Annotated in this window: 112 protein-coding genes (1 of these 112 running past the window's edge); 57 read left to right on the plus strand and 55 right to left on the minus strand. The window is 62.0% G+C overall.

The window, feature by feature from the left end:
• The 3 genes from AC3WLP_RS07690 to AC3WLP_RS07700 all read left to right on the plus strand — a co-directional run.
• The coding region (locus tag AC3WLP_RS07690; protein WP_305887923.1) for a glycine cleavage T C-terminal barrel domain-containing protein at nt 1-527 on the plus strand (527 nt) is incomplete at its 5' end.
• Between the two features lie 357 nt (nt 528-884).
• Nucleotides 885-1,094 (plus strand): cold-shock protein, encoded by a 210-nt coding sequence (locus AC3WLP_RS07695; RefSeq protein ID WP_003255093.1) that lies wholly within the window; start codon nt 885-887, stop codon nt 1,092-1,094.
• A 90-nt stretch (nt 1,095-1,184) separates the two neighbouring features.
• Complete coding sequence (locus AC3WLP_RS07700) at nt 1,185-1,673, plus strand: RDD family protein (protein ID WP_003255094.1); 489 nt, start codon at nt 1,185-1,187, stop codon at nt 1,671-1,673.
• A 148-nt stretch (nt 1,674-1,821) separates the two neighbouring features.
• On the opposite strand, the gene lptG is transcribed toward AC3WLP_RS07700, so the two are convergent.
• Together lptG and lptF are read right to left on the minus strand one after the other, a co-directional pair.
• Complete coding sequence (gene lptG, locus AC3WLP_RS07705) at nt 1,822-2,883, minus strand: LPS export ABC transporter permease LptG (protein WP_014755453.1); 1,062 nt, start codon at nt 2,881-2,883, stop codon at nt 1,822-1,824.
• Nucleotides 2,876-3,991, minus strand: a complete 1,116-nt coding sequence (gene lptF, locus AC3WLP_RS07710) for an LPS export ABC transporter permease LptF (protein ID WP_004575655.1) — start codon at nt 3,989-3,991, stop codon at nt 2,876-2,878. Before lptF ends, lptG begins: the two co-directional genes overlap by 8 nt.
• 301 nt (nt 3,992-4,292) lie before the next feature.
• Here lptF and AC3WLP_RS07715 point away from each other — a divergent pair, with 301 nt between their 5' ends.
• The 5 genes from AC3WLP_RS07715 (at nt 4,293) to rlmF (ending at nt 10,794) form a co-directional block, all read left to right on the plus strand.
• Nucleotides 4,293-5,786 (plus strand): leucyl aminopeptidase, encoded by a 1,494-nt coding sequence (locus AC3WLP_RS07715; protein ID WP_004575656.1) that lies wholly within the window; start codon nt 4,293-4,295, stop codon nt 5,784-5,786.
• 50 nt (nt 5,787-5,836) lie between these two features.
• The gene (locus AC3WLP_RS07720) at nt 5,837-6,265 is read left to right on the plus strand and encodes a DNA polymerase III subunit chi (RefSeq protein WP_014755450.1); all 429 of its coding nucleotides are present in this window, start codon (nt 5,837-5,839) and stop codon (nt 6,263-6,265) included.
• Between the two features lie 5 nt (nt 6,266-6,270).
• Complete coding sequence (locus AC3WLP_RS07725; protein WP_003255102.1) at nt 6,271-6,636, plus strand: hypothetical protein; 366 nt, start codon at nt 6,271-6,273, stop codon at nt 6,634-6,636.
• 179 nt (nt 6,637-6,815) lie between these two features.
• On the plus strand, nt 6,816-9,662 hold the full coding sequence (locus tag AC3WLP_RS07730) for a valine--tRNA ligase (RefSeq protein ID WP_003255103.1): 2,847 nt from the start codon (nt 6,816-6,818) through the stop codon (nt 9,660-9,662).
• A gap of 178 nt (nt 9,663-9,840) precedes the next feature.
• On the plus strand, nt 9,841-10,794 hold the full coding sequence (gene rlmF, locus AC3WLP_RS07735; protein WP_012051325.1) for a 23S rRNA (adenine(1618)-N(6))-methyltransferase RlmF: 954 nt from the start codon (nt 9,841-9,843) through the stop codon (nt 10,792-10,794).
• Nucleotides 10,795-10,841: 47 nt separating this feature from the next.
• Here the strand turns inward: rlmF and AC3WLP_RS07740 are convergent, their stop codons facing one another.
• Nucleotides 10,842-11,123, minus strand: coding sequence for an HU family DNA-binding protein (locus AC3WLP_RS07740; protein WP_003255106.1), 282 nt, complete (start codon nt 11,121-11,123; stop codon nt 10,842-10,844).
• Between the two features lie 369 nt (nt 11,124-11,492).
• Here AC3WLP_RS07740 and yejK point away from each other — a divergent pair, with 369 nt between their 5' ends.
• The gene (gene yejK, locus AC3WLP_RS07745) at nt 11,493-12,500 is read left to right on the plus strand and encodes a nucleoid-associated protein YejK (RefSeq protein ID WP_012270676.1); all 1,008 of its coding nucleotides are present in this window, start codon (nt 11,493-11,495) and stop codon (nt 12,498-12,500) included.
• Here yejK and AC3WLP_RS07750 read toward each other — a convergent pair.
• The 4 genes from AC3WLP_RS07750 to AC3WLP_RS07765 all read right to left on the minus strand — a co-directional run bounded on the left by AC3WLP_RS07750 (nt 12,448) and on the right by AC3WLP_RS07765 (nt 15,312).
• Nucleotides 12,448-12,789, minus strand: coding sequence for a GIY-YIG nuclease family protein (locus AC3WLP_RS07750; RefSeq protein ID WP_012051323.1), 342 nt, complete (start codon nt 12,787-12,789; stop codon nt 12,448-12,450). The two genes, yejK and AC3WLP_RS07750, sit on opposite strands and share 53 nt — an antisense overlap.
• A complete protein-coding gene (locus AC3WLP_RS07755) occupies nt 12,782-13,258 on the minus strand; it encodes a nuclear transport factor 2 family protein (RefSeq protein WP_012051322.1) in 477 nt (158 codons plus the stop codon). Before AC3WLP_RS07755 ends, AC3WLP_RS07750 begins: the two co-directional genes overlap by 8 nt.
• 109 nt (nt 13,259-13,367) lie before the next feature.
• The gene (locus AC3WLP_RS07760; RefSeq protein WP_088512970.1) at nt 13,368-14,648 is read right to left on the minus strand and encodes a CynX/NimT family MFS transporter; all 1,281 of its coding nucleotides are present in this window, start codon (nt 14,646-14,648) and stop codon (nt 13,368-13,370) included.
• Between the two features lie 13 nt (nt 14,649-14,661).
• Nucleotides 14,662-15,312 carry a FadR/GntR family transcriptional regulator gene (locus AC3WLP_RS07765; protein ID WP_004575660.1) on the minus strand — a complete coding sequence of 217 codons (651 nt, stop codon included), beginning with the start codon at nt 15,310-15,312 and terminating at the stop codon, nt 14,662-14,664.
• A gap of 139 nt (nt 15,313-15,451) precedes the next feature.
• Here AC3WLP_RS07765 and AC3WLP_RS07770 point away from each other — a divergent pair, with 139 nt between their 5' ends.
• Nucleotides 15,452-16,636, plus strand: coding sequence for an alkaline phosphatase family protein (locus AC3WLP_RS07770; protein ID WP_014755444.1), 1,185 nt, complete (start codon nt 15,452-15,454; stop codon nt 16,634-16,636).
• 283 nt (nt 16,637-16,919) lie between these two features.
• Here AC3WLP_RS07770 and hisC read toward each other — a convergent pair whose 3' ends face one another.
• From hisC to AC3WLP_RS07820, 10 genes are all read right to left on the minus strand, one after another.
• Nucleotides 16,920-17,966, minus strand: a complete 1,047-nt coding sequence (hisC, locus tag AC3WLP_RS07775; protein WP_004574500.1) for a histidinol-phosphate transaminase — start codon at nt 17,964-17,966, stop codon at nt 16,920-16,922.
• 2 nt (nt 17,967-17,968) lie between these two features.
• The gene (gene hisD, locus AC3WLP_RS07780; protein WP_003255117.1) at nt 17,969-19,294 is read right to left on the minus strand and encodes a histidinol dehydrogenase; all 1,326 of its coding nucleotides are present in this window, start codon (nt 19,292-19,294) and stop codon (nt 17,969-17,971) included.
• Nucleotides 19,295-19,580: 286 nt separating this feature from the next.
• Entirely contained in the window at nt 19,581-20,216 is a 636-nt protein-coding gene (gene hisG, locus AC3WLP_RS07785; protein ID WP_003255118.1) for an ATP phosphoribosyltransferase, read from the minus strand.
• A gap of 91 nt (nt 20,217-20,307) precedes the next feature.
• Complete coding sequence (gene murA / locus AC3WLP_RS07790; protein ID WP_003255119.1) at nt 20,308-21,573, minus strand: UDP-N-acetylglucosamine 1-carboxyvinyltransferase; 1,266 nt, start codon at nt 21,571-21,573, stop codon at nt 20,308-20,310.
• A 23-nt stretch (nt 21,574-21,596) separates the two neighbouring features.
• The gene (locus tag AC3WLP_RS07795) at nt 21,597-21,836 is read right to left on the minus strand and encodes a BolA family protein (RefSeq protein WP_003255121.1); all 240 of its coding nucleotides are present in this window, start codon (nt 21,834-21,836) and stop codon (nt 21,597-21,599) included.
• Between the two features lie 117 nt (nt 21,837-21,953).
• On the minus strand, nt 21,954-22,256 hold the full coding sequence (locus AC3WLP_RS07800) for an STAS domain-containing protein (protein WP_003255122.1): 303 nt from the start codon (nt 22,254-22,256) through the stop codon (nt 21,954-21,956).
• On the minus strand, nt 22,253-22,900 hold the full coding sequence (locus AC3WLP_RS07805; protein ID WP_003255123.1) for an MlaC/ttg2D family ABC transporter substrate-binding protein: 648 nt from the start codon (nt 22,898-22,900) through the stop codon (nt 22,253-22,255). Before AC3WLP_RS07805 ends, AC3WLP_RS07800 begins: the two co-directional genes overlap by 4 nt.
• Nucleotides 22,901-22,909: 9 nt before the next feature.
• Nucleotides 22,910-23,395 carry an outer membrane lipid asymmetry maintenance protein MlaD gene (gene mlaD / locus AC3WLP_RS07810; RefSeq protein WP_014755441.1) on the minus strand — a complete coding sequence of 162 codons (486 nt, stop codon included), beginning with the start codon at nt 23,393-23,395 and terminating at the stop codon, nt 22,910-22,912.
• Entirely contained in the window at nt 23,395-24,192 is a 798-nt protein-coding gene (mlaE, locus tag AC3WLP_RS07815) for a lipid asymmetry maintenance ABC transporter permease subunit MlaE (RefSeq protein WP_003255125.1), read from the minus strand. Before mlaE ends, mlaD begins: the two co-directional genes overlap by 1 nt.
• On the minus strand, nt 24,192-25,001 hold the full coding sequence (locus AC3WLP_RS07820) for an ATP-binding cassette domain-containing protein (protein ID WP_003255127.1): 810 nt from the start codon (nt 24,999-25,001) through the stop codon (nt 24,192-24,194). The genes mlaE and AC3WLP_RS07820 overlap by 1 nt, the downstream gene beginning before the upstream one ends.
• Nucleotides 25,002-25,249: 248 nt before the next feature.
• Here AC3WLP_RS07820 and AC3WLP_RS07825 point away from each other — a divergent pair, with 248 nt between their 5' ends.
• From AC3WLP_RS07825 to AC3WLP_RS07870, 10 genes are all read left to right on the plus strand, one after another.
• Nucleotides 25,250-26,224, plus strand: coding sequence for a KpsF/GutQ family sugar-phosphate isomerase (locus tag AC3WLP_RS07825; RefSeq protein ID WP_088512971.1), 975 nt, complete (start codon nt 25,250-25,252; stop codon nt 26,222-26,224).
• A gap of 12 nt (nt 26,225-26,236) precedes the next feature.
• Entirely contained in the window at nt 26,237-26,761 is a 525-nt protein-coding gene (locus AC3WLP_RS07830; RefSeq protein WP_003255129.1) for a KdsC family phosphatase, read from the plus strand.
• An 8-nt stretch (nt 26,762-26,769) separates the two neighbouring features.
• Nucleotides 26,770-27,342: an LPS export ABC transporter periplasmic protein LptC gene (gene lptC / locus AC3WLP_RS07835; protein WP_012051313.1), complete on the plus strand. Its 573-nt coding sequence runs from the start codon at nt 26,770-26,772 to the stop codon at nt 27,340-27,342.
• Nucleotides 27,329-27,853, plus strand: coding sequence for a lipopolysaccharide transport periplasmic protein LptA (gene lptA, locus AC3WLP_RS07840; protein ID WP_003255131.1), 525 nt, complete (start codon nt 27,329-27,331; stop codon nt 27,851-27,853). Before lptC ends, lptA begins: the two co-directional genes overlap by 14 nt.
• Nucleotides 27,854-28,579 carry an LPS export ABC transporter ATP-binding protein gene (lptB, locus tag AC3WLP_RS07845; protein ID WP_003255132.1) on the plus strand — a complete coding sequence of 242 codons (726 nt, stop codon included), beginning with the start codon at nt 27,854-27,856 and terminating at the stop codon, nt 28,577-28,579.
• A 175-nt stretch (nt 28,580-28,754) separates the two neighbouring features.
• Entirely contained in the window at nt 28,755-30,248 is a 1,494-nt protein-coding gene (locus tag AC3WLP_RS07850) for an RNA polymerase factor sigma-54 (protein WP_003255133.1), read from the plus strand.
• Nucleotides 30,249-30,327: 79 nt separating this feature from the next.
• The gene (gene hpf / locus AC3WLP_RS07855; protein WP_003255135.1) at nt 30,328-30,636 is read left to right on the plus strand and encodes a ribosome hibernation-promoting factor, HPF/YfiA family; all 309 of its coding nucleotides are present in this window, start codon (nt 30,328-30,330) and stop codon (nt 30,634-30,636) included.
• Between the two features lie 12 nt (nt 30,637-30,648).
• Nucleotides 30,649-31,113: a PTS IIA-like nitrogen regulatory protein PtsN gene (gene ptsN / locus AC3WLP_RS07860; protein WP_003255137.1), complete on the plus strand. Its 465-nt coding sequence runs from the start codon at nt 30,649-30,651 to the stop codon at nt 31,111-31,113.
• Between the two features lie 2 nt (nt 31,114-31,115).
• Nucleotides 31,116-31,970, plus strand: coding sequence for an RNase adapter RapZ (gene rapZ, locus AC3WLP_RS07865; RefSeq protein ID WP_003255139.1), 855 nt, complete (start codon nt 31,116-31,118; stop codon nt 31,968-31,970).
• Nucleotides 31,971-31,988: 18 nt separating this feature from the next.
• Nucleotides 31,989-32,261 (plus strand): HPr family phosphocarrier protein, encoded by a 273-nt coding sequence (locus AC3WLP_RS07870; protein ID WP_003255140.1) that lies wholly within the window; start codon nt 31,989-31,991, stop codon nt 32,259-32,261.
• Nucleotides 32,262-32,288: 27 nt separating this feature from the next.
• On the opposite strand, the gene AC3WLP_RS07875 is transcribed toward AC3WLP_RS07870, so the two are convergent.
• The 6 genes from AC3WLP_RS07875 to pmbA form a co-directional block, all read right to left on the minus strand.
• Nucleotides 32,289-33,182, minus strand: a complete 894-nt coding sequence (locus AC3WLP_RS07875; protein WP_003255142.1) for a ZIP family metal transporter — start codon at nt 33,180-33,182, stop codon at nt 32,289-32,291.
• A gap of 11 nt (nt 33,183-33,193) precedes the next feature.
• On the minus strand, nt 33,194-33,805 hold the full coding sequence (locus tag AC3WLP_RS07880) for a superoxide dismutase (RefSeq protein ID WP_003255144.1): 612 nt from the start codon (nt 33,803-33,805) through the stop codon (nt 33,194-33,196).
• A gap of 1 nt (nt 33,806) precedes the next feature.
• A complete protein-coding gene (locus tag AC3WLP_RS07885) occupies nt 33,807-34,268 on the minus strand; it encodes a DUF2753 family protein (protein ID WP_019750558.1) in 462 nt (153 codons plus the stop codon).
• A gap of 27 nt (nt 34,269-34,295) precedes the next feature.
• Nucleotides 34,296-35,672, minus strand: coding sequence for a class II fumarate hydratase (locus tag AC3WLP_RS07890; protein WP_088512972.1), 1,377 nt, complete (start codon nt 35,670-35,672; stop codon nt 34,296-34,298).
• Entirely contained in the window at nt 35,665-36,066 is a 402-nt protein-coding gene (locus AC3WLP_RS07895; RefSeq protein WP_012051310.1) for a hypothetical protein, read from the minus strand. Before AC3WLP_RS07895 ends, AC3WLP_RS07890 begins: the two co-directional genes overlap by 8 nt.
• A gap of 245 nt (nt 36,067-36,311) precedes the next feature.
• Nucleotides 36,312-37,658 carry a metalloprotease PmbA gene (gene pmbA / locus AC3WLP_RS07900; protein WP_088512973.1) on the minus strand — a complete coding sequence of 449 codons (1,347 nt, stop codon included), beginning with the start codon at nt 37,656-37,658 and terminating at the stop codon, nt 36,312-36,314.
• A 109-nt stretch (nt 37,659-37,767) separates the two neighbouring features.
• Between pmbA and yjgA the strand changes: the two genes are divergently transcribed.
• On the plus strand, nt 37,768-38,289 hold the full coding sequence (gene yjgA, locus AC3WLP_RS07905) for a ribosome biogenesis factor YjgA (RefSeq protein ID WP_003255152.1): 522 nt from the start codon (nt 37,768-37,770) through the stop codon (nt 38,287-38,289).
• 57 nt (nt 38,290-38,346) lie between these two features.
• On the opposite strand, the gene tldD is transcribed toward yjgA, so the two are convergent.
• The 8 genes from tldD to mreB all read right to left on the minus strand — a co-directional run bounded on the left by tldD (nt 38,347) and on the right by mreB (nt 49,452).
• Nucleotides 38,347-39,786, minus strand: coding sequence for a metalloprotease TldD (gene tldD / locus AC3WLP_RS07910; protein ID WP_088512974.1), 1,440 nt, complete (start codon nt 39,784-39,786; stop codon nt 38,347-38,349).
• Between the two features lie 2 nt (nt 39,787-39,788).
• Entirely contained in the window at nt 39,789-40,640 is an 852-nt protein-coding gene (locus AC3WLP_RS07915) for a carbon-nitrogen hydrolase family protein (protein WP_012051308.1), read from the minus strand.
• Nucleotides 40,641-40,648: 8 nt separating this feature from the next.
• Complete coding sequence (locus AC3WLP_RS07920) at nt 40,649-44,470, minus strand: YhdP family protein (RefSeq protein ID WP_088512975.1); 3,822 nt, start codon at nt 44,468-44,470, stop codon at nt 40,649-40,651.
• Between the two features lie 82 nt (nt 44,471-44,552).
• Nucleotides 44,553-46,010: a ribonuclease G gene (rng, locus tag AC3WLP_RS07925; RefSeq protein WP_003255158.1), complete on the minus strand. Its 1,458-nt coding sequence runs from the start codon at nt 46,008-46,010 to the stop codon at nt 44,553-44,555.
• 54 nt (nt 46,011-46,064) lie between these two features.
• Complete coding sequence (locus AC3WLP_RS07930; protein ID WP_003255159.1) at nt 46,065-46,676, minus strand: Maf family protein; 612 nt, start codon at nt 46,674-46,676, stop codon at nt 46,065-46,067.
• Nucleotides 46,677-46,708: 32 nt separating this feature from the next.
• The gene (mreD, locus tag AC3WLP_RS07935; RefSeq protein ID WP_003255161.1) at nt 46,709-47,197 is read right to left on the minus strand and encodes a rod shape-determining protein MreD; all 489 of its coding nucleotides are present in this window, start codon (nt 47,195-47,197) and stop codon (nt 46,709-46,711) included.
• On the minus strand, nt 47,197-48,249 hold the full coding sequence (gene mreC / locus AC3WLP_RS07940) for a rod shape-determining protein MreC (RefSeq protein ID WP_079732573.1): 1,053 nt from the start codon (nt 48,247-48,249) through the stop codon (nt 47,197-47,199). Before mreC ends, mreD begins: the two co-directional genes overlap by 1 nt.
• A gap of 165 nt (nt 48,250-48,414) precedes the next feature.
• Nucleotides 48,415-49,452, minus strand: coding sequence for a rod shape-determining protein MreB (mreB, locus tag AC3WLP_RS07945; protein ID WP_003255163.1), 1,038 nt, complete (start codon nt 49,450-49,452; stop codon nt 48,415-48,417).
• 205 nt (nt 49,453-49,657) lie between these two features.
• Here mreB and gatC point away from each other — a divergent pair, with 205 nt between their 5' ends.
• The 5 genes from gatC (at nt 49,658) to AC3WLP_RS07970 (ending at nt 54,476) form a co-directional block, all read left to right on the plus strand.
• Nucleotides 49,658-49,945: an Asp-tRNA(Asn)/Glu-tRNA(Gln) amidotransferase subunit GatC gene (gene gatC / locus AC3WLP_RS07950; RefSeq protein WP_003255165.1), complete on the plus strand. Its 288-nt coding sequence runs from the start codon at nt 49,658-49,660 to the stop codon at nt 49,943-49,945.
• A 15-nt stretch (nt 49,946-49,960) separates the two neighbouring features.
• On the plus strand, nt 49,961-51,412 hold the full coding sequence (gene gatA / locus AC3WLP_RS07955) for an Asp-tRNA(Asn)/Glu-tRNA(Gln) amidotransferase subunit GatA (RefSeq protein ID WP_004574465.1): 1,452 nt from the start codon (nt 49,961-49,963) through the stop codon (nt 51,410-51,412).
• Nucleotides 51,413-51,423: 11 nt separating this feature from the next.
• Nucleotides 51,424-52,869, plus strand: a complete 1,446-nt coding sequence (gatB, locus tag AC3WLP_RS07960) for an Asp-tRNA(Asn)/Glu-tRNA(Gln) amidotransferase subunit GatB (protein WP_003255169.1) — start codon at nt 51,424-51,426, stop codon at nt 52,867-52,869.
• A 128-nt stretch (nt 52,870-52,997) separates the two neighbouring features.
• Complete coding sequence (locus AC3WLP_RS07965) at nt 52,998-53,372, plus strand: septal ring lytic transglycosylase RlpA family protein (protein ID WP_003255170.1); 375 nt, start codon at nt 52,998-53,000, stop codon at nt 53,370-53,372.
• Nucleotides 53,373-53,432: 60 nt separating this feature from the next.
• A complete protein-coding gene (locus AC3WLP_RS07970) occupies nt 53,433-54,476 on the plus strand; it encodes a calcium/sodium antiporter (RefSeq protein WP_012051306.1) in 1,044 nt (347 codons plus the stop codon).
• Nucleotides 54,477-54,619: 143 nt separating this feature from the next.
• On the opposite strand, the gene AC3WLP_RS07975 is transcribed toward AC3WLP_RS07970, so the two are convergent.
• From AC3WLP_RS07975 to AC3WLP_RS07985, 3 genes are all read right to left on the minus strand, one after another.
• On the minus strand, nt 54,620-55,981 hold the full coding sequence (locus AC3WLP_RS07975; protein WP_003255172.1) for an amino acid permease: 1,362 nt from the start codon (nt 55,979-55,981) through the stop codon (nt 54,620-54,622).
• A gap of 56 nt (nt 55,982-56,037) precedes the next feature.
• A complete protein-coding gene (locus tag AC3WLP_RS07980) occupies nt 56,038-56,979 on the minus strand; it encodes an AEC family transporter (RefSeq protein ID WP_012051304.1) in 942 nt (313 codons plus the stop codon).
• Between the two features lie 193 nt (nt 56,980-57,172).
• Entirely contained in the window at nt 57,173-58,060 is an 888-nt protein-coding gene (locus tag AC3WLP_RS07985; protein ID WP_012051302.1) for an acyl-CoA dehydrogenase middle domain-containing protein, read from the minus strand.
• Between the two features lie 160 nt (nt 58,061-58,220).
• On the opposite strand from AC3WLP_RS07985, the gene olsB reads away from it, so the two are divergent.
• Entirely contained in the window at nt 58,221-58,976 is a 756-nt protein-coding gene (olsB, locus tag AC3WLP_RS07990) for an L-ornithine N(alpha)-acyltransferase (RefSeq protein ID WP_012051301.1), read from the plus strand.
• Nucleotides 58,976-59,764 (plus strand): lysophospholipid acyltransferase family protein, encoded by a 789-nt coding sequence (locus AC3WLP_RS07995; RefSeq protein WP_012051300.1) that lies wholly within the window; start codon nt 58,976-58,978, stop codon nt 59,762-59,764. Before olsB ends, AC3WLP_RS07995 begins: the two co-directional genes overlap by 1 nt.
• A 112-nt stretch (nt 59,765-59,876) precedes the next feature.
• Here AC3WLP_RS07995 and AC3WLP_RS08000 read toward each other — a convergent pair whose 3' ends face one another.
• Nucleotides 59,877-60,461, minus strand: coding sequence for an acyl carrier protein phosphodiesterase (locus tag AC3WLP_RS08000; protein ID WP_012051299.1), 585 nt, complete (start codon nt 60,459-60,461; stop codon nt 59,877-59,879).
• Between the two features lie 150 nt (nt 60,462-60,611).
• Between AC3WLP_RS08000 and AC3WLP_RS08005 the strand changes: the two genes are divergently transcribed.
• Complete coding sequence (locus tag AC3WLP_RS08005; RefSeq protein ID WP_012051298.1) at nt 60,612-60,914, plus strand: ArsR/SmtB family transcription factor; 303 nt, start codon at nt 60,612-60,614, stop codon at nt 60,912-60,914.
• Nucleotides 60,915-60,931: 17 nt separating this feature from the next.
• Nucleotides 60,932-61,981: an alkene reductase gene (locus tag AC3WLP_RS08010; protein ID WP_003255179.1), complete on the plus strand. Its 1,050-nt coding sequence runs from the start codon at nt 60,932-60,934 to the stop codon at nt 61,979-61,981.
• A 95-nt stretch (nt 61,982-62,076) separates the two neighbouring features.
• Here the strand turns inward: AC3WLP_RS08010 and AC3WLP_RS08015 are convergent, their stop codons facing one another.
• The 3 genes from AC3WLP_RS08015 to AC3WLP_RS08025 all read right to left on the minus strand — a co-directional run bounded on the left by AC3WLP_RS08015 (nt 62,077) and on the right by AC3WLP_RS08025 (nt 64,952).
• Nucleotides 62,077-62,946 carry a hypothetical protein gene (locus AC3WLP_RS08015; protein WP_012051297.1) on the minus strand — a complete coding sequence of 290 codons (870 nt, stop codon included), beginning with the start codon at nt 62,944-62,946 and terminating at the stop codon, nt 62,077-62,079.
• A 73-nt stretch (nt 62,947-63,019) separates the two neighbouring features.
• Nucleotides 63,020-64,012 (minus strand): NAD-dependent epimerase/dehydratase family protein, encoded by a 993-nt coding sequence (locus AC3WLP_RS08020; protein WP_003255182.1) that lies wholly within the window; start codon nt 64,010-64,012, stop codon nt 63,020-63,022.
• 49 nt (nt 64,013-64,061) lie between these two features.
• On the minus strand, nt 64,062-64,952 hold the full coding sequence (locus tag AC3WLP_RS08025; protein WP_003255184.1) for a LysR family transcriptional regulator ArgP: 891 nt from the start codon (nt 64,950-64,952) through the stop codon (nt 64,062-64,064).
• 101 nt (nt 64,953-65,053) lie between these two features.
• On the opposite strand from AC3WLP_RS08025, the gene AC3WLP_RS08030 reads away from it, so the two are divergent.
• The 11 genes from AC3WLP_RS08030 to AC3WLP_RS08080 all read left to right on the plus strand — a co-directional run bounded on the left by AC3WLP_RS08030 (nt 65,054) and on the right by AC3WLP_RS08080 (nt 79,486).
• Complete coding sequence (locus tag AC3WLP_RS08030) at nt 65,054-65,653, plus strand: LysE/ArgO family amino acid transporter (RefSeq protein WP_003255185.1); 600 nt, start codon at nt 65,054-65,056, stop codon at nt 65,651-65,653.
• A gap of 271 nt (nt 65,654-65,924) precedes the next feature.
• Nucleotides 65,925-66,521 carry a superoxide dismutase gene (locus AC3WLP_RS08035; protein ID WP_003255187.1) on the plus strand — a complete coding sequence of 199 codons (597 nt, stop codon included), beginning with the start codon at nt 65,925-65,927 and terminating at the stop codon, nt 66,519-66,521.
• Between the two features lie 249 nt (nt 66,522-66,770).
• Entirely contained in the window at nt 66,771-68,822 is a 2,052-nt protein-coding gene (locus AC3WLP_RS08040; protein ID WP_003255193.1) for a putative bifunctional diguanylate cyclase/phosphodiesterase, read from the plus strand.
• 159 nt (nt 68,823-68,981) lie between these two features.
• Nucleotides 68,982-70,316 carry an imelysin family protein gene (locus AC3WLP_RS08045; RefSeq protein WP_012051295.1) on the plus strand — a complete coding sequence of 445 codons (1,335 nt, stop codon included), beginning with the start codon at nt 68,982-68,984 and terminating at the stop codon, nt 70,314-70,316.
• Nucleotides 70,317-70,457: 141 nt separating this feature from the next.
• Complete coding sequence (locus AC3WLP_RS08050) at nt 70,458-70,940, plus strand: hypothetical protein (protein ID WP_012051294.1); 483 nt, start codon at nt 70,458-70,460, stop codon at nt 70,938-70,940.
• A 14-nt stretch (nt 70,941-70,954) separates the two neighbouring features.
• Nucleotides 70,955-71,341, plus strand: a complete 387-nt coding sequence (locus AC3WLP_RS08055; protein WP_003255197.1) for a hypothetical protein — start codon at nt 70,955-70,957, stop codon at nt 71,339-71,341.
• 109 nt (nt 71,342-71,450) lie between these two features.
• Nucleotides 71,451-72,878, plus strand: a complete 1,428-nt coding sequence (locus AC3WLP_RS08060; protein ID WP_088512976.1) for a di-heme oxidoreductase family protein — start codon at nt 71,451-71,453, stop codon at nt 72,876-72,878.
• A gap of 19 nt (nt 72,879-72,897) precedes the next feature.
• On the plus strand, nt 72,898-73,962 hold the full coding sequence (locus AC3WLP_RS08065; protein WP_010952113.1) for an imelysin family protein: 1,065 nt from the start codon (nt 72,898-72,900) through the stop codon (nt 73,960-73,962).
• A 2-nt stretch (nt 73,963-73,964) separates the two neighbouring features.
• A complete protein-coding gene (locus AC3WLP_RS08070; RefSeq protein ID WP_012051291.1) occupies nt 73,965-75,062 on the plus strand; it encodes a DUF1513 domain-containing protein in 1,098 nt (365 codons plus the stop codon).
• Between the two features lie 218 nt (nt 75,063-75,280).
• Entirely contained in the window at nt 75,281-76,429 is a 1,149-nt protein-coding gene (locus AC3WLP_RS08075; protein WP_014755415.1) for an efflux RND transporter periplasmic adaptor subunit, read from the plus strand.
• Between the two features lie 12 nt (nt 76,430-76,441).
• Nucleotides 76,442-79,486 (plus strand): multidrug efflux RND transporter permease subunit, encoded by a 3,045-nt coding sequence (locus AC3WLP_RS08080; protein WP_012051289.1) that lies wholly within the window; start codon nt 76,442-76,444, stop codon nt 79,484-79,486.
• A 108-nt stretch (nt 79,487-79,594) separates the two neighbouring features.
• Here the strand turns inward: AC3WLP_RS08080 and AC3WLP_RS08085 are convergent, their stop codons facing one another.
• The 5 genes from AC3WLP_RS08085 to colR form a co-directional block, all read right to left on the minus strand.
• Complete coding sequence (locus tag AC3WLP_RS08085; protein WP_003255207.1) at nt 79,595-79,828, minus strand: hypothetical protein; 234 nt, start codon at nt 79,826-79,828, stop codon at nt 79,595-79,597.
• On the minus strand, nt 79,828-80,526 hold the full coding sequence (locus AC3WLP_RS08090) for a lipopolysaccharide kinase InaA family protein (protein WP_004574440.1): 699 nt from the start codon (nt 80,524-80,526) through the stop codon (nt 79,828-79,830). The genes AC3WLP_RS08085 and AC3WLP_RS08090 overlap by 1 nt, the downstream gene beginning before the upstream one ends.
• A gap of 6 nt (nt 80,527-80,532) precedes the next feature.
• On the minus strand, nt 80,533-81,213 hold the full coding sequence (locus tag AC3WLP_RS08095) for a class I SAM-dependent methyltransferase (protein WP_010952107.1): 681 nt from the start codon (nt 81,211-81,213) through the stop codon (nt 80,533-80,535).
• A gap of 107 nt (nt 81,214-81,320) precedes the next feature.
• Entirely contained in the window at nt 81,321-82,631 is a 1,311-nt protein-coding gene (locus AC3WLP_RS08100) for a sensor histidine kinase (protein WP_014589790.1), read from the minus strand.
• The gene (gene colR / locus AC3WLP_RS08105) at nt 82,621-83,304 is read right to left on the minus strand and encodes a two-component system response regulator ColR (RefSeq protein WP_003255215.1); all 684 of its coding nucleotides are present in this window, start codon (nt 83,302-83,304) and stop codon (nt 82,621-82,623) included. Before colR ends, AC3WLP_RS08100 begins: the two co-directional genes overlap by 11 nt.
• A 183-nt stretch (nt 83,305-83,487) precedes the next feature.
• On the opposite strand from colR, the gene AC3WLP_RS08110 reads away from it, so the two are divergent.
• Complete coding sequence (locus AC3WLP_RS08110) at nt 83,488-84,216, plus strand: phosphatase PAP2 family protein (RefSeq protein ID WP_012051287.1); 729 nt, start codon at nt 83,488-83,490, stop codon at nt 84,214-84,216.
• A 42-nt stretch (nt 84,217-84,258) separates the two neighbouring features.
• On the opposite strand, the gene AC3WLP_RS08115 is transcribed toward AC3WLP_RS08110, so the two are convergent.
• A complete protein-coding gene (locus AC3WLP_RS08115; RefSeq protein WP_012051286.1) occupies nt 84,259-85,179 on the minus strand; it encodes an iron-sulfur-binding ferredoxin reductase in 921 nt (306 codons plus the stop codon).
• 178 nt (nt 85,180-85,357) lie between these two features.
• Between AC3WLP_RS08115 and AC3WLP_RS08120 the strand changes: the two genes are divergently transcribed.
• Together AC3WLP_RS08120 and AC3WLP_RS08125 are read left to right on the plus strand one after the other, a co-directional pair.
• Nucleotides 85,358-86,605 (plus strand): NHL repeat-containing protein, encoded by a 1,248-nt coding sequence (locus tag AC3WLP_RS08120; protein ID WP_088512977.1) that lies wholly within the window; start codon nt 85,358-85,360, stop codon nt 86,603-86,605.
• Nucleotides 86,606-86,953: 348 nt separating this feature from the next.
• Nucleotides 86,954-88,477 (plus strand): fumarate hydratase, encoded by a 1,524-nt coding sequence (locus tag AC3WLP_RS08125; protein ID WP_012051284.1) that lies wholly within the window; start codon nt 86,954-86,956, stop codon nt 88,475-88,477.
• A gap of 119 nt (nt 88,478-88,596) precedes the next feature.
• On the opposite strand, the gene AC3WLP_RS08130 is transcribed toward AC3WLP_RS08125, so the two are convergent.
• Complete coding sequence (locus AC3WLP_RS08130) at nt 88,597-89,469, minus strand: carbon-nitrogen hydrolase family protein (RefSeq protein ID WP_014755411.1); 873 nt, start codon at nt 89,467-89,469, stop codon at nt 88,597-88,599.
• A complete protein-coding gene (locus AC3WLP_RS08135) occupies nt 89,466-90,056 on the minus strand; it encodes a GNAT family N-acetyltransferase (protein ID WP_003255235.1) in 591 nt (196 codons plus the stop codon). The genes AC3WLP_RS08130 and AC3WLP_RS08135 overlap by 4 nt, the downstream gene beginning before the upstream one ends.
• Before the next feature lie 115 nt (nt 90,057-90,171).
• Between AC3WLP_RS08135 and AC3WLP_RS08140 the strand changes: the two genes are divergently transcribed.
• Nucleotides 90,172-90,570 carry a nuclear transport factor 2 family protein gene (locus AC3WLP_RS08140; RefSeq protein ID WP_003255237.1) on the plus strand — a complete coding sequence of 133 codons (399 nt, stop codon included), beginning with the start codon at nt 90,172-90,174 and terminating at the stop codon, nt 90,568-90,570.
• A gap of 30 nt (nt 90,571-90,600) precedes the next feature.
• Here AC3WLP_RS08140 and AC3WLP_RS08145 read toward each other — a convergent pair whose 3' ends face one another.
• From AC3WLP_RS08145 to AC3WLP_RS08175, 7 genes are all read right to left on the minus strand, one after another.
• On the minus strand, nt 90,601-91,179 hold the full coding sequence (locus AC3WLP_RS08145; protein WP_003255238.1) for a DJ-1/PfpI family protein: 579 nt from the start codon (nt 91,177-91,179) through the stop codon (nt 90,601-90,603).
• Nucleotides 91,180-91,230: 51 nt separating this feature from the next.
• Entirely contained in the window at nt 91,231-92,388 is a 1,158-nt protein-coding gene (locus AC3WLP_RS08150; protein WP_003255240.1) for a phospholipase D-like domain-containing protein, read from the minus strand.
• Between the two features lies 1 nt (nt 92,389).
• A complete protein-coding gene (locus AC3WLP_RS08155; RefSeq protein WP_012051282.1) occupies nt 92,390-92,971 on the minus strand; it encodes a YceI family protein in 582 nt (193 codons plus the stop codon).
• A gap of 44 nt (nt 92,972-93,015) precedes the next feature.
• Complete coding sequence (locus AC3WLP_RS08160) at nt 93,016-93,312, minus strand: hypothetical protein (RefSeq protein WP_012051281.1); 297 nt, start codon at nt 93,310-93,312, stop codon at nt 93,016-93,018.
• The gene (locus AC3WLP_RS08165) at nt 93,309-94,388 is read right to left on the minus strand and encodes a serine hydrolase domain-containing protein (protein WP_088512978.1); all 1,080 of its coding nucleotides are present in this window, start codon (nt 94,386-94,388) and stop codon (nt 93,309-93,311) included. The genes AC3WLP_RS08160 and AC3WLP_RS08165 overlap by 4 nt, the downstream gene beginning before the upstream one ends.
• 108 nt (nt 94,389-94,496) lie before the next feature.
• On the minus strand, nt 94,497-95,057 hold the full coding sequence (locus AC3WLP_RS08170) for a response regulator transcription factor (protein ID WP_003255244.1): 561 nt from the start codon (nt 95,055-95,057) through the stop codon (nt 94,497-94,499).
• Nucleotides 95,057-96,313 (minus strand): ATP-binding protein, encoded by a 1,257-nt coding sequence (locus tag AC3WLP_RS08175; protein ID WP_012051278.1) that lies wholly within the window; start codon nt 96,311-96,313, stop codon nt 95,057-95,059. Before AC3WLP_RS08175 ends, AC3WLP_RS08170 begins: the two co-directional genes overlap by 1 nt.
• 202 nt (nt 96,314-96,515) lie before the next feature.
• Between AC3WLP_RS08175 and AC3WLP_RS08180 the strand changes: the two genes are divergently transcribed.
• The 9 genes from AC3WLP_RS08180 to AC3WLP_RS08220 all read left to right on the plus strand — a co-directional run bounded on the left by AC3WLP_RS08180 (nt 96,516) and on the right by AC3WLP_RS08220 (nt 108,260).
• A complete protein-coding gene (locus AC3WLP_RS08180) occupies nt 96,516-97,232 on the plus strand; it encodes an SIMPL domain-containing protein (RefSeq protein WP_003255248.1) in 717 nt (238 codons plus the stop codon).
• A gap of 380 nt (nt 97,233-97,612) precedes the next feature.
• Complete coding sequence (locus tag AC3WLP_RS08185) at nt 97,613-99,238, plus strand: ABC transporter substrate-binding protein (protein WP_088512979.1); 1,626 nt, start codon at nt 97,613-97,615, stop codon at nt 99,236-99,238.
• Nucleotides 99,239-99,384: 146 nt separating this feature from the next.
• Nucleotides 99,385-100,977, plus strand: a complete 1,593-nt coding sequence (locus AC3WLP_RS08190) for an ABC transporter substrate-binding protein (protein ID WP_088512980.1) — start codon at nt 99,385-99,387, stop codon at nt 100,975-100,977.
• 228 nt (nt 100,978-101,205) lie between these two features.
• The gene (locus tag AC3WLP_RS08195; RefSeq protein WP_088512981.1) at nt 101,206-102,585 is read left to right on the plus strand and encodes an OprD family porin; all 1,380 of its coding nucleotides are present in this window, start codon (nt 101,206-101,208) and stop codon (nt 102,583-102,585) included.
• 78 nt (nt 102,586-102,663) lie between these two features.
• Complete coding sequence (locus AC3WLP_RS08200; protein WP_178085894.1) at nt 102,664-104,274, plus strand: ABC transporter substrate-binding protein; 1,611 nt, start codon at nt 102,664-102,666, stop codon at nt 104,272-104,274.
• Between the two features lie 91 nt (nt 104,275-104,365).
• A complete protein-coding gene (locus AC3WLP_RS08205; RefSeq protein WP_003255257.1) occupies nt 104,366-105,376 on the plus strand; it encodes an ABC transporter permease subunit in 1,011 nt (336 codons plus the stop codon).
• Between the two features lie 10 nt (nt 105,377-105,386).
• A complete protein-coding gene (locus tag AC3WLP_RS08210) occupies nt 105,387-106,313 on the plus strand; it encodes an ABC transporter permease subunit (protein ID WP_003255259.1) in 927 nt (308 codons plus the stop codon).
• A gap of 10 nt (nt 106,314-106,323) precedes the next feature.
• Entirely contained in the window at nt 106,324-107,292 is a 969-nt protein-coding gene (locus AC3WLP_RS08215; protein WP_003255260.1) for an ABC transporter ATP-binding protein, read from the plus strand.
• Nucleotides 107,292-108,260: a peptide ABC transporter ATP-binding protein gene (locus AC3WLP_RS08220; protein ID WP_003255261.1), complete on the plus strand. Its 969-nt coding sequence runs from the start codon at nt 107,292-107,294 to the stop codon at nt 108,258-108,260. Before AC3WLP_RS08215 ends, AC3WLP_RS08220 begins: the two co-directional genes overlap by 1 nt.
• A 366-nt stretch (nt 108,261-108,626) precedes the next feature.
• Here AC3WLP_RS08220 and AC3WLP_RS08225 read toward each other — a convergent pair whose 3' ends face one another.
• Nucleotides 108,627-108,797 carry a helix-turn-helix domain-containing protein gene (locus AC3WLP_RS08225; protein ID WP_207238215.1) on the minus strand — a complete coding sequence of 57 codons (171 nt, stop codon included), beginning with the start codon at nt 108,795-108,797 and terminating at the stop codon, nt 108,627-108,629.
• 75 nt (nt 108,798-108,872) lie between these two features.
• On the minus strand, nt 108,873-109,739 hold the full coding sequence (locus AC3WLP_RS08230) for a DMT family transporter (protein WP_014860058.1): 867 nt from the start codon (nt 109,737-109,739) through the stop codon (nt 108,873-108,875).
• A 613-nt stretch (nt 109,740-110,352) separates the two neighbouring features.
• Here AC3WLP_RS08230 and AC3WLP_RS08235 point away from each other — a divergent pair.
• From AC3WLP_RS08235 to AC3WLP_RS08245, 3 genes are all read left to right on the plus strand, one after another.
• On the plus strand, nt 110,353-111,177 hold the full coding sequence (locus tag AC3WLP_RS08235; RefSeq protein ID WP_012051264.1) for an AraC family transcriptional regulator: 825 nt from the start codon (nt 110,353-110,355) through the stop codon (nt 111,175-111,177).
• Nucleotides 111,178-111,241: 64 nt separating this feature from the next.
• On the plus strand, nt 111,242-112,648 hold the full coding sequence (locus AC3WLP_RS08240; RefSeq protein ID WP_088512983.1) for an NAD(P)/FAD-dependent oxidoreductase: 1,407 nt from the start codon (nt 111,242-111,244) through the stop codon (nt 112,646-112,648).
• Nucleotides 112,649-112,681: 33 nt separating this feature from the next.
• On the plus strand, nt 112,682-112,802 hold the beginning of the coding sequence (locus tag AC3WLP_RS08245; RefSeq protein ID WP_012051262.1) for a cupin domain-containing protein. 221 nt of this gene lie beyond the right edge of the window; the window shows 121 of its 342 coding nt (coding positions 1-121); it begins with the start codon at nt 112,682-112,684; the stop codon falls past the right edge of the window.

Below are 112,802 nucleotides of genomic sequence, written 5' to 3' on the forward strand. Positions count from 1 at the left end.
TCTCGGTACCGGTCAACGCTGCCGACGCCCTGGCCCGCCGCCTGCTGGCCGAGCCGGAAGTACAGCCGATCGGCTTGGGCGCACGCGACTCGCTGCGCCTGGAAGCTGGCCTGTGCCTGTATGGCCACGACATGAACAGCGAGACTACGCCGATCGAAGCCAGCCTGCTGTGGGCAATTTCCAAGGTGCGCCGTGCCGAGGGTGCACGCGCTGCCGGCTTCCCCGGTGCCGAGGCGATCTTCGCCCACGTGCGCGATGGTGTTGCGCGCAAACGTGTCGGCCTGTTGCCGCAGGAGCGTACGCCTGTTCGTGAAGGTGCGGACATTGTCGACGCAAACGATAAACCCGTAGGTAAAGTGTGCAGCGGGGGCTTTGGCCCGACACTCGCCGCACCTGTCGCAATGGGTTATATCGATAGTGAACATGCTGCACTCGACACCGCACTGTTTGCCGTGGTGCGTGGAAAGAAGGTGGCCTTGAAAGTCAGCAAAATGCCTTTCGTGACACCACGTTACTACCGTGGCTGAAACAGCTTTGTGAAGGTTTTGGGCAGCGTCGACATATTCGTTTTCGAACCTGCCCAATAACTTTTGAACATGGCGCCAGGCCAGGCGCCATGCCGTTTCCGACAAATCGGTCGGTTATCGGCAAGCGGCCAGTTTTCCATACGACCAAGGGCTTGTTTTTCGCTCGGGAGTTGGCGTAGAGTCACTGCACTGTGTTTGCATGGGTCGCAACAGTTCGTGACCTGGGCCAGTAGCCGAGATTTGCTACAACCCGTTCGACGTCTCTTACTTCCTGCAACCCAGCCCAGTAATCTTTCGCTTACAAAAAAGTGCGAAAGAAACTGTCATCAAAATTTAAGCTTCATAGGAAATAAGACAATGGCTGAGCGTCAGAACGGTACCGTCAAGTGGTTCAATGACGAAAAAGGTTACGGCTTCATCACCCCAGAAAGCGGTCCGGATCTGTTCGTGCACTTCCGCGCTATCGAAGGTAGCGGCTTCAAAAGCCTGAAAGAAGGCCAGAAGGTTACCTTTGAAGCAGTTCAGGGCCAGAAAGGCATGCAGGCTGACAAGGTTCAACCTGTCTGATCCAGCGCCAGACTTTGAAAAGCCCCTGCCAAGTGCAGGGGTTTTTTTTTGCCCGTAGAATAGCAGGCTCGTCTTCTGGAGCTGTCCTGCATGTCCAAGCCTCTGCTCACACCCCAGGGTGATTTTCCGCCGGTCGGCCTGGGCCGGCGCCTGGCAGCGATGTTCTATGACTTTCTACTGTGCACCGCGCTGCTGATCGTGACCGCCGGCGCCTACAAGATGATTCAGATGTCGATCATCGGCGAAGCACGTATGCGCGAGCTGACCGAGGCCGGTGCGCTGGATGGCGACCCATTGCTGTCTACGGTACTGCTGTTTGCCCTGTTCGGCTTTTTTGCCAAGTTCTGGACCCACGGTGGGCAGACGCTGGGTATGCAGGTATGGGGCGTTCGGGTGCAGAATGCCGATGGCTCGGCCATCAGCCTGTGGCAGGCGCTCTTGCGGTTCGTCGTGTCGATTGCCTCGTGGCTGTGCCTGGGGCTGGGTTTTTTCTGGGTGCTGATCGACAAGCGCAAGCGTGGTTGGCATGACATCTATTCGGAAAGCCAGCTGGTGCGGGTGCCTAAACAGAAGAAATGAGCCAGAGGATTGGCGTTGCCGGTTCGGGCCCTTTCCTGAAGCCTGCGCGATACCTCTAGGTGCGGGTTTGCCCGCGAACGGGCCGGGCCAGATAAACAGCCATGAAAAAGCCGACCCTGAGGTCGGCTTTCTTGTGCAGCTCTGGCTATTACCCTGCCCGGCGCAACAACCACACACCGGCCAAGGCACAGATGCCCGCCGGTATCACCACCGCCAGCAGCGGTGGGAAGCCGAATACCTGGCTCGAGGGCCCAAGCAGGTCCTGACCAATGCGAAACACGAAGCCCACCAGCACACCCGTGAACACGCGCTGACCAAGGGTAACCGAACGCAGCGGGCCAAAGATGAACGAGATCGCCATCAGCACCAGGGCCGCCGTTACCATCGGCTGCAGCACCTTGGTCCAGAACGCCAGCCAGTAGCGGGAGTTGTTCAGGCCCTGATCAGACAAGTAGTGGATGTAATCCCACAACCCGGTAATCGAAAGCGACTCCGGCGCGAGGATCACGGTATTGAGCAGTTCTGGCGTGAGCGAAACATCCCAGCGCTCCTCCGGCGCGTTGACCACCTCGGTGTGGTCGCCACGGAAGTAGGTGGTACGCACATCGGCGAGCAGCCAGTGGTCGTTCTGGTACTGCGCACGGCGGGCAAAGCTCGAGGTGACAATCTTGCGCTCGCTGTCGAAGCGGTAGCGGGTCACGCCCAGCAGCAGGCCATCGGGCTGTACGGCGTTGATGTGCACATACTCCTCGCCCTGGCGGTGCCACATGCCACGTTTTGAGCTTTGTGCTTCACCACCACCCTGGGCCAGGGAACGGTCGGCCTGGGCCTTGTTCTCGGTCACCGGTGCCACATATTCGCCAATCAGCAGCCCCACCAGCATCAGCACCAGCATGGGTTTCATCACCGCCCAGACGATACGGCCGATGGACACGCCAGCCGCACGCATGATGGTCAGCTCGCTGCTGCTGGCCAGACTGCCCAGGCCGATCAGGCAACCGATCAGGGCGGCCATTGGCAGCATTTCATACAGCCGCCGAGGTGCGGTAAGCAGGACAAAGTTGCCCGCGTCCATCACCGTGTAGGTGTCACTCAGGTCGCCCATCTCATCGATGAAGGCGAAAAGCGAAGCCAGGCCGAGGATGATCCCCAGCACGGCCAGGATGGCCAGCAGCACGCTCTGGCCGATGTAGCGATCGAGCTTAGCCATGGGCCACCTCCGCACGGCGGGCGGCGCGTTTGAGGCGCAGCGGCTCCCAGTACATCAGGCCAAGGCCGATCAGCAGGAACAGGCCGTGGACCCACCACATGCCCAAGGCGATCGGCAGTTTGCCCTTCTCGAGGGCGCCGCGTACGGAAATCAGCATTGTCAGGTAGGCCATGTACAGAAGAATTGCCGGCAGCAGCTTGAGGAAGCGGCCCTGGCGCGGGTTGACCCGCGACAGTGGCACCGCCAGCAGGGTGACGACGAACACCAGGATCGGCAGCGACAGCCGCCATTGCAGCTCGGCGCGCTCACGCAGGCCCTCCTTGCCGATCAGTTCGGAGGTGGGAAGCGCTTCGCGCTCGGTCACTTCCTCGGCGACTTCCGGCTTGGGCAGCAACACGCCGTAGGTGTCATATTTGATGGCGCGGTAGTCGGCCTGGCCCGGGTTGCCGTCGTAGCGGTAACCGTTTTCCAGCACCAGGTAGCGGTTGCCGTCGGCCTGGATTTCCTGGTGGCCTTTCTCGGCGACCAGCACCGACGGGGCGCGATCCTTGGTCTTGTCTTGGTTGAAGCGCTTCTCGGAGATGAACACCCCGCCCAGGTTGATGCGGTCATCCGACAGTTGCTCGGTATAGGTTACCCGCGAGCCATCACGCAAGGTCTGGAAGCGGCCCGGCACCAAGGTGTCGAACTCGGTCAGGGCATCCTGCTGGCTGATGATCTGCTGCACCTGGGCCACGCCCAGCGGGGCCAGGCTCAGGCTCAGCCAGGCCACCAGCAGGGCAACCAGGGCAGCCGGCGCCATGGTCATGCCCAGCAGGCGCTGCTGGCTCATGCCAGTGGCCGACAGCACGGTCATCTCACTTTCCAGGTACAGGCGCCCGTAAGCCAGGAGGATGCCGAGGAACAGCCCCAGAGGCAGGATCAGTTGCAGGAAGCCTGGCAAGCGGAAGCCCATGATCAGGAACAACACGCCAGGGTCGAGCACGCCCTGGGCAGCCTGGGCCAGGTACTTGATGAAGCGCCCGCTCATGATGATCACCAACAGCACAGCGCTGACGGCGCTCAAGGTGACCAGGACCTCGCGGGACAGATAACGAAAGACGATCAAACCAGACACTCCTGGGTTGTCAGGGCGGACTGCCATGCAATGGCGCCAAACAATGACTTAGTACATCCAAGACCAATGCCGGTTCGCCAAAGGCGAACCTCCATGTAAAGTGCGCGCATTATCCTGTGATTGACCGCCCCTGTCACTTGGCCGCGTACGAAGGTGCACAACGGGGTTGTCAGCACGCTTGCCACAGGCTCAAACTGGCAGCTTTTCCGCTGGTGCGCGACGACGCGGCCAGGCCCGTCCAGAGCGCTGGAACACACAGCGCCATTCGTATCGATCATTCGGGGATCCTGACATGGAACTGGTTGTAAAAAGCGTAGCTGCTGCATCCGTAAAAACCGCCACACTGGTCCTTCCGGTAGGTGAAAACCGCAAGCTCGGCGCTGTTGCCAAGGCTGTCGACCAGGCCAGCGAAGGCGCCATCAGCGCCGTGCTCAAGCGCGGCGACCTGGCCGGCAAGCCGGGCCAGACCCTGCTGCTACAGAACCTCCCGGGCCTGAAGGCCGAGCGCGTGCTGCTGGTGGGCAGCGGCAAGGAAGAAGCCCTGGGCGACCGCGCCTGGCGCAAACTGGTGGCCAGTGTCGCTGGCGTGCTCAAGGGCCTGAACGGCGCTGACGCAGTACTGGCCCTGGACGATATCGCAGTCAGCAACCGCGACGCCCATTACGGCAAATACCGCCTGCTGGCCGAAACCCTGCTGGACGGCGAATATGTGTTCGACCGTTTCAAAAGCCAGAAAGCCGAGCCGCGCGCGCTGAAAAAGGTCACCCTGCTGGCCGACAAAGCCGGCCAGGCCGAAGTCGAGCGTGCGGTCAAGCATGCCAGCGCCATCGCCAGCGGCATGGCCTTCACCCGTGACCTCGGCAACCTGCCACCCAACCTTTGCCACCCAAGCTTCCTGGCCGAACAGGCCAAGGAACTGGGCAAGGCGCACAAGGCCCTCAAGGTTGAAGTGCTGGACGAGAAAAAGATCAAGGACCTGGGCATGGGCGCGTTCTACGCCGTGGGCCAGGGCAGCGACCAGCCGCCACGCCTGATCGTGCTCAATTACCAGGGCGGCAAAAAGGCCGACAAGCCATTCGTGCTGGTGGGTAAAGGCATTACCTTCGACACCGGTGGCATCAGCCTCAAGCCAGGCGCCGGCATGGATGAAATGAAGTACGACATGTGCGGCGCCGCCAGCGTGTTCGGCACCCTGCGTGCAGTGCTCGAGCTGCAACTGCCGATCAACCTGGTGTGCCTGCTGGCCTGCGCCGAGAACATGCCAAGCGGCGGCGCCACCCGCCCAGGTGACATCGTCACCACCATGAGCGGTCAGACCGTGGAAATCCTCAACACCGACGCTGAAGGCCGCCTGGTGCTGTGCGACACCCTGACCTACGCCGAGCGCTTCAAGCCGCAGGCGGTGATCGACATCGCCACCCTGACCGGCGCCTGCATCGTCGCCCTGGGCAGCCACACCTCCGGCCTGATGGGCAATAACGACGACCTGGTCGGGCAGTTGCTCGACGCCGGCAAGCGCGCCGACGACCGTGCCTGGCAGCTGCCGCTGTTCGATGAATACCAGGAGCAGCTGGACAGCCCGTTCGCCGACATGGGCAACATCGGTGGGCCGAAGGCCGGTACGATCACCGCGGGTTGCTTCCTGTCGCGCTTCGCCAAAGCCTACAACTGGGCGCACATGGACATTGCCGGTACCGCCTGGGTCAGTGGCGGCAAGGACAAAGGCGCCACTGGCCGCCCGGTACCTCTGCTGACCCAGTACCTGCTGGACCGCGCTGGCGCCTGAAGCCGTGAAGCCGGTGGTGCCTTGCGCGCCACCGGCCGGCGATTCCCACAATGAGCAAAGTCGACTTCTACATTCTGCCCACCGACTCGCTGTCGGCGCGGCTCGATTTCGCCTGCAAGCTGTGCGAGAAGGCCTGGCGCCTTGGCCACCGGGTCTATCTGCACTGCCAGGATGCAGAACAGCGCAGTGAACTGGACCAACGCTTGTGGCGCTTCAAGGGCGAGGCCTTCGTGCCCCACGACCTCGCCGAGGTGCATGCCGATGCTGGCGTGGTTCTGGGCCTGGCTGACAACGCCGGCGAGCACCACGGCCTGCTGATCAACCTCGGCGCCAGCGTGCCGGGCTTTGTCGGGCAGTTCGAGCGGGTCGCCGAAATCGTTGTTGAAGAGCCGGCTATCCGCCAATCAGCCCGTGAGCGATTCCGTTTCTACCGTGAACAGGGCTATGCTCTGCAAGACCACCGCTTACAGCGACTTTGACGACGATGGACAAGCCCTCCCCTTTGCCCGATTCCGCCCATCTGCTCGATGACCTCGAGTCGATCCGTCAGCTGCTTGGCGACGCCGACCTGCAACCGCCGCTGCTCACCGAGACGGTAGAGCAGATTCCGTTGCTGCTGGACGAAGCCGCCAGCGACCCCGCGGCGCCCGCCGAACCTGTAGCTGCCGAACCCGAGGACGACCCGCAGACCCGCCGCCAGGACACCCTGCTGCACCTGGAAAGCGAACTGCGCGCCGCAGCGCAGATGATCATGCAGGACGTGATCAACGACTTTACCCCGCATATCGAGAACGAAATCAAGCGCCGGCTGGATGCGCGGATCGAGCGGCTGATCAAGCGTTCCGAGTAGAACCGGGCAGCGGTGTCGACTGCTTCGCGGGCAAGCCCGCCCCACAGGTTCGAAGCCTGCGCTTTGCCCGCGAAGCAGGCGACTCTGTTCCGACAGTTGTCAGCAGCTTGTCGCCTGCGGCCCCCAGCTTGGTTATACTTCCCGGCTTTCCCGAATAAATGCACAGGGTCCCGCCGCGCATGGATAAGACCTACCAGCCGCACGCAATCGAAACTTCCTGGTACAACACCTGGGAGTCCGAGAACTATTTCGCTCCACAAGGTGCAGGCGAGTCCTACACCATCATGATCCCGCCGCCGAACGTAACCGGCAGCCTGCACATGGGCCACGGGTTCAACAACGCGATCATGGACGCCCTGATCCGTTTCCGCCGCATGCAAGGCCGCGACACCCTGTGGCAGCCGGGTACCGATCACGCGGGTATCGCCACGCAGATGCTGGTCGAGCGCCAACTTGAAGCCAAAGGCCAGAACCGTCATGACCTGGGCCGCGAAAAGTTCCTGGAAAAAGTCTGGGAATGGAAGGATCAGTCCGGCGGCAACATCAGCCGCCAGATTCGCCGCCTGGGCTCATCGGTAGACTGGAGCCGCGAGCGCTTCACCATGGACGACGGCCTCTCCGAAGCGGTTAAAGAAGCGTTCGTGCGCCTGCATGAAGACGGCCTTATCTACCGCGGCAAGCGCCTGGTCAACTGGGACACCAAGCTGCACACGGCCATCTCCGACCTCGAAGTGGAAAACCACGACGAGAAAGGCCACCTGTGGAACCTGCGCTACCCACTGGCCGACGGCGCCAAGACTGCCGAAGGCCAGGACTACCTGGTAGTTGCCACCACGCGTCCGGAAACCCTGCTGGGTGACGCTGCCGTAGCAGTCAACCCGAACGACGAACGCTACCAGGCATTGATCGGCAAATTCGTCGAACTGCCATTGGTCGGCCGCCGCATCCCGATCATCGCCGATGACTACTGCGACCCCGAGTTCGGTACCGGTTGCGTGAAGATCACCCCGGCCCACGACTTCAACGACTACGAAGTCGGCAAGCGCCACAACCTGCCACTGCTGAACATCTTCGACAAGAACGCCTTCGTGCTGGCCAGCGCCCAGGCCTTCAACCTCGACGGCAGCGTTAACGAGCAGGTCGACACCCAATTGCCGGCCCAGTACGCCAACCTTGACCGCTTTGTCGCGCGCAAGCAGATCGTCGCCGACCTGGACGCCCAGGGCCTGCTGGTCAGCATCGACGACCACGCCCTGAAAGTGCCGAAAGGCGACCGTTCCGGCACGGTCATCGAGCCGTGGCTGACCGACCAGTGGTACGTTTCCACCAAGCCGCTGGCAGAGCCTGCCATCGCCGCCGTGGAAGATGGCCGCATCCAGTTCGTGCCCAAGCAATACGAGAACATGTACTTCTCCTGGATGCGCGATATCCAGGACTGGTGCATCAGCCGCCAACTGTGGTGGGGCCACCGCATTCCTGCGTGGTACGACGAGGCCGGCCAGGTCTACGTTGGCCGCAACGAGGAAGAAGTGCGCGCCAAGCACAAGCTGGGCGCCGACGTGGTCCTGCGTCAGGATGACGACGTACTCGACACCTGGTTCAGCTCGGGCCTGTGGACATTCTCCACCCTGGGCTGGCCGGAACAGACCGAATTCCTCAAGAAGTTCCACTCCACCGACGTGCTGGTGACTGGCTTCGACATCATCTTCTTCTGGGTTGCGCGCATGATCATGCTGACCATGCACCTGATCAAGAACGAAGACGGCACCCCGCAGGTACCGTTCAAGACCGTGTACGTGCACGGCCTGGTACGTGACGGCCAGGGCCAGAAGATGTCCAAGTCCAAGGGCAACGTGCTGGACCCGCTGGACATCGTCGACGGCATCACCCTCGACGCCCTGCTGGAAAAACGCACCAGCGGCATGATGCAGCCCAAGCTTGCCGAGAAGATCGCCAAGCAGACCAAGGCCGAGTTCCCCGAAGGTATTGCCAGCTACGGCACCGACGCCCTGCGCTTCACCTTCTGCTCGCTGGCCTCGACAGGCCGCGACATCAAGTTCGACATGGGCCGCGTCGAAGGCTACCGCAACTTCTGCAACAAGATCTGGAACGCTGCCCGCTACGTGCTGGACAAGGGTGAAGACTGCGGCCAGAACGGCGAAGCCTACGAGCTGTCGCTGGCAGACCGCTGGATCATCTCGCAACTTCAGCGTACCGAAGCCGAAGTAACCCGCCAGCTGGAGCAGTTCCGCTTCGACCTGGCCAGCCAGGCGCTGTACGAGTTCATCTGGAACCAGTACTGCGACTGGTACCTGGAGCTGTCCAAACCGGTACTGTGGGACGAAAACGCCCCGGTAGAGCGCGCCCGTGGCACCCGCCGCACCTTGGTGCGCGTGCTGGAAGTGGCACTGCGTCTTGCGCATCCGTTCATGCCGTTCATCACCGAAGAAATCTGGCAGCGCATTGCGCCGCTGGCCGGCATCGACGGCAAGACCATCATGCTGCAGCCATGGCCAGTGGCCAACGAAGCACGCATTGACGCCGCCGCCGAAGGCGACATCGAGTGGCTGAAAGAGTTGATGGTCGGCCTGCGTAATATTCGCGCCGAAATGAACATCGGCCCCGGCAAGCCGCTGCCGCTGTTCCTGAAGAACGCCAACGCCGACGACCAGCGCCGCCTGCAGGAAAACGAAGCGCTGCTGAAGAAGCTGGCCAAGGTCGAGTCGTTCACCGTACTGGGTGATGCCGACGAAGCGCCGCTGTCCGCTACCGCCCTGGTCGGTGACCTGCAAGTGCTGGTGCCAATGGCCGGGCTGATCGACAAGGATGCCGAGCTGGCGCGCCTGAACAAGGAAATCCAGCGTCTGCAAGGTGAAGTGCAACGTGTTGGCGGCAAGCTGTCCAACGCAGCCTTCGTCGACAAGGCCCCGCCTGCGGTGATCGAGAAGGAACGCGCCAAGCTGGCCGAGTCCGAACAGGCCCTGGCCAACTTCACCGAGCAGCATGCGCGGATTGCAGCGCTGTAATCACTAGAGAGACCGTTGGGGCCGCTGCACGGCCCTTTCGCGACACAAGGCCGCTCCCACAGGACGGCGCCAACCTTCAAGGCGCCACCACCCTGTGGGAGCGGCCTTGTGTCGCGAAAGGGCTGCGTAGCAGCCCCAGGTTCTTCAAGCCACCGCTCGTATAGGGCTGGACACTGCCATGACCCCGAACAAACCCACCCTGCACCCGCGCAACCGCCACCAGGGTCGCTACGACTTCCCCAGCCTGATCAAGGCCCACCCTGACCTGGCCCGTTTCACCATCACCAACCCCCACGGCAAGCCCAGCATCGATTTTGCCAACCCCGAAGCCGTCCGCGTGTTCAACCGTGCACTGCTCAAGGCCCAGTACGGCATCCAGCACTGGGACATCCCAGCCGATTACCTGTGCCCGCCCATTCCTGGCCGTGCCGACTACATCCACGTAGCCGCCGATCTGCTGGCCGATGACAATGCTGGCGACGTCCCAAGGGGCACCCAAGTGCGCGCGCTGGACGTCGGCGTGGGGGCCAACTGCATCTATCCACTGCTGGGCCACAGCGACTACCGCTGGCGCTTCCTCGGTTCAGACATCGACCCCGTGGCTCTGGCCTCGGCCAAGGCTATCGTCCAGGCCAATGGCCTGGGCAAAGCCATTACCCTGCGCCAGCAGGCCAACCGAGCGCACATCCTCAGCGGCCTGCTGCAGGAGGGCGAACGCTTTGACCTGACCCTGTGCAACCCGCCCTTCCATGCCTCACGCGACGAAGCCACCCGCGGCAGCCAGCGCAAATGGAAGAACCTCGGCAAGCAGGACCCCAAGCGCAAGCTGCCGGTGCTGAACTTCGGTGGCCAGAACAATGAACTGTGGTGCGAGGGTGGCGAAATCCGCTTTGTCACCCAGTTGATTGGCGAAAGCGTGCAGTACGCCGAACGGGTGCTGTGGTTCACCAGCCTGGTGTCCAAGGCCAGCAACCTGCCTGGCATCGAGGCCGCGTTGAAGAAGTCCGGCGCCAAGGCCGTGCGCATCATCGAGATGGGCCAGGGTCAGAAACAGAGCCGCATGGTCGCCTGGAGCTTCCATGACGACGCCGCACGCCAGGCCTGGCACGCCCAGCGTAAATCACAGGCATGAAAAAACCGCGCCCGGGCAAGCCGGGCGCGGTTTCGTCAAAACAACAATTACTTGTTGATAGCGTCGGTCAGCACTTTGGCTGGAACGAACTTGACGACTTTCTTGGCAGCGATTTCGATGGCAGCGCCAGTCGAAGGGTTGCGGCCGGTACGGGCAGGACGCTCGGAGACTTTCAGCTTGCCGATGCCTGGCAGAGTGATTTCAGCGCCGTTTTCCAGTTGGTCGGCAACGATCTGGCCCAGTTGCTCCAGAGCGTTCTTGGCGGTGGCTTTTGGCGCGGCGATCGATTCGGCGATGTCGGCAATCAGTTGGTCTTTGGTCAATGCCATGGTGGTGTTCCTTCCCTATCAAATTCGATGGTTATGCAGCGGACTACGACGTTATCGGGCCAGCCCCTTGAAATGGAGGGCCGCGCCAATTGCGTATGTAGATACGAAAATCGGCGTTTGGTTCGACACGACGACAGCATGCTGCCAGCAATGCGCACACGAGGGGCGCAAGACCGCGCAAAACTACCACAGGAATGGATAAATATCCGCTTCGCACTTTGATTAAATGCAGGTTTTTCGGGGGTTTCAGCTGAAAACACACAAAATTGAACAAAAAACGAACAACCGACATATCTGCCAACATACGGCCACTGCATCACCTCAGGTCTAGGTTAAACTTGGCAACTTTTGCAGCTCGCCGAGAATTCCATGCCAATCCGTCATTGCATCGTTCACCTGATCGACAAAAAGCCCGATGGCAGCCCCGCCGTGCTGCATGCTCGCGACTCCGAACTGGCTGCCTCCGATGCCATCGAAAACCTCCTGGCCGACCTCAATGACAGCTACAACGCCAAGCAAGGCAAGGCCTGGGGTTTTTTCCACGGCGAATCGGGCGCCTACCCGCTGAGCGGCTGGCTGAAGCAGTACCTGGATGAAGAAAAAGATTTCACCGCCTTCAGCCGCGTGGCTGTCGAGCATCTGCAGAAGCTGATGGAAGAGTCCAACCTGTCCACCGGCGGCCACATCCTGTTTGCCCACTATCAGCAAGGCATGACCGAGTACCTGGCGATCGCCCTGCTGCACCATAGCGAAGGCGTGGCGGTGAATGCCGAGCTCGACGTGACCCCTTCCCGTCACCTCGACCTTGGCCAGCTGCACCTGGCAGCACGCATCAACCTGTCGGAGTGGAAGAACAACCAGAACTCCAAGCAGTATATTTCGTTCATCAAGGGCAAGAACGGCAAGAAGGTGTCGGATTACTTCCGCGACTTCATCGGCTGCCAGGAAGGCGTCGACGGCCCGGGCGAAACCCGTACCCTGCTCAAGGCCTTCAGCGATTTCGTCGAAAGCGAAGACCTGCCGGAAGAATCCGCCCGCGAAAAGACCCAGACCCTGGTCGAGTACGCCACCACCCAGACCAAGCTGGGCGAGCCAGTGACGCTCGAAGAGCTGTCCAGCCTGATCGACGAGGACCGCCCCAAAGCGTTCTACGACCACATCCGCAACAAGGACTACGGTCTGTCGCCGGAAATCCCGGCGGACAAACGCACCCTCAACCAGTTCCGCCGTTTCACCGGGCGTGCCGAGGGGCTGTCGATCAGCTTCGAGGCGCATCTGCTGGGGGACAAGGTGGAGTATGACGAAGCGGCGGGGACCTTGATCATCAAGGGGCTGCCGACAACCTTGGTGGATCAGCTGAAGCGTCGCAAGGACTGATTTCCCCCAAGCCGTCAAAGGAGGCCACCAGTGCCTCCTTCGCCGACTTGCGCAGCCGCTTCACCAACCGCTCCTGGCGCAGCGCCGCGCCCTTGTCCGGCCACTGCTCCACGTACACCAGCGCCTGGGCCGGGCTGGTCTTGAAATAGCGGGCGCCCTGCCCTTTCTGATGCGCGGCGAACCGACGCTGCGGGTCATCGCTGATGCCGCAATACAACGAGCCATTGGCTGCCCTTACCAGATAGACAAACCAGGGCTTACCAACAGCAGGTTCAACGACGTCACTCACCCTGGGCCTGCTGGAATGCGCGCAACCCCTTGAATGCCTGCAGGCGGACCTTGTTCTGCATCAGCGGCGACCATCCCAGCAGCATTCCAGGAACACCCAACGCTTGCCGCGACCAGCGCCACAGGTCAAAGGTGTCGTCATGCTGGCAAATCAGCCCATCACGCATGACAAAGCGTGCCCGGATATCGTTGACCACAACACGGCCGGTCTGGCTGAACAGGTAGGTAGCCACCCAGTGCGCGCTGCCACTGTGCTCATCTGCACGTATGCTGTCGAATGTCAGGGTGAAGTTCTTGGCGCGGGTGGTGAGCATCCGCCACATATCGCCTGCGTCCTTGCCGCGCAGGGTGCCGAACACCGGGTCGCTGAAAACGATATCGCTGCTGTAGCAGGCCAGCATGGCGTCGGCATCCAGGCGCTGGAAAGCCTGGTAGAAACGGGTAATCAGGGCGCGGTTGGCATCGCTCATTGTGGGCTTGTCCGTCCTAGGTTCGAAAACTGCACGATAATCTGCCCCGATGGCTTATGCCAGTACCGTCCTCTTGGCAGGCAAGAGGACGGTACTGCAAAAACATGCTTCAGACTTTTTCGCAGGTCACCTGCACCTGCAGTGCCCGCCCGGCACCCAGCCCGAACACGACGGCGCCAAGGCCCAGTACCGCAAAAATCCAACCCAATGCCGCCCAGCCGCCGGTCAGGTCATGCACCAGGCCCACCGCGAAAGGCCCCATCGAGGCCAGGGTATAACCCACCCCTTGGGCCATGCTCGACAAGTTCGCCGCCACATGGGCATCTTTCGAGCGCAGCACGATCAAGGTCAGCGCCAGGGCAAAGGTACCGCCCTGCCCCAGGCCCAGCACAATGGCCCACCCCCACAACCCGGAAAGTGGCGCATACAGGCAACCGAACAGCCCCGCCAGCGTACCTGACATGACCAGCACGATTGCCAGCCGCTGGTCCTTGCCGCGGGTGGCCAGCCAGGGGGCACTGAGCGAGCTGATCAACTGCACGATTACCGACCCCGACAGCACCAGCCCTGCCTCGGTAGGGCTGAGGCCGCGACCGATCAGGATCGATGGCAACCAACCGAACACGATGTAAGCCAGTGATGACTGCAGGCCCATATACAGGGTCACCTGCCAGGCCAGTGGGTCACGCCACAAGCCTCGCACGCGATAGGCCACCTTGTGCAGCCCATGCCCCTGACGGGCCTGTGGCAGCCAAACCAGCATGGCCAGCAAAGCCGGCAGCACCCAGAAGCCCAACCCCAGTGCCCAGCTGCCGTCGAAATGCTGGGCCAAAGGCACGGTGGCACCGGCGGCCATGGCCGCGCCCAGGCATAATGCCATGGTGTATACACCGGTCAGCGTGCCAGCGTGCTGCGGAAAGTCGCGCTTGACGATACCTGGCAACAATACGCCGATAATGCCGATGCTGGCCCCTGCCATCAGGCTGCCGAGGAACACCCCGACAGCCCCAACGGTACTTCGTACCACGAGGCCAAGCGCCAGGGTGACGAGGATGCCAAGAATCACCCGCTCGCTGCCAAAGCGCCGCGCCAGCACTGGCGCCAAGGGAGCAAACAGGCCCAGGCAGAGCACCGGCAAGGTGGTCAGCAAGCCCGCCTGCGAAGCATTCAGCCCCAAGCCTTCAGATACTTGGCCGAGCACCGGCGCCATGCTCGACAATGCCGGGCGCAGGTTCAGGGCCACCAGAACCAGGCCCAGCAGCAACAGCCATGGCCGCCGCAACACCACAGCCTGCTGCTGGACCTGTTCGTCGTCAGCTTCAGCGTCGATCAGCAGCTCATCGAGATCCCGCTCGTTCGATGGGGTATTACGGGTGATGGATTCAGCCATGGCCTTCTCGGTATCAGGATTCAATTAGGGTACGGCTCAGGCGCTTGGCCCGTTCAGCGTCACGTTGCTCGATGGCGTCGAGGATCTGCCCATGCAAGTCGAACGTGGCCTGGCAGCGCGGAACGGTGGCCATATTGTGTTGCAGAGCGGCAGCCACAACCCCGGAGAAGTAACGGTACAGCTCGCTCAATGCCGGGTTGTGGGCGGCATCGACCAGCCGCTGGTGGAAGACCAGATCGCAGGCGACATAGGCATCAACATCGCCATGAAAGTGCCCGGCACTGCCTTCCAGGGCATCCTTCAGCGCTTGCAGGTCGGCATCGTTACGACGCAAAGCCGCCAGGCCGATGGCTTCCGCCTCGAGGATATGGCGGGTCTCGCGAGCCTGCTCGAGCGTACATCGGGACATCGCGTGCACCGCCTGCAGCGGGTCCTGGGCAGTGCGCAGGTAGCTGCCGTCTCCCTGGCGAATTTCCACCAGGCCACTGAACGCCAGCACGCGCATGGCCTCACGCACCGTGTTACGGCTAATGCCCAGTTGCAAGGCAAGCTCGGGCTCGGTAGGCAGGCGCTGACCGACCTGCCAATCGCCCAGCACGATGCATTCGCGCATGCGCTCTACCGCCAATTCCACCAGGGAACGCTTGGTCAGCTCTGTATTCATGCCACTCAACCAATCATCCGATGAATTGCTGCAGCTTACTGGATTGCAGGCAAAGACGTAAACCACCTGGTATTTCTGCCAGTTGTGGGCATGCCACTTTGCTGCAACGCTCGTTGCGTGCTTTCAAGGATGCGCCCACATGCGAATGGCGAGTTTGCTGTTACTGCTGTTCCTGGCCCTGCAGCCAGGCTGTGACCCGGCCCGGCACCCGAGCCGCCCCAAGACCTTGCTCATCGGCCTTGATGGCGTGCAACTGCAGCAGTATTTGCAACTGGGCGATGCAACCAACCTGAAGCAGCGGCTTTACTACGGCAAGGCTTACGCCGGGGGTATCAATGGTAAAGCCAGCGAGCAGCTCACGTTGAGCGGCCCTGGCTGGATCACTTTGCTGACCGGCGTGTGGAGCAACAAGCATGGCGTTGAATCGGACGACGACTCGCAACGGGTAAACCCGGCGTTTCCCAGCCTGTTCAAGCGGCTACGCCTGGCCTACCCCAATGCCTACCTCTCCAGCATCGTTAACTGGTCACCCATCAACACGGCATTTCTGCTGGAGGACGCCCATGACGCCGATGTACGCGAAAGTGGTTTGCCAGATGAACAGGTGATTGAGCGTACGTTGCAGATCCTGGGTGACACACCCGCCGACTTCACGTTCATTCAACTGGACGAACCTGACCAGATCGGCCATCAAAGGGGTTATGGTGAGCACTATGCGCAGGCGTTGCGCAAGGCCGACAGCGAGATCGGGCGGCTATTGGACAAGGTAGACCAGCGGCATCGCATGTTCCCACAGGAAGACTGGCTGGTACTCGTCAGTACCAACCATGGCCGGGACTATTGGGGGAAAGGCCATGGCGGCGCTTCGGAGCAGGAAAAGAGTATCTTCATCGCCAGCAACAAGCCGTTGAATCAGGAACTGACCGAGCTGAGCATTCCTGTGGAGATGCCTGGGCCCGGCGGCCTGTACGGGCTTCCTGCGCAGACCTCGGTAGCGCCCACGGTGCTGCGCCACATGGGCCTCAAGCTGCAGCCGCAATGGCTATTGGACGGCACGCCTTTACTGGGTGATACCGGCGTGCGCAAGGCGCGGGCCGATGAAAACAAAGGACGACTACGCTGGAACAGTAACGCCAAGGGTTATCTGACCATTATCAAGAACGGCCATGTGGTTGCCCAGGTTGCGGCCAGAGACGACCAATGGATCGATCCGGAGGGGATGGAAAAGCAGAACGATTATGTACTGGTGCTGGATGGTACACCGGCGGCGGTGCGCAACAGGCCGGCAGCCAAGCCATTTGTGATCGAAGACCGCCGCTATTAAGCCCTTGAGAAGCAACAGTTCTGTCGTTCCTCAAGGGCTGGCGCGATCCCCGCAGGAGCGGGTTCACCCGCGAAAGGGCCGGCCCTGCTGGCCAGTTTCCACCCGCCGTTCGCCGCTGCCGCCGCTCCCGTATTCGCGGGTAAACCCGCTCCTACATTGGACGCGCACAGGCTGTTGTAGGAGCGGGTTCACCCGCGAATGGGCCGGGCCTGCTGGCCAATTTCCTCCGGCCGTTCGCCGCTGCCGCCGCTACCGTATTCGCGGGTAAACCCGCTCCTACACGTCAACTCAACGCATCCAGCAGTGCCTGGTTCATTTCCGGCGTACCGATGGTAATCCGCAGGAACTGGGCAATACGCGGCTGCTTGAAGTGACGCACGATCACGCCCTGCTCGCGCAAGCGTGCCGCCAGCTCGCCGGCATCCTGCTGCGGGTGGCGGGCGAAGATGAAGTTGGCAGCCGACGGCAGCACCTCAAAGCCCTTGGCCTGCAGCTGACCAACCAACACCTCCCGGCTGTCTATCACCTTGCGGCAGGTGTCCTCGAAGTACTCACGGTCTTCGAACGCCACCGCCGCACCGACGATAGCTGCACGGTCAAGCGGATAGGAGTTGAAGCTGTTCTTGATCCGCTCCAAGGCCTCGATCAGGTCCGGGTGCCCCACCGCCAGGCCCACTCGCAGCCCCGCCAGCGAGCGCGACTTCGACAGCGTCTGGGTAACCAGCAGGTTATCGTAGCGGTCCACCAGGCTGATCGCCGTTTCACCACCGAAATCGATGTAGGCCTCATCCACCACCACCACCGAATCACGGTTGGCCTGCAGCAGCTGCTCCACCACCTGCAACGGCATCAGGCAACCGGTCGGCGCGTTGGGGTTGGGGAAGATGATGCCAGCGTTGGGCTTTTTGTAGTCCTCAATGCGGATCTGGAACTGCTCATCCAGCGCCACCTGTTCGAAGGCAATGCCGTACAGGCCGCAGTACACCGGGTAGAAGCTGTAGCTGATGTCCGGGAACAGCAGGGGCGCATCGTGCTGGAACAGGCCGTGGAAGATGTGCGCCAGCACCTCGTCCGAGCCGTTGCCGACAAACACTTGCGCCGGGGTCACGCCGTAGTACTCGGCCACCGCTTGCTTGAGACGGTCACCGTTCGGGTCCGGGTACAGGCGCAGGTTATCGTTCAGCTCGCCGCGCATGGCCTCCAGGGCCTTGGGCGACGGGCCATAGGGGTTTTCGTTGGTGTTCAGTTTGACCAGGCGGGCCAGCTTGGGTTGCTCGCCCGGCACGTAAGGCACCAGGTCCTTGACGAAGGGGCTCCAGAATCGACTCATGCTCAGTTCCCCTTCTCTTGGGTCAGGATACGGTATTCAGCGCTGCGGGCGTGGGCGGTCAGCGACTCGCCACGAGCCAGGACCGAGGCAGTGTGGCCCAGTTCGGACGCGCCCTGTTCGGAGCAGAAGATGATCGACGAACGCTTCTGGAAGTCATACACCCCCAGCGGCGACGAAAAACGCGCGGTACCTGAAGTGGGCAGCACGTGGTTAGGGCCAGCGCAGTAATCGCCCAGCGCTTCGCTGGTGTGGCGGCCCATGAAGATCGCGCCAGCGTGGCGAATGTGTGGCAGCCAGGCTTGCGGGTCGGCCACCGACAGCTCCAGGTGCTCCGGTGCAATGCGGTTGGCCACGTCCATGGCCTGCTGCATGTCACGCACCTGGATCAGCGCACCACGGCCATTGATCGACTTCTCGATGATATCGGCACGTTCCATGGTCGGCATCAGCTTGTCGATGCTGGCAGCCACACGATCGAGGAAGGCGGCATCCGGGCTGACCAGGATGGCCTGGGCGTCTTCGTCGTGCTCGGCCTGGGAGAACAGGTCCATGGCAATCCAGTCCGGGTCGGTCTGACCGTCGCACACCACGAGAATTTCCGAGGGGCCGGCGATCATGTCAATGCCGACCTGGCCGAACACGTGGCGTTTGGCGGTGGCAACGTAGATGTTGCCCGGGCCGACGATCTTGTCCACCTGCGGCACGCTTTCAGTACCGTAGGCCAGCGCAGCCACGGCCTGGGCACCACCGACGGTGAACACCCGGTCGACACCGGCGATGCAGGCAGCCGCCAGCACCAGCTCGTTGACCTCACCACGCGGGGTCGGTACCACCATCACCACTTCAGCCACGCCGGCAACCTTGGCCGGGATGGCGTTCATCAGCACCGACGACGGGTACGACGCCTTGCCGCCCGGCACATACAGGCCAGCACGGTCCAGCGGGGTGACCTTCTGGCCGAGCACGGTGCCGTCGGCCTCGGTGTACTGCCAGGAATCCTGCTTCTGCCGCTCGTGATAAATGCGCACACGGTTGGCGGCCTTTTCCAGGGCCTCGCGCTGGACCGGGGTAATACGGGTCAGCGCCAGTTCCAGGCGCGCGCGATTGAGGATCAGGTCGTCAATCGACTTGGCGTCAACACCATCGAAGCGCTGGGTGAATTCCACCAGCGCCGCATCACCGCGTTCACGCACGGCCTTGATGATGTCGAGCACGCGCTGATTGACCGCGTCATCGGACACACTTTCCCAGCTCAGCAGATGATCCAGATGTCGGGCGAAATCCGGATCAGCGGCGTTGAGACGGGCAATTGCAGTGGACACGGTCATGGCGAGGGCCTCGTAATATTAGCGAATGCTCAGGCGCCCTAGGGGATTGTGCGAAAAGTGCCTGCGCGACGATCATGCTACGTTAAAAACAGGCTCGGAATGCTCATTTGCAACCAGCAAAGTGGGGCGCGACCCCGGCCGTTCCTCGCCTGTTTTCGTTCTTGCATGATCGCCGCTCGGCGACTTTTCGCACAATCCCAAGCTACCAGTCCATCCGCGCGGGCACCCGAGAAAAATGGCTATGACGCGGATAGACGGGCGCGACAGCGAAGGTCGCGCGCAGGAGTCAACCGCGGTGTCGCGATTCGACCGCTTGACGCAGCGTGTCGATCAGGCTCTGGATACGGGCGTGCTGCATTTTCATGGAGGCTTTGTTGACCACCAGGCGCGAGCTGATCGTGGCGATCAGTTCCTGAGGTTCCAGGCCGTTGGCACGCAGGGTATTGCCGGTGTCGACCACGTCGATGATCTTGTCGGCAAGGTTGATCAGCGGCGCCAGCTCCATCGAGCCATACAGCTTGATGATGTCGACCTGGCGACCTTGTTCGGCATAGTAACGCTTGGCTACGTTGACGAACTTGGTGGCCACACGCAGGCGGCCCTTGGGCTCGGCTGCGCCGACTACGCCCGCAGTCATCAGCTTGCATTGAGCAATCTGCAGGTCCAGGGGCTCATACAGGCCCTGGCCGCCGTACTCCATCAGCACGTCCTTGCCGGCCACACCCAGGTCGGCAGCACCATGCTCGACATAGGTCGGCACGTCGGTGGCACGCACGATCAGCAGGCGCACATCGTCCTGCGTGGTGGGGATGATCAGTTTGCGGCTCTTGTCCGGGTTTTCGGTCGGCACGATGCCGGCCTCGGCGAGCAACGGCAAGGTATCGTCGAGAATACGGCCTTTGGAAAGCGCGATGGTCAACATTGGAACGTCGGTCCTTAAGCGGCTGCTGCCGGCCAGGTCATCGACCTGGCCGCATTCAATTCAAAAGGTGCGTCCTTGCACCCGCGGGGTACTAGCCCGGTACGCGGCGGATTTTCGCGCCGAGCATCTGCAGTTTTTCCTCGATGCACTCGTAACCACGGTCGATGTGGTAGATGCGATCGATCAGGGTATCGCCTTCGGCAACCAGCGCCGACAGCACCAGGCTGGCGGAAGCACGCAGGTCGGTGGCCATGACCGGGGCACCCTTCAGCGCCTTGACGCCAGTGACGATGGCGGTGTTGCCTTCGACCTGGATCTGCGCGCCCATGCGGTGCATTTCGTAAACATGCATGAAGCGGTTTTCGAAGATGGTCTCGATTACCGCGCCAGTGCCTTCGGCAATGGCGTTCAGCGAGATGAACTGCGCCTGCATGTCGGTCGGGAACGCCGGATACGGGGCAGTACGCAGGTTCACGGCTTTCGGCCGCTTGCCATGCATGTCCAGTTCGATCCAGTCCTCGCCGGTGTTGATGTCGGCACCCGCTTCCTTGAGTTTTTCAAGCACGGCTTCAAGGATGGTAGGGTCGGTGTCCTTGACCTTGACGCGGCCACCGGTCACGGCAGCGGCAACCAGGTAGGTACCGGTCTCGATGCGGTCCGGCATGACGCGGTAGTTGGCCGAATCCAGTCGTTCGACACCGTCGATGGTGATGGTGTCGGTACCTGCGCCCTGAATGTTCCCGCCCATGGCGTTGATGAAGTTGGCCAGATCGACCACTTCAGGCTCACGCGCGGCGTTCTGCAACACGCTGCGGCCCTTGGCCAAGGCAGCGGCCATCATGATGTTCTCGGTACCGGTCACGCTGACGGTGTCGAAGAAGAAGTGCGCGCCACGCAGGCCACCTTCAGGCGCCTTGGCCTTGATGTAGCCGCCTTCCACTTCGATCTTCGCCCCCATGGCCTCAAGGCCACGGATGTGCAGATCGACCGGGCGCGAGCCAATGGCGCAACCGCCAGGCAGGGCCACTTCGGCTTCGCCGAAACGGGCAACCATCGGGCCCAGCACCAGGATCGAGGCGCGCATGGTCTTGACCAGCTCGTACGGCGCGACCAGGGTCTTGATGGTGCGTGGATCGATCTCCACCGACAGCTTTTCGTCGATCACAGGCTCGATGCCCATGCGCCCGAACAGCTCGATCATGGTGGTGATGTCGTGCAGGTGCGGCAGGTTGCCCACGGTGACCGGGCCATCGGCCAGCAGGGTCGCTGCCAGAATCGGCAGGGCTGCGTTTTTCGCGCCCGAAATGCGGATCTCGCCGTCAAGGCGAGCGCCGCCAGTAATAATCAGTTTGTCCATTGGAGTCTCGCCGCCAAGTTGGCTCAGGTGCGCTCAGCCCAGGCTGCGCTGCTGAAAAATTTCATGGTTACCGCATGGATGCTGCCATTGGCGATCCACGGATTCAGGTGAGCATAGATCGCCTGCTGGCGTTTGACCGGACTCAGGCCAGCCAACTCGTCGCTGATCACGTTCAACTGGAAGTTGCAGCCTTCGCCTTCAACTTCGACCCGGGAACCCGGCAATTTCTCTTCAAGGAAGCTTTTAACTTCTACGGCCTGCATGCTCAACCTCAATCGGCGCCCGATGCGCACGGGTCGGCCATCATACAAAAAAGCCCCTCGCCTGCGAAGCCCAACGAAGGCTTCGCTGACCGAGGGGCCATCATCCGTGCCTGGCCACTAGCTTGCCAGCACTTCATCGAGATCATAGACCTCGGCAATTTCCCGCATGTCGTCAGGCATGCCACGCACTTCGCACGCCTTGCCAGTGGCCTGAGCATCACGCATGTACGCAAGCAATAACGACAAGCCGACACTCGACGACTTCTCGACAGCCGAGCAATCAAGCACCAGTCGCGGCTCGCGCGAGCCATCGATCAGCACCTTGCCTTGCTTGCGCAAGGCCGGGCCGCTGCGGTAATCCAGCACGCCAGCCAGACGCAGCACGCCCGGCTCTGCCATGCTTACAGCGGCCTCGCTCATTTGACGGTCTTCTCTGGCGAGTTGTCGGCAGCCTGCTTGGCCTTGGCCACTTCGCCAGCCCAGCCGTCGATGGTCTTGTCCAGGTCATTGCCGTTGCGCTGCATGGCATCGGCGAACTGGTCACGGAACAGCTTGCCGATGTTGATGCCGTTGACGATCACGTTACGCACCTTCCACTCGCCGCCAATGTTCTCCAGGGTGTACTGCACGGGGTACACGGCACCGTTGTTGCCGGTAACCTTCATGCCGACACTGGCGCGCTTGCCGTCATCGGCTTTAGCCGGGTCGACAGTGATGCCCTGGTTGTTGTACTCGAGCAAGGCATTGCCATAAAACTGCATCAGGCTGCGCTTGAAGTTTTCCTGGAAGCGCTGCATCTGCTCCGGGGTCGCCTTGCGCGAGTACTTCACGGTCATGATGCTCCGCGAGATACCGTCGGCATCCACCACCGGGCCGAGAATGCGGTTGAGCGAGTCATAGAAGGCGTTGGGGTTGGACTTGTACTGTTCCTTGTTGGCCTTGAGGTCGCCGAGCAGTTCATTGGTGGTGCTTTGAACCACTTCGTGCGGTGTCTGCACAGCCAGGGCCAGCAGGGGGAAGGCCGCCAGCAGCACCAGCAAGCCACGTCGCAGGATCGAAATCATGGGTACTCCTTAATTAGCCGGTTGCGCTTCTTTCGGTTCCTTGCCAACAGAGTTGAGCAGGAACTTGCCAATCAGATCCTCCAGCACCAGTGCCGACTGAGTGTCATGGATGGTTGCACCATCCTTGAGAACGTCGTCTTCACCGCCAACGCTGATGCCGATGTACTTCTCACCAAGCAAACCGGCGGTCAGGATCGAGGCAGTGGAGTCGGTCGGCAGGTTATCGACCGACTTGTCCAGCTGCAACGTCACCCGACCGGTGTAGGAATCACGGTCCAGATCGATGGCGGTGACCTTGCCGATGGTCACACCGGCCATGGTCACTTTAGCTCTGACCGTCAAACCGGCGATATTGTCGAAGTAAGCATAAACTTTATAGGTATCGCTGCTCGGGCTGGCCGACAGCCCGCTGACACGCAGGGCCAGCAGCAGCAGCGCCAGGATCCCGGCCAGGAGGAACAGGCCGACACCGATTTCCAGGGTGCGGTTTTGCATCAGAAATCTCCAAACATCAAGGCGGTCAGAATAAAGTCCAGACCCAGCACTGCCAACGAGGCATAGACCACGGTCTTGGTGGTTGCACGACTGATCCCTTCTGAGGTGGGCTCACAGTCGTACCCCTGGAATACGGCGATCCAGGTCGAGACGAAAGCAAACACCAGGCTCTTGACCAGCCCGTTGAGCACGTCGTCAGTGAAAGAAACACTGTTCTGCATGTTGGCCCAGAACGAGCCCTCGTAGACACCCAGCCAGTCCACCGCCACCCACGAGCCACCCCAGATACCGACCACGCTGAAGATCAGCGCCAACAGCGGCAGCGAGATGAAACCGGCCCACAGGCGTGGCGCAACGATGTACTTGAGCGGGTCGACACCGATCATTTCCAGGCTCGACAACTGCTCGGTGGACTTCATGTTGCCGATTTCGGCGGTCAGCGCGGAACCGGCACGCCCGGCAAACAGCAACGCCGTTACCACCGGGCCAAGTTCACGCAGCAGGGTCAGGGCGACCATCTGCCCTACCGCCTGCTCCGAGCCGTACTTGGTCAGGATGCTGTAGCCCTGCAGCGCCAGCACCATGCCGATGAACACACCGGACACGACGACGATCGCCAGCGACAGCACACCCACCGAGTACAACTGCTTGGTCAGCAGCTGGAAGCCGCCGCCAATACCACCGCGACCGACCAGCGCATGGAACAGGAACAGGCACGAACGCCCGAGCACGGCCAGCACGTCGATTGCCGAGCGGCCCAGCAGGCGGACACGTTCGAGTAAGGATTTTCTGCGCATCAACGCGCCCCCAGCAGGTCGGCGCGGTAGTCAGGCGCGGGAAAGTGGAAGGGAACCGGGCCATCCGGGTCGCCTTTCATGAATTGGCGGATCCGTGGATTGTCCGAACCCATCAGCTCATCAGGCGTCCCCTGGCCCAGCACTTGGCCGTCACCTACCACGTAAATGTAGTCGGCGATGCTGGCGGTTTCTGCCAGGTCATGGGAAACCACGATGCTGGTGATGCCCAGGGCATCGTTGAGCAGGCGAATCAGGCGCACCAGTACCCCCATGGCGATCGGGTCCTGGCCGACGAACGGTTCGTCGTACATGAGGATCTGCGGGTCCAGGGCAATCGCCCGGGCCAGTGCCACACGGCGCTTCATGCCACCGGACAGCTCGTCGGGCATCAGGTCGATGGCACCGCGCAGGCCCACGGCCTGCAGCTTCATCAACACGATGTCACGGATCATTTCGTCCGACAGCTGAGTATGCACGCGCAGCGGGAACGCGACGTTCTCGAACACATCGAGGTCGGTGAACAACGCGCCGCTCTGGAACAGCACGCCCATCTGCTTGCGGGCGTCGAACAGGTCGCTGCGCGACAGCGTCGGCAGGTTCTGCCCGGCAACCCATACCTCACCGCTCGCGGGGCGCAGCTGTGCGCCCATCAGGCGGAGCAACGTGGTCTTGCCGCACCCCGATGGCCCCATGATGCCGGTGACCTTGCCGCGCGGGATGCTGATGTCCACGTTGCTGAAAATGCTGCGCGAACCACGTTTGAAGGTTACACCCTTCAACTCGACCGCGTAGGCGCTATCCACACTCATCTAGACTCCTTGCTAATGCAGCCTCGTCCTAATGGACGCCGGCCTCCATCTGGAAGGCACACGCACCCCTGACAGGCCGAATAGCGGCGAACTATAGCACCGCTGACAGCCCCGCCCCAAGGCCGGGCAAGCAGTCGTTCAGCCCAGGGACAGGCTTTGGTGGTATTCACTGCAGCAATCGAGGAGGTGAGGGTTTTCATCATTGCGCGTATAATCGTTGCCCTTTCATCAGGCATTGCTTTTTCGACATGAGCCAATCCAGCGAGCTGATCCAATCCGCCCAACGCACTCTGCGCCTGGAACTCGAGGCCGTAGAGGCCCTTTTGGCGCGCATCGACGACAATTTCGTCAAAGCCTGCGAACTGATTCTGACCAGCAAGGGCCGGGTCGTCGTGGTCGGCATGGGCAAGTCCGGGCACATCGGCAACAAGATCGCCGCGACCCTGGCCAGCACCGGCACACCGGCGTTTTTCGTGCATCCGGCCGAAGCCAGCCATGGCGACATGGGCATGATCACCCGGGATGATGTCATCCTTGCGCTGTCGAACTCCGGCAGCACCGCCGAAATCGTCACCCTGCTGCCGTTCATCAAACGCCTTGGCATCAAGCTGATCAGCCTGACCGGCAACCCGGACTCGCCGCTGGCCCAGGCCGCCGAGGTCAACCTTGACGCACGTGTCGCACAAGAGGCCTGCCCGCTGAACCTGGCCCCCACCTCCTCCACCACGGCAGCGCTGGTACTGGGCGACGCCCTGGCCATCGCCTTGCTCGAAGCCCGCGGTTTCACCGCCGAGGACTTCGCCTTCTCGCACCCGGGAGGCGCGCTGGGCCGCCGCCTGCTGCTGAAGGTCGAGAACGTGATGCACGCCGGCGACGACCTGCCTCAAGTACCCCGCGGCACCCTGCTCAAGGACGCGCTGCTGGAAATGTCCCACAAAGGTTTGGGCATGACCGTGATCGTCGAAGCCGATGGCAAACTGGCCGGGATCTTCACCGACGGTGACCTGCGCCGCAGCCTGGACCGCAATATCGATGTGCACACCACCCTGATCGACCAGGTCATGACCGTTCACGGCAAGACTGCGCGTGCCGACATGCTCGCCGCCGAAGCCCTGAAGATAATGGAAGACCACAAGATCAACGCCCTGGTGGTGGTGGACCGTGAAGACCGCCCGACTGGCGCCCTGAACATGCATGACCTGCTGCGCGCCGGCGTAATGTAAAGGAGCGATGGAATGAACCAGGACCTCATGCAACGCGGCAAAGGCATCAAGCTGGCAGTCTTCGACGTGGACGGCGTGCTCACCGACGGGCGCCTGTACTTCCTCGAGGATGGCAGCGAATTCAAGACGTTCAATACCCTCGACGGCCAGGGCATCAAGATGCTCATGGCCTCGGGCGTGACCACCGCAATTATCAGCGGGCGCAAGACCCCAGTGGTCGAACGCCGGGCCAGTAACCTCGGCATCCCGCACCTCTACCAAGGCCGGGAGGACAAATTGGTGGTGCTTGACGGCCTGCTCGCCGAACTGGGCCTAAGCTATGATCAAGTGGCTTACCTGGGCGACGACCTGCCCGACCTGCCGGTGATTCGCCGGGTGGCTCTGGGCATGGCCGTAGCCAACGCCGCACCGTTCGTACGCCAGCACGCCCACGGCGTGACCCAGGCACGTGGCGGCGAAGGCGCGGCCCGTGAATTCTGCGAATTGATCATGCAGGCCCAGGGCACCCTGGACGCTGCCAACGCCAACTACCTGTAAGGCTGCCCATGCTCAGCAAGAAAGCCCGAAACATTGTGCTGCTGGGGGCGATAGCCGCCCTGTTGGTAGCCATTGGCTACTGGAATGTCAGCCCGGAAAGCTTCCTCGACAAGCCCGTGGCCCAAGTCGACGAAAGCGCCATCGATTACTACGCGATCAACGCCCACAGCGTGCAGTTCTTGCCCGACGGCAAGCTGCAATACGAAATGACCGCCGACAGGATCGAACACCTCAAGACCAGCGAAGTCACCCAGGTGACCACACCGGACCTGCACCTGTACCGCGGCACCGAGTACCCGTGGCATGTGCAGAGCACGCGCGCCGAGGTCAATCCTGACGGTACCGAGGTCGAACTGATCGACAAGGTACGGATTGCCCGCACCGATGAAAAGCAGCGTGAAACCATCATTACCAGCTCACGCATGACCGTGTTCCCGCAGAAGCAATATGCGCAGACCGAGCAAGCCGTTAGAATCGACGGCGCCGGAGGCACAACTACGGGCAAAGGCATGAAAGCGTATTTGAAAGAAGGCAAGATGGACTTGCTCTCTAACGTAAGAGGACAGTATGAGGCTCGTTAAAACCCTCCCCCTTTTGCTCAGCCTGAGCGCAGCACTGGGAAGCGCGAGCGCCCTCGCCCTGCCGAACGACCGTGACCAGCCTATCCGCATCCAGGCCGACAACGCTCACCTGGATGACAAACAAGGCGTGGCCACTTACACCGGCGACGTGATCATCACTCAGGGTTCGATGATGATCAAAGGCAACACCGTGACCATTACCCGCTCCGCCTCTGGCGATATCGACGTAGTGACCTCGGTGGGCAACCTGGCCTACTTCGAGCAGCAGCAGAGCGCAGCCAAGCCGGACAAGATGAAAGGCTGGGGCGTAACCATCCAGTACCAGTCGCAGAAGGACTTGGTCATTCTCACCGACCGCGCCAAGGTCGAGAGCGAAGGCAATACCACCGAAGGCGAAAAGATCGTCTACAACACTCAGACCCAGGTGGCGACCGCCGGCCGTGGTGGCAATGTGACAACACCCCGTCAGCGCATCGACATGGTGATCCAGCCCAAGAAGAAGGCCGAGTAAATGGCAACCCTCAAAGCCCAGCACCTGGCAAAGAGCTACAAGGGGCGGCAGGTAGTACGTGATGTCAGCCTGTCTATCGACAGCGGCCAGATCGTCGGCCTGCTCGGCCCCAACGGCGCCGGCAAGACCACCTGCTTCTACATGATTGTCGGGCTGGTCCAGGCCGAACAGGGCCGCGTACTGATCGACAACCTCGATGTCAGCCACCAGCCCATGCACGGCCGCGCTCGCGCCGGTATCGGCTACCTGCCGCAGGAAGCCTCGATCTTCCGCAAGCTGTCGGTCGCCGACAACATCATGGCCATCCTCGAGACCCGCAAGGACCTCGACCGGGACGGCCGCCGCAAAGAGCTGGAAAGCCTGCTGCAGGAGTTCCACATCAGCCACATCCGGGACAACCTCGGCATGAGCCTGTCCGGTGGTGAACGCCGCCGCGTCGAAATTGCGCGCGCCCTGGCGACCGCACCCAAGTTCATCCTGCTGGACGAACCGTTCGCCGGTGTCGACCCGATTTCGGTCGGCGACATCAAGCAGATCATCCACCACCTCAAGGCCAAAGGTATCGGCGTACTGATTACCGACCACAACGTGCGTGAAACCCTGGATATCTGCGAAACCGCTTATATCGTCAACGATGGCCGATTGATCGCCGAAGGCGACGCTGAAACCATCCTGGCAAACGACTTGGTCAAAGAAGTTTACCTGGGCCACGAGTTCCGCCTCTGACCCGGCACGCGCCTGAAGTACTGGCAAACAGCCCTGAGACTGCGGGTAAAGTTGTTACGGTACTCTAGGCAAACGCTACAATTTAAGGCATAAAACTTGCTTGATCTGGCGCTTCGGCGCCCTCGTGTAGTGGATGGCGCATGCGCGCCGGCGAACAAGGTATTAAGCCCCTGCCATGAAACCATCGCTCGTCCTAAAAATGGGCCAGCAACTGACGATGACACCTCAGTTGCAACAGGCCATCCGCCTGCTCCAGCTCTCTACCCTGGACCTCCAACAGGAAATCCAGGAAGCGCTGGAGTCGAACCCGATGCTCGAACGTCAGGAAGACGGCGAAGACTTCGACAACAGCGACCCGATGGCCGACAACGCCGAGAACAAGCCGGCCGCCGAAGTTCAGGACAACAGTTTCCAGGAAAGCACCGTCAGCGCCGACAACCTGGAAGACGGTGAGTGGAGCGAGCGCATCCCCAACGAGCTCCCGGTCGATACGGCCTGGGAAGACATCTACCAGACCAGCGCCAGCAGCCTGCCGAGCAACGATGATGACGAATGGGACTTCACCACGCGCACATCGGCCGGCGAAAGCCTGCAAAGCCACCTGCTGTGGCAGTTGAACCTGGCGCCGATGTCCGACACCGACCGCTTGATTGCCGTGACCCTGATCGACAGCATCAACGGCCAGGGCTACCTGGAAGACACACTCGAAGAAATTTGCGCAGGGTTCGACCCGGAGCTGGATATCGAGCTGGACGAGGTCGAAGCAGTACTGCACCGCATCCAGCAGTTCGAGCCGGCTGGCGTCGGCGCCCGCAACCTGGGCGAATGCCTGTTGCTGCAACTGCGCCAGCTGCCCGCTACAACGCCGTGGATGACCGAAGCCAAGCGCCTGGTTACCGATTTCATCGACCTGCTCGGCAGCCGTGACTACAGCCAGCTGATGCGGCGGATGAAAATCAAGGAAGACGAGCTGCGCCAGGTCATCGAACTGGTGCAAAGCCTTAACCCGCGCCCTGGTTCGCAGATCGAGTCCAGCGAGCCCGAGTACGTGGTGCCCGACGTCATCGTGCGCAAGGACAGCGACCGTTGGCTGGTAGAACTGAACCAGGAAGCCATCCCACGCCTGCGCGTCAACCCACAATACGCCGGCTTCGTGCGCCGTGCCGACACCAGCGCCGACAACACCTTCATGCGCAACCAGCTGCAGGAAGCGCGCTGGTTCATCAAGAGCCTGCAAAGCCGTAACGAAACCCTGATGAAGGTTGCCACGCAGATCGTCGAGCACCAGCGCGGCTTCCTCGACCACGGCGACGAAGCGATGAAGCCGTTGGTACTGCATGACATTGCCGAAGCCGTAGGCATGCACGAATCGACCATCTCGCGGGTTACCACGCAGAAATACATGCACACCCCGCGTGGCATCTACGAACTGAAATACTTTTTCTCCAGCCATGTCAGCACCTCCGAAGGCGGAGAATGCTCGTCCACGGCGATCCGCGCGATCATCAAGAAACTGGTTGCGGCGGAAAATCAGAAAAAGCCATTGAGTGACAGCAAGATCGCTGGTTTACTGGAGGCACAAGGCATCCAGGTAGCCCGTCGCACCGTCGCCAAGTACCGCGAGTCTCTCGGCATCGCACCGTCGAGCGAACGCAAGCGACTGATGTAGCCCCTGAGATGTGCCACAGCGTTTTCGTGGCAGGTGCAAGACCTGCCTCTTTATGCACGGGCAACAAAGGAGAAGCTGTATGCAAGTCAATATCAGTGGACAGCATGTAGAAGTCACCCAGCCACTGCGCGATTACGTGCTTGAAAAGCTCGCCCGCGTGGAGAGTCACTTCGACAAGATCACCAACGTGCAGGTAATCATGAAAGTCGAGAAGCTTCAGCAGAAGGTCGAGGCGACCCTGCAGATTCCCGGCGGCGAAGTGGTAGCCAACGCCGAACACGAAGACATGTATGCAGCGATCGACGCCTTGGCCGACAAGCTCGACCGCCAACTGAAAAAACACAAGGAAAAACAGCAAAGCCTGCTGCAAGGTGCAGCTGCCCGCTGATCCCCCTCATCCATGATCCGACTTGAAACCATCCTGACCCCCGGCCGTTCCCTCGTGAACGTGCCGGGCGGCAGCAAGAAGCGCGCCCTGGAAAAGGTCGCCACTGTCATCGCCGACCAAGTGCCAGAACTGGAGATGCAGGACGTCTTCGAAAAACTGGTAGCCCGGGAAAAGCTCGGTTCTACCGGTTTCGGCAATGGCATCGCCATCCCACACTGCCGGCTTGAAGGATGCTCCGCGCCAGTCAGCGCCCTGCTGCACCTGGAAGCGCCTATCGATTACGACGCCATCGATGGCGCGCCGGTGGACCTGCTGTTTGTGCTGCTGGTGCCCGAAGCGGCCACCGATGCCCACCTTGAACTTCTGCGTCAGATCGCCAGCATGCTCGATCGCAAGGAGGTCCGTGATCGACTGCGTGCGGCCACCAGCAACGAGGCCCTGTTCCAGGTTGTCCTGGACGTACAGAACGAGCACTGAACATGCGCCTGATCATCGTCAGCGGCCGGTCCGGCTCCGGCAAGAGCACCGCCCTCGATGTCCTGGAAGACAGCGGTTTCTATTGCATCGACAATCTGCCAGCCGGACTATTGCCACAGTTGGCGGAAAATGCACTGATCAACACCGAATTGCTGCAGCCCAAGGTGGCGGTTTCGATCGACGCACGCAACCTGCCCAGCCACCTGATGCGTTTTCCCGAGCTGCTTGAAGAAGCCCGCGCACGGCACATCCAGTGCGACGTGTTGTACCTGGATGCCGATGAAGAGGTCCTTCTCAAGCGTTTCTCGGAAACCCGCAGGCGGCACCCCCTGACCAACGCCAACCGCTCGCTCGCGGAAGCGATCCGCGTGGAAAGCGACTTGTTGGGCCCCATTGCCGACCTGGCCGACCTGAAGATCGACACCACCAACCTGAACCTGTACCAGTTGCGTGACTCGATCAAACTGCGTCTGCTCAACCAACCCGAGCCTGGCACAGCGTTTCTGGTCGAGTCGTTCGGATTCAAACGGGGCATGCCGGTCGACGCCGACCTGGTTTTTGACGTGCGCTGCCTGCCCAACCCCTACTGGAAACCAGAACTGCGTGAGCACTCAGGTCTCGATCAACCCGTGATCGACTACCTGGCCGCACAACCGGATGTCGAAGACATGTACAACGACATCTCCAGCTACCTGCTCAAATGGTTGCCCCGCTTCGCTGCCAGCAACCGCGCCTACGTAACCATTGCCATCGGCTGCACTGGCGGCCATCACCGTTCGGTGTACATCACCGAGCGCCTTGGTCAACAGCTGCAGCAAACCCTGAAAAACGTCCAGGTCCGTCATCGCGACCTCTAGCCCAAGGATCCACCCCAGATGCCCGCCCGCGAAATCACCATCATCAACAAGCTGGGTCTGCATGCCCGGGCGGCAGCCAAGTTCGTCGGTGTGGCCGGCCGCTTCCCCTGCCAGGTACGGGTGGGTCGCGCCCCGGACAAGCTGGTAGATGGCAAGAGCATCATGGCGGTGATGATGCTGGCCGCAGGCAAGGGCACCCAGGTGCACCTGCATACCGAGGGTGAGCAGGACAACGACGCCATGGATGCACTGGTCGAACTGATCAACAATTTCTTTGACGAAGGCGAATAGGCCTCGCAAACCTGCGCTTGCACAAGATCAGGACATCGCGGTATCCATCACCATCATCAGACAGAAGCCTGTACACAGCCCAAGGCTGGCCAGACGATGATGGCCGTTGCTGCGCGATTCGGGGATGATTTCCTGGGTGACCACCAGCAACATCGCCCCCGCTGCACAGGCCAGCCCCAGCGGCAGCAGCAGTTCGGCAACATTCACCAGCCAGGCACAGATCAACGCCGCCACCGGCTCGACCAAGCCTGAGGCTGCGCCGATCAGGAAGGCCTTGAAGCGCGGCATGCCCGCCCCTGCCAGTACCAGCGCGATCACCAGCCCCTCAGGGACATCCTGCAAGGCAATGCCCATGGCCAGGCTGTCGGCGTCGGCCATACCTCCCCCGGCCGACACACCAATGGCCATACCTTCGGGGATGTTGTGGGCAATGATGGCAATCACGAACAGCCAGATGCGCGCCGCAATCACCGGCTGGTTTGCTGTGCCCACCAACGCCTCCGGCGAAGCCCAGGATACCTTGAGGTCGACCAGGAACAGGCACAACGCCCCGAACATCAGGCCAAAACTGACCAGGCCACCTGCCCCCCAAGGGCTGAAGCCAATCGACTGAGCCGCCGCCAGGCCCGGCATGATCAGGGAAAACGCGGTGGCCGCCAGCATCACGCCAGCACCGAAGCCCAGCAGCGTATCCGCCAGCGCCACGGGCATATTGCGAATGACCAGTACCGGTACTGCGCCCAGTGCCGTACCCAGCGCGCATAAAGCACCGCCCTCCAGGGCGCGCAGCATGCGCGGGTCGAGGTCTAGCCAGGCGAGGCCCCGCGCCACCAGTAACGCGGCGCCAGCCAGCAAAAGCAAAGTCCCAAGCGCCAGGCGGAACAGGCGCACACTGCTGACAGACATCACCTCAGAGCGCATACCGGTCCGACTCACTTCAGGGCTTCAAGGTAACGACGTTCAACTTCCACCCAGTCAATGACGTTGTAGAAGGCACCGATGTATTCCGGACGACGGTTCTGGTACTTGAGATAGTAAGCGTGCTCCCACACGTCCAGGCCCAGGATCGGCGCATTGCCGTGCATCAGCGGGCTGTCCTGGTTGCCGCTACTCTCCACCACCAACGTTTTTTGCGGCGTGACGCTGAGCCAGGCCCAACCGCTGCCGAAGCGGGTCAACGCGGCTTTGGTGAAAGCCTCCTTGAAAGCCTCGAAGCCGCCAAGTTGTGCTGTGACGGCTTGCGCCAGCTGGCCCACAGGCTCGCCACCGCCCTGAGGTGACATGACAGTCCAGAACAGGCTGTGGTTGGCGTGACCGCCGCCGTGGTTGGTCACAGCGCCACGCAGGTTCTCCGGCAGTTGCTTGACGGCAGCGACCAGTTTTTCCACCGGCCATTCGGCCCACTCGGTACCTTCGAGGGCGGCATTGAGGCCGTTCACGTAGGTCTGGTGATGCTTGGTGTGGTGGATTTCCATTGTCTGGGCATCAATGTGTGGTTCCAGCGCATCGTAGGCGTATGGCAATGCAGGCAAGGTATGGGGCATGTCAGTGAATTCCGTAGGCATGGGTTCTGGGTGCCACATCCGGCTGGGCAGCGAGCTCGCTGGCCCCGGCGCTGTGGCGGTTGAGCAAGCGCTCGGTACGCGGGTACTGGCCATACTCGGCAATGAAACTCAGCAGCTCGGTGTAAGTGCGCGCACTGTGGCGCAAGGCGGCATCACGCAGTGCCTGAGGCAGGCGCGCTTCCTGGCAGGCCTGCAGCAGTCGCTGATGAGCCGCGCACAGGTAGTCGGCACTTTCATGCGGCTGGTTAAGGCGCAGGTGCAGGTCAGCCAGGTTGTGGTGGGCGATGACGAATGCAGCCACCGCTTCATCCACGTCATGCCAGCGCTCGAACAGCACCTGGGCCAACGCCAAGGCTTGCAGGTAGTGTTCCCGGGCGTCCACCAGTTCGCCTTGTTCGAATAGGCGGTTGGCGGTTTCCGTGGTGCGTTTCCAGTGCTGCATGGTTGTCTCCTGGGCGGTGACGCAGTGTCAGATACCGCCGGCGGTGAGTTTTTCCGGGTCCAGCAGCGCTTCAAGCTGGTCGCGGGACAGGTCGGTGTGCTCCAGCGCCACATCGATGATTGGACGACCCTGCTTGTAGGCGGTCTTGGCGATTTCGGCGGCCTTGAGGTAGCCGATGATCGGATTCAACGCCGTGACCAGAATCGGGTTGCGCGCGAGCGCTTCCTTGAGTTTGTCTTCGTTGACCTTGAAGCTGGCGATGGCTTTGTCGGCCAGCAAGCGGCTGACATTGGCCATCAGCTCGATGCTTTCCAGCAGGTTGCGGGCGATCACCGGCAGCATCACGTTCAGCTCGAAGTTACCGGCTTGGCCTGCGACGGCGATGGTCGCGTCGTTGCCAATCACTTGGGCGGCGACCATGGCAGTGGCCTCCGGGATCACCGGGTTGACCTTGCCTGGCATGATCGAAGAGCCCGGCTGCAGAGCTTGCAGCTCGATTTCGCCCAGACCGGCCAGCGGGCCGGAGTTCATCCAGCGCAGATCGTTGGCGATTTTCATCAACGCCACCGCGGTGGTCTTGAGCTGGCCAGACAACGCCACGGCAGTGTCCTGCGAGCCGATCAGTGCGAACAGGTTCTGGCCGGGCGTGAACTCGATCTTGGTCAGGCCACTGAGCTGGCGAGCGAAACCGACAGCGAACTGCGGATGGGCATTGATGCCGGTACCCACGGCGGTTCCGCCCTGGGCCAGCGCCTGCAAGCGCGGCAGCACACCTTCGATGTGCGCCTTGGCAGCATTGATTTGCGCTGCCCAGCCATCCAGCACCTGACTCATACGCACGGGCATCGCGTCCATCAGGTGAGTACGACCGGTCTTCACGAATTGATGTACTTGTGCCGACTTGACCTCGATCACCTGTACCAGGTGCGCCAGGGCTGGCAGCAACTGCTCGTGCAGGGCCAGCGCGGCGCTGACGTGGATGGTGGTCGGAATGATGTCATTGCTGCTCTGGCCACAGTTGACGTGGTCATTGGCGTTGACCGCCTCACCCAGTACATGGGTAGCCAAGGTGGCGATCACCTCATTGGCGTTCATGTTCGAACTGGTGCCAGAGCCTGTCTGGAACACATCCACCGGGAAGTGCTGGATGAAGTCCTCGGCCAGCAATTGCTCGACAGCCTTGACGATAGCCTGGCCCCGCCCGGCAGACAGTTGCTCCAGTTCGACGTTGGCCTTGGCCGCAGCGGCCTTGGCCAACAACAAGGCACGAATGAACTGGGCCGGCATACGTTGGCCGCTGATCGGGAAGTTGTCGACCGCGCGCTGGGTCTGGGCGCCGTAGAGGGCCTGGGCCGGCACCTGCAGGTCACCCATGCTGTCACGCTCGATACGGGTATCACTCATCATCAAATCCTTGCATCAGTTCATCGGGAGAAATCGAAGGCAGTAGACGGCAATTGGCCAACTGCAGGGCATAGGGTTGCCAGCGTTGGTTCTGTTCCTGGCGGTCGAGGTTGCGCAGGTCCAGCAGAGGACGCCAGGCCTGGTCCAGGCACAGACAACGCCAATGCCAGGGGAGCATGCGATCGCAGGCGGTATCCAGCAGCAGGCGAAACGCTGTCAGCGCCACCGTCCATGGCGAGGTTTCGGTGCAGCACACCAGATAGCGGCCTTCGGCCAGGTAATGCTCGATCAGGCGCGGCTCGTCGGGGTCGAGCGCACAGCGAATGCGCCGGCTGAGCCAGCGCCAGTTTTCCAGGTAGGGCAGTTCGCGGAGGACGGATTTCATGAACATCATCGCCGGGTTACTGGATAATGATATTCATTATTAAATGATAAATAGAATCACTTCAAGAAAAAGGTGATGAAATAAAAACCCGGCGCGAGGGCCGGGTCTTCGGATTTGCAGAGAAAGATGTAGTGCTGTGTAGGCCTCTTCGCGGGTAAACCCGCTCCTACAACGGCCTGTGTCCCCGCCCCGATGTGCGTCTACCACCGTGTAGGAGCGGATGGATCCGCGCTAGGGCCGGCGCAGGCTAAAGATCAGCTACCAGCAACGGTCATCCGCTCGATCAACACCGAGCCCGTATGAATATTGCTACGGGTTTCAAGATCGCTGCCAATCGCGACAATCTGTTGGAACATGTCCTTCATGTTTCCGGCGATGGTGACTTCCTGTACGGCATGCTGAATCTCGCCATTCTCGACCCAGAACCCCGCCGCACCACGGGAATAGTCCCCCGTCACCATGTTCAAGCCATGCCCCATCAGTTCGGTCACCAGCAGCCCGCGCCCCATGCGGCGAATCAGCGCGGCCTGATCTTCGACACCGTGGCTGACGAACAGGTTGTGCACACCACCCGAATTGGCCGTACTCGGCAAACCCAGCTTGCGCCCCGAATAGGTACCCAGCAAGTACGACACCAGCTCGCCTTTGTCGACAAACGGTTTGGCATAGGTGGCCAGGCCATCACCGTCGAAGGCGGCGCTGCCCAACGCGCGCGGAATATGCGGGCGTTCGTCGAGGGTCAGCCAGGAAGGGAACAGGCGCTGGCCAATGGTACCCTCCAGGAACGACGACTTGCGGTACAGGTTGCCGCCGGAAATAGCCGACAGGAAGCTGCCGAACAGGCCACCGGCCAATTCGGCCGAGAACAGCACCGGTACCTCGCAAGTCGGCACCGGTCGGGCGCCAAGGCGGCTAGCGGCACGCTGGGCAGCGCGCATGCCGATGCTGCTCGGGTCGGCCAGCAGGTTGCCCTGGCGGTTCACGTCGTACCAGTAGTCACGCTGCATCTGCCCGTCGCCTTCGGCAATCATCACGCAGCTCAGGCTGTGCCGGGTCGAGGCGTAACCACCGATGAATCCATGGCTGTTGCCATACACGCGGCAGCCTTGGTGGGTATTGAGGGTGGTGCCATCGGCGTTGAGGATGCGCGGGTCGGCGTCGAACGCCGCTGCCTCGCAGGCCAGGGCCATTTCGATGGCCTTCTCGGGCTCGATATCCCAGTGGTGGTACAGGTCCAGATCCGGGATTTCACGCGCCATCAGCGCAGCGTCGGCCAAGCCCGAGCATTCATCCTCGGAGGTATGCCTGGCAATTGCCAACGCTGCGGCGACGGTCTCGCGAATCGCCTCCGGTCCACTGGCCGAGGTGCTGGCCGAACCTTTGCGCTGGCCAACATAAAGGGTGATACCAAAGCCTTGGTCGCGGTTGAACTCGACCGTTTCGACCTCACGCTGGCGCACGGTGGTGGACAGCCCTTGCTCCAGCGACACCGCCACTTCGCAGGCACTGGCCCCCTGCCGACGCGCCTCGGCGATGATCGCCTCGACCTGTTCCTGCAATGCTGGCAGGTCTTTCGGACCTACGCTCTGGACTGCACTCATGGTTCTCTCCACTCAAATTCTGCGTACGGCTTGGGGTCATTCTACGACCGGGCCGGACAAGCGGCCCCCGACTGGTTATCATGGCGGCGATTTCTAGCGGACTGCCACCATGGTTGATTCAAACGACGACGCCTTCGACGGCGAAAAAAGCAAAACCCAGATCAAGCGCGAACTGCATGCGCTGGTCGAACTCGGCGAGCGGCTTACCACCCTCAAGGCCGATACCTTGGCGCGCCTGCCTTTGACCGACGAGCTGCGCAAGGCACTGGCCGAGGCCAGCAAGCACACTGCTCATGGCGCCCGTAAACGCCACATGTCGTTCGTCGGCAAGCTCATGCGCGTGCAAGACCTCGATGCCATCCACGCCTTGCTCGAACAGATGGACAGCTCGACTCGCCAGTACAACGAACGTTTCCACAGCCTGGAGCGCTGGCGTGACCGGTTGATCGACGGTAACGACGAAGACCTCGAGCGCTTCGTCAACGAGTACCCCGACACCGACCGCCAGCAGCTGCGCTCGCTGGTGCGCCATGCCCAGCACGAGAAGGCGCGGAACAAGCCGCCTGCCGCCGCGCGCAAGGTGTTCAAGTACATCCGCGACCTCGACGAGTTGCAGCGCGGGTTGCGCTGACGGACTGGGGCCTTGTAGGAGCGGGCGTGCCCGCTCCTACAATGGCTCCCGAAGCCATCAAGCCCCGGTACCGCCCACGGTAATCGCATCCAGTTTCAAGGTAGGCTGCCCCACCCCAACCGGCACCGACTGCCCGTCCTTGCCGCACGTCCCTACTCCGCTGTCCAGTGCCAGGTCGTTACCGACCATCGAAACCCGGCTCATCGCCTCGGGACCATTGCCGATCAGGGTTGCGCCCTTCACTGGCGCGGTAATCTTGCCGTCTTCGATCAGGTAGGCCTCACTGGTGGAGAACACGAACTTGCCGCTGGTGATATCCACCTGCCCACCACCGAGGTTGGCGCAGTAGATACCCTTCTTCACCGACGCAATAATCTCCTGTGGGTCGCTTTCGCCGGCTCGCATGTAGGTGTTGGTCATGCGTGGCATCGGCAGGTGCGCGTAGGATTCACGGCGGCCGTTGCCGGTCACAGCCATGCCCATCAGGCGCGCGTTCAGCTTGTCCTGCATGTAACCCTTGAGCACGCCATTCTCGATCAGCGTGGTGCATTCGGTCGGGGTGCCTTCGTCATCCACGCTCAACGAGCCGCGGCGGCCTTCGAGGGTGCCATCGTCGACGATGGTGCACAGGCTCGACGCCACTTTCTCGCCAATGCGGCCACTGAACGCCGAACTGCCCTTGCGGTTGAAGTCGCCTTCCAGGCCATGGCCGACGGCCTCGTGCAACAGCACGCCCGACCAGCCCGATCCCAGCACTACCGGCAAGGTTCCGGCCGGTGCCGGGATCGCTTCCAGATTCACCAGGGCCTGGCGCAGGGCCTCGCGGGCATAGCCCATCACCCGCTCTTCGGTGAAGTAGCGGTAATCGGTACGCCCGCCACCGCCCTGCCCACCGCGTTCACGACGGCCGTTCTGCTCGACGATGACGCTGACATTGAAGCGCACCAGCGGGCGTACGTCGGCAGCCAGGCTGCCATCGGCCGCGGCAATCAGAATGCGTTCCCAGACCCCGGCCATGCTCACGCTGACTTGCTGAATGCGCGGGTCCAGGGCACGGGTGGCGGCATCGACACGCTTAAGCAGCTCGACCTTTTCGGCACGGCTGAGCACGTCCAGCGGGTTGTCCGCGGTATACAGAGCGGCCACCTCCTGGCTGCGGAAGGCTTGCACCGTGCCGTTTTGCCCGGCACGGGAAATCGAACGGGCGGCACGGGCTGCCGAGGTCAGCGCTTCAAGGTTGATCGCGTTGCTGTAGGCGAAGCCGGTTTTTTCGCCGGACTGGGCACGCACGCCCACGCCCTGGTCGAGGTTGAAGCTGCCCTCTTTGACGATACCGTCTTCCAGCGCCCAGGTTTCCGAGATCTGGCCCTGGAAATACAGGTCGGCGGCGTCGATGCCGGGGCCAGCCAACTCACCCAGCACGCTCTGCAGGCTGTCCAGGGTCAAGCCGCCTGGGCCCAGGAGCTGCTCACTGACGGTGGATAACATCTGGCTCATAGTCACTCCGAGGTATGCGCAGGTCGCAACGCGCCCTGCGAAAAAAAGCGCCGGTGCGATACCACCGGCATGCGCGCCCGAATGGACGCTTGTTCTTCAATGTCGCGCTCGGCAAGCAGTACCGCTTCACCTTGCGCCTGTTCTGCGAGAATGCGTCCCCAAGGGTCGACGATCGCCGCATGGCCATGGGTTTCCCGTGGGCCAGGATGGGCGCCGCCCTGTGCCGCAGCCAGCAGGTAACACTGGGTTTCGATGGCCCGCGCACGCACCAGCACCTCCCAATGTGCTGCACCGGTCACAGCGGTAAAAGCTGCTGGCGCTGTGATCAGCTCCGCGCCGGCAGCGCGCAGCGCGCTGTACAGTTCGGGAAAGCGCAGGTCGTAACACACGCTCAGCCCCAGCCGCCCGACCGGCGTATCAGCCACCACCACCTGAGCACCCTGCGCGTAGTCATCCGACTCGCGGTAACGGCCCCGGTTGTCGGCCACGTCCACATCAAACAAGTGCAGCTTGTCATACCTTGCCGCCACCTCGCCGTGTTCATCGACCAGCAGCGAGCACGCATGGGCCTTGGCATCGGGCTGGCCGAACGGTGGCAAGGGCAAAGTACCGGCAACAATCCATAACTTGAGGTCGCGGGCGGTGCGTTTCAACCACGGCAAAATGGGCCCTTCCCCCAAGGCTTCGGCACGGCCGATGGCAGCAGCGTCCTTGCGCCCCATGGCGGCAAAGTTTTCCGGCAGCACCGCCAACCGTGCGCCGCCCAATGCGGCCTGCTCCAACAGGGCACCGGCACGCTGCAGGTTGGTCTGCACGTCGTCCTGGCTGACCATCTGGATTACCGCTGCCTTCATGGGTACTCCTAGCGGGATTTCTCGAAAGGTTTCACAAAGGTGATTCTAGGCTCTTTCCACGGCCCTTCGACACGGTAGTGCACGCTGGCAAAGCGTGACACGCGGTCACCGATCAGCCGATCGACCAGGAACAGCGCACCGCCCACCGCCGGCGCGCCGACGATCAACGCCGCCAGCGGCAGGTTGTTGGTCACCGGCAGGCTCACCTGCAAGTCAGCATCGACCCGGTCGCTGACCATGTCCAGCGTGCCGTCGAGCTCGAAGTTGCTCGACGGGCCGGTCACGGTAATCGGTTCGCGGGTCACGTACACGCCACTGCTGGCCACCAGCAAGCCCTTGACCCGGTCATAGGCCAGGCCCTTGTCAAACAGGTCGGAAAAGTCCAGACGCAGGCGCCGGCCAATCGAGTTGAAGTTGAGCAGGCCGAACACCCGCAGCGCCTGTGCGCTGCCTTCGACCTCGACGAACTGGCCGGTGCGCAGTGCTGCATCCATGCTGCCCGAGAAGCGCTTCAGGCCCACCGCGGCCGGCGAACCCGGCCAGCGGCCATCCACATCCAGGCGGAAGTCGCGGCTGGTCACCGTCGGGGCAAAGCCCCAGGCGCTGAGCACATCCGCCAGGTTCTTGCCGTCAAGGCGCCCTTTGTACCAACTGCTGGTTTTGCCCGTTTCACCCTCCCAACCACCACCGCCATCGATGCGTAACCCCTTGAGGTCGAGGTCGATATCACTGGCTGTGACGCCACGTGGGGTCGGCCGCAGCTTGATCGCGGCGCTGCCGTAGAGATCGTCACCGCGATAGAGCTTGTCGATGCTCAGGTCCAGTGCCGGGACTTTGCGCGGATCGAACGAGGCCAGCGGGTCGGGGCCGTCTTCAGCCTGCTGTTCAGCGGCGCTGGCGGCAGGCAGCCGCAAGGTCTGCATGCGCACGACCATGGGCGCGCCCTTGGCATCCGGTACGCGCGCATTACCGATGACTTCCTTGCTGTCGAGGCGCAAATCCCAGGCCGGGCCGCCCCGGGCCAGGCGTACCACGGCCTGGTTCAGGTCCATGCCGAAGGCTTTCAACTGGCCGATGCTCAGGTCGACGCTTTGCAGGTTCTGCCGCGCGCTGCCACCGGGGTCGTCCCCAGCCAGCCGGCCCGCCTGCTCTTGCCAAGGGGCCAGGTCCAGGGTCTCCAGCCGCCCGCGCACCCTCAGCCCCTGGCTGGCAGGTACCCGGGCGTCGCCTGTGCCCAGCACTAGCTCGCCACGGCCCTGAGTCAACGTTTCAGCCGGTGCAGCATAGGCAAAGCGGGCAAGGTCGGCGTAGGCAGCATCGAATTGCCGCTCCGGGCCCTGGAGGCTCATGTTGAAACGGCTGTCACGGGTATCTGCTGCCGCTTTGCCGAACGGAGCCGGCAGGTCGATGGCCAGACCCTTGAGGCTGGAAGTGACACTCAGGCGGTTGTCCCGGCTCCCCAGACTGAGCTGCAACTGATAGGGGAGGTCACCGGAGGCCGGCAAGGCCTGCTTGAACTGCAGCCAGTCAGTCAGCGTCTTGAGCGATACCTGGCCATTGGCATTGATGCGGGTCTGCATCTGCCCAGCCTGACCTTCAGCGGTTATTTGCGCCGTTACCGGCTTGCCGAAGGCCTGCAGACTGATGCCTTTGCCACTCAGGCCCTTGTCGAAGTCGAAGCTGAAGTCGCCCTTCAGGCGGTTCAACTCCAGGCTTGGCGGGGCCACTTTCAGGCGCGCATCGTGGGTGGCGAAGTCCACCTGCACTTTTGGGCGCTGCCCACGGACCAGCGGGATATCGAGCTTGACCTTACCCTTCAGCGGCCCCTCACCTTCCCAGCCGGCGAAAATCTCACCGGTGCCGATTGGCGCTTCCTTGAGAATCTTCAGGCCATCACCCAAGCTACCGTCGAAGTCGCCATCCAGGTAGAGGTGGCTGTGCTGATTACCGTCGACATGCGGGATATCGACATTCACATCGCTGACCTTGGTGTCAAGCAGCACGCCTCGCTGGGCCTTGATGCGCACGCCACTGTCCTCGATGAACACATCGCCATCGACGTGCTGCACCTGTGGCCAACCGGGCTGGAAGTCCAGGGCGGCATCATGCACCTTGAAGAACAGGCTGATGCTGCGCGCTTGCGGCGCTGCACCATGGTTCAGCGAGCCCTGATACTGGAAGTAGCCTTCATCCACGGCGCCTTTGACGATAGCGCTGCGCAGCCACTCGTCGAGGGCCGGGCTGAGCACCTCGGGCAGATACTTGGCAGTATAGCGGCCATCGCCTTCGGTCAGGCCGACGCGCAGGTCCATGTAGTCCTCGCGACCTTCCTCGAACAACAGGCGAATCAGGAAGTCACCGGCGATCTTGCCCTCCTCGCCCAGCACCTTGAGGTAGGGCGCAATCAGGGTGAAACCGTCTTTGTCCAAGGTCCAGGTCAAGCGCGCATTCGCCTTCTGGTAATGCCAGGGCTTGGCGAAGATCGGGTACAGATGCAGCATGAACGCATCGGTATCCAGGCGCAGCTCGCCGTGGCCCAGGTCACCACTGATGCTGCCACTGACGTTACCGGCCGCCGGGGCGTTGTGATAAGCATCGAAGCCTACCTTCTCCAGGTTGGCTGCGAACTGCAGGCGCTGGTCACCCTCGGCCTTGGGCCTGGCCTCGAGGCGCACATTGCGCAACGCACCGGTCACCTTCAAGCCATCGACCACATCCTTGACCTTGTCCGGCAGGGGGGCCAGGGCATCGATCAGCGGAGTCAGCGGGGTGAGGTCGAGGCGGTCGGCCTGTAACTGCCAGCTTTCATCGGCCGCGTTCTGGCCAGGGCGCTGCTGCAACTGCAGGTGAGACTCCCAGCGGGCCTTGCCGAGGTCCATGGCCAACGAGTCGACGACCACATCGAAGCCTTGCTCCCGGCGCTGGAACCAGGCGCCCAAAGCCAGATTATTCAGGTTGGTAGCCTTGCGCCCGGCATAGGCCCCCTCCAGCCTGGGTGCATTGAGCCTTACGACGGCCCGTTGCAACTGCCCCTTGCTCCAGCCGATCCAGAACTCACCGCCAGCCCGCAGGGTGTCAGCATGCCACTGCCCCAACACCCTGGGCGGCAACCAATGTGCCCAGTCACTTTGCGGCAGGCTGACATAGGCTTCTACCTCGCCATCACGCCAAGCGTCGGCCGACATACGGCTGTTCAGGCTCAACGCCAGGGGTTGGCCGTCAGGCAGGGTCGCACGCAAATCCAAGGCCTGACGGGTGGCACCGGCCTGCAGGCCGGCACTCACATAAGTCAGGGTCAGCGGGTCGCGCTGCCAGGGGTGCAGAGTGACCAGACTGTCGAACACATCGATGCGCCCCAGCTGGCGCAGGCGCTGCAGCAAGTCGGCAGGGTCCAGCGGCGCGTCGTCCTTCTTCGGCAGGCCTTCCAGGCTCCAGGCGCCCTGCTCGTTCTCGCGAAGGATCAGTTGCAGCCCGCCCAGCTGGATGCGCGCCAGGCGGACTTCGCGGGCGGTGAGGCTGGCCCAGATGTCGGGCACCACCATGACGTCGTCCAGCCGGAGCGCCTTGGTGCCTTCGCCCAATTGCAGGTCGCGCACCCGCAGCACAGGGGCCAGTCCGCTCCAGTGCCCTTCCAGGGCACCGACATGCACGGGCATGCCCAGCGCCTGCTCGGCCTTGCTTTCTACGTCGGCACGGTACTCGGCTACCAGCGGCACCAGTTCACGACCAAGGCTGACATACAGCGCCACCAAAACTGCCAGCAGGGCACATATGCCCAACCCCCAGCGGGTCAGAGCAACAAGAACGCGGTTCAGACGTCCCATGGCCATGGCCCTCCAAGTCGTTTATCCATGATGGCCCGTCGTGCCGGTTTTGCCAGCACGACGATGCAGTGGCGTATTTCAGAAGACCTCAGAGCAGCACCACGTCGTATTGTTCCTGCGAATACATCGACTCGACCTGGAAGCGAATGGTTCGACCGATAAAGGCTTCCAGTTCCGCCACGTTGCCTGACTCTTCATCCAGCAGGCGGTCGACAACCTTCTGGTTGGCCAGCACACGGTAGCCTTCAGCCTGATAGGCACGGGCCTCACGCAGGATCTCGCGGAATATTTCGTAACAGATGGTCTCGGGTGTTTTCAGCTTGCCGCGGCCCTGACAGGCCAGACACGGCTCGCAAAGCACCTGTTCCAGGCTTTCCCGCGTACGCTTGCGGGTCATCTGCACCAGGCCCAACTCGGTGATGCCGATGATGTTGGTCTTGGCGTGATCGCGCTCCAGCTGTTTTTCCAGGGTACGCAGTACCTGACGCTGGTGATCTTCGTCTTCCATGTCGATGAAGTCGATGATGATGATGCCGCCAATGTTGCGCAGGCGCAGTTGCCGGGCGATGGCGGTAGCGGCCTCGAGGTTGGTCTTGAAGATGGTTTCTTCGAGGTTGCGATGGCCGACGAAAGCCCCGGTGTTGACGTCGATGGTGGTCATCGCTTCGGCCGGGTCGACCACCAGGTAACCGCCGGACTTCAACGGCACCTTGCGCTCCAGAGCCCGCTGAATCTCGTCTTCGACACCGTACAGGTCAAAGATGGGGCGCTCGCCGGGGTAATGTTCGAGGCGGTCGGCAATTTCCGGCATCAACTCGCCAACGAACTGCGTGGTCTTCTGGAAGGTTTCCCGCGAGTCGATGCGGATCTTCTCGATCTTCGGATTGACCAGGTCGCGCAGGGTACGCAGGGCCAGACCAAGGTCTTCGTAAATGACCGTGGGCGCGCCGCAGGTCTTGATCTGGGTGCCGATCTGCTCCCACAGGCGGCGCAGGTAACGGATGTCCTGCAAGATCTCCTCGGCACGCGCGCCTTCGGCGGCGGTGCGCAAGATGAAGCCGCCGGCATCCTTGATGTTCTCGCTGTCCATGCAGTCGCTGACCACTTGCTTGAGGCGCTCACGCTCGGCCTCGTCCTCGATTTTCAGCGAAATACCAACATGACTGCTGCGTGGCATGTACACCAGGTAGCGCGACGGGATCGATAGCTGGGTGGTCAGGCGCGCCCCCTTGGTGCCGATCGGGTCCTTGGTCACCTGCACCACCAGGGCCTGGCCTTCATGTACCAGTGCGGTGATGTTCTCTACCGCCGAGCCTTCGCGCTGGGAGATTTCCGAGGCATGGATAAACGCTGCGCGCTCGAGGCCGATGTCGACGAAGGCCGCCTGCATGCCTGGCAGCACACGCACCACCTTGCCCTTGTAGATATTGCCGACGATGCCACGGCGCTGGGTGCGCTCGACATGCACTTCCTGCAGCACCCCGTTTTCCACCACCGCCACACGTGACTCCATCGGGGTGATGTTGATCAGGATCTCTTCACTCATGGCAGGCTCTCGTCAAAGGTTCTTTCTAATGATGGATGGCGTATGCACTGCTGGCTACTGCGGGTTTGTTACCTCTGGCGTATGCGCGAGCGATTGCCAGCAGGCGATGCCGAACTGGCCAAGCAAATCGGCCGTTTCACAGAGCGGCAAGCCGACCACCGCCGAATAGCTGCCGGAAAGACCGGTGACGAAGACCGCACCCAGCCCCTGGACGGCATAGCCGCCAGCCTTGTCAGCTGGCTCACCGCTGGCCCAATAGCGTTGCGCTTCATCGGTGCTGATGGCGCGAAAGCGCACTGTGCTGGTCACGCAAAAACTGTGCACACGCTGGCCATCGTCCAGGGCGACAGCGGTCAGCACCTGATGCTCGCGGCCTGACAGGTCAGCCAGCATGGCCAAGGCATCTTCACGGTTTTCCGGTTTGCCGAGAATACGACCATCGAGCACCACGGCAGTGTCTGCGCCGAGCACTACAGCCGGGCCGTCGACACGGGCCAGGCCGGCGGCGGCCTTTGCCCGGGCCAGGCGTTCGACGTAGGCAGGGGCGCTTTCGCTGGGTAGCGGAGATTCATCGATGGGGGCACTGATGACAATGAACGGCACGCCGATCTGCGTCAGCAGTTCACGACGCCGGGGCGAGCCTGAAGCCAGGTATAGCGGGGTCATGCAGACATCTCCCTGTCAGTGGCGCGTTGCCGTCAGTTGATGTGCAAGCGTCGACGCAGGTCGCGCAAGGCAAAGCTGATCCACGGCCAGAGCAAGGCGCTGATCACCGCCGACCAGACCAGCGCCAGGGTGGGCAGGCGGTTGCCGGTCAGTGCACTGAGCCACAGCTGGATCAACTGGGCGATACCAAAGATCACCAGAATGACCAGGCTTTGCTGCCACATGGGGAACATGCGCAGACGCTGCTGCAGGGACAGCACCAAGAAGGTGATGAGGGTAAGGACCAGCGCATTCTGCCCCAGCAGCGTGCCATACAGCACGTCCTCGGCAAGGCCCAGCACGAATGCCGTGGTCATGCCGACCTTGTTCGGCACGGCAAGGGTCCAGAACGACACCAGCAAGGCCAGCCACATGGGCCGGAACACTTCCATGAACTGCGGCATGGGGGAAACGCTGAGCAGCAGGCCGATGGCGAACGTAAGCCAGATGACCCAGCCGTTATTGCGGCGTGATGCAGCCATCATTGCCTCCGGGGTTGAGCGGGTGCGGCCGGCGTGGCAGGTGCAGCAGACGGGGCTGCTGGCTGCGCGACCGGAGTGGCCGGTGCTGCCGGTGTGACCGACGCGGCAGGCGTGCCAGCGGCGGGTGCGACCTGATCACGGGTAGCGGCCGGCTGGCCAGCAGGTGCAGCCCCCTTTCGGTCAGCCTCTTCCTGGGCAATGGCGGCATCGGTGGCACGCTGCTCCGGGCTACGCCGGTCACTGAACACCAGCAACATGTAGCGGCTGCGGTTGAGCGCGGCGGTGGGGATGGCACGGACGATGGCAAAGGGCTGGCCGGAATCGTGGATCACTTCGTTGACTGTGGCCACCGGGTAGCCGGCAGGAAAGCGCTGCCCCATGCCGGAACTGACCAGCAGGTCGCCTTCCTTGATGTCGGCAGTGTCGGCCACATGGCGCAACTCCAGGCGCTCCGGGTTGCCAGTGCCGCTGGCGATGGCTCGCAGACCGTTGCGGTTGACCTGCACCGGAATGCTGTGGGTGGTATCGGTCAGCAACAGCACCCGCGCGGTATAGGGCATCAACTCTACGACCTGGCCCATCAGGCCGCGGGCATCGAGCACCGGCTGGCCCAGGAACACACCATCACGCTCACCCTTGTTGATCAGAATGCGGTGGGTAAACGGGTTGGGGTCGACACCGATCAGCTCGGCCACTTCAACCTTTTCGTTGACCAGCGCCGAAGAATTGAGCAGCTCGCGCAGCCGCACGTTCTGCTCGGTCAGGGCCGCCAGCTTCTGCAGGCGCCCCTGCAGCAGCAGGGCTTCGGTCTTGAGCTTCTCGTTTTCGGCAATCAGCTCGGTGCGGCTACCGAACTGGCCGGCCACACCTTGCCAGGCACGCTGTGGCAAATCGGTGATCCAGTACGACTCCATCAGCACCAGGCCCATCTGGCTGCGCACGGGTTTGAGCACGTCGAAGCGCGCGTCGACAACCATCAACGCGACCGACATCACCACCAGAACGAGCAGGCGAACGCCCAGCGAAGGGCCCTTGGAGAAAAGCGGTTTAATGGGCCGTTCCTCGTGGACGACTCAGGAGGTCATTGGACATGGAACAACGCACCAGCCTGGTTGCGGGTTGACGGATACGGCGCCCAAACGGGCGCCAGCCCAGCGCATACAGGTAGCACTGTACGTACTACCTGTAAACCGGGCGCTCGTGAACAGCGAGCGGGATCACTCGCTGGAGAGCAGGTCCATCGCGTGCTTGTCCATCATCTCCAGGGCGCGACCGCCGCCACGGGCGACGCAGGTCAGCGGGTCCTCGGCGACGATCACCGGCAGGCCGGTTTCCTGGGCCAGCAGTTTGTCGAGGTCACGCAGCAGCGCACCACCACCGGTCAGCACCAGGCCGCGCTCGGCGATGTCCGAGGCAAGCTCCGGCGGCGATTGCTCGAGGGCGCTCTTGACCGCCTGGACGATGGTCGCCAGCGATTCCTGCAGCGCTTCGAGCACTTCGTTGGAGTTCAGGGTGAAGGCACGCGGTACACCTTCGGCCAGGTTACGACCACGCACGTCGACTTCACGTACTTCGCCACCTGGGTAGGCAGTACCGATTTCCTGCTTGATACGTTCGGCGGTGGATTCGCCGATCAAGCTGCCGTAGTTGCGGCGCACGTAGGTCACGATGGCTTCGTCGAAGCGGTCACCGCCAACGCGGACGGACTCGGCATAGACCACGCCGTTCAGCGAGATCAGGGCGATTTCAGTGGTACCGCCACCGATATCGACGACCATCGAACCGCGGGCCTCTTCAACCGGCAGGCCGGCACCGATGGCAGCGGCCATTGGCTCTTCGATCAGGAACACTTCACGGGCACCCGCACCGAGGGCCGACTCGCGGATGGCGCGGCGCTCGACCTGGGTAGACTTGCACGGCACGCAGATCAGCACGCGCGGGCTCGGCTGCAGGAAGCTGTTCTCGTGAACCTTGTTGATAAAATATTGCAACATTTTTTCGCAGACGCTGAAGTCGGCGATGACGCCGTCCTTCATCGGACGAATGGCTGCAATGTTGCCAGGCGTACGGCCCAGCATGCGTTTGGCTTCGGTACCGACGGCGACAACGCTTTTCTGGTTGCCATGGGTACGGATGGCAACAACCGAGGGCTCATTCAGGACGATACCGCGCTCACGCACGTAAATAAGGGTGTTGGCAGTACCCAGGTCGATAGAAAGATCGCTGGAAAACATGCCACGCAGTTTCTTGAACATGGGAAAGTGACCCTGGGGAAAGCGTGGGTAAAAAAGTGCGGCAAACTCTAACAATGGCAGGGATTTTGGGCAAGGAGCCAATATGTTAAATTGGCTGTTTTTCCGAGCACGCCAGCAGAATTTCGCGGCCGTTAGACCGCCAGAAAGCTGACATGTTCCTCACCGCGGACCCAAATTCCGTTCTTTGTTTCCCTTGGAGATCCTCATGGCGCTTGAACGCTGCGACGTGGAAAAGATCGCCCATCTGGCCCGCCTGGGCCTGAATGATGGCGAACTGCCACGCATTACCGACGCCCTGAACAGCATTCTCGGCCTGGTCGACCAGATGCAAGCGGTCGATACCACTGGCATCGAGCCCCTGGCCCACCCGCTGGAGGCCAGCCAGCGCCTGCGTCCTGACCAAGTCACCGAAAGCAACCAGCGCGATGCCTACCAGGCCATCGCGCCGTCGACCGAAAGCGGTCTGTACCTGGTTCCCAAAGTCATCGAGTAAGGGATAGAGCCTGCCATGCATCAATTGACCCTGGCCGAGATCGCCCGCGGACTCGCCGACAAATCGTTTTCTTCCGAAGAGCTGACCGGCGCCCTGCTGGCGCGCATCAAACAGCTCGACCCGCAGATCAACAGCTTCATCAGCATCACCGACGACCTGGCCCTGGCTCAGGCGCGTGCCGCCGATGCCCGTCGCGCCGCTGGCGAAACCGGCGCGCTGCTGGGTGCACCGATCGCCCACAAAGACCTGTTCTGCACCAACGGCGTACGCACCAGCTGCGGCTCGAAGATGCTCGACAACTTCAAGGCGCCCTATGACGCCACCGTGGTCGCCAAGCTGGCCGAAGCCGGCATGGTCACCCTGGGCAAGACCAACATGGACGAGTTCGCCATGGGTTCGGCCAACGAATCCAGCCATTACGGCGCGGTGAAGAACCCGTGGAACCTCGAGCACGTTCCGGGCGGGTCGTCCGGTGGTTCGGCCGCTGCTGTGGCCGCGCGCCTGCTGCCCGCCACCACGGGCACCGACACCGGCGGCTCGATCCGCCAGCCAGCGGCACTGACCAACCTCACCGGCCTCAAGCCGACGTACGGTCGTGTGTCGCGCTGGGGCATGATCGCCTACGCCTCCAGCCTCGACCAGGGCGGCCCACTGGCCCGCACCGCCGAGGACTGCGCGCTGCTGCTGCAAGGTATGGCCGGTTTCGACGCCAAGGACTCCACCAGCATCGAAGAACCGGTGCCGGACTACAGCGCCAGCCTGAACGCTTCGCTGCAGGGCCTGCGCATCGGCCTGCCGAAAGAGTACTTCGGTGCCGGTCTAGACCCACGCATCGCCGACCTGGTCCAGGCCAGCGTCAAAGAGCTGGAAAAGCTCGGCGCAGTGGTCAAGGAAATCAGCCTGCCGAACATGCAGCATGCCATTCCGGCCTACTACGTGATCGCCCCGGCTGAAGCCTCTTCCAACCTGTCGCGTTTCGACGGCGTACGCTTCGGCTACCGCTGTGAAGAGCCCAAAGACCTCACCGACCTGTACAAGCGCTCACGCGGCGAAGGGTTCGGCGTTGAAGTACAGCGCCGCATCATGGTCGGTACCTACGCCCTGTCGGCCGGCTACTACGACGCCTATTACGTGAAGGCGCAGCAAATCCGCCGCCTGATCAAGAACGACTTCATGGCCGCCTTCAACGATGTCGACCTGATTCTCGGCCCGACCACGCCAAACCCGGCCTGGAAGCTTGGCGCCAAGAGCAGCGACCCGGTTGCCGCCTATCTCGAAGACGTCTACACCATCACCGCCAACCTGGCGGGCCTGCCTGGCCTGTCGATGCCAGCAGGCTTCGTCGACGGCCTGCCGGTCGGCGTGCAACTGCTGGCGCCGTACTTCCAGGAAGGCCGCCTGCTCAACGTCGCGCACCGCTACCAACAGGTGACCGACTGGCATACCCGCGCCCCCAACGGCTTCTGAGGAATTCACACATGCAATGGGAAGTTGTGATCGGGCTGGAAATCCACACTCAGCTCGCCACCCAGTCGAAGATCTTCTCCGGCAGCGCTACCACCTTTGGCTCCGAGCCGAATACTCAGGCCAGTCTGGTTGACCTGGGCATGCCCGGTGTACTGCCGGTACTGAACGAGGAGGCCGTGCGCATGGCGTGCATGTTCGGCCTGGCCATCGATGCCGAAATCGGCAAGCGCAACGTGTTCGCACGCAAGAACTACTTCTACCCCGACCTGCCCAAGGGCTACCAGATCAGCCAGATGGACCTGCCGATCGTCGGCAAGGGCCACCTGGACATCGCGCTGGAAGACGGCACCATCAAGCGCATCGGCGTAACCCGCGCGCACCTGGAAGAAGACGCCGGCAAGAGCCTGCACGAAGACTTCAGCGGCTCCACCGGCATCGACCTGAACCGTGCCGGCACCCCGCTGCTGGAAATCGTCTCCGAGCCTGACATGCGCAGCGCCAAGGAAGCCGTGGCTTACGTCAAGGCAATCCACGCGCTGGTGCGCTACCTGGGCATCTGCGACGGCAACATGGCCGAAGGTTCGCTGCGCTGCGACTGCAACGTATCGATCCGCCCGAAAGGCCAGACCGAGTTCGGCACTCGCTGCGAAATCAAGAACGTCAACTCGTTCCGTTTTATCGAGCGCGCGATCAACAGCGAAATCCAGCGCCAGATCGACCTGATCGAAGACGGTGGCAAAGTCGTGCAGGAAACACGCCTGTACGACCCGAACAAGGACGAAACCCGCTCCATGCGCAGCAAAGAGGAAGCTAACGACTACCGTTACTTCCCCGACCCCGACCTGCTGCCGGTGGTCATCGAGGACAGCTTCCTCGAAACCATTCGCGCCGGCCTGCCGGAGCTGCCGCCACAGAAGGTCGAGCGCTTCCAGACTCAGTACGGTCTGTCGGCCTACGACGCCAACGTGTTGGCTTCCAGCCGCGAACAGGCTGACTACTTCGAAGAAGTGGTGAAGATCGGTGGTGATGCCAAGCTGGCGGCCAACTGGGTCATGGTCGAACTGGGTAGCCTGCTGAACAAGCTGGGTGTCGAAATCGATCAGGCGCCGGTCAGCGCTGCGCAACTGGGCGGCATGCTGCTGCGCATTCGTGACAACACCATCAGCGGCAAGATTGCCAAGACCGTGTTCGAGGCCATGGCCGCCGGTGAAGGCGATGCCGACAGCATCATCGAGAGCAAAGGCCTGAAACAGGTTACCGATACGGGTGCGATCGACAAGATGCTCGACGAAATGCTGGCAGCCAATGCCGAGCAGGTCGAACAATATCGCGCAGCCGATGAGGCCAAGCGCGGCAAGATGTTCGGCTTCTTCGTCGGTCAGGCCATGAAAGCTTCCAAAGGCAAGGCCAACCCGGGGCAGGTGAACCAATTGCTCAAGGCCAAGCTCGAAGGGTGATGGTTTTACCCCTGTAATGCTGCGAGGGCTTCGCCCTCGTTCGCGGCTGAAGCCGCTCCTACACAAACCAGCGTTTTCCCTGTAGGAGCGGGTTTACCCGCGAATGGTCGCACCGGAGAGCACCTGACTTGCTAAAACGTTCCCTCGGCACCCTCGCCCTGTTTTCTTTCCTGGCCGGCTGCGCTAGCCATGACATCGACCCGCGCGGCTACGACCAGACGGGCACCGCTTCCTACTACGGCTCGCGCCACCATGGCAAACGCACCGCCAGTGGCGAACCGTTCAACCAGCACGGCCTTACTGCCGCGCACCGCAGCCTGCCCTTCGGCACACGTGTACGGGTGACCAACATGGCCAACCAGCGCAGTGTGGTGGTACGCATCAACGACCGTGGCCCGCACACCCGCGGCCGCCTGATCGACCTGTCTCGCGCAGCAGCAGAAAAAATCGGTATGCTCCGTAGCGGAACAGCGCGCGTGCGCGTACAAGGGCTTAGCGACTGACGCGACAGGAGTCCGACCATTTTCGACCTGGCCACCCTTCCCACTTTTAGCCTGCTGCAAATGGGCGTTGCCCTGTTGTTGCTGATCGGTGGCGCCGAGCTATTGGTGCGCTCCGCCTTGCGCCTGGCGCAGCGCCTGCACGTTCGCCCGCTGATCATAGGCCTGAGCCTGGTGGCCTTCGGCAGTACCGCGCCACAATTGACCGTAAGCCTGCAGGCCGCCTACCAGGGTGCGCCGGATGTGGCAGTAGGCAGCGTGATCGGTAGCAACATCTTCAATGTACTGGTCATTCTCGGCCTGGCCGCGCTGATCATCCCGCTGCGGGTGTCACGCCAGCTGGTGCGCCTGGACATTCCCTTGATGATCCTTGCCAGCGGGCTGGTGTATGCACTGTCCGCCAATGCCCACCTGGGCAGGGTTGAAGGGGCACTGCTATTGCTGGGGCTGGCCGGTTACCTGGCAATGCTCTGGCATCAGTCGCGCCATTACGCACGCACCTACCCGGCCCCGGACGCCGCCAGGTCCGGTGCCGGGCGCTTCTGGTCAGGTACGCTGCTGCAGATACTGGTCGGCCTTGGCCTGCTGAGCCTGGCGGGCCACTTGCTACTGGAAGCTGCCATCGAGATGGCCACCGACCTGGGCCTGTCCGAGCGTATTATCGGCCTGACGGTCGTCGCCATCTGCACCTCCATGCCGGAACTGGCCGCTGCGCTGATCGCCGCCTTGCGTGGCGAACGGGAGATCGCCGTGGGCACGGTGATCGGCAGCAACCTGTTCAACCTGCTGGCCGTACTGGGCCTGACCGCACTGATCACCCCGGAACCCCTGTCGATCTCGCCTAACGCGCTGTCTTTCGATCTGCCTGTAATGCTCGGCGTTGCTGTCCTGAGCCTGCCAGTGTTCTATTCCGGTTACCGCATCACTCGCGCCGAAGGCCTGGTGTTTCTTTGCCTGTACCTGGCCTACGGCCTTCATGTGGCGGCTTTTACCATGGGTATGCCGCTGGCTGGCCGCCTGGAGCGATTGATGCTGTTCTATGTACTGCCGGTGCTCGCTGCGGTGTTGCTGTACACCACTGTGCGTGCCTGGCGGAGGCAGCATTGAGGGGCATGGAAGGGGCACGCGTCAGGGCCGCCAGACGCATGCCTTCAGGCTTTCATCGCCTGTGAGATCGAGCGCCGCGCGGGCGGCGCTCGATCTCACAGGCGCCGAAAACCTAACGGCATGCCCCTTACGAACAAACCCGATCAGCCCTTGGCCTGGCGAGCCTTCTTCAGCTTGAAGGCCACCCACAGCACAGCGATCCATGCCGGGATCAGCATTACCGAGATTCGAATCGGCGGCGTCAGGTACATCACCACCAGGATCAGCACGATGAACGCCAGGCACAGGTAGTTGGTCAGTGGGTGCCCCAGGCTTTTGTAGAAGGGGGTGATCCCGGCGGCCAGCTTGGCCTTGCGGAATTTGAGGTGGGTAATGCTGATGCTCGCCCAGTTGATCACCAACGCGGACACTGCCAACGCCATCAGCAAGCCAAAGGCCCCGCCCGGCATCAGGTAATTGATCAGCACGCACAGGCCGGTCGCAAAGGCCGACACGGCCAGCGCGGTCAGCGGCACGCCGCTACGGCTCACCTTCAGCAACTGACGCGGCGCATCGCCCTGGCTGGCCAGGCCGAACAGCATACGGCTATTGGCGTACACACAGCTGTTGTACACCGAGAGCGCAGCCGTCAGCACCACGATATTGAGGATGGTCGCCACCAGGTCGCTGTCCAGTTCGTGGAAGATCATCACGAACGGGCTGCCGCCCTGCACCACCTTCTGCCACGGGTACAGCGACAACAGCACTGCCAAGGCACCGATGTAGAAAATCAGGATGCGGTACACCACCTGGTTGGTGGCCTTGGGGATGCTCTCGCGCGGGTTGTCAGCCTCGGCAGCCGTGATGCCGACCAACTCCAGGCCACCGAACGAGAACATGATCACCGCCAGGGCCATTACCAGACCCGTGACGCCGTTAGGGAAGAAGCCGCCGTACTGCCACAGGTTGGCCACGCTGGCATCCGGGCCACCATGACCGCTGCCCAGCAACCAGGCACCAAAGCCGATCATGCTGACGATGGCTACTACCTTGACCAGGGCGAACCAGAACTCCATCTCGCCATAGACCTTCACCTGGGTCAGGTTGATCAGGTTGATCACCACGAAGAAGATCGCCGCCGTGGCCCAGGTGGGGAAGTCCGGCCACCAGTACTGCACGTATATACCGACCGCCGTCAGCTCTGCCATGCCGACCAGCACGTACACCACCCAGTAATTCCAGCCTGAGACAAAGCCGGCGAACTCGCTCCAGTATTGGTGGGCGAAGTGGCTGAAGCTGCCGGCAACCGGCTCTTCCACCACCATTTCGCCCAGCTGGCGCATGATCAGGAAGGCCATCAGGCCGGCGATGGCGTAGCCCAGCAACACGGAGGGGCCGGCCAACTGGATGGTCTGGGCAATGCCCAGGAACAACCCGGTACCGATGGCCCCGCCCAGCGCGATCAGCTGGATATGGCGATTCTTCAGCCCGCGCTGTAACCGCTCGGGCGTGCTCTGGTCTTGCATGAAGTGTCCTTTAGCTCAGTGAGGCAGTGTTGTTGCTGTTATTTGCAGTCAAGGATCTAGATCCATCCGCCCCACTGCAAGATGAAAATACCAATGTTGGTGGTGATCGCCGCCATTAGCGTGGTAATCACGATGATCGACGCGGCCAGTTCATGATTGCCGTTGGCCGCCCGCGCCATCACGTAGCTGGCCGCAGCGGTCGGGCTGCCTATGTACAGGAACAGGATGCCCAGCTCCGCCCCGCGAAACCCGCACAACCAGGCCCCAAGGGTGCCGAGCAGCGGCAGCCAGAGCATTTTCACGAGGCTGGCATCGATGGCCAGCCGGCCACAGTTACGCAGCGCTGCCAGCGACAGCGTGCCACCGATACAGATCAGCGCCAGCGGCAGGGTCATCTGTGCCAGGTAGTCGCCCGAGGTCAGTAGCCAGTTGGGCAGCGGCACCTGGCCGTAAGCCATCGGCGCGGCCACCAGCACGCTGATGATCAGCGGGTTGCTGAAAATGCTCTTGCAGATGCTCCACGGGTCGGACTTGAGGTCCGGGCTGTACACCGCCAGTACCACCGCTGACAGCGAGTTGTACATGAGGATGACCAGGCCTGCGAGCACCGCCCCCAGGGATATGCCATAGTCACCGTACAGGCTGGCGGCCAGGGCCAGGCCGATCACACCGTTGTTGCCGCGGAAGGCGCCCTGGGTATAGATGCCTCGGTCGGCCATCGGGCTGCGCCAGATGGCCATGCCCCAGGCAATGGCGAAACCGACCAAGGTGGCGACGATGAAATACAGGATGACACCGGGCTTGACCGCTGCGGCCAGGTCGGCGTGGTAGATGCCGAGGAAGAGCAGCGCCGGCATGCAGACGTTGAATACCAGCTGCGAGGCGACGCGGTTGAAGTTGTCGTCGATCAAGTGAATGCGTTTGAGCAGGACGCCCATGAACAGCATGGCGAAAACCGGTGCCGTGATGTTCAGGGTCTGGATAAGAAGGGCGAGCATGCGCAAGCGATCCTGGAGGGGTTGCCGTCAGGCGACCAATGATACGTCAACGGCTGGGATTTGCGGGGATCAAGCGCGATAAAAGGACATGTCTTTCAGGTTTTCTGCTGCCAGTACCGGCCGCTTTGCACCTAACCCCGCCACCACAGGTACCACGCCGCGGCTCATCGGTTCACACAAACCTGTCAGCCATTCATGACAAACCCGCAGCAACCCACGCCTTGTTCAGCCGCTTCTCCCGTGCCGACGCCGCCAGCGCCATCACCCCTTGGTCACGCTGCCAGATGTGCGCCCAATGCCCCGGCCCTGTCGCCAACGCCGCATCGATCTCCCCCCGCAATGCCTGGAACTGTGCAAACAACCCGCCCAGCAACAAGTGACAACCCATGCTATCGGCACACTGCCGGCTACCCTCGGCGCAGCCGGCCAACAGCCCAAGCAACTGCAGGCGAAGCCCCTGCGGCCAGGCGCACTCCTGCCCAACGCCATACAACCAGGCGGTCAGCGCCGTGAGCACATACAAATCCTCCAGCGAACGGAACGGCTTCACGTAGGCATCCCAGCCGTCACCGGCCAGCAACTCGCACGATGCCTGCTCCAGCAGCAGTCGGCCGTGCCCGACTTCCGGCATCAGCGGCAGGGTCGGCAATGGCTCCAGTGTCACGCCAGGCTCCCCGGGGTAAACCACCGCCAGGCTCAGTTGCGGCGCCGCGCCAGCCGCTTCGCTACGCGCCGCCACCAGCAACCACTCCGCCTCCAGGCCTGCGGTAACGAAGTCTTTGCAGCCCGACAGCCGCAGAGCGTCCAGCCGTGTGTGCATGTCTGCCGGCCGCACGCTGCGCCGCTCGGTAGCACACAAGGCGCCAAGGCTGTGCGGCGCACTGGGCCACAGCACGCGAAGGGCAGCCTGGTAACCCACCAGGAAGGCCAGGCCCGGGGTGGCCATTGCACGTCCACCCAGTACCGCCAATTCGAACGGGGCAACCGAGCCGAGGCGCTCAAGCAGCGCGGCGTAGGTTTCGCCCAGGGTGCCTGTCGGCGCGAGGCGAAGCGGATCGTTGAGTCGTTGCAACCAGGCCATGGAACAGCTCCTTGCTGGAGGGCTTTCAGTTAAGGCTCAGGGTGTGTCACGCAAGCATCACCAAACATTCACAGGGGTGACACTGGGTCTACCTAGGCTGACTTTGCACAACAAAGCCGACCGGCCGCAACCTTTCTTGGCTGGCTTATGGAGACTCGTAATGACTCGGATCGCTACCGCTGGCGACTACAGCACCGAACGCCGTCTGCAAGCCGAACGCCTGGTTGGCGCCGCGGCGCTGCAAGAAGCCCAGGCTCTGCGCTACACCGTATTCAGCGCAGAATTCAAGGCCAAGCTCAAAGGTGCCGAGCAGGGCCTGGACATGGACGACTACGACGTGCACTGCCGCCACATTGGTGTACGCGATATGAGCACCGGCGAACTGGTTGCCACCACCCGCCTGCTCGATCACCAGGCCGCCAGCAGCCTGGGCCGTTTCTACAGCGAAGAAGAATTCAGCCTGCACGGCCTGCTGCAGCTGCAAGGCCCGATCCTCGAACTGGGCCGTACCTGCGTCGCCCCCGACTACCGCAACGGCGGTACCATCGCCGTGCTTTGGGGCGAACTGGCCGAGGTGCTCAACGAGGGCCGCTACAGCTATCTGATGGGCTGCGCCAGTATCCCCATGCAGGACGGCGGCGTGCAGGCCCATGCAGTGATGCAGCGCCTGCGTGAACGTTACCTGTGCACCGAACACCTGCGTGCCGAGCCGAAGAACCCACTGCCGAAACTGGCCCTGCCCAATAACGTCATTGCCGAAATGCCCCCGCTGCTCAAGGCCTATATGCGCCTGGGCGCAAAGATTTGCGGCGAGCCATGCTGGGACGAGGATTTCCAGGTGGCAGACGTGTTCATCCTGCTCAAACGCGACGAGCTGTGCCCACGCTACGCCCGCCACTTCAAGGCGGCGGTCTGATGCCGAAGTTGCGGGTACTGGCCCGCCTCATCCGACTGCTGCTGGTGCTGGCGCAAGGCATGCTGATGGCCAGCATTATCGCCTTGGGCGAACGCTTGGGCTTCAAGGCGCCGATCGAACGGCGCCAGCGCTGGACCTGCCTGTTCATGAAGCGCCTGGTCGCCGCCCTGCCCTTCGACGTCAAGGTAGTTGGCGAACTTCCACAGCGACCGATGCTATGGGTCAGCAACCATGTTTCCTGGACCGACATCCCCCTGCTTGGCATGCTCACGCCGCTGTCTTTCCTGTCCAAGGCCGAAGTGCGCCACTGGCCGGTGGCCGGCTGGCTGGCGGAAAAGGCCGGCACGCTGTTCATTCGCCGTGGTGGTGGCGACAGTCAGCGCCTGCGCAAACAGATCGCCGGGCAACTGGGGCTGGCCCGCCCGCTGCTGATATTCCCCGAAGGCACCACTACCAGCGGCCGCACGTTGCGCACCTTTCATGGCCGCCTGCTGGCAGGTGCCATCGACCGTGGCGTGGCAGTGCAGCCAGTCGCTATCCAGTACCTGCGTGATGGCCAGATCGACCCGGTAGCGCCGTTCATTGGTGAGGACGACCTGGTGTCGCACCTGATGCGCCTGTTCGCCCTGCCGCGGGGCGAGGTGTGCATCCACCTCCTGCAGCCAATAGGTAGCGTGGGCAAGGAACGTGCGGTGCTGGCATTGCAGGCACAGCAGGCGATTCACCTGGCGCTGTTCGGGGTTGAAGACATGGAGATGGCGCCACGTCGACAGGCGCGGGCTGCCTGAATGCGTGTACTGCCTGTTCTGGCCCTTTCGCGGGTGAACCCGCTCCTACACCGAGCGCATTGCCCGTAGGAGCGGGTTTACCCGCAAAGGGGCCAGAATCACCCACACACCTCTAACTGTCAGACATCCGCCCTACCGCCGCAAACGCCTGCAGTTGCGGGTAGAACTCGCGAAAATCCGCCAGCAGCGGCTCATACAGCCGCTCCAGTTCCACCATCACCCCAGCCATCCCCTCAGGCCGCGACAAGCGCCGGGCAATGCCGTTGAACACCTGCTCCAGCGTGTCGAAATCGCCATACGCCCCTAGCCAGTCATCCGCTGCCATGAACGGCGCAATCCGCGCCAGCCGCCCAGGCAGCTCGGGCTCTGCCAGCAATACCCGATAAAACGCACCAGTGAACTGCTCCAGCGGCTGATCGGCGTAGTTGCCCCAGTGCCGTGCCAGGCAATGGTCGAAAAACACATCCAGGACGATGCCGGCAAAGCGCCGCCGCTCGCGCGGAAAACGTGCCAGAGCCGCCAGCACCACCGGATGCTGGTCAGTGTAACTGTCGATATGCCGGTGCAGTCGGATGGCCGCCTCCAGCGCAGGCGGAAAGCGCCCTTCCAAGGAGCCTTTGACAAAGTCGCCATACAGGCTGCCAAGCAGTTGTTGCGGCGCCGGGCCGCCCAGGTGCAAGTGTGCGAGGTAGTTCATGAGCGCAGTCTAGCATCGCCACCCAGCATATCGTTATAACGCGATATATCGATTCGTGCTCAGCTCAGAACGCCTTCGTATTTGTATATCGGAATTCAGCGAATTATATTTCGGCCTATCGCGATATACCGCTACAACGAGCCTCAAACCATGCCACTCGATCTCGACGAAATCATAAAAGCACTGGCCCACCCGGTCAGGCGAGAAATTCTCAGCTGGCTGAAAGACCCGGCAACCCAGTTTCCGGACCAGTACCACAGCACCGAAAACGGTGTGTGTGCGGGGCAAATCGACCAACGCTGCGGCCTGTCGCAGTCGACCGTCTCTGCCCACCTGGCCACGTTGCAGCGCGCCGGGCTGATCAGCAGCCAGAAGATTGGCCAATGGCACTTCTTCAAACGCGACGAAGCCAACATCCAGGCGTTCCTCGAACAACTGCGCCAAGCACTTTGACAAGGCAGGTAACCACAATGACCACGCTTTTCGATCCGATCAAACTGGGCGACCTGCAACTGCCCAACCGTATCATCATGGCCCCGCTCACCCGCTGCCGTGCCGATGAAGGCCGTGTGCCCAATGCGCTGATGGCCGAATACTACGTACAACGTGCCAGCGCCGGGCTGATCCTCAGCGAGGCCACTTCGGTCAGCCCAATGGGCGTCGGCTACCCAGATACCCCCGGCATCTGGAACGATGAACAGGTACGTGGCTGGAACAATGTGACAAAGGCCGTACATGCCGCGGGCGGTCGCATCTTCCTGCAGCTGTGGCACGTGGGTCGTATCTCCCACCCCAGCTATCTGAATGGCGAACTGCCTGTGGCCCCCAGCGCGATCCAGCCCAAGGGCCATGTGAGCCTGGTGCGCCCGCTGAGTGACTACCCTACCCCGCGGGCGCTGGAAACCGAAGAAATCAACGACATCGTCGAGGCCTACCGCAGTGGTGCCGAAAATGCCAAGGCTGCCGGTTTCGATGGTGTGGAGATCCATGGCGCCAACGGTTACCTGCTCGACCAATTCCTGCAAAGCAGCACCAACCAGCGCACCGACCGTTACGGTGGCTCGCTGGAAAACCGCGCGCGCCTGCTGCTGGAGGTGACCGATGCGGCCATTGAAGTGTGGGGCGCGCAGCGTGTAGGTGTGCACCTGGCACCGCGAGCCGACGCCCATGACATGGGCGACGCCGACCGCGCCGAGACCTTCACCTATGTGGCCCGAGCGCTGGGCAAGCGCGGCATCGCCTTCATCTGCTCGCGGGAGCGGGAAGCCGACGACAGCATCGGGCCGCTGATCAAAGAGGCATTCGGTGGCCCGTACATCGTCAACGAGCGGTTCGACAAGGCCAGTGCCAATGCGGCCCTGGCCAGTGGCAAAGCGGATGCCGTGGCGTTTGGTGTGCCGTTCATCGCCAACCCTGACCTGCCGGCACGGCTGGCAGCGGATGCGCCGTTGAATGAGGCGCGGCCTGAGACTTTCTATGGCAAGGGGCCGGTGGGGTACATCGATTACCCGCGGTTGTAATCAAGATTGCCGGGGCGCAGCTCAATCGGCGTACACCGTACATAGTGGGAGCGGCGTTGTGTCGCGATAGGAGGGCAACGCCCTCCCCTGCGGCGTCACGGCCGAGCGTTGATCTGTTGCTGCAGGTTCTGAATCTGGCTCTGCAGCGTATTCAGGTTACGCGTCATCTGCGCACGGAAGGCATCGAACTCCTGCACCGAAGCACCACTGGATGACGCGGCGGCCGGGCGGTTGTCGACCTGGCTCTTCAACACCAGCATGTCCTGCTGCAGGCTCTGAATCTCAGCGCTCGGGTTGCCCTGTTTCTTCAAGGCCGCCACCTCGCTACCCAAACGCTTGAGCTGGCCGTCCAGCTGGCCGCCATCCACCTGTGAGGCTTTCAACGCGGCAACCTGCTCGCTCAGGCTCTTCAACTGGGCATCCAGCTTGCCACCATCGACCTGGCCCGAACGCAGCGCCGCCAACTCGCCATTCACCAGCTTCAGTTGCGCCTGCAACTGGCTTTGCAGGTCGGTCACAGCCTTCTGCTGTTCTCGGGTATCGGCCAGCACCTGCTCCAGACGCTTGCCCAGGTCGCCGGTCTGCCCGGCAACACCCTGCTGCAACTGGCGAAGCTGTAGCTTCAATGCCTCACTGCTGGTAGTGGCGCCCGACTCACTGGCCGCCACCTTGCCACTGATCGCCTGAAGGCGGCCAGCCGCCTCTTCACTGATGCGGGCAAAGCTTTCCTGGGTCGCCACCAGTTGCTGCTCCATCAGCGAGATCTGCTGAAAGCTCCACCAACCCAGGCCCGCCAACGCGATGAACGCGGCACCGATCAACGCCCACAACGGCGCCGTGCTGGCCCCGCGGGCGGCTTTCTGGCGGCTGCGGATCACATGCGCCGGCATCAGTTCGTCATCATCAACGGTGCCCGCCCGCAAGGCAGGCACGTCATCAAAGTCATCGTGAGCATGGTTACGCATGGATACATTCAACCGCGGTAGTCACAAAGAGGCACGAGTATAAACCGCCAGCGCGGCGCATTGATGACCATTGTCAGCCGGGCGGCAAATGCTTCCACCAGCCGCAGAATTCATCCAGCGCCGTCCACAGGCTGACCTTGGGCTGGTAGTCCAGGTACTGCCGGGCACGGCTGATATCCAGGGTGAAATCACGGCTCATCACCTGCATCCCCAGGCGCGACAAAGTCGGTTGCGGGCGCCCTGGCCATAACATGCAGGCCGCCTCGTTCAGCGCGGCCAGGCTATAGGCAAGGCCATAGGAACGGTAGCGGGTCACCTGGGGAAGCTGCATCTGGCGCATCACGTAGTTGACCACGTCCCACAGCGGCAGTGGCTGGCCGTTGCTTATGTTGTAAGCCTGGCCCAGCGCCCGGTCATCAGCGAACAATGCACTTAGCAGCGCCTCGTTGAGGTTGTGCACACTGGTGAAATCGACCTTGTTCAGGCCGTTGCCGATGATCGCCACACGCCCTTTGCGCTGCATCTGCATCAGCCGCGGGAAGATACTGGCATCGCCCGCGCCGGTAACGAAGCGCGGACGCAGCGCCAGCACTTCCAGGCCGAACTCCTGGGCACCGAACACTTTCTGCTCGGCCAGGTACTTGGTTTGCCCATAGTGATCGTGGAAGCGACGCGGTACCTGGTCTTCACGGACGTCCAGACGCGAACGGCCATTGAAGTAGATCGACGGCGAAGACAGATGCACCAGGCGCCGTACGTGCTCTTTCAGGCAGCCCTCGACCACGTTCTCGGTCACCACCACGTTGCCTTGGTAGAAATCCTGATAGCGCCCCCAGTTACCCACCGCGCCAGCGCAATGCACCACGGCTTCGACACCCTGGCACAAACGCCGGGCCAGCTCGGCGTCACCCAGATCACCCGGGATGAACTGTGCGCCACGCTTGACCAGATGCTCGACCCCTTCGGCACGGCGGCCGCTGACGCGCACGTCCAGGCCTTGCTCCAGGGCGAAACGCGCAAAACGCCCGCCAATGAAGCCACTCGCGCCGGTGACCAGAATTCGCATGTAACACTCCGTCTTGCCAGATTTCAGATGCAACTGACGCCAGCCACGGCTACAAGGGCACCAGCCAATGCTGTGCGGTGTGCCGCAGGTGGTCGGTCAGTTGCGCGAGCAATTGCCCGCCATTGCGCCAATGATGCCAGTACAGCGGCACATCGATAGGGGTATCGCGGCAGATTTCCACCAATTGCCCACTGGCCAGTTGCTCCCGGGCCTGCAGTTCGGGCACCAGGCCCCATCCCAACCCGGCCTCGGTCATGCGCAGGAAGCCTTCGGATGAAGGGCACAGGTGGTGCAGGAAACCACCCTCTATGCCCAGCGATGCCAGGTAGCGATGCTGCAGGAAATCGTCCGGGCCGTACACGATCGCTGGCGTACGGGCCAGGCGGCTGGCGACAAAACCTTGGGGGAAGTGCCGCGCCATGAACACGGGACTGGCCAATGCCCGGTAGCGCATGGCCCCCAGTGGCAAACTGCGTGCGCCGGCTACCGGCCGCTCGCTCCCACACAGGCAGGCCGCCACTTCGCCGGCACGCATGCGCTTCAGGCCCACTTCCTGGTCCTCAACCACCAGGTCGGTCAGCACGTTCTGTTGTGCGCAGAAGTTGCCCACCGCGCCGGCCCACCAGGTGGCCAGGCTATCGGCGTTGAGGGCGATACGCAGGCGCTCCGGCATGCCCTCTTCATCCAGCGCCGGTACCTGGCGCTGCAGGTCGCGTTCAAGCAGGCGCACCTGCTGCACATGGTTGAGTAGCTGCCGACCGACTTCGGTCGTGCCGGGCGGCGAGGCACGTACCAGCACCGGCTGGCCGACCCGCGCCTCAAGCAACTTGATGCGCTGGGAAATGGCCGATTGCGACAAGCCCAGCACCTGCGCCGCACGCTCGAAACCGCCTTGTTCGATCACTGCCGCGAGGGCAGCCAGCAGCTTGTAGTCGAACATCGATTTTCCTAATGGGTGATCAGCTTTATTTGTTTTTCTTATACAGCGCCGAACATCACAATGGCCAGCATCTTCCGTGACCCTTTTTGGAGAGCCCTGCCATGTGGCAAAGCTATCTCAATGGCATGCTGGTGGCCTTCGGCCTGATCATGGCCATCGGCGCCCAGAACGCCTTCGTCCTCGCCCAGAGCCTGCGCCGTGAGCATCACCTTCCGGTGGCAGCGCTGTGCATCGTCTGTGACGCCATCCTCGTGGCCGCCGGGGTATTCGGACTGGCCACCGTGCTGGCACACAACCCGACCTTGCTGGCAATCGCCCGCTGGGGCGGCGCAGTGTTCCTGATCTGGTACGGCGCCAAGGCGCTGCGCAGTGCCTGCTCCAAGCAGAGCCTGCAGCACCAGCAAGGCCAGGGCGTTCGCTCACGTCGCGCCGTACTGCTCAGCGCCCTGGCGGTGACCCTGCTGAACCCGCACGTGTACCTCGATACGGTGTTGCTGATCGGCTCGCTGGGCGCCCAACAGTCCGCCCCTGGCGCCTACGTGGCCGGTGCGGCCAGCGCTTCGCTGCTGTGGTTCTCGACCCTGGCCATTGGCGCGGCGTGGCTGGCACCGTGGCTGGCGCGGCCTGCGACCTGGCGCATGCTCGACCTGATGGTGGCGGTGATGATGTTCGCGGTGGCGGCACAATTGATCTTCAACTGACCTCGGGGCTTGGTGCGGCATATTCATCGCCTGCCAGATCGAGCGACGCTCGCCTTCACTGGCAACACCAACGCAACGGCGAGCCACTGGTCGGTACAGCCCAACCCCTCCGGAACCTCTATTCCCTATGTTTGTTGCGTGGTTATGCGCCGGGCCCGGTGCTATGATCCAGCCCTTGCGTCGCAAAGAGTACAGACTCGCCGACGCTTATCGGGCCGCCCGTGATCGGCCTTGCGCAAACCGCAAACAGACCTGAATCAGGAGATCCACCATGGCTTTTGAATTGCCGCCGCTGCCGTACGCCCATGATGCCCTGCAGCCGCACATCTCCAAGGAAACCCTGGAGTATCACCACGACAAGCACCACAACACCTATGTCGTGAACCTGAACAACCTGGTCCCAGGCACCGAATTCGAAGGCAAGACCCTGGAAGAGATCGTCAAGAGCTCTTCGGGCGGCATCTTCAACAACGCCGCTCAAGTCTGGAACCACACCTTCTACTGGAACTGCCTGTCGCCAAACGGCGGCGGCCAGCCTACCGGTGCACTGGCTGACGCCATCAACGCCGCTTTCGGTTCCTTCGACAAGTTCAAGGAAGAGTTCACCAAGACTTCGGTTGGCACCTTCGGTTCCGGCTGGGGCTGGCTGGTGAAGAAAGCTGACGGTTCCCTGGCCCTGGCCAGCACCATCGGCGCCGGCTGCCCACTGACCAGCGGCGACACCCCGCTGCTGACCTGCGACGTCTGGGAACACGCCTACTACATCGACTACCGCAACCTGCGTCCGAAGTACGTCGAGGCGTTCTGGAACCTGGTCAACTGGGCCTTCGTTGCCGAGCAGTTCGAAGGCAAGACCTTCAAGGCCTGAGTCATTCGGCCTTGAACGAGAAACCCGGCCATGTGCCGGGTTTTTTTGTGCCTGTGTTGCCGCAAACAGGCTGGCACGGTTTTGCTTGCTCAGGCCGCATACCACGCTAACATCAAACCTCTGGAAGATTGATACAGCGCATTCAAGTTGCGGGGTCAGGCAACCGATACACTGCTCATGATCGGCCGGTAGTGTATCGTCATCGTTGATGGCAAAATGATGCCATGCGCATGGATTAAGGAAACCCCATTGAAGCTGGAATTGCGGAACAGCTTGTCGGTCAAGTTGCTCAGGGTCGTGCTGCTGTCGGCGTTGGCGGTTGGCGTCGTGCTCAGCTGTGCGCAAATCGTCTATGACACCTACAAGACCCGCCAGGCCGTGGACAACGATGCCCAGCGCATCCTCGACATGTTCCGCGATCCCTCGACCCAGGCGGTTTACAGCCTCGACCGTGAAATGGGCATGCAGGTCATGGAAGGCCTGTTCCAGGACGAATCAGTGCGCATGGCCTCCATTGGCCACCCCAACGAAACCATGCTGGCAGAAAAGTCCCGCCCGCTGCAGGACATGTCCATGCGCTGGCTCACCGACCTCATCCTCGGCCAGGAGCGCACCTACACCACGCAACTGGTCGGCCGTGGCCCTTACAGCGAATACTACGGCGATCTCAGCATTACCCTCGATACCTCCTCCTACGGCAAAGATTTCCTGATCAACGCGGTGATCATCTTCATATCCGGCGTGCTGCGGGCCATGGCCATGGGCCTGGTGCTTTACCTGGTCTACCACTGGCTGCTGACCAAACCGCTGTCGAAGATCATCGAGCACCTCACCCAGATCAACCCTGACCGCCCCAGCCAGCACCAGATACCGCTGCTCAAGGGCCACGAGAAAAACGAACTGGGCCTGTGGGTGAACACCGCCAACCAGTTGCTGGCCTCGATCGAGCGCAACACCCATCTGCGCCACGAGGCGGAGAACAGCCTGCAGCGCATGGCCCAGTACGACTTCCTCACCGGCCTGCCCAACCGCCAGCAACTGCAGCAGCAACTGGACAAGATCCTCGTCGACGGCGGCCGTCTGCAGCACCGTGTGGCAGTGCTGTGCGTTGGCCTGGACGACTTCAAGGGTATCAACGAACAGTTCAGCTACCAGGTCGGTGACCAGTTGCTGCTGGCCCTGGCCGATCGACTACGCGCCCACAGCGGCCGCCTGGGCGCTCTGGCGCGGCTGGGCGGCGACCAGTTCGCCCTGGTACAGGCCAATATCGAGCAGCCCTACGAGGCTGCCGAACTGGCGCAAAGCATCCTTGATGACCTGGAAGTACCGTTCGACCTCGACCACGAGCAAATCCGCCTGCGTGCGACCATCGGCATCACCCTGTTCCCCGAAGACGGTGATAGCACCGAAAAACTGCTGCAGAAAGCCGAACAGACCATGACCCTGGCCAAGGCCCGCTCGCGCAACCGCTACCAGTTCTATATCGCCAGCGTCGACAGCGAGATGCGTCGCCGTCGCGAACTGGAAAAGGACCTGCGTGAAGCCCTGCCCCGCAACCAGCTTTACCTGGTGTATCAGCCACAGATCAGCTACCGCGACCACCGGGTGGTTGGCGTAGAGGCCCTGCTGCGCTGGCAGCACCCGGAACTGGGCATGGTGCCACCCGACCAGTTCATCCCCCTGGCCGAGCAGAACGGCAGCATCATCAGCATCGGCGAATGGGTGCTTGACCAGGCCTGCCGGCAACTGCGCGAATGGCACGACCAAGGCTTCAGCGACCTGCGCATGGCGGTCAACCTGTCTACCGTGCAACTGCACCACAGCGAGCTGCCACGGGTGGTCAACAACCTGCTGCAAGCCTATCGCCTACCACCGCGCAGCCTGGAACTGGAAGTCACCGAAACCGGCCTGATGGAAGACATCAGCACCGCCGCCCAGCACCTGTTGAGCCTGCGCCGCTCCGGGGCGCTGATTGCCATCGACGACTTCGGCACCGGCTACTCGTCCCTCAGCTACCTGAAGTCGCTGCCCCTGGACAAGATCAAGATCGACAAGAGTTTCGTTCAGGACCTGCTCGACGATGATGACGACGCCACCATCGTTCGCGCCATCATCCAGCTGGGCAAGAGCCTGGGGATGCAGGTGATCGCCGAGGGCGTGGAAACGGCCGAGCAGGAAACCTACATCGTTGCCCAGGGTTGCCACGAGGGCCAGGGCTACCACTACAGCAAGCCTCTTTCGGCCCGTGAACTGACCCACTTCCTCAAACAAGCGCAACGCAACCGGGTTTCGGTGTCCTGAGGCCACCTGCCCGGTTACAGGCCGTGCCCCTGATTTACATGAATTGCGCGCCCGCCTCTTTACAGCAAATGCAAATCTTTCGCATGATGTTGTAGTTTTGCGTGCCACGGCGCACGGTCCACCCCTTTGGTCCAACCACACGATGCAGGAAAACCAATAATGATTCGAATGCCTCTGGCCTCCGCCAGTCTGCTGGCCATTGCCATCGCCCTCGCCGGTTGCGGTGAAGGCAAGGACGAAAAAGCCGCCGCGCCGCAAGCCCAGGCACCTGCTGCCGCCACCACCGCTGTTGCGCCAGGGGCTGTCGACGAAGCCGCCGGCAAAGCCGTGGTCAAGCATTACACCGACATGGTCTACGCCGTGTACAGCGACTCGCTGAGCACTGCCAAGACGCTGCAGACCGCAGTCGACGCGTTCCTGGCCAAGCCCAACGACGAAACCCTGAAAGCCGCCAAGGAAGCCTGGTTCGCCGCGCGCGTACCGTACCTGCAGAGCGAAACCTTCCGCTTTGGCAACACCATCATCGACGACTGGGAAGGTCAGGTGAACGCCTGGCCCCTGGACGAAGGCCTGATCGACTACGTCGACAAGAGCTACGAGCACGCCTTGGGCAACCCGGGGGCCAGCGCCAACATCATCGCCAACACCGAGATCCAGGTGGGCGAAGAGAAGGTCGACGTCAAGGACATTACCCCCGAAAAACTGGCTAGCCTGAACGAGCTGGCTGGCTCCGAGGCCAACGTTGCCACGGGCTATCACGCCATCGAATTCCTGCTCTGGGGCCAGGACCTGAACGGCACCGGCCCTGGCGCTGGCAACCGCCCGGCATCCGACTACCTGGAAGGCCAGGGCGCTACCGGCGGCCACAACGACCGCCGCCGCGCCTACCTCAAAGCGGTTACCGACCTGCTGGTCACCGACCTCGAAGAGATGGTCGGCAACTGGGCACCGAACGTCGCCGACAACTACCGCGCCAAGCTGGAAGCCGAGCCTGTCAACGACGGCCTGCGCAAGATGCTGTTCGGCATGGGCAGCCTGTCGCTGGGCGAACTGGCTGGCGAGCGCATGAAAGTTTCGCTGGAAGCCAACTCGCCAGAAGACGAGCAAGACTGCTTCAGCGACAACACTCACTATTCGCACTTCTACGACGCCAAGGGCATCCGCAACGTCTACCTGGGCGAGTACACCCGCCCGGACGGCACCAAGCTGACCGGCCCTAGCCTGTCGTCGCTGGTCGCCAAGGTTGACCCGGCCGCCGATGCAGCCCTCAAGGCCGATCTGGAAGCCACCGAGGCCAAGCTTCAGGTGATCGTCGACCACGCCCTCAAAGGCGAGCACTACGACCAGCTGATCGCCGCCGACAATGCTGCCGGCAACCAGATCGTGCGTGACGCCATCGCCGCCCTGGTCAAGCAGACCGGCTCGATCGAGCAGGCCGCGGGCAAGCTGGGCATTGCCAACCTGAACCCGGACACTGCGGATCACGAGTTCTGATCATGCTGTAGCGCTTCATCGAAAACGCCCGGCCTTGTGCCGGGCGTTTTCGTTTGCTGCCGGGTAAAACGCTTCCCGCTGCCTGGCGTGCATGCAGATGCTCATCCTGTAGGCCTTCGATCAATCCTAACAGGAGGCACAGTGCTGCAGATTCTTGATGTCTGGGGCGAAGGCCGAATCGTCCAGCGCATGAATGGGGAAGACCTCATCACCGGATTCAACGATGCGTACAACCTGAACAAGGCTGGCCAGCTCATCTCCAACGGGCCGTTCGCTGGCGGGCACATTCCCAACCTCATTGTCGTATACGAATACGATGCTCCGGACTTTCCCCTCGACGACCATGCAGTCCCTCACGTGACGCTGATGGGCGCTCCGATCACCCGGCATGTGGCCGAGGAAATGTGCCGGGTAGTTGCCCGCCCCGGCAAGATCTACCTGTACGACCCCAACGAAACTGACCGCCGTATGTTCGAGGCAGTCGCCATTGACCAAGGGATGCAGCTGCTTGGTCGCTTTCATCCCGCCGAGCTCGACCCACCGTTCAACGAAATCACCTTGCTCGCGGCCTATGTCTATCGCACCCCGACCAGCCCGTTGCCACGCCCGAAAACTGAACATTGAAAGGAAAACACTACATGGCCAACGTCACCTACTTGCGCTCCATCGCCAATAACACGCCTTATACCCTGACCCTGATCGACGGTGAAAACCGCAGCAACAGCCTGGCAGTCGGCGCCCAGCACGTCTGGAATGGCTCGCTGGCCATCCCGTGGATCGGCAGATCGACTGAGAACCACAAGGCCTTGCGCCTGATCCTCGGCCCGTCTGCCGACACCAGCATCTGGTTATTCCAGGATTACTGGCAACCTGCGCACATGGACGCGGTCAAGTGCATTACCGCCTCCTCCATGGAATACACCAGCGAAGACGTCATCGAAGTCATCGGCGATAATCGCGGTGGCGGCAACAAGAACCTGATCGTCAACCTGGTCAACCGACACTTCATGCTCTATATGGCCTGAGCAACCGCGCTGGCAGCGATTTCATCAAGCAAACGCAAATTGCTCTTATTCAATGATCCTGGGCCTGCTAAGCTGCACGCCGGTTTTTCGCTCACGCCCAGGATTCTCGATGTCCTTGTCGCTGTCCCGACTCCCCCCTCTGCTGCTGGCCCTGGCCTTGGCTGCCTGTGACGACGCCCCGCGTTTCACCCACGCCGAGCCCGGCGAAGCGTTGTCGGGTGGCCAGGCGACCGTGCAGCGCAGCGACCGCAATGCCTATTCCCTGCCCTCGGCCAACCTCTCGCCAGCGCTACGCCTGGACTTCGCCGTGGGTAACAGCTTCTTTCGCAACCCCTGGGTGATCGCGCCGTCAACCACCACCGCGCGTGATGGTCTGGGCCCGTTGTTCAATACCAACGCCTGTCAGAACTGCCACGTGCGCGACGGCCGTGGCCACCCGCCAGAGCCGGGCGACAGCAACGCGGTGGGTATGCTGGTACGCCTGTCGATCCCCGACCAACCCTACCTGGCCAAAGTGATCGAGCGCCTCGGCGTGGTGCCAGAGCCTGTCTACGGTACCCAGTTGCAGGACATGGCCATCCCCGGCGTGGCGCCCGAAGGCAAGGTGCGGGTGAGCTACACCCGCGAAACCGTGTCATTCAAGGACGGCCACCAGGTCGAGCTGCGCAAGCCGGCCCTGCAAATCACCCAGCTCGGCTATGGAGTGATGCACCCCGACACGCGCTTTTCTGCGCGGGTGGCACCACCGATGATCGGCCTGGGCCTGCTTGAAGCGATCCCCGAAGCCGACCTGCTGGCCAACGAAGACCCGGACGACCGTAACCGCGATGGCATCCGCGGGCGGGCCAACCGTGTATGGGACGACGCCCAGGGCAAAACAGTGATCGGCCGCTTCGGCTGGAAAGCCGGGCAGCCCAACGTCAACCAGCAAAACGTGCACGCCTTTGCCGGCGACATGGGCCTGACCAGCACCCTGCTGCCCAACGACGATTGCACTCCGGCACAAACCGGCTGCCTGGCTGCGCCCAACGGCGACGGTGCCGATGGCGAGAAAGAAGTCAGCGACAACATCCTGCGCCTGGTCACGTTCTACACCCGCAACCTGGCTGTGCCGGCCCGCCGCGACGTCGGCTCGCCACAGGTGCTGGCGGGCAAGAACCTGTTCTACCAGGCGGGTTGCCAAGGTTGCCACACACCGCAGTTCACCACAGCCGCCGACGCCACCGAACCCGCATTGGCCAACCAGGTCATCCGCCCCTACAGCGACCTGCTGCTGCATGACATGGGCCCGGGGCTGGCCGACGAGCGCACCGAATTCGCCGCCAACGGCCAGGACTGGCGTACGCCGCCACTGTGGGGCATCGGCCTGAGCGAAACGGTCAGCGGCCATAGCCAGTTCCTGCATGACGGCCGCGCCCGCAACCTGCTTGAGGCCGTGCTGTGGCACGGTGGCGAAGCCGAGGCGGCACGCAATTTCGTACTCACTTTCGATGCCGAGCAGCGCGCTGCGTTGCTCGCGTTCCTGAACTCACTTTAAACGCGCAAAGGAGCCGGGCATGTTCCGACCCAAACTGTTGTTCACCAGCCTCGCCGCACTCGCCCTCGGTGCCTGCTCGCCACAAGACCCGCAAGCAGTGACCTCCGCCGCCATCGCCAACCAGGTGATCCTGCCTACCTACAGCCGCTGGGTCGAAGCCGACCGTACGCTGGCTGCCAGTGCCCTGGCCTATTGCGAAGGCAAGGAAAGCCTGGACAAAGCCCGCGCCGACTTCCTCAATGCACAAAAAGCCTGGGCCGAGCTGCAACCGCTACTGGTCGGCCCGCTGGCTGAAGGCAACCGCGCCTGGCAGGTCCAATTCTGGCCTGACAAGAAAAACCTGGTCGGCCGTCAGGTCGAGCAGCTGGTCAACGGCGACAAGCCGGTTGATGCTGAGGCTTTGGGCAAGTCCAGCGTAGTGGTACGTGGCTTGTCGGCCTATGAGTACATCCTGTTCGACAGCAAGCCGGACATCGCCACTGCCGAACAGAAAGCCCGCTACTGCCCGCTGCTGGTGGCCATCGGCGCACACCAGAAAGCCCTGGCAGAGGAGATTCTCAAAGGTTGGAACAGCACCGACGGCATGCTCTCGCAGATGACCAAGTTCCCCAACCAGCGCTACGCCGATTCCCACGAGGCTATCGCCGATCTGCTGCGCGCCCAGGTGACCGCCCTGGATACCCTGAAGAAGAAGCTCGGCGCACCGATGGGCCGTCAGAGCAAGGGCATCCCGCAGCCGCTGCAGGCCGAGGCCTGGCGCAGCCACAACTCGATGAACAGCCTGCAGGCCAGCCTCAAGGCCGCCGAAGCTGTCTGGGTCGGGGTAGACAACCAGGGCCTGCGCGGCCTGCTGCCCAGCGATCAGAAAGCGCTGGCGGACAAGATCGACGCTGCCTACGCAACCTCGCTCAAGTTGCTGGCCGATAACCAGAAAACGCTGGGTGAGCTGCTGGCCGACGACGCCGGTCAGCAAACCCTCAACCAGATCTACGACAGCTTGAACGTCGTCCACCGCCTGCACGAAGGCGATCTGGCCAAGGCGCTGAACATCCAGCTGGGCTTCAATGCCAACGACGGTGACTGATCATGCTGCGACGCCAGGCACTCAAACTCGGTAGCGTATTGCTCAGTGCCCTCACCTTGGGCGGCTGGAGCCTGTTCCGCAACAAAGGCAGCGAACCCTTGCTGCTCTCGGCGCGTGACAACGGCAACGGCCAGCACTATGCCGTAGGTTTTCGCCTGGACGGCACACAGGTGTTCAGCACCCAGGTCGCTCAGCGTTGTCATGCCATCATCCACCACCCCGAGCTGCCCATCGCCCTGTTCGTCGCCCGCCGCCCAGGCACCGAAAGCTACCTGATCGACCTGCGTGACGGGCGCCTGCTGCAAACGGTTGCCTCGCAGCCGAACCGGCACTTCTATGGCCACGCCGTCGTACACAAAGGTGGCGAATGGCTGTATGCCACCGAGAACGACACCACCGACCCCGGGCGCGGCGTGCTTGGCGTGTACCGTTTCGAAGGCGAACGCCTGGTGCACACCGGTGAAATCCCGACCCACGGTATCGGCCCGCACGAGGTTGCCTGGCTGCCTGACGGTGAAACGCTGGTCGTGGCCAACGGCGGTATCCGTACCGAAGCCGAAAGCCGTGTCGAGATGAACCTCGACGCCATGCAACCGAGCCTGGTGCTGATGCAGCGCAACGGCACCCTGCTGAGCAAGGAAACCCTGACCCAGCAGATGAACAGCGTGCGACACCTGGCAGTGGCCAGCGATGGCACCATCGCCGCCTGCCAGCAGTTCATGGGCGATGCCGATGAAACTGCCGAGCTGCTGGCGATCAAGCGCCCGGGCGAGCCATTCAAGGCCTTCCCGGTGCCAGAGCGGCAACTGCAAGCCATGGCCCAATACACCGCAAGCGTTGCCATCCACAGCGAGCTGCGGCTGGTGGCGCTGACGGCACCGCGGGCCAACCGCCTGTTCGTCTGGGACCTGGACAGCGGCGCGGTGCGGCTGGATGCCCCGATGCCCGACTGCGCAGGCGTTGGCGCGGTGAAGGACGGCTTTGTCGTCACCTCCGGGCAGGGCCGCTGCCGGTTCTACGATTGCCGCAAGGCCGAACTGGTCGGGCAACCGATGAACCTGCCGTCCGGCTTCTGGGACAACCACCTGCATCTCGTCTGATTGTTCTGTTGCACTCATTGGCCTTCTCGCAGCTAAAGCCGATCCCACAGGGTTCTACACAGTCCCTGTAGGAGCGGCTTTAGCCGCGAAAAGGCCGGCACAGGCATTTACCCCCCCATCTCCGGAAAAACAGTCAATACTTCCCCCATCCACACGTGGGCAGGATCGCCCGTTGTCGTGTAGAAGCGAATAACAACTGCATCCAAGGAACCGGACCTATGCTGCGCCGCCGCATGCTCATCATGTTGGCCGTGGTTCTGCTGATCGTGCTGGCCCTGGGGGGTTACAAAGCCTTCTCGATCTACCAGCAGATCCAGATGTTCACTGCCCCCAAGCCCCCTATCACCGTGGCGGCTGCCATGGCTGAACAGCGCCCGTGGCAAGAGCGCCTGCCCGCTGTCGGCAGCCTCAAGGCGCTGCAGGGTGTGGATCTGAGCCTGGAGGTGGAAGGCATCGTCAAATCCCTGCACTTCGACTCAGGCCAGCAGGTCAAGGCCGGGCAACTGCTCTTGCAGCTCAATGACGATCAGGAAACAGCCCTGCTCGGTACCGCCCTGGCCGACCTGGGCCTGGCCAAGGTCGACTTCGGCCGTGGCAGCCAGCTGGTGGGCGATTCGGCCATCTCCCGCGGCGAGTTCGACCGCCTTTCCTCCCAGTACCGGCGCAACCAGGCAGTGGTCGAGCAGCTTAAGGCGCAGAAGATCAAGAAACGCATCAATGCGCCTTTCAGCGGCACCATCGGCATCCGCCAGGTGGACATCGGCCAGTACCTGGCCGCCGGGGCTGTGATCGCCACCCTGCAAGACACGTCCAGCCTGTACGTAGACTTCAACGTGCCGGAACAGGCCCTGCCACGCCTGAGCCTGGGCCAGCAGGTGCTGGTGCAAGTGGCCGCCTACCCCGGCCAGCGCTTCCCCGCCAGCCTCAGCGCCATCAACCCCAAGGTCGAGGAAACCACGCGCAACCTGCTGGTACGTGCCACCCTGGCCAACCCCGACGGCAAACTGCTGCCAGGCATGTTCGCCAGCCTGTTGATCCTGCTGCCCAACCCGCAGCCACAAGTGGTGGTGCCGGAAAGCGCCATTACCTACACCCTGTATGGCAACTCGGTGTATGTCGCCTCACCGAAAAAGGACAAGGACGGCAAGCCGGAGTACGACGACAAGGGCCAACCCCAGCTGGTCGCCGAACAGCGCACGGTAAAGACTGGCGAGCGCCGAGACGGCGTGGTTGTAGTCAGCGAAGGCCTGCAGGCCGGGGAACAGGTGGTCACCGCCGGGCAGCTGAAACTCACACCCGGTGCCGCGATACGCATTGGCCAGGACAACGCCCTCAAGCCCGAACCGGGCGCGGCGGCCAAGGACTGACAGGAGGCTGGCATGGCGTTCACCGACCCGTTCATCCGCCGCCCGGTGCTGGCCAGCGTGGTCAGCCTGCTGATTCTGCTGCTCGGCTTCCAAGCCTGGAACAAGCTGCAGATCCGCCAGTACCCGCAAATGGAAAACGCCCTGATCACGGTCACTACCGCCTACCCCGGGGCCAACGCCGAAACCATTCAGGGCTATATCACCCAGCCATTGCAGCAAAGCCTGGCCAGCGCCGAAGGCATTGACTACATGACCTCGGTGAGCCGGCAGAACTTCTCGATCATTTCCATTTACGCGCGCGTTGGCGCCGACAGCGACCGGCTGTTCACCGAACTGCTGGCCAAGGCCAATGAGGTGCGTAACAAGCTTCCCCAGGACTCAGAAGACCCGGTACTGAGCAAGGAAGCTGCCGACGCCTCGGCGCTGATGTACGTCAGCTTCTACAGCAAGGAAATGAGCAACCCGCAGATCACCGACTACCTGTCACGTGTTATCCAGCCCAAGCTGGCCACTTTGCCGGGCATGGCCGAGGCGGAGATCCTCGGCAACCAGGTGTTCGCCATGCGCCTTTGGCTGGACCCGGTGAAGCTGGCCGGTTTCGGCCTTTCGGCTACCGACGTGACCAATGCCGTACGCCGCTACAACTTCCTTTCCGCCGCTGGCGAGGTGAAAGGCGAATACGTGGTCACCAGCGTCAACGCCAGCACCGAACTGAAGTCGGCCGAGGCGTTCGCCGCCCTGCCGCTCAAGACCAGCGGTGACAGCCGCGTGCTGCTGGGCGATGTGGCGCGGGTCGAGATGGGCGCAGAAAACTACGACACGGTCAGCTCGTTCGACGGCACCCCGTCGGTCTATATCGGCATCAAGGCCACCCCGGCCGCCAACCCACTGGATGTCATCAAGGAAGTGCGGCGCATCATGCCTGAGCTGGAAAGCCAGCTGCCCTCGGCATTGAAAGTGTCGATTGCCTACGACGCCACGCGGTTCATCCAGGCCTCGATCGACGAAGTGATCAAGACCCTGGGCGAAGCGGTGCTGATCGTCATCGTGGTGGTGTTCCTGTTCCTCGGTGCCCTGCGCTCGGTACTGATTCCGGTGGTGACCATACCGCTGTCGATGATCGGTGTACTGTTCTTCATGCAGATGATGGGCTACTCGCTCAACCTGCTGACCCTGCTCGCCATGGTGCTGGCCATCGGCCTGGTGGTGGACGATGCCATTGTGGTGGTGGAAAACATTCACCGGCACATGGAAGAAGGCAAGTCGCCGTTCGACGCAGCCCTGGAAGGCGCGCGCGAAATTGCCATGCCAGTGGTGTCCATGACCATCACCCTTGCCGCCGTGTATGCACCGATCGGCTTCCTCACCGGGCTCACCGGCGCGCTGTTCAAGGAGTTTGCCCTGACGCTGGCCGGGGCGGTGGTCATTTCCGGTATCGTTGCCCTGACCCTGTCACCGATGATGTGCGCCCTGCTGCTGCGCCGGGAGCAGAACCCGAGCGGCCTGGCCCACCGCCTCGACCAGCTGTTCGAACGCCTGAAAGGGCGCTACCAGCGTGTGCTGCACGCCACCCTCGACAGCCGGCCGGTGGTGCTGGTGTTTGCCGTGATCATCCTGTGCCTGATCCCGGTGCTGCTCAAATTCACCCAGAACGAACTGGCGCCGAACGAGGACCAGGGGGTGATTTTCATGATGAGCAGCTCGCCTCAACCGGCCAACCTCGACTACCTCAACGCCTACACCGACCAGTTCACACCGCTGTTCAAGGCCTTCCCCGAGTATTACTCGTCGTTTCAGATCAACGGCTTCAACGGCGTGCAGACTGGTATCGGTGGTTTTTTGCTCAAGCCCTGGAACGAGCGCGAACGCACACAGATGGAGCTACTGCCGCTGGTGCAGGCCAAACTCGAGGAAATCAGCGGGCTGCAGATCTTCGGCTTCAACCTGCCGTCGTTGCCCGGCACTGGCGAGGGCTTGCCATTCCAGTTTGTGATCAATACCGCTGGCGACTACCCGGCACTGCTGGACGTGGCCCAGCGCATCAAGACGCGCGCTCAGGCATCGGGCAAGTTCGCCTTCCTCGATATCGATCTTGCCTTCGACAAGCCCGAAGTGGTGGTGGACATCGACCGGGCAAAGGCGGCGCAGATGGGGGTGTCGATGGACACCCTCGGCGGCACCCTGGCGACCCTGCTGGGCGAGGCGGAAATCAACCGCTTCACCCTTGAAGGCCGCAGTTACAAGGTGATCGCCCAGGTTGAACGGCCTTACCGCGACAACCCCGGCTGGCTGAACAACTACTACGTGAAGAACGAGCAGGGCCAGTTGTTGCCGTTGTCGACCCTGATCACCCTCACCGACCGCGCTCGCCCACGCCAGCTCAACCAGTTCCAGCAACTGAACGCTGCGATCATCCAGGGCGTCCCCATGGTCAGCCTGGGCGAGGCACTGAAGACCGTGCAGGACATCGCTCGCGAAGAGGCCCCGGAGGGCTTTGCCTTCGACTACGCCGGCGTGGCCCGCCAGTATGTGCAGGAAGGCAGCGCATTGTGGGTCACCTTCGGCCTGGCGCTGGCGATCATTTTCCTCGTGCTGGCTGCACAGTTCGAAAGCTTCCGCGACCCGTTGGTGATTCTGGTGACCGTGCCGTTGTCCATCTGTGGCGCGCTTTTGCCGCTGTTCCTGGGTGTGTCGAGCATGAACATCTACACCCAGGTCGGGCTGGTGACATTGATCGGGCTTATCAGCAAGCACGGAATCCTGATCGTCGAGTTCGCCAATCAGCTACGCGATGAGCGTGGCCTAAGTGTGCGCGAAGCGATCGAGGAAGCAGCGGCCATTCGCCTGCGGCCGGTGCTGATGACCACCGCGGCGATGGTGTTCGGCATGGTGCCGCTGATTCTGGCAACCGGGGCGGGAGCGGTCAGCCGATTTGACATCGGTATGGTGATTGCCACCGGGATGTCGATTGGCACGCTGTTTACCTTGTTTGTGTTGCCGTGCGTCTACACCCTGCTGGCGCACAAGGCGAGCGCCAAGGCACCTGCAATCGCTTGAACCGACCTGTGGGGGCGGGCTTGCCCGCGAAGAGGCCGGCAACGCAGATGCAAAAAGCCAAAGGCCCCGCAATCGCGAGGCCTCTGGCTTTTTCAGCTAACGCAGGGTTCATCCAAATGGCCGCAACCCTTGACGCAGGCCAAACAGGAACAGCAAAAGGTCCTGGTCCGGCTCGCTCTGGGCCTGCTGCTGCGGTTTTGCATCCCGCGGCAACGCGCACTGGTCTGCCATCTCAGCCTTGCTGAACACGGTCGGCCTCGGCTCTTCCCAGGCAGCCACCGCCACGGTGGTCACCGCCAGGCCCGCTACCAGGAACAAAGCTCGAGCAATTTCTAGTTTCATTACTCTAACCCTTTGACAGCGCTGCCAAACGCCATCTTGTAAAAGTAGAGCAGTGTCTGCCATTCCGCGTCATTGAGCGACGAATGGCGGCGTAGCTGACGTAGGTCATTGCCGGCCGCCCGCTGGCAGCTGATGCGCCGCCTGCACTTTTCCAGGTCCAGCAGCGCCACTTCGACGCGGGCCTGCTCGCCCTCGCCGATTACCTTGATGAATACGTGCTTGCCATACAGGCAGCCGTGCTGCCAGTGCCCCAGGTGCATCCGCGCCAGGTTGTCCGCCAGGTCCTTGAGCATGCGCTCATGCACCACCTGCGGGTAACGCTCGCGGGCACCTTCGGCATGCCAGGTGTCGAGTTCGACAAAACCGTCCAGCGCTTCGCTGACCAGCAGCGCGCGCCACTGGTGCTCGGCATCACGCTGTGCGCCACAGAAGACGATGCGCGGTACACGCACGCCCAACTGCTCGAAACTGTTCAGCGCATCGAGTTCACGCAACACAGTCGGCCGACCAAAAGGGTGCAACAGGCTGCGGTAGATATGCCCAACCTGGCGTTTGGCATACAACAGCTTGCCATCGGCATCGTTAAGGCGTTGCACGCCACTCTCGCCGCCGCGGCGCTGGTTAGGCTCCTCGACCCACTCGCCTTGCTGGCGCCAGTAAAAATCGAACTGCGCTTCCCCTTTATGGGCTACAGCCATCAAACACTACCCCTTACGCAATACATAGACCCGCCACATGGCATAGAACGGCAGGAAGTCCAGGCGTTCCTGGATTCTGAAGCCGGCGGCCCTGAATTCTTCTTCGACCGTTTCGGCAGGTAACACGAAACGGTTCTGGTAATTATCCTGCTCGGCCTTGGCGCTACGGCGCTGCTCCAGCTTTTTCCGGCGCCAGGCCTTGAAGTTGCCATCCACCCACAGTGACAGGATCACGCTATCACGGCTAACTCGTTGAAATTCCGAAAGAATGGTCTTTCTGTGCGCCGACTCGCCAATGTGATGGAACAGGCGCATGCAGAAAATGCTGTCCACGGCGTTGTCTGGCAGGTCGATGGCAAATGCCGAAGTCTGCAAAGGCCGTACCCGTGCCACCACTTCTGGCGGTTGCGCCGCACAGGCTGTCTCGATCATGGCCTCGGAGTTGTCGGCACCGATGATTACCCGATTGGGCTTTTCCGCCAACAGCGGCCAGAAACGGCCCGCTCCGCATGGCAGGTCGAGTACCAGGCCAGGCTCGCCCGCCAATGCCAAGGCGCGGCGCGCCAACTGCTCATCTCGCTTGTGGGAAAGGCGTCGCGCCAGGCCGTCCTGGTGCTTGAGAAAGTACTCGCGTGCATGGTCTTTGTCGTACTTCTCGGAAAATTCAAGCTTGATGGGGCTACGCATTGGGCATCTCCTGACTCCATTGCGCCCACACTAGTCATGCAAGCGTTGGAATCAGGTCATGCCAATGTGAAAAAAACGTTGAGCACTATTTGACCTGATACAAAACATTACTCGACCAAGGTGTCCGGGTCGCCTTTGGCCACGGTGTTGCTCAGGTCCACCTGGAAGCGGCAGCCATGCGGCAAGGTGGATGTCAGGGTGACACGCCAACCTTGGTCGTCGCAGATCCGCTGCACCAGCGAAAGCCCCAGCCCAAGCCCCTCGCCACGCCGTTCATCGCCGCGCACGAACGGCCTGAACATGGCCTCGCGCTGCTCTTCGGGGATACCCACGCCGCTGTCCTCTACGCTGAAACCGTTGGCTTCCAGGCTCAGGCGGATATACCCACTGTCGGTGTAGTGCGCCGCATTGCGCAGCAGGTTGCCCATCACCGACTGCAGGAAGGTGGCGTTGTACAGCACAGGGCTAGCGCTCACGCGACCATCGAAATACAGGGTGAGGCCTTTCTGTTCGATGGTGTCGCGCCACACCCCGATGAGCTCGTCGGCCACTTCGCGCAGGGTCGCCCGTGACGCCACTGCCCCCTCATCACGCTGCGCGCGGGCCAACATGAGGAAGGTCTTGACCAGCTCGCGCATTTCTTCGGTGGCCCGCGCCACGCGCTCCACCTGGCTACGCGCACGGGCATCGAGGCCGGGGTTTTCCATCAGAAGCTCACACGAGGTCGCCAACACCATCAACGGCGTGCGCAGCTCGTGGCTGACGTCGCTGGTGAACAGCCGCTCGCGGGTCAGCGCATCACGCAGGCGGCCCAGGGTGTCGTCGAAAGCCACTGCAAGCTGGCCGACTTCGTCTGCCGCATAATCCGGAGCCAGCGGCGGGGCCAGGCCCAGTAGTTGATCGCGGTGTCGCACCTGACGCGCCAGGCGGATGACCGGTGCCATTACCCGACGTGCAACCAGCCAGCCAAGGATGACCGCCAACACCAGGCTGAGCACGAAGCCCACCACAACCACGGCAAACAGTACGCGCTCGCGCTCCTCGAAGTCGCTCTGGTCCTGCAGCAGTACATAGCGGCGACCATCAACAATCTCGACCATGGCGTGGTAGGACAGCTGGTCTCGGAACACTTCGTGGAAACCGCGGTCGAGGTGCCGCAGGTCCTTGGGCAGCTCGAAGTCGTCACGCCCGCCGCTGAAATAGAACAGCTGGTCTGGACGAGGCCGATGACTCCAGTCACTGACGCTGTCCATACGCAACAGGCGCTGCAGGTCACCGCCCAGTACCGAGGAAATCAGTCGCTCTTCGACCAGGTGCACCGTGCCGACGATACCGAATGCGAAGGCCCCGGCCACCAGCGCACTCATCAGGGCAAAGGCGATGATGATGCGCTGGGCAAGGCTTTGCTTAAACTCCATCGCGGCCCTCGGCGAGGCGATAGCCGACGCCATGGACGGTATGCAGCAACGGTTTTTCAAACGGTTTGTCGATCACCTGGCGCAACTGATGCACATGGCTGCGCAGGCTGTCGCTATCGGGGCAGTCGTCGCCCCACAAGGCTTCTTCCAGCACCTCGCGGCGCAGTACGTGCGGGCTTTTCTGCATCAATACCGCCAGCAGCTTGAGGCCGACCGGGTTGAGCTTCAGCAGGCGCCCCTGGCGGGTTACCTCAAGGGTATCGAGGTCGTAGCTCAGGTCAGCCACCTGCAGGGTGCGGCGCCCACCGCCCTGGGCACGGCGCAGCACCGCTTCGATGCGCGCCGCCAGCTCCGACAGGGCAAATGGCTTGAGCAGGTAGTCGTCAGCCCCAGAGCGGAAGCCCTGCAGGCGGTCGTCCAGCTGGTCACGGGCAGTGAGCATGATCACCGGCGTGTCACGGCGGGCATCTTCGCGCAGGCGCTTGCACAGGGTGTAGCCATCGATGCCTGGCAGCATGATGTCGAGTACGATCAGGTCGTAGTGTTCGGTGGCGGCCAAATGCAGCCCGGACAGGCCATCCTGGGCACAGTCGACGGTGTAGCCTTTCATGCCCAGGTAATCGGCCAGGTTGGCCAGGATATCGCGGTTGTCTTCAACCAAAAGAATGCGCATCGGTTTCTCCTGTGCGGCGCTTCTCGCTGTGGTGCGCGGCAGGCGCAGCTTAAGGCCTATGCCTGCACGGTGCCAGCCCTGGGGAAAATTCACCGCACTTGACGGTTTTTTCACTGATCCTTCACGGACACAGGATAGCGGGCGCCCGACAATACCCGATCTTTTTCGCGCCCTGGAGCCGTCATGCAGCAACGCACCTCCCCTCGCCCGATCAACTATTGGCTGTACCTGGGGATTCCCCTGGCGACTGCGCTGGCCTTGATCCTGCTGGAGCTGACTTCAGTCGACATGGATGTCGCCAACCTGTTCTTCGACCCCGCTGCCGGGCAGTTCATTGGCCGCCACAGTTACCTGCTGGAAAACATCCTGCATGACCGGGTCAAGCAAGTGGTGATCCTGTTGGGGGTGATATCGCTGCTGACCTTTGCCGCGAGCTTTTTCTGGAAGCGCCTGTTTGGCTGGCGCCGTGAACTGGGCTGCCTGGCGCTGGCACTGGGCTTGTCCACGGCGTTTGTCACACCGCTAAAAAAAGTCACCCAGGTGCAGTGCCCTTGGAGCCTGACCCAGTTTGGCGGCACCGAAACCTACAGCAAGCTGCTGGAACCACGGCCGCCTACCGACAAGCCTGGCCTGTGCTGGCCGGGCGGGCATGCAGCGACCGGTTTCTGCCTGTTCGCCTTGTTCTTCATGCTGCGTGATCGCAAGCCGCGCCTGGCGCGGGTGGCATTTGTAGTGGCCTTGATAGCAGGGTCGGTACTGTCGGTGGGCAGGATGATGCAGGGTGCGCACTTCCTGTCGCACAATATGTGGACGGCAGTGTTCTGCTGGTTGATCGGATTGGGGTCGTATTACCTGGTTCTCTATCGGCGGGGGCTGGCCGAGGTGCCCGTCGCCGAGCGCAGTGCCGCATGAAAGAGGGGCCGCTTTGCGGCCCTTCGCACTTCAAGGCGCCCCTCAGGCATGCTCGACGAACACATCAGCAAACACCTGCCCCCGCGGTACCCCTGCCATGAACATGCGCCGGGCAAACCGCTCGACACTCGCCGGTGCCCCACACAGCAGCGCCACCGTCTGGCGCGACAACAGCCGCATCCTGGCCAACGCTTCATCCACATGCTCCACCAGCACCAGCTCGACACTCACCCCGGGCAGCTTCAGCAGCTTCTCCGCCAGATAGTGCCCAGCCGGATCCCGCGCCACATGCACCACCCGGATTTCGCCCCGATGCCCCCGGCGCAACGCTTCGCGCAAGATACCCCAGAGCGGCGCCAGCCCGGTTCCCGCAGCCAGCAACCACAGCGGCCGCTCCTGCCAATCTGGGTCGTAATGAAGGGCTCCGCCTCTGAATTCCCCCAAACGCATCTGATCCCCGACCTGCAGACCACGCGCCTTGTCGCAAAAGGCACCCGGCCGCTGACAATCGATATGAAACTCGAGAAAATCGTCCTCACCCGGCAGACTGGCCAAGGAATAAGGCCGAGCAACCGCGCCTAGCCACAGCACCACGTGCTGCCCCGCCTGGTAACGCACCACCCGATCGGGGCGCAACCGCAGGCGCAATACATCGCCAAACCAGTCCAACGCACAGACCTGTGCCGGTACACCACCCAGCAAGGGGTCGTATAGCGCCACACGCAGGTCCTCGACCACCCGGCACTGGCAAGCCAGACGCCAGCCTTGGGCGTGCTTCTCCAACGCCAATGCCTCGGGCAATGCGTCTGCCGGTTGCCCTTCCAGGCAGCGCACCAGGCAGGCGTGGCAACTGCCAGCACGGCAACTGTAAGGCACATTCAGCCCCGCCTCGTTGAGGGCATCGAGCAGGTTGCTGCCAATGGGCACAGTCCAACGGCGCAAGCCCACATAGATTATGGGCATGATTACAGTTTCTCCAAAACAAGGAACCCGACGGCGGGTTTCATGGCGAATGTACCACAGCGACGGCAGAATTATTTTTTACAATCAACGAATTGAGTGTCAACTGACAAATTTGACAGTTTAACCTTGATGGTTAACACATCACGCTGGGATCTCCTCAAGCGTGGAGGTACCCATCATGAAATTCACACCTATAAAATCAGAACTATTAGACCCTGACTATGGCGAACAAGGCATTGCTTATCCAGACCTGAACTTGGTGTCAATAAACGCCTCAACAGTCTCAGCCAAAGATGATAAATGGCGCCTGTGCGTAGGTCAGACCCGTATTGGCGATGCGTTGGGTTATGCGCTCATGCGCATAGACCACAACGGGAAATTGGATACTACGTTTGGCAAAGGCGGCTTGGCTACCGGAACCTTCAAAGAGGGCTACAACTCTTCATCCGCAGGCATTCATCTGCACGGCGAGCACATCATCATCACGGGCACCTGCCGCGACCCATCGACCAACTTGGAGTTGCCGGCGCTGGCTCGTTTCACTGCGAACGGGCAGTTGGACACCCGATTCGGCAGCCATGGACACAAGGTCATCGAACTGCCCCCGGCACCTCCGAAGTCCTCAACAAATCCGACAACGAATCCGGCAGCGGCACCGCCCCTCACCAGCATATCCAGCACAGACGGAGTTTTTGTTACCTACCAGTACCCCTGGTCACACAGCGTGCTGATGAAGTTTAACTTCGACGGAGATTACGACACCAGCTTCAATAAGGTTGGATATAAATTCCTGACCCCTCCTCAATCTTCCGAAAGCTCCGGAAGAGTCTGCTTGATCACAGGCAGAAAAATCTATGTCTGCGGCATCACTACAATCAAGGACGACAGTGGCCCCTACATAGTCTGCTTGAAAGACACCGGTTTGGAAGATGGAGAGTTTGGTGCGAATGGATATTTACTATCGGAGCTCGCGAGCGGGTTGTATTTCCATGATCTGGATACGCTGAATGATGAAGGCAGCATCGTTTGCATCGCCTCCGTGGGCCTGCAAAAAGGCTACCTGACGGCCTTTACGCGCAGCGGCTCGAAAATCCCCGGCTTCGGCGGCACCACCGAATTTGGTGGCGAGGGCGGGCAGTGGACAAGCGGATACGTCAACCGTTCCCTGGAGAAAATTATCACCTCCGGTTCCACGTTAGGCGGTGAAGAAGCTGATGTCGTCGTCGGGCGCTTCAACCTTGACGGAACTCCTGACACAGCATTTGGTGAAAACCGCGGCTGGGGACGCATTGCATTGGGTGACAGCATGGATATTGCCGTGAGATCCAGCGCCGAGGTGACTGGCAAAACCATCATCTGCGGAACCGATTTCGAGTCCGGTCGTGCCCGCGTGGGCTTTTTACTCCGTTGCAACACGGACAGTTGACCCCATCACCTCTGCTACGTTGTAGTGATCAAAGGCCGAGTTCACCTTAACCCGTGCACGAGCTCGGCCTGTACCCTCCATATTCTTCAGTCGGCTCACCCCCTATCACCACTCAGCCTCTTGGATACCTGTCGCCTGCGACGTCACGCTTGGCAGAAAAACCATGCCTGCCCGTTACCGACCATGGTCCAGACCGGCCGCAGGTGTGCCGGGCACGGATGCGCGCTATACTGCCGCGCCTTTTTCCGTCGGCCTGACCTGCCGGCGCCTTGCAAGGCGCTTCGACGTGCTGGTCGGCTATGTCGAGCGTCTTTTTGAATGTTCCCGTCTTTAAGAGGAGCGCGCTGCATGACCGTGATCAAGCAAGACGACCTGATTCAGAGCGTCGCCGACGCCCTGCAATTCATCTCGTACTACCACCCCGTCGATTTCATCCAGGCCATGCACGAGGCCTATCTGCGTGAGGAGTCGCCTGCTGCACGCGATTCCATCGCCCAGATCCTGATCAACTCGCGCATGTGCGCCACCGGCCATCGTCCAATCTGCCAGGACACCGGTATCGTCACCGTGTTCATCCGCGTGGGCATGGACGTGCGCTGGGATGGCGCCACCATGAGCGTCGACGACATGATCAACGAAGGTGTGCGTCGCGCCTACAACCTGCCTGAAAACGTCCTGCGCGCTTCGATCCTGGCCGACCCGGCCGGTGCCCGCAAGAACACCAAGGACAACACCCCGGCAGTGATCCACTACTCCATCGTCCCCGGCGACAAGGTGGAAGTCGATGTCGCAGCCAAGGGCGGCGGCTCGGAAAACAAGTCGAAGATGGCCATGCTCAACCCGTCCGACTCGATCGTCGACTGGGTACTGAAGACCGTGCCGACCATGGGTGCTGGCTGGTGCCCGCCTGGCATGCTCGGCATCGGCATCGGCGGTACCGCCGAGAAGGCCGCGGTCATGGCCAAGGAAGTGTTGATGGAGTCCATCGACATTCACGAACTGAAAGCCCGTGGCCCACAGAACCGCCTGGAAGAAATCCGCCTGGAGCTGTTCGACAAAGTCAACCAGCTGGGCATCGGCGCCCAGGGCCTGGGTGGCCTGACCACCGTGCTCGACGTCAAGATCATGGATTACCCGACCCACGCGGCGTCCTTGCCGGTGTGCATGATCCCCAACTGCGCCGCTACCCGCCACGCCCACTTCGTGCTTGATGGCACCGGCCCGGCAGAGCTGGAAGCGCCGTCGCTGGACGCCTACCCGGAAATCGTCTGGGAAGCCGGCCCAAGCGCCCGTCGCGTCAACCTCGACGACATCACCCCGGAAGAAGTGGCCAGCTGGAAGCCGGGCGAAACCATCCTGCTCAACGGCAAGATGCTGACCGGCCGCGATGCCGCGCACAAGCGCATGGTTGAAATGCTCAACCGTGGCGAAGCGTTGCCGGTAGACCTGAAAGGCCGCTTCATCTACTACGTCGGCCCGGTCGACCCGGTGGGTGACGAAGTGGTAGGCCCAGCCGGCCCGACCACTGCTACCCGTATGGACAAGTTCACCCGCCAGATCCTTGAGCAGACTGGCCTGCTGGGCATGATCGGCAAGTCCGAGCGTGGCCCGACCGCCATCGAGGCGATCAAGGACAACAAGGCCGTGTACCTGATGGCTGTTGGCGGCGCTGCCTACCTGGTCGCCCAGGCCATCCGCAAGTCGAAGGTATTGGCCTTCGCCGAGCTGGGCATGGAAGCGATCTACGAGTTCGAGGTCAAGGACATGCCGGTGACCGTCGCTGTGGACAGCAACGGCGAGTCGGTACACATCACTGGCCCTGCCCTGTGGCAGAGCAAGATTGCCGAAAGCCTGGCCGTCGAAGTGAAGTAACCTGATGTAACTGCGGCGGCGGCTTCGCGGGCAAGCCCGCTCCCACACGTACAGCGCAAGCCAGAAGGCTACGCGTTACCTGTGGGGGCGGCCTTGGCCGCGAAGAGGCCGCACTGTCATCACAGGACTCTCTCGAACTGCTCCGGCCAGTCCCGCCAGGTAAACACCTGCCCTTCCCGCCTCACCCGACGCACTTCCTGCAGATCTACCTCACACACCAGCCACTGGCTGCAGTCCGGGTTCAACTGCTCGCTCAACGCCACCACCCCATCCCCCGGCATCCCGTGATCCGGCGGCACGAACAAGCCTGCCCGGCCGATATTCTCGTCCAATGCCGGCGACCAGGGCGCCACCCCCACCGTAGGGCTCTGCAACACGGCAATCTGGTTCTCCAGGGCACGCGCCTGGGCGCCGATACGCACCCGGTGATAACCGGCTTCGGTATCGGTACAACTTGGCGCCAGGATCAGGTCGGCACCACACTCGGCCAGGCGGCGGGCCAGCATCGGGAACTCGTTGTCGTAGCAGATCAGAATGCCCAAGCGCCCCAGTTCGGTTTCGAACACCTGCAGCCCCTGGCCTGCAGCGATGTCCCACTGCTCGCGCTCGAAGCGGGTCATCATCAGTTTGTCCTGATAACCCAGCACACCCTGGGGGCCGAACAGCCAGGCACGGTTGCGGTAGCGCCCATCTTCGTCCAGCACCGGCACACTGCCCGGTTGCAGGTAGATCCCCCAGCGTCGGGCAAGGCTCTCGCACAACGCTTTCCAAGGTTCGATCAGCGGCTGGATGCCGGCAATCGAAGCCTTCAGGTCTTCCCGCTGCCCGGCATTCAGCTGGCCGCTCAGCACCAGCCCGGCGTACTCCGGCATTAGCAGCAAGCGTGCCCCCGCCTCCACCGCTTCGGCGCACAGGCCTTGCAGGTGGTCGGCGTAGGCGTCCCAGGTTTCGTGCAGCTCGATAGCGTACTGGCAGGCGGCCAGGCGGATCATATCGGCAGTGCCTTGAGCCAGAACGACATCAGCTTGTCGGAGCTTTCCTGCTCGTCCAGGTCGCGCCAGGCGTAGGTGGTACGCAGCGACGGGTCGTGCAGGAAGCCGCGGTTGCGCCAGAAGCCATGCAGGGGTTTGTACTCGGCTGGCCGTCGCGGGTGCGCACCAGGTCGCTCGACCGCGCAGAACGCGCAGTAATCGAACTCGGCCAGTTTGTGTGCGTAGGACTCGCGCTCGATGAAGAAGCGAACCCCCAGGCCCTGACCGCGGTATGCCGGCAACACCAGCGACTCACCAAAGTAGTACACACTGGCCGGGTCTCGCCCCTGGGCCAGGAATGGCTGCTGGAATTCGGGCGCCACATCCACCAACGGCAGGCCGGTAGAGGCGCCGACCACCTTGCCGTCGTCCAGCGCCAGCACAACCAAGCTGCGCCCGGAGCGGGCATAGTTGGCCAGGTAGTCGGCCTCGTACTCCGGGGTGCCGTCGTAAAGGTAGGGGAACTCGCGGAACACAGTAAGGCGCAGGCGAGCGAGGTCATCGATGTAAGGCGCGATAGCGGCACCGTGCAACAGGCGTATTTCCATGTTTGGCGGTCGTTTTGTCGATGTGGATGACGCGCTCGGCTAAGCCGGGCTTGAGGGGAAACCCTATCATCCGAGGTAACGACCCGCCTTTTCCCTACACGACAGGAAATGTTCCATGACCGCAACCGAACTGGTAAATGCTTACTACGCCGCCTTCAACGCGGGTGACATGCCGGGCTTTCTGGCGCTGCTCAGCGAAGACGTGATCCACGACATCAACCAGGGCGAGCGTCAGATGGGCAAGGCCAGGTTCGCCGCGTTCATGGACAAGATGAACCGCTGCTACCGCGAGCGCCTGGCCGACATCGTGGTGATGCAGAACGCCGATGGCAGCCGCGCGGCGGCGGAGTTCACCGTGCATGGCCAATACCTGGCCGATGACGAAGGGCTGCCGACGGCAAACGGCCAAACCTATGTGCTGCCGGCGGGGGCGTTCTTCTATATTCACTGTGGCAAGATTGCCCGGGTGACCAACTACTACAACCTCAATGACTGGGTTGAGCAGGTTGCCTGAAGCAACCCGCTGCCAATTCAATCAAGCCTGTCAGACAATACGCGTGCCCAGCACTTGAAGGAACGCCGCCAGCCAGGCCGGGTGCGCGGGCCATGCCGGTGCGGTCACCAGGTTGCCATCCACATGCGCCTGGTCCACCGCGATGTCGATGAACGTGCCACCCGCCAGGCGCACTTCTGGCGCACATGCCGGGTACGCGCTGCACTCACGCCCCTCCAGCACCCCTGCCGCTGCCAGCAGCTGGGCCCCATGGCACACCGCCGCAATCGGCTTGCCGGCCTGGTCGAACGCCCGCACCAGGTCCAACACCTTTTCATTCAGGCGCAGGTACTCCGGCGCGCGGCCACCTGGGATCAGCAGCGCGTCATAACTCTCGGGCCGCACCCGCACGAAATCATAATTCAGGGCAAAATTGTGCCCTGGCTTTTCGCTGTAGGTCTGTTCACCCTCAAAGTCATGAATCGCGGTACGCACGGTCTGCCCCGCCAGCTTTTCCGGGCACACCGCATGCACCGTGTGGCCCACCATGCTCAAGGCCTGGAACGGCACCATCGCTTCGTAATCTTCGACGTAGTCGCCCACCAGCATGAGAATTTTCTTCGCCGTCATCTCGCCCACTCCTTCGGTTAACTGTGAATAGTCACTGCACGATAGCCGCTGTCAGTCACGGCGGTCGAGGAAGTTGACCACCAACCGATCAAGCCAGCCCCAGATCCGTTGCTTCACCCTGCGCCACAAAGGGCGCGCATGCCAGTGGGCGAGGTCGACTTCTTCGCTCTGGGCGAAGTCGCGCTCGAAGCTGGCCACCACCGCCGCTGTCAACGGCGGGTCCAGCGCTTCGATGTTGGCTTCAAGGTTGAAGCGCAAGTTCCAGTGGTCGAAGTTGCACGAACCGACGCTGACCCAGTCGTCTACCACAGCCATCTTCAGGTGCAGGAAGCACGGCTGGTACTCGAAAATCCGCACGCCCGCACGTAACAGACGCGGGTAGTAACGATGCCCGGCGTAGCGTACCGAGGGGTGATCGGTGCGCGGACCGGTCAACAACAGACGCACGTCCAGGCCCTTGCTGGCGGCCCGACGCAATGAACGGCGCACGCTCCAGGTCGGCAGGAAGTACGGCGTGGCCAGCCACACCCGTTTCTTGCCGCTGTTCAGCGCCCGTACCAGCGCGTGCAGGATGTCCTGGTGCTGGCGGGCGTCGGCATAAGCGACCCGGCCCATGCCCTGACCCTGCGCAGGCACCTTGGGCAGACGCGGCAGGCCAAAGCCTTCAGCAGGGCGCCAGGCGGTGCGGCGGTTGTTGGCTTGCCACTGACGGTCAAACAGCAACTGCCAGTCGCTCACCACCGGCCCCTGCATCTGCACCATCACTTCGTGCCATTCGCTGGTCGCCTCACCGGGCGTCCAGAACTCGTCGGTAACGCCCGTCCCCCCCACCACGGCCCAACGTTCGTCAACCAGCAGCAATTTGCGATGATCACGGTAAAGGTTACGCAGGCCACGCTTCCAGCGCAGGCGGTTATACCAGCGCAAGTACACGCCAGCGTCCAGCAGGCGCTGACGCAACGCGCTGTTGAAGGCCAATGAACCGTAGTCATCAAACAGGCACCGCACCCGTACGCCACGCCGGGCAGCCTGCTCCAGCGCGTCGACCACTGCATCGGCACAGGCCCCGGCCTCGACCAGGTACAGCTCCAGGTCAACCTGGAACTCGGCACGCATGATCGCCTGGAGCATGCGCGGAAAAAACACAGGGCCGTCGATAAGCAGTTCGAACTGATTGCCATCACGCCAGGGGAAGACCGGCCCCGCCATGTCAGCGCGCAGTGAAGATCAGCACCGCGCTAACCGGTACCGACGGGTTGATGGACTTCAACCTGGCGAACTTGCGCAGGCTTTCCAGCCCCGGCAGCAAGCCAAAATCTTCGGCGCGCAGCACCAGAGGCTCAAGGGTCACCACCTGGAAGCGCCGCGCATCCAGGCGGGTGGCCAGCAACAGGACATTGTAGCTGTGCGACTGGCCATGCAGGGTGACCGTCAGCGGCAGGCGCAACTCGATCTGTGCACCGTCGGCCAGGTCATTGATCGGCTGCAGGTCAATCTTCGCCTTCACGGTGGCCTCGGCGAAGCGCTCGACCTCGAACAGGTTGTCGCGCATTTGCTCGTCACGCAGCGGAATACCACTGCTCACCGAGTCCATCTCGATCCTCAACCCGGCCATACCCTTGCGATCGACCGTGCCATGCAACACCAGAAAGCGATGCACTTCGGCGGTGTCGCCGTTCTTGCCGGTGATGAATGACAGCCGTGAAGATTCGCCATCCAAGTGCCAATTGGCATGAGCGGGCAGGCACAAAGCCAGCAATAAGGCAGGCAGCAGACGGGGCAACTTGAACATGACAGATCTCGTGAAACCAGGCCGCCAACCTTACCCGCCTGCATTCATGGCAGCAAGCGGCAGCCCTCACGCGCGCCTTGCCAGGCCGCCTGGCTGCGTCGCCCCAGGCCTTCAGCGGTGACTCGCCGCTGCTGGCTGTTTTCCTCCAGCAGGCTCAGTGGCAGCCACTGCTTCACGTACCCTTGGCAGTACACCTTGTCGAAGCCCATGACAAAGCGGCAGGAACAGTATTCCTTGGCCGAGTAGGCCGAGAGTATGCCGGGGAAGTCCGCCAGTGCCTGGCGTTCCTGCCATGCCCAGAACAGGAGCCCTGCCAGCGCCAGCAGCAATAGCCGCTTCATGCCCCCTCCCCGGCCAGTACCGCCAGCACCCGCTTGAGCAGTTCGTCGTGTCGATAGCTGCCGTCGCGGTCATCGGCGTAGCGCACGATCACCAGCTTTTGCTCAGGCAGCACATATAACGCCTGCCCCCAGTGGCCAAGGGCGGCGAAGGTGTCTGCCGGTGCACTGGGCCAAGGCCGTTCGGCGCCAGCCAGCGGCTGGTTGAGCCACCAATGGCCACCCGGGATTGCCTCGCCAGGCAGCGCCTGGGCCTGGACAAACGGGGTGCGGTTGAAGGCGACCCAGGCTTTGGGCAGCAATTGTCGGCCCTGCCAGCGCCCGTCGCGCTGCATCAGCAGGCCAATACGGGCCAAATCGCGGGCACTGAGGTAGAGATAGGAAGAGCCTACGTAGGTGCCTGCCCGGTCACGCTCCCACACCGCACTGCCGATACCCAACGGGGTGAACAGTGCGTGCCAGGGGTAGTCGGGGTACTGCGCGGCATCGAGCATGCCGCGCAGCGCGGCGGCCAGCAGGTTGCTGTCGCCGCTGGAGTAGAGGAATCGCTGACCGGGGCTGGCGGCAACACCCTGCGCCGCCGCGTAGGCAGCCATGTCTGCGCGGCCACGGGTATACAGCATGGCCACCACCGAGGACTTCAGCGGCGCGTATTCGTAGTCTTCCTGCCACTCGAGGCCACTGGCCCAGTGCAGCAGGTCGGCCACGCGCACGCCTGGGTGGGCGCGCATGGGTGGATAGAAGCGGCTGACCGGGTCTTGCAGCTGGAAGCGGCCTTCGCCCTGGGCCACGCCCATTATCGTGGCCAGTACGCTCTTGCTTACCGACCAGGTCAGGTGCGCGGTGGCGGCACGGGTGGGCGCGGTGTAGCGCTCGTGGAGGATACGCCCGTCGCGGATGATCAGCAGAGCGTCCGTGCGGATGCCGCTGCGCTCCGAGGGGGAGCGTGCAGGAAAGGCGTAAGCGTCGACGGCCTGCCAGTCGAGGGTGGCGGGGTCGTTCTGCCACTGCGGGTCAGGCCAGTCCTCCGCCTTGGCGCTACCTGCAACCAGCGCAAGGATGACCAACAGTACCTTCATCGTGCTCGCCTTGATGGGGGCTGCTTTGCAGCCCTTCGCGGGCAAGCCCGCGCTCACAGTCGCAGGAGCGGATTCCCCCGCGAACAGGCCAACATCATCAATACAGAATCAGCGCCGAACCGGCCGCTTCTGCAGCTTGCGCTGCAACGTCCGTCGGTGCATGCCCAACGCCCGCGCGGTGGCCGAGATATTACCTTCATGCTCGTTCAGCACGCGCTGGATGTGTTCCCACTGCAGGCGATCGACCGACATCGGGTTTTCCGGCACCAGGGTATCCAGGTCGGTGTGCTCCGACAGCAGTGCTGCCAACACATCATCAGCGTCAGCCGGCTTGCACAGGTAGTTGCAGGCACCGCGCTTGACCGCCTCCACTGCGGTGGCAATGCTCGAGTACCCGGTCAGGATCACCACGCGCATTTCCGGGTCCAGTTCCAGCAGCTTGGGCAGCAGCACCAGGCCGGAGTCGCCATCCATCTTCAGGTCCAGCGTGGCGTAGTCCGGCAGGTCCTGCTGGGCCAGAATCAAGCCTTCTTCGGCAGAACTGGCAGTGCTCACACGGAAACCGCGACGGCTCATGGCCCGGGCCATGACCCGGGTGAAGGTGGCATCGTCATCCACCAGCAGCAGGTGCGGCAGCTCTTCGCTTTCGACCTGGTTTTCTTCGCTCATCATTCATCTCCTCGCTTGCCATAGGGCAGGCGCAGTTCGGTCAGGGTGCCACCCTGTTCATGACTATAGAGTTTCACCGAGCCGCCCGCACGGGTCACGCTGGCCTTGCTCAAGAACAGGCCCAGGCCGAAGCCTTTGCCCTTGGTGGTAATAAAAGGTTTGCCAATGGCTTCGGCAATGGCTGGCGGTACACCAGGACCATGGTCGTGGATACTGATGACGATGTCCTGGGCGTCCCAGTCCAGGCGAACCTCCAGATCATCAGGGCAGGCATCGGCGGCATTGTTCAACAGATTCAGTAACGCCTGGGTCAGGTCTGGCGGCGGCGCCAGACGCGGCACCTTGCCGTCGCGCAGGCGCTGGAAGCGGTAGCTGGCTTCCGGGCGCATCAGGTGCCAGCGGTTGAGCGCCTCGTCCAGCCAGGCGGTCACATCCTGCTCCACGATGGCCAGGCGCCGGTTGGCTTCGGCTGCGCGCACCAGCTGTTGCAAAGTCTCTTTGCACAGCTTTACCTGGTCCTGGAGGATCTGCAGGTCCTCCTGCAACATCGGGTCGGTATGGTCCTGGCGCATTTCGTTGATCAGCACGCTCATGGTCGCCAGCGGCGTACCCAGTTCATGGGCGGCACCGGCGGCCTGGGTAGCCACAGCCAGCAGTTGCTCGTCGCGCAGGCTTTCTTCACGCCGCTCTGAACGCAGCTGCTCCTGGCGGCGCAGCTCTTCGGCCATGCGCGCGGCAAAGAAGGTGATCACAGCCGCCGCCAGGGCAATGCTCAGCCACATGCCGTAGACCTGCATCTTGTCCCGCGCCATCGGCAGCCCTTCGAGCGGGTAGAACTGCACCAGCAGCAAGCTGTAGGCCGTCAGCGCAATGCCCGACAGGATCAGCGAATACAGCCACGGCAAGGTCACCGCGGCAATCGCCAGCGGCACCAGGTAATACGACACGAACGGGTTGGTCGAGCCGCCGGAGTAATACAGCAAGGCACTGTGGATCAGCAGGTCACAGGCCAGCTGCAGGGCGTACTCCATTTCGGTGACGGGCAGCGACAGCCGCAGGCGCAGGGCCGTGAAGGCACACAGCAACGAAGACAAGGCCAAGGTGCCGGCCAGTGACAGCCAGGGCAACGGCAGCAGTTCGGTCCAGTAGGCAACGCCCACCGAGCCGGCCTGGGCAGCCAGGACCAAGACCCGAATGACGGTCAGGCGCCAGAGGTTCTGGCGGGTAGCGGACAACGGTTGTACGGCGGCGAGCATGAGCTCTCCTGATGAGTGCTCCAGAAAAATCGGCTGGAGTATACCGAAGCCAGGCGCCTCGCTGCAGCGATGCGGCAAAGCGCCACACTTTGTCACAGGTTCATGATGGCACTTTTGAACCCACTACACTGTTGCCGGTCCTAAGGGCCATGCGTGGAATGGATGACCAGCCCCCACGCCTTCAAATGCCAAGGAGTACCACATGCAAATCCCACGTCGCGGCGCCGCCCTGATCATGTCTTGCGGCCTGCTCGCCAGCCTCCCGGCACTGGCCGCCGATGAACCGCGTTTCAACCAGGTATCGCTGCGTGCCGAAGTCAGCAAGGAAGTGGCGCGCGACCTGATGGTCGTGACCCTGTACAGCGAAGCGCAGAACAGCGACCCGGGCAAGCTCGCCAAGCAGATTACCGAAACCATGAACAAGGCCGTGCAGCAGTCACGCCAGGTCAAGGACGTGAAGATCAGCCAAGGCAGCCGCAACAGCTACCCGGTGTATGACAGCAAGGGCCAGAAAATTACCGGCTGGCGCGAACGCGCCGAACTGCGCCTTGAAAGCGCCAACTTCCCGGCCTTGTCCCAGCTTACCGCCGATTTGTTGCAAGAGCTGAAAATGGCTGGCATGGACTTCTCCATCGCCCCGGCCACGCGCAAGGCCAGCGAGGATGCTCTGCTCAAGGATGCGGTCGATGCCTTCAAGGCACGCGCGCAACTGGCGACTGAAGCGCTGGGTGGCAAAGGCTACAAAGTGGTGAGCCTGAACCTCAACAGCAGCGGCTACCCGCGCCCGTACTTGCGTAGCGCGCCGATGGCGATGAAGGCCATGGGGGCTGATGAAGCAGCACCGGCGCCAGATATCGAGGCGGGCACCAGTGAAGTGAGCATGAATGCCGATGGCCTGATCGAAGTGCAGATGCCATAAGGCGTCCACGCATCATCTGTGGGAGCCCGCGAGCAAGACACGGCGGTGGATGGCACGGGCTTCGCCCGTGTTCGCGGGTAAACCCGCTCCTACAGGTGAACGCGCCATTTTCACGATTTTCAGACCTTTCTTACGCACCATCAAGGTGCGTCCTACGTTTATCCTTGCCTAGAAACATCGCGCAAAACGCCATCATTTTGCCTACGCAAACGTTTAACTTCGCCAAAAGTTATACCGATGCGACATCCATGTACGGTCGTACCACTTTTCTGACGCCAACTATCCTTGTACCTGTTGCATTGGGAACACCCCCTGCATAAGTATCCGCAGGTCGGCTCACGAGGCCACCTCATCCAAAAAATGACAACAATGAGGCCACCATGCTCAAACACGCAGTCATTCCGTTCCTGCTGGGTGCAGGCTTGCTCAGCGGCGCACCTTCGGCCGTTGCCGCATCCAACCTGGTGTTCTGCTCCGAAGGCAGCCCAGCCGGCTTCGATCCGGGGCAGTACACCACCGGGACCGACTTCGACGCCTCGGCAGAGACCGTGTTCAACCGCCTGACCCAGTTCGAGCGCGGCGGCACTGCGGTCATCCCGGGCCTGGCGACCAAATGGGAAGTGTCCGACGACGGCAAGACCTACACCTTCCACCTGCGTGAAGGGGTCAAGTTCCACACCACCGACTACTTCAAGCCCAGTCGCCCGTTCAACGGCGACGACGTGCTGTTCACCTTCAACCGCATGCTCGACAAGGACAACCCGTTCCGCAAGGCGTACCCCACCGAGTTTCCATACTTCACCGACATGGGCATGGACAAGAACATTGCCAAGGTGGAGAAGCTTGACGAGCACACGGTGAAGTTCACCCTCAACGAGGTGGACGCCGCGTTCATCCAGAACCTGGCCATGAGCTTTGCCTCGATCCAGTCCGCCGAATACGCCGACCAGTTGCTCAAGAATGGCAAGGCCGCCGACATCAACCAGAAGCCGATCGGCACCGGCCCGTTCGTGTTCAGCAAGTACCAGAAGGACGCGCAGATCCGCTTCAAGGGCAACAAGGACTACTGGAAGCCCGAGGACGTGAAGATCGACAACCTGATCTTTGCCATCACCACCGACGCCTCGGTGCGCATGCAGAAGCTTAAAAAGAACGAGTGCCAGGTCACCCTGTTCCCACGCCCGGCCGACATCGAGCCGCTAAAAGCCGACAAGAACCTGCAAATGCCGCAGCAGGCCGGTTTCAACCTCGGCTATATCGCCTACAACGTGATGGACAAGATCAAGGGTAGCAACGAGGCCAACCCCATGGCCCAGCTGAAAGTCCGACAGGCGCTGGACATGGCCGTGGACAAGAAAAAGATCATCGAGTCGGTGTACCAGGGCGCCGGCCAGCTGGCGGTCAACGCCATGCCGCCCACACAGTGGTCCTATGACGACAGCATCAAGGACGCCGCCTTCGACCCCGAGAAAGCCAAGCAACTGCTCAAGGAAGCCGGCATCAAGGAAGGCACCGAAATCACCTTATGGGCCATGCCCGTGCAACGCCCGTACAACCCCAATGCCAAACTGATGGCCGAAATGCTCCAGTCCGACTGGGCCAAGATCGGTATCAAGGCGAAGATCGTCAGTTATGAATGGGGCGAGTACATCAAGCGCTCCAAAGGCGGCGAACAGGGTGCCATGCTGATTGGCTGGAGCGGTGACAACGGTGACCCGGACAACTGGCTGGGTACCCTCTACGGTTGCGATGCCGTCGATGGCAACAACTTCTCCAAGTGGTGCTACAAGCCCTACGACGACCTGATCAAGCAGGCCAAGGCCACGTCCGACCAGGCCAAGCGTACCGAGCTGTACCAGAAGGCGCAGCACATCCTCAAGGAGCAGGTACCGATCACCCCGATCGCCCACTCCACCGTCTACCAGCCCATGAGCGCCAAGGTGAAGGACTTCAAGATCAGCCCGTTCGCGCTGAATTCCTTCTACGGCGTCAGCGTGGACAAATAGGCTGACTGAGGCACCCGCTGAATCGCGGGTGCCCTTCACCCCCGCCACCTCTTCATGTCGTCCTGCGGCCATACGCTGCGGGGGCGACGAACTGTTGCCGCCATTCGTACCCGGAGGCGGCGCGAACAGATGAAAAAGGATTTGCCATGCGCCACGTTACCCGCCTTTCCGCGCTGCTGGCCCTGGGCCTGATCAGCCAATCCCCGGCCCTTTTGGCCAACAATCTGGTGTTCTGCTCCGAGGGCAGCCCCGCCGGCTTCGACACCGCCCAGTACACCAGCGCCACCGACAACGACGCCGCCGAACCCATCTACAACCGCCTGGTCGAGTTCGAACGTGGCGGCACCGCCGTGCACCCGGCCCTGGCGACGCACTGGGAGGTGTCCGACGACGGCCTGCGCTACACCTTCCACCTGCGTGAAGGGGTCAAGTTCCACAGCAACAAGGCCTTCAGCCCGAGCCGCACGTTCAACGCCGACGATGTGCTGTTCACCTTCAACCGCATGCTCGACAAGGGGCATCGGTTCCGTCAGGCCTACCCTACCGAGTTTCCCTATTTCAACGGCATGGGCCTGGACAAGAACATCGCCCGTGTCGAGAAGACCGACCCATTGACCGTGGTGTTCACCCTGAACACCGTCGATGCCGCGTTCATCCAGAACCTGGCCATGAGCTTCGCCTCCATCCTCTCCGCTGAATACGCCGAACAGCTGCTGGCCAGTGGACGCCCCAGCGACATCAATCAGCAGCCTATCGGTACCGGGCCGTTCGTGTTCCAGCGCTACCAGAAGGATTCGCAGATCCGCTACAAGGGCAACAAGGACTATTGGGCAGCGAACGAGGTGAAGATCGACAACCTGGTGTTCTCGATCAATACCGACCCCTCGGTGCGCATCCAGAAGCTGCGCCGCAACGAATGCCAGGTGACCCTGCACCCACGCCCGGCCGACCTGCCGGCGCTCAAGGCCGACAGCACGCTGCAGGTGCTCCAGCAACCAGGCTTCAACCTCGGCTACATCGCCTACAACACCCAGCACCCACCTTTCGACCGCCTGGAAGTGCGCCAGGCAATGGACATGGCGGTCAACAAGAAAGCCATCCTCCAGGCGGTGTACCAGGACGCCGGCCAACGGGCGGTCAACGCCATGCCACCGACCCAGTGGTCCTATGACGACAGCATCAAGGACGCCCCGTACGCGCCGGAAAAGGCCAGACAGCTGCTTCAGCAGGCGGGTGTCAAACCTGGCACCGAGATCACCCTGTGGGCCATGCCGGTGCAACGCCCGTACAACCCCAATGCCAAGCTGATGGCCGAAATGCTCCAGGCCGACTGGAGCAAGCTCGGATTCAAGGTGCGCATCGTCAGCTACGAATGGGGCGAATACCTCAAGCGCATGAAAAACGGTGAGCACGACATCGCCCTGATCGGCTGGACCGGTGACAACGGCGACCCGGACAACTGGCTGGGCACCCTCTACAGCTGCGATGCCATCGGCAGCAACAACTACTCGCAGTGGTGCGACCCGCAGTACGACAGCCTGGTCAAGCAGGCCAAGCAAGTGACCGACCGTACGCAACGCACCGCCCTGTACCAGCAGGCCCAGCAGCGGCTCAAGCAGCAGGTACCGATTACGCCGGTGGCGCATTCCACCGTGAGCCAGCCGCTTAGCGTCAAGGTTTCCCAGTTCAAGGTCAGCCCGTTTGGGCGCAATGATTTTTCCGGTGTGAGTGTTGATTAAGCGTTAGCCAGTACCGGCCTCTTCGCGGGCAAGCCCGCTCCCACAGGATCTCGACAGGTTCGGACACTGCGCCCTACCTGTGGGAGCGAGCTTGCCCGCGACGAGGCCAGAACGGCCAACACAACGCCCCGATTCTGCCCGGCGATCCCGCGGCACCCCTGGCAACACCGCAGCAATCACCCGGCCCACAAGGCCGGCCATAACTAGAAAAGAAAGGGAGCTTTAACCTTGAAAGTATTCACCTTGACCGCACTGGCGTTATCCATCGGTGCCTTTTCCACGGTGGCCCAGGCAGATCCGCAGAGCCAGGACTACCTCCCGCTCACCCTCAAAAGCAGCAGCGAGCAAGCGCAAGCCAGCGGCTTCATCGACGGCCAAAGCCTGTCCGGCAGCACCCGCAACTGGTATGCCCGCGAACGTGCAGCACGCGCGCCGCTGTGGAAGTACTACAAGAACGACGGCACCCGCCACGACACCCACAACCGTGAAAACTGGGTCCAGGGCACCATCCTCAATTACAGCTCCGGCTTCACCCAGGGCACCGTGGGCTTCGCCGTCGAGGCTGCCGGCTACAACGCCATCGCCCTGCAGCAGAGCCGCGAAGCCATTGCCGGCCCCAACAACCGCACCCTCACCCACAGCGATGGCGACCCCATCGGCCAGTGGAGCAAACTGGGCCTGGGCAATATCAAGGCGCGCGTGTCCAACACCACCCTTACCCTTGGCCGCCAGTCGGTGGACACGCCGATGATCGCCTACATCGGCAACCGCGCCCTGCCCTCGAGCTTCCAGGGCGCGTTCCTGCACAGCGCTGAATTCGACAACCTCAGCCTCGACCTGGGCACCTTCGACCGCGTCTCGCCACGTACCGAACAGAGCCTCAGCAAGTTCCGCAGCGAGTACAGCGCCACCGGCGTGGAAACCGACCGTGCCAGCACCGCCGGCATCAACTACCAGCCGTTCAAGAGCCTGAGTACCAGCCTGTACGCCACCAAGGTCGACGACTTCTGGAACCAGTACTACTTCGGCGCCAACCATGTGCTCGGCGACAGCGCAGTGCTCAGCCTGAGCACCGGCCTGAACTACTACAAGACCGTCGACGCCGGCAGCCAGAAAATGGGCAAGATCGACAACGACACCTACAGCCTGTCACTGGGCCTGACCCATCAGGCCCACACCCTCAGCGCCTCCTGGCAGCAGGTCAACGGCAATGAGTACTTCGACTACCTGCACGAAACCAACGGCATCTTCCTGGCCAACTCGCTGCTGTCGGACTTCAACGGCCCCAACGAGAAATCGCTGCAGATTTCCTATGTGCTGAACATGGCGCCCTATGGCGTACCTGGCCTGAAGTTCAACCTGTACAACGCCCGCGGCTGGGGTATCGACGGCACTCACTACCGCGGCACTGCCTACGACGTGAATGGCCTGGATGGCGAAACCCACTATGAGTGGGGTATCGGCACCAGCTACGCGCTGCAGAGCGGGCCGCTGAAAGACACCAGCATCCGCGCCACCTACACCACCCATCGCGCCAGCAAGGCCCAGGGCGATGGCAGCCTGGATGAGTTCCGCGTGGTCACCACCATTCCGTTCAACATTCTCTGACCGTCGACGCCCTGGCCCGTTTCGCTGCGGGCCGGGGCGGCTACGCTGGAACCAATGCAAGCAGGGAGTTTTCAACACATGCACAGAGCTTTCATGAAATCGCGGCCGTTGCGCCTAGCCCTGGTCGCGCTGCTTCTGGGCGGCGCCACGCAACTGGCGGCCAAACCGCTGGTGGTGTGTACAGAAGCCAGCCCGGAAGGGTTCGACATCGTCCAGTACACCACCGCAGTCACCGCCGATGCCTCGGCCGAGACAGTGTTCAACCGCCTGGTCGACTTCAAACCCGGCACCACCGAGATCCAGCCGGCCCTGGCCGAGCGCTGGGACATTTCAGCCGACGGTCTGACCTACACCTTCCATCTGCGTCAGGGGGTGAAGTTCCACACCACCGACTACTTCAAGCCAACTCGTGACTTCAACGCCGATGACGTGCTGTGGAGCCTCAATCGCCAGCTCGACCCGAACCACCCCTGGCATGACAAGACCAGCGTCGGCTACCCGTACTTCGAGAGCATGGGGTTCAAGGAACTGCTCAAGTCAGTCAGCAAGGCTGACGAGCACACCGTGGTGATTACCCTCAGCCGACCGGAAGCGCCGTTCCTGCGCGACATGGCCATGGGCTTTACCTCGATCTACTCCGCCGAATACGGCGACCAGTTGCTCAAGTCTGGCAAGACCGCCGAGCTGAACAGCAAGCCGATCGGCACCGGCCCTTTCATTTTCCAGCGTTACAACAAGGACGCCCAGGTCCGCTTCAAGCCCAACCCGGACTATTTCCGCGGCAAGCCGCCGGCCGATGCGCTGGTGTTCGCCATCGCCATCGACAGCAACGTGCGCCTGCAAAAACTGCGCGCCAACGAGTGCCAGGTGGCGCTCTATCCCAAGCCCGATGACGTGCCGTCGATCAAGCAAGACCCGAAACTCAAGGTTGAAGAAATCGAGGCCTTGGTCACCGGCTACATCGCCATGAATACCCAGCACAAATACCTCAACGACGTGCGCGTGCGTAAAGCCATCAACATGGCCTTCGACCGCCAGACCCATGTCGACCAACTGTTTGGCAAAGGCAACGCGCTGGTAGGTGTAAACCCTTACCCCCCCACCATGATCGGCTACAACACCCACAACCAGAACCCAACGCGCGACCTCGACAAAGCCCGCGCACTGCTCAGTCAGGCCGGTGTACCCGAGGGCACGGTAATCACCCTGTTCACCCGCAACGGCGGCGGCCCGACCAACCCCAACCCGCGCCTGTCCGCCGAGATGCTGCAAGCCGACCTCAAACAGATCGGCCTCAAGCTGGATATCCGCGTCATGGAATGGGCCGAGATGCTGCGCCGAGCGAAGAACGGCGAAGCCGACCTGGTGTCCACCGGCTGGGCCGGCGACAACGGCGACCCGGACAACTTCCTCAGCCCGCTGCTCAGTTGCGATGCAGTGAAAAGTGGCGAGAACTATGCGCGCTGGTGCAACCCCAAGTTCCAGGAGCTGATCAGCCGCGCCCGCGAAGTGATCGACAACGACGAGCGTGCAAGGCTCTATAACGAGGCATTGAAAGTGTACGATGACGAACAACCCTGGATCAGCATGGCTCATCCAAAGATGTTCACCGCCATGCGTGACAACGTGGAGGGCTACGTGATCAACCCTCTGACCAACAACAACTTCGCCACCACCAAGGTGAAGTAGAACAACAACGACCGTCGGCCACCCACACGGGGACCGGCGGCTCTGCCGTACCGGGCTGATCGCCCCACGGCCTGATGAGGTAACCCCGACAATGTTGAGTTTTATTGCCCGGCGCCTTGGCCTGCTGATACCGACCTTTTTCGGCATCACCTTGCTGACCTTCGCGCTCATACGCCTGATCCCCGGCGACCCGGTGGAAGTGATGATGGGCGAGCGCAGGGTCGACCCCGAAATGCATGCCCAGGCCATGGAACGCCTGGGCCTGAACAAGCCACTGCCGGTCCAGTACCTGGACTACGTCGGCAAACTTGCCCAGGGTGACCTTGGCGAATCGCTGCGCACCCGCGAAAGCGTGTGGCGCGAGTTCCTCACCCTGTTCCCGGCCACCCTGGAACTGGCCTTCGCCGCCCTGCTGTTCGCCGGCGTCGTCGGCCTGCTGGCCGGTGTAATCGCCGCACTCAAGCGCGGTTCGCTGTTCGACCACGGGGTCATGGGCATATCACTGGCCGGCTACTCGATGCCGATTTTCTGGTGGGGCCTGATCCTGATCATGTTCTTCTCCGTGAGCCTTGGCTGGACCCCGGTATCCGGGCGCATCGACCTGCTCTACGACATCGAGCCGAAAACCGGCTTCATGCTGATCGACACCCTGCTCAGCGATGAAGAAGGCGCGTTCAAGGACGCTGTGATGCACCTGATCCTGCCGGCCATCGTGCTCGGCACCATCCCGCTGGCGGTGATCGCCCGCATGACCCGCTCGTCGATGCTCGAAGTACTGCGCGAAGACTACATCCGCACCGCCCGCGCCAAAGGCCTGTCGCCGGCCCGTGTGGTGTTCGTCCATGGCCTGCGCAATGCCTTGATCCCGGTACTGACCGTGTTCGGCCTGCAGGTCGGCACGCTGCTGGCCGGTGCGGTGCTGACCGAAACCATCTTTTCCTGGCCGGGCATCGGCAAATGGCTGATCGAAGCCATCGGTGCCCGTGACTACCCCGTGGTCCAGAACGGCATCCTGTTGATCGCCTGCCTGGTGATTCTGGTCAACTTCGTCGTGGACATCCTCTACGGCCTGGCCAACCCACGCATCCGTCATCAGCGCTGAGGCCCTTGCCATGACTAGCCCGATTACAAAATCCGTGTCACCGGCCAGCCCGGTGGACCAGAGCCTGCTCTACCCCTCCCCGTACAAAGAATTCTGGCAAGCCTTCGCGCGCAACAAAGGCGCGGTCATGGGCCTGGCCTTCATGTGCCTGGTGGTATTCTGCGCGCTGTTCGCGCCTTGGGTCGCCCCACATGACCCGAGCGAGCAGTACCGCGACTTCCTGCTGACCCCGCCGGTGTGGCTGGAAGGCGGCACCTGGCAGTTCATCCTGGGCACCGACGAACTGGGCCGTGATCTGCTTTCGCGGCTGATTCAAGGTGCACGGCTGTCGCTGCTGATCGGCCTGTCGTCAGTGGTGATGTCACTGATCCCGGGCATTCTCCTTGGCCTGCTGGCCGGCTTTTTCCCGCAGTTGCTCGGCCCGTCGATCATGCGCCTGATGGACGTGATGCTGGCGCTGCCGTCACTGCTGCTGGCCGTGGCCATCGTCGCCATCCTCGGCCCAGGCCTGATCAACACCGTGATCGCCATCGCCATCGTTTCCCTGCCGTCCTACGTGCGCCTGACCCGCGCCGCGGTGATGGGCGAACTGAACCGCGACTACGTCACCGCTGCCCGCCTGGCCGGCGCCGGCTTGCCCCGACTGATGTTCGTCACCGTGCTGCCCAACTGCATGGCACCGCTGATCGTGCAGGCCACGCTCAGCTTCTCCTCGGCCATCCTTGACGCCGCCGCACTGGGCTTCCTTGGCCTCGGCGTACAGCCGCCAACCCCCGAGTGGGGCACCATGCTGGCTTCGGCCCGGGATTACATCGAGCGCGCCTGGTGGGTAGTGAGCCTGCCTGGCCTGACCATTCTGCTCAGTGTGCTGGCAATCAACCTGATGGGCGACGGCCTGCGCGATGCGCTGGACCCGAAACTCAAGAACGCCGCCTGAGGAGAACGCCATGTCACTGTTGCAGATCAACAACCTGAATGTGCGCTTCGGCGACGCCAACGCGGTACCGGTGGTCGATGGCCTGGACCTGGCGGTGGATGCCGGCGAAATCCTGGCCATCGTCGGCGAGTCCGGCTCGGGCAAGTCGGTCACCATGATGGCCCTGATGGGCCTGATCGATGCCCCCGGGCGCATCACCGCCGACGCCCTCACCTTCGACGGCACCGACATGCTCAAGCTCAGCGGCCGTCAGCGGCGCAAGGTGGTGGGCAAGGACATCGCCATGGTCTTCCAGGACCCGATGACCGCGCTCAACCCCAGCTACACCGTGGGCTTCCAGATCGAGGAAGTGCTGCGCCAGCACTTGGGCCTCAAGGGCAAGGCTGCCCGCCAGCGTGCTCTGGAGCTCTTGAAGAAGGTCGAGATTCCGGCCGCCGAAAGCCGCCTGGACGCTTACCCGCACCAGCTGTCAGGCGGCATGAGCCAACGTGTGGCGATCGCCATGGCCATTGCCGGCGAGCCAAAGCTGCTGATCGCCGACGAACCGACCACGGCCCTCGACGTGACGATCCAGGCACAGATCATGGAACTGCTGGTCAACCTGCAGAAGGAGCGCAACATGGCGCTCATCCTGATCACCCACGACCTCGCCGTGGTCGCCGAAACCGCCAGGCGGGTGTGCGTGATGTACGCCGGCCAAGCCGTGGAAGTGGGCCAGGTGCCAGAACTGTTCGATGTGCCCGCCCACCCTTACAGCGAAGCCCTGCTCGCCGCGATCCCCGAGCACAGCATTGGCGCCGAGCGCCTGGCCACACTGCCTGGCATCGTCCCCGGCCGCTACGACCGCCCGGTCGGCTGCCTGCTGTCACCACGCTGCCCCTATGTACAGGACAATTGCCGGCGCCAGCGCCCGCCCCTCGACCCACAGGCCCACAGCCTGGTGCGTTGCTTCTACCCGCTGAACCAGGAGGTGGCGTGATGGCCGTCGTTCTATCTGCCCGGGAGCTGACCCGGCACTACGAAGTCTCCCGCGGGCTGTTCAAGGGCCATGCGCTGGTGCGCGCGCTCAATGGCGTGTCGTTCGAACTGGAGGCCGGCAAGACCCTGGCCGTGGTCGGCGAGTCGGGCTGCGGCAAGTCGACCCTGGCCCGCGCCCTGACCCTGATCGAAGAGCCGTCGTCCGGCTCGCTGCAAATTGCCGGCACCGAGGTGAAGGGCGCCAGCAAGGCAGAGCGCAAACAACTGCGCCGCGATGTGCAGATGGTGTTCCAGAGCCCCTACGCCTCGCTCAACCCACGGCAGAAGATCGGTGACCAACTGGCCGAACCGCTGCTGATCAACACCTCGCTGAGCAAGGCCGAGCGCCGCGACAAAGTGCAGAAGATGATGGAGCAGGTCGGCCTGCGCCCCGAGCACTACCAGCGCTACCCTCACATGTTCTCTGGCGGCCAGCGCCAGCGTATCGCCCTGGCCCGGGCGATGATGCTGCAACCCAAGGTGCTGGTGGCCGACGAACCGACCTCCGCGCTGGACGTGTCGATTCAGGCGCAGGTGCTGAACTTGTTCATGGATCTGCAGAAGGAGTTCAACACCGCCTACGTGTTCATCTCGCACAACCTGGCGGTGGTGCGGCATGTGGCGGATCAGGTACTGGTGATGTACCTGGGGCGGCCGGCGGAGATGGGGCCGAAGGAGGACATCTACAACAAGCCGCTGCATCCCTATACCCAGGCGCTGCTGTCGGCGACACCGGCGATTCATCCAGACCCGTTGAAGCCAAAAATTCGTATCGTCGGGGAGCTGCCCAACCCGCTGAACCCGCCGGATGGGTGTGCGTTCCACAAACGCTGCCCGTATGCGACCGAGCGGTGTGCCAAGGAGGTGCCGGCGCTGAGGCAGGTGAGTACGCGGCAGGTTGCGTGCCACTATGCGGAGCAGTTTCTTTAACTGTTAGAAAACTGGGCAGCCCTCAATGCGAAAAACCGCAGCTTGCTGCGCTGCCCAGCTGAAGTACCAAGGCTTTTTGATTGTGGAGCTGAATCCATTTGTGGACGAGGTTGCCATTGAGGCTGTAGTCCAAGGCGATGTTTGCGATGGAGGCGCCGGGCTCGTCGCACTCTGGGCTTTGAAAGGTTTATTGTAGGTACGGCGCTGAGGCCTGGAAAATGCGCTTGATGGGTCAGAAATGGTGTCCACTTTTAGGTGGACACCATGGCCTTCGCCGGTTCCGTCAGGAAGATGTGTTGGCCGGACGGATACCGGGATTCGACCATCAGGGAAGTGTCAGTTTTTTGTGTACGGGACAAGGCATTTTCAATGCTTTGATACCTGCTTGCTGACTGCAGACGCCGTCAAGCCTAATCGGGCAGATGCGTCTACAATACTTCCAGTTTCAACCACTACCGCAAATGCTGCCATGCAAGGCAACATATCAACATGACTTTCGCAAGATAGATTTGATAGTCCATTACTATGAGCACTCATATCTACAGCCCCACAGCGAAGAAATACGCCATTGGCACACCCACAAAATCTAGAATTTCTATACCGAAGAAAATGTCACCCATACAGGTGCAGAAGCAAAGCGCCTGACAACACTAGGCTAACACCACCGATCTGGATGACTGACAGCCGCTCGCGAAAAAAGAAGTACCCCAGGATCGCGGCAATACCACCCGACAACGTGCTGATGACGGTGACAACGGACACCGAGCCATTTAGAGCCCCCCAAGAAAACGCAGAAAACCCTCCCAAGTTGAAAAGACTTGCCCCGCACAGTGAGCCATAGGTCTTCAGCATTATTGTCGTATGGTCCCGCAGAAACCTGACGGCTTCATGGATCAAAAAAATGACCCCCACCGCATACCCTAGCGCCAGCATGTTCACCGGTCCCAGCGCCGGCAAGGTGAATTTCCCCTGAATCCAGAAGCTGATGCCGTAAAGCATGGCCGCCAACAAAGCAAACCACACAGACATTACGCTGGTGACCTTACGATCGAAACCACCATTATCGCTGCGGCAGGCCAACAGCACGCCGAAAAAGCAGACAAGGATACCGACCACCTGCCAAGCGGAAAGGGCATCACCACCCAGCCATGCCAACAGCGTTGTAAAAACACCATACGAAGTGACCAGGGGCGCCACGATGGCTGTCTTGCCAATAGCGAAAGCTTTTGAAAGCGCCAGCGCTCCTACTACGGTGCATAGAGAGGCGACAATTCCTAACCCTATCGTGAGCCAGGGCGCAGAAGTAAATTTCTGCCACTGATCGGCTGAAATGGCAATAATGATTGCCATCAAGAAAAGCCCTAGCAACTGACCGAAAAATACCGCCCGTTTTACTCCAACCGCTCTTGCGTTCACGCCGACCAAGAAGTCGGTGCACCCCCAGAACACCGCAGCCAGCAACCCCATGAATACGTCCATAGCAATGGTCCTTAATTATGAATTATTCCTGAACCTCCTCAGACAGTAATCGGGAAAACAGCAGAAATCAAACACCTATTTTGACAAGAATCTACAGACTAACGTATTTCGGCACGTCCACCAGCCTAGCAACATTATTAACGAGTTAGTTAGTACTGTAGAGATAGCGGCAAGTGCCAAGAGAATACTGTAGGAACTTTCAGACAACACTCCACTTGCACTTACTACACTAAATATTACTAATCCAACGAGACCTTTGGTGTTCATCAGAACACCAAATTGGATTTATTGATCTCAAGCCGGCATCCGGGCCCTGCCTTGCACACGCCTTTTGTAGCGAAGAGTTGTAGCAAAAGGGCCGCAAAGCGGCCCCCAAAATCTCAATGCATAAAGAACCAGATCAGAATGATCACCGGAATCGGCACCCCAATCATCCAAAGCAGTATCGAGCGCATGGCCTTTCTCCTTGTTCGATGGTGAAAAGAAAGGTGCAGCCGCCATGCCAGTTGTATCAAAAAACTACATTCATAAGAATCAAAGGCTTACCCTACAAGCCGCCTGAGCAAACCGTGCAATATGCAGGATCCACGCCCTTGCACCTGGGTGTTCTGCAATGCACTATCCACCCATGATCGCCACCACCCTCCCCGATGGCCCCGAGCAAACGCCGCTTACCGCCGAAATCGTGCTGCGCTACCACCTCTGCTGGAAGCACCGCGACCTCGATGGCGTCATGGCGCTCTACCACCCCGATATTCAGTACCACGACTTCTTCCAGAACCGCGTGCTTGGCCACCAGGAACTGCGCGACTACGTACGCGCTTGCCTGCCCCATGAAGCTGGCGAGGACATCGTCCACAGCGACCGCATCCGCGTCGATGGCTGCACCGCATTCATTCAGTATCAGGTCACGGTGCAGGGCGGCGACGGCCTGGTTGCGTTCCAGTCCAGCGAGGCGATCACCGTCAGGGACGGGCTGATCTGGCGGGTCAACGAATACGCCACGCTGGTCCGCCGGAACGGCACAGGCCACGCCAACAGCGGTCCGCGCCCCGCCACCAGCCGCCTGGGCTTGTCGCCTCGGCAGTTGTCGACCATGGCCCAGGACCTGGAGCATTACTTCCAGCGTCAACGCCCCTACCTCGACCCGGAACTGGACCTGCAGCAAGTAGCGGAAGCCAGCGGCTACAGCCGCAACCAGATTTCCTACCTGCTCAACCAGGTGCTGGGGCAAAGCTTCTACCGCTACGTCAACCAGGCACGCCTGCAGCACCTGATGGCCAGCCTCGGCGACGACAGCGTCGAGGCGACGATCGACGAGCTGGCCTTCAGTGCCGGCTTCAACTCGCTGTCGGCGTTCTACAAGTGCTTCCGTGAGCACACCGGGCTCACGCCCAAGGCCTACCTCAAGCAAATTTCCCTGCGTGCACGCACGTAGGACAGCTGCCCGCTGACACCACTACGATCGCCCACAGACCTTGACGGATGTGGAGCCGAACCCGATGCAACCCCTGCGCACGCTCAGCCTGTGGATGGACCAGCTCGACGAGCCGCTGTGCGCGCGCCCGGCACTGCGCAATGACCTCGACGTTGACGTGTGCATCATCGGTGCCGGCTATACCGGCCTTTGGACCGCGTACTACCTCAAGCGCCAGGCCCCCCAGCTGAACATCGCGGTGATCGAAGCCCAAATCGCCGGCTTCGGCGCCTCCGGCCGTAATGGGGGCTGGCTGATGGGCAACCTGCTCGGCGAAGACCGCCTGCTCGGTGCCCTCTCGCCGCAACAGCGCCGCGCCAGCATCGACCTGCTGCACGGCATCCCGGATGAAGTGCATCGCGTGCTGCAAAGCGAAGGCATCGACTGCGACTACCGCAAAGGCGGCGTGCTGTATTGCGCGGCGCGCTACCCGGAGCAGGAACGCAGCCTGCGCGCCTACCTCGACGACTTGTATCGTCAAGGCATGACCGAGGACGACTACCGCTGGCTGAGCCCCGAGCAGCTTGGGAGCCAGCTGCGGGTCAGCAATGCGTTTGGAGCCATCTACAGCCCGCACACGGCGACCATCCAGCCAGCCAAGCTGGTGCGCGGCCTTGCCCGGGCAGTGGAAGCGCTGGGCGTAACGATCTACGAAAACACCCCGGCCATCGACTGGCAGCCGAGCGAGGTGCGTACCCCGCTGGCACAGATTCGCTGCCAATGGATGGTACCTGCAGTGGAGGGTTACGCCGCCAGCCTGCCGCCACTGGGCAAACACCAATTGCCAGTACAGAGCCTGCTGGTGGCCACCGAGCCGCTGCCAGAGGCCACCTGGGAGCAAATTGGCCTGAGCAAGGGCCAAGCCTTCAGTGAAAGCAGCCGCCAGGTCACGTATGGCCAGCGCACCGCCGACAACCGCCTGGTCTTCGGTGCTCGCGGTGGCTACCGCTTCGGTGGGCGTCTGCGCGAGAACTTCAACCTCGACGAACACGAAGTCGAACTGCGCCGCTACCTGTTCGGCGAACTGTTCCCGCAGCTCAAACAGGTACGCATCACTCATACCTGGGGCGGCAACCTCGGCATGGCGCGACGCTTCCGCCCACACATGCTTTGCGACCGCCAGCGCGGCATCGCCCTTGCCGGCGGCTACGGCGGCGAAGGCGTGGGGGCTACCAACCTGGGTGGACGCACCCTGGCGGCGCTGATCCTCAACCAGCGCAACGAGCTGACGGCGCAACCCTGGGTGCTCGACAACCGCCCGCTATCGAGCCTGGCCAGCTGGCCTCCCGAGCCCTGCCGCTGGCTGGGCTACAACGCGATCATCCAGAGCTTCGTCCACGAGGACCGGACCCTCGCCAACCCCGCCAGCGCGCCGTGGAGGCGGCGCCTGGCCATCTCGGTTGCGGACTTCATGGAAGGCTTCATGCACTGACTTCCCTTATCACTCGTACAGGATCCACCGGTCATGAGCATCACCCAGTTCAAGAACACCGAATTTGCCGTGCTCGACAGCTCCAACCCGGTCGCGGTACCGCTCGGCGAACCCGTGGCAGTCACGTCAGTCACCTGCGTGGAGCGCAGCGATG

The sequence above is a fragment of the Pseudomonas sp. FW305-E2 genome, from assembly GCF_058782925.1.

Coding starts and splice junctions, on each gene's coding strand:
- AC3WLP_RS08145 (WP_003255238.1), bottom strand. CDS start 91,179: ATGACGGCGAAGAAAATTCTCATGCTGGTGGGCGACTACGTCGAAGAT.
- AC3WLP_RS07995 (WP_012051300.1), top strand. CDS start 58,976: ATGCCGAAGTTGCGGGTACTGGCCCGCCTCATCCGACTGCTGCTGGTG.
- AC3WLP_RS07795 (WP_003255121.1), bottom strand. CDS start 21,836: ATGCAGGCCGTAGAAGTTAAAAGCTTCCTTGAAGAGAAATTGCCGGGT.
- AC3WLP_RS08115 (WP_012051286.1), bottom strand. CDS start 85,179: ATGCCCATAATCTATGTGGGCTTGCGCCGTTGGACTGTGCCCATTGGC.
- AC3WLP_RS08175 (WP_012051278.1), bottom strand. CDS start 96,313: ATGCTCGCCGCCGTACAACCGTTGTCCGCTACCCGCCAGAACCTCTGG.
- AC3WLP_RS08135 (WP_003255235.1), bottom strand. CDS start 90,056: ATGGAAATACGCCTGTTGCACGGTGCCGCTATCGCGCCTTACATCGAT.
- AC3WLP_RS08110 (WP_012051287.1), top strand. CDS start 83,488: ATGCAGCAACGCACCTCCCCTCGCCCGATCAACTATTGGCTGTACCTG.
- AC3WLP_RS07890 (WP_088512972.1), bottom strand. CDS start 35,672: ATGAGTGATACCCGTATCGAGCGTGACAGCATGGGTGACCTGCAGGTG.
- AC3WLP_RS07760 (WP_088512970.1), bottom strand. CDS start 14,648: ATGGCTGAATCCATCACCCGTAATACCCCATCGAACGAGCGGGATCTC.
- AC3WLP_RS07770 (WP_014755444.1), top strand. CDS start 15,452: ATGCGAATGGCGAGTTTGCTGTTACTGCTGTTCCTGGCCCTGCAGCCA.
- yjgA (WP_003255152.1), top strand. CDS start 37,768: ATGGTTGATTCAAACGACGACGCCTTCGACGGCGAAAAAAGCAAAACC.
- AC3WLP_RS08025 (WP_003255184.1), bottom strand. CDS start 64,952: ATGTTCGACTACAAGCTGCTGGCTGCCCTCGCGGCAGTGATCGAACAA.
- AC3WLP_RS08180 (WP_003255248.1), top strand. CDS start 96,516: ATGCAAATCCCACGTCGCGGCGCCGCCCTGATCATGTCTTGCGGCCTG.
- AC3WLP_RS08200 (WP_178085894.1), top strand. CDS start 102,664: ATGCACAGAGCTTTCATGAAATCGCGGCCGTTGCGCCTAGCCCTGGTC.
- AC3WLP_RS07695 (WP_003255093.1), top strand. CDS start 885: ATGGCTGAGCGTCAGAACGGTACCGTCAAGTGGTTCAATGACGAAAAA.
- AC3WLP_RS08165 (WP_088512978.1), bottom strand. CDS start 94,388: ATGAAGGTACTGTTGGTCATCCTTGCGCTGGTTGCAGGTAGCGCCAAG.
- lptA (WP_003255131.1), top strand. CDS start 27,329: ATGAGGCTCGTTAAAACCCTCCCCCTTTTGCTCAGCCTGAGCGCAGCA.
- AC3WLP_RS08000 (WP_012051299.1), bottom strand. CDS start 60,461: ATGAACTACCTCGCACACTTGCACCTGGGCGGCCCGGCGCCGCAACAA.
- AC3WLP_RS08130 (WP_014755411.1), bottom strand. CDS start 89,469: ATGATCCGCCTGGCCGCCTGCCAGTACGCTATCGAGCTGCACGAAACC.
- AC3WLP_RS07765 (WP_004575660.1), bottom strand. CDS start 15,312: ATGAATACAGAGCTGACCAAGCGTTCCCTGGTGGAATTGGCGGTAGAG.
- AC3WLP_RS07885 (WP_019750558.1), bottom strand. CDS start 34,268: ATGCAGCACTGGAAACGCACCACGGAAACCGCCAACCGCCTATTCGAA.
- olsB (WP_012051301.1), top strand. CDS start 58,221: ATGACTCGGATCGCTACCGCTGGCGACTACAGCACCGAACGCCGTCTG.
- AC3WLP_RS08045 (WP_012051295.1), top strand. CDS start 68,982: ATGATTCGAATGCCTCTGGCCTCCGCCAGTCTGCTGGCCATTGCCATC.
- gatC (WP_003255165.1), top strand. CDS start 49,658: ATGGCGCTTGAACGCTGCGACGTGGAAAAGATCGCCCATCTGGCCCGC.
- ptsN (WP_003255137.1), top strand. CDS start 30,649: ATGATCCGACTTGAAACCATCCTGACCCCCGGCCGTTCCCTCGTGAAC.
- AC3WLP_RS08125 (WP_012051284.1), top strand. CDS start 86,954: ATGACCGTGATCAAGCAAGACGACCTGATTCAGAGCGTCGCCGACGCC.
- AC3WLP_RS07975 (WP_003255172.1), bottom strand. CDS start 55,981: ATGCAAGACCAGAGCACGCCCGAGCGGTTACAGCGCGGGCTGAAGAAT.
- AC3WLP_RS07875 (WP_003255142.1), bottom strand. CDS start 33,182: ATGCGCTCTGAGGTGATGTCTGTCAGCAGTGTGCGCCTGTTCCGCCTG.
- AC3WLP_RS07880 (WP_003255144.1), bottom strand. CDS start 33,805: ATGCCCCATACCTTGCCTGCATTGCCATACGCCTACGATGCGCTGGAA.
- AC3WLP_RS07825 (WP_088512971.1), top strand. CDS start 25,250: ATGAGCCAATCCAGCGAGCTGATCCAATCCGCCCAACGCACTCTGCGC.
- AC3WLP_RS08060 (WP_088512976.1), top strand. CDS start 71,451: ATGTCCTTGTCGCTGTCCCGACTCCCCCCTCTGCTGCTGGCCCTGGCC.
- AC3WLP_RS08225 (WP_207238215.1), bottom strand. CDS start 108,797: ATGAGTGCTCATAGTAATGGACTATCAAATCTATCTTGCGAAAGTCAT.
- AC3WLP_RS08005 (WP_012051298.1), top strand. CDS start 60,612: ATGCCACTCGATCTCGACGAAATCATAAAAGCACTGGCCCACCCGGTC.
- AC3WLP_RS07980 (WP_012051304.1), bottom strand. CDS start 56,979: ATGCTCGCCCTTCTTATCCAGACCCTGAACATCACGGCACCGGTTTTC.
- AC3WLP_RS07930 (WP_003255159.1), bottom strand. CDS start 46,676: ATGACCCCGCTATACCTGGCTTCAGGCTCGCCCCGGCGTCGTGAACTG.
- AC3WLP_RS08035 (WP_003255187.1), top strand. CDS start 65,925: ATGGCTTTTGAATTGCCGCCGCTGCCGTACGCCCATGATGCCCTGCAG.
- AC3WLP_RS08070 (WP_012051291.1), top strand. CDS start 73,965: ATGCTGCGACGCCAGGCACTCAAACTCGGTAGCGTATTGCTCAGTGCC.
- AC3WLP_RS08185 (WP_088512979.1), top strand. CDS start 97,613: ATGCTCAAACACGCAGTCATTCCGTTCCTGCTGGGTGCAGGCTTGCTC.
- lptB (WP_003255132.1), top strand. CDS start 27,854: ATGGCAACCCTCAAAGCCCAGCACCTGGCAAAGAGCTACAAGGGGCGG.
- AC3WLP_RS08215 (WP_003255260.1), top strand. CDS start 106,324: ATGTCACTGTTGCAGATCAACAACCTGAATGTGCGCTTCGGCGACGCC.
- AC3WLP_RS08205 (WP_003255257.1), top strand. CDS start 104,366: ATGTTGAGTTTTATTGCCCGGCGCCTTGGCCTGCTGATACCGACCTTT.
- AC3WLP_RS07720 (WP_014755450.1), top strand. CDS start 5,837: ATGAGCAAAGTCGACTTCTACATTCTGCCCACCGACTCGCTGTCGGCG.
- AC3WLP_RS07915 (WP_012051308.1), bottom strand. CDS start 40,640: ATGAAGGCAGCGGTAATCCAGATGGTCAGCCAGGACGACGTGCAGACC.
- AC3WLP_RS08170 (WP_003255244.1), bottom strand. CDS start 95,057: ATGAGCGAAGAAAACCAGGTCGAAAGCGAAGAGCTGCCGCACCTGCTG.
- AC3WLP_RS08030 (WP_003255185.1), top strand. CDS start 65,054: ATGTGGCAAAGCTATCTCAATGGCATGCTGGTGGCCTTCGGCCTGATC.
- rlmF (WP_012051325.1), top strand. CDS start 9,841: ATGACCCCGAACAAACCCACCCTGCACCCGCGCAACCGCCACCAGGGT.
- hisD (WP_003255117.1), bottom strand. CDS start 19,294: ATGACCGTGTCCACTGCAATTGCCCGTCTCAACGCCGCTGATCCGGAT.
- AC3WLP_RS07755 (WP_012051322.1), bottom strand. CDS start 13,258: ATGAGCGATGCCAACCGCGCCCTGATTACCCGTTTCTACCAGGCTTTC.
- AC3WLP_RS08100 (WP_014589790.1), bottom strand. CDS start 82,631: ATGGAGTTTAAGCAAAGCCTTGCCCAGCGCATCATCATCGCCTTTGCC.
- rng (WP_003255158.1), bottom strand. CDS start 46,010: ATGAGTGAAGAGATCCTGATCAACATCACCCCGATGGAGTCACGTGTG.
- AC3WLP_RS08085 (WP_003255207.1), bottom strand. CDS start 79,828: ATGAAACTAGAAATTGCTCGAGCTTTGTTCCTGGTAGCGGGCCTGGCG.
- AC3WLP_RS07805 (WP_003255123.1), bottom strand. CDS start 22,900: ATGATTTCGATCCTGCGACGTGGCTTGCTGGTGCTGCTGGCGGCCTTC.
- AC3WLP_RS07820 (WP_003255127.1), bottom strand. CDS start 25,001: ATGAGTGTGGATAGCGCCTACGCGGTCGAGTTGAAGGGTGTAACCTTC.
- lptG (WP_014755453.1), bottom strand. CDS start 2,883: ATGGCTAAGCTCGATCGCTACATCGGCCAGAGCGTGCTGCTGGCCATC.
- mlaD (WP_014755441.1), bottom strand. CDS start 23,395: ATGCAAAACCGCACCCTGGAAATCGGTGTCGGCCTGTTCCTCCTGGCC.
- lptC (WP_012051313.1), top strand. CDS start 26,770: ATGCTCAGCAAGAAAGCCCGAAACATTGTGCTGCTGGGGGCGATAGCC.
- AC3WLP_RS08090 (WP_004574440.1), bottom strand. CDS start 80,526: ATGGCTGTAGCCCATAAAGGGGAAGCGCAGTTCGATTTTTACTGGCGC.
- AC3WLP_RS07895 (WP_012051310.1), bottom strand. CDS start 36,066: ATGATGTTCATGAAATCCGTCCTCCGCGAACTGCCCTACCTGGAAAAC.
- AC3WLP_RS08235 (WP_012051264.1), top strand. CDS start 110,353: ATGCACTATCCACCCATGATCGCCACCACCCTCCCCGATGGCCCCGAG.
- AC3WLP_RS08155 (WP_012051282.1), bottom strand. CDS start 92,971: ATGTTCAAGTTGCCCCGTCTGCTGCCTGCCTTATTGCTGGCTTTGTGC.
- AC3WLP_RS08220 (WP_003255261.1), top strand. CDS start 107,292: ATGGCCGTCGTTCTATCTGCCCGGGAGCTGACCCGGCACTACGAAGTC.
- AC3WLP_RS08055 (WP_003255197.1), top strand. CDS start 70,955: ATGGCCAACGTCACCTACTTGCGCTCCATCGCCAATAACACGCCTTAT.
- AC3WLP_RS07920 (WP_088512975.1), bottom strand. CDS start 44,470: ATGGCCATGGGACGTCTGAACCGCGTTCTTGTTGCTCTGACCCGCTGG.
- AC3WLP_RS08160 (WP_012051281.1), bottom strand. CDS start 93,312: ATGAAGCGGCTATTGCTGCTGGCGCTGGCAGGGCTCCTGTTCTGGGCA.
- AC3WLP_RS07985 (WP_012051302.1), bottom strand. CDS start 58,060: ATGGCCTGGTTGCAACGACTCAACGATCCGCTTCGCCTCGCGCCGACA.
- AC3WLP_RS07740 (WP_003255106.1), bottom strand. CDS start 11,123: ATGGCATTGACCAAAGACCAACTGATTGCCGACATCGCCGAATCGATC.
- AC3WLP_RS08140 (WP_003255237.1), top strand. CDS start 90,172: ATGACCGCAACCGAACTGGTAAATGCTTACTACGCCGCCTTCAACGCG.
- AC3WLP_RS08095 (WP_010952107.1), bottom strand. CDS start 81,213: ATGCGTAGCCCCATCAAGCTTGAATTTTCCGAGAAGTACGACAAAGAC.
- hpf (WP_003255135.1), top strand. CDS start 30,328: ATGCAAGTCAATATCAGTGGACAGCATGTAGAAGTCACCCAGCCACTG.
- AC3WLP_RS07730 (WP_003255103.1), top strand. CDS start 6,816: ATGGATAAGACCTACCAGCCGCACGCAATCGAAACTTCCTGGTACAAC.
- murA (WP_003255119.1), bottom strand. CDS start 21,573: ATGGACAAACTGATTATTACTGGCGGCGCTCGCCTTGACGGCGAGATC.
- AC3WLP_RS08075 (WP_014755415.1), top strand. CDS start 75,281: ATGCTGCGCCGCCGCATGCTCATCATGTTGGCCGTGGTTCTGCTGATC.
- hisC (WP_004574500.1), bottom strand. CDS start 17,966: ATGAGTCGATTCTGGAGCCCCTTCGTCAAGGACCTGGTGCCTTACGTG.
- AC3WLP_RS08015 (WP_012051297.1), bottom strand. CDS start 62,946: ATGCGTAACCATGCTCACGATGACTTTGATGACGTGCCTGCCTTGCGG.
- AC3WLP_RS07970 (WP_012051306.1), top strand. CDS start 53,433: ATGGGCGTTGCCCTGTTGTTGCTGATCGGTGGCGCCGAGCTATTGGTG.
- AC3WLP_RS07715 (WP_004575656.1), top strand. CDS start 4,293: ATGGAACTGGTTGTAAAAAGCGTAGCTGCTGCATCCGTAAAAACCGCC.
- AC3WLP_RS08230 (WP_014860058.1), bottom strand. CDS start 109,739: ATGGACGTATTCATGGGGTTGCTGGCTGCGGTGTTCTGGGGGTGCACC.
- gatA (WP_004574465.1), top strand. CDS start 49,961: ATGCATCAATTGACCCTGGCCGAGATCGCCCGCGGACTCGCCGACAAA.
- yejK (WP_012270676.1), top strand. CDS start 11,493: ATGCCAATCCGTCATTGCATCGTTCACCTGATCGACAAAAAGCCCGAT.
- AC3WLP_RS08190 (WP_088512980.1), top strand. CDS start 99,385: ATGCGCCACGTTACCCGCCTTTCCGCGCTGCTGGCCCTGGGCCTGATC.
- AC3WLP_RS08010 (WP_003255179.1), top strand. CDS start 60,932: ATGACCACGCTTTTCGATCCGATCAAACTGGGCGACCTGCAACTGCCC.
- mlaE (WP_003255125.1), bottom strand. CDS start 24,192: ATGCGCAGAAAATCCTTACTCGAACGTGTCCGCCTGCTGGGCCGCTCG.
- AC3WLP_RS08240 (WP_088512983.1), top strand. CDS start 111,242: ATGCAACCCCTGCGCACGCTCAGCCTGTGGATGGACCAGCTCGACGAG.
- hisG (WP_003255118.1), bottom strand. CDS start 20,216: ATGTTGACCATCGCGCTTTCCAAAGGCCGTATTCTCGACGATACCTTG.
- rapZ (WP_003255139.1), top strand. CDS start 31,116: ATGCGCCTGATCATCGTCAGCGGCCGGTCCGGCTCCGGCAAGAGCACC.
- pmbA (WP_088512973.1), bottom strand. CDS start 37,658: ATGAGTGCAGTCCAGAGCGTAGGTCCGAAAGACCTGCCAGCATTGCAG.
- AC3WLP_RS08120 (WP_088512977.1), top strand. CDS start 85,358: ATGAAATTCACACCTATAAAATCAGAACTATTAGACCCTGACTATGGC.
- tldD (WP_088512974.1), bottom strand. CDS start 39,786: ATGAGCCAGATGTTATCCACCGTCAGTGAGCAGCTCCTGGGCCCAGGC.
- AC3WLP_RS08150 (WP_003255240.1), bottom strand. CDS start 92,388: ATGGCGGGGCCGGTCTTCCCCTGGCGTGATGGCAATCAGTTCGAACTG.
- AC3WLP_RS07850 (WP_003255133.1), top strand. CDS start 28,755: ATGAAACCATCGCTCGTCCTAAAAATGGGCCAGCAACTGACGATGACA.
- AC3WLP_RS07800 (WP_003255122.1), bottom strand. CDS start 22,256: ATGAGCGAGGCCGCTGTAAGCATGGCAGAGCCGGGCGTGCTGCGTCTG.
- mreD (WP_003255161.1), bottom strand. CDS start 47,197: ATGGCTGCATCACGCCGCAATAACGGCTGGGTCATCTGGCTTACGTTC.
- AC3WLP_RS08065 (WP_010952113.1), top strand. CDS start 72,898: ATGTTCCGACCCAAACTGTTGTTCACCAGCCTCGCCGCACTCGCCCTC.
- AC3WLP_RS07700 (WP_003255094.1), top strand. CDS start 1,185: ATGTCCAAGCCTCTGCTCACACCCCAGGGTGATTTTCCGCCGGTCGGC.
- AC3WLP_RS07725 (WP_003255102.1), top strand. CDS start 6,271: ATGGACAAGCCCTCCCCTTTGCCCGATTCCGCCCATCTGCTCGATGAC.
- colR (WP_003255215.1), bottom strand. CDS start 83,304: ATGCGCATTCTTTTGGTTGAAGACAACCGCGATATCCTGGCCAACCTG.
- AC3WLP_RS07830 (WP_003255129.1), top strand. CDS start 26,237: ATGAACCAGGACCTCATGCAACGCGGCAAAGGCATCAAGCTGGCAGTC.
- AC3WLP_RS08080 (WP_012051289.1), top strand. CDS start 76,442: ATGGCGTTCACCGACCCGTTCATCCGCCGCCCGGTGCTGGCCAGCGTG.
- gatB (WP_003255169.1), top strand. CDS start 51,424: ATGCAATGGGAAGTTGTGATCGGGCTGGAAATCCACACTCAGCTCGCC.
- mreB (WP_003255163.1), bottom strand. CDS start 49,452: ATGTTCAAGAAACTGCGTGGCATGTTTTCCAGCGATCTTTCTATCGAC.
- AC3WLP_RS08020 (WP_003255182.1), bottom strand. CDS start 64,012: ATGCGAATTCTGGTCACCGGCGCGAGTGGCTTCATTGGCGGGCGTTTT.
- AC3WLP_RS07870 (WP_003255140.1), top strand. CDS start 31,989: ATGCCCGCCCGCGAAATCACCATCATCAACAAGCTGGGTCTGCATGCC.
- AC3WLP_RS08210 (WP_003255259.1), top strand. CDS start 105,387: ATGACTAGCCCGATTACAAAATCCGTGTCACCGGCCAGCCCGGTGGAC.